This window comes from Pseudomonas sp. NPDC089758 (genome assembly GCF_044748705.1).
GTDB lineage: Bacteria > Pseudomonadota > Gammaproteobacteria > Pseudomonadales > Pseudomonadaceae > Aquipseudomonas > Aquipseudomonas putida_X.
Window position 1 is genome coordinate 1 of the sequence record NZ_JBIVGN010000012.1, and the last position, 115,343, is coordinate 115,343.

At 62.4% G+C, this 115,343-nt stretch carries 100 protein-coding genes and 1 tRNA gene (1 of these 101 running past the window's edge); 56 read left to right on the forward strand and 45 right to left on the reverse strand.

The genetic code is table 11. From position 1 onward, the window contains the following. Window positions 1-185: 185 nt before the first annotated feature. Window positions 186-1,385 (reverse strand): tyrosine--tRNA ligase, encoded by a 1,200-nt coding sequence (gene tyrS / locus ACIPZH_RS16915; protein ID WP_241807094.1) that lies wholly within the window; start codon window positions 1,383-1,385, stop codon window positions 186-188. Between the two features lie 217 nt (window positions 1,386-1,602). On the opposite strand from tyrS, the gene ACIPZH_RS16920 reads away from it, so the two are divergent. After that, window positions 1,603-3,021, forward strand: coding sequence for a peptidoglycan DD-metalloendopeptidase family protein (locus ACIPZH_RS16920; RefSeq protein WP_400636949.1), 1,419 nt, complete (start codon window positions 1,603-1,605; stop codon window positions 3,019-3,021). Window positions 3,022-3,024: 3 nt separating this feature from the next. After that, window positions 3,025-4,116, forward strand: a complete 1,092-nt coding sequence (locus ACIPZH_RS16925) for an anhydro-N-acetylmuramic acid kinase (RefSeq protein ID WP_400636951.1) — start codon at window positions 3,025-3,027, stop codon at window positions 4,114-4,116. A gap of 60 nt (window positions 4,117-4,176) precedes the next feature. Here the strand turns inward: ACIPZH_RS16925 and erpA are convergent, their stop codons facing one another. Both erpA and argC read right to left on the reverse strand, forming a co-directional pair. Further along, window positions 4,177-4,527: an iron-sulfur cluster insertion protein ErpA gene (erpA, locus tag ACIPZH_RS16930; protein WP_046787605.1), complete on the reverse strand. Its 351-nt coding sequence runs from the start codon at window positions 4,525-4,527 to the stop codon at window positions 4,177-4,179. A gap of 153 nt (window positions 4,528-4,680) precedes the next feature. Continuing rightward, window positions 4,681-5,715 (reverse strand): N-acetyl-gamma-glutamyl-phosphate reductase, encoded by a 1,035-nt coding sequence (gene argC / locus ACIPZH_RS16935; protein ID WP_196997117.1) that lies wholly within the window; start codon window positions 5,713-5,715, stop codon window positions 4,681-4,683. A 142-nt stretch (window positions 5,716-5,857) separates the two neighbouring features. On the opposite strand from argC, the gene hemJ reads away from it, so the two are divergent. The 6 genes from hemJ to ACIPZH_RS16965 all read left to right on the forward strand — a co-directional run bounded on the left by hemJ (window position 5,858) and on the right by ACIPZH_RS16965 (window position 10,289). After that, on the forward strand, window positions 5,858-6,283 hold the full coding sequence (gene hemJ, locus ACIPZH_RS16940) for a protoporphyrinogen oxidase HemJ (RefSeq protein WP_400628809.1): 426 nt from the start codon (window positions 5,858-5,860) through the stop codon (window positions 6,281-6,283). Window positions 6,284-6,313: 30 nt separating this feature from the next. Further along, the gene (locus ACIPZH_RS16945) at window positions 6,314-7,267 is read left to right on the forward strand and encodes an NAD(P)H-dependent flavin oxidoreductase (protein WP_400636953.1); all 954 of its coding nucleotides are present in this window, start codon (window positions 6,314-6,316) and stop codon (window positions 7,265-7,267) included. Between the two features lie 70 nt (window positions 7,268-7,337). Next, a complete protein-coding gene (locus ACIPZH_RS16950; RefSeq protein ID WP_241807089.1) occupies window positions 7,338-8,120 on the forward strand; it encodes an SDR family oxidoreductase in 783 nt (260 codons plus the stop codon). Window positions 8,121-8,185: 65 nt separating this feature from the next. Beyond that, window positions 8,186-8,524: a histidine triad nucleotide-binding protein gene (locus ACIPZH_RS16955; RefSeq protein WP_012316537.1), complete on the forward strand. Its 339-nt coding sequence runs from the start codon at window positions 8,186-8,188 to the stop codon at window positions 8,522-8,524. A gap of 66 nt (window positions 8,525-8,590) precedes the next feature. Further along, window positions 8,591-9,238, forward strand: a complete 648-nt coding sequence (gene coq7 / locus ACIPZH_RS16960; RefSeq protein ID WP_012316538.1) for a 2-polyprenyl-3-methyl-6-methoxy-1,4-benzoquinone monooxygenase — start codon at window positions 8,591-8,593, stop codon at window positions 9,236-9,238. A gap of 10 nt (window positions 9,239-9,248) precedes the next feature. Continuing rightward, window positions 9,249-10,289 carry a DUF2157 domain-containing protein gene (locus ACIPZH_RS16965; protein WP_400636956.1) on the forward strand — a complete coding sequence of 347 codons (1,041 nt, stop codon included), beginning with the start codon at window positions 9,249-9,251 and terminating at the stop codon, window positions 10,287-10,289. A gap of 33 nt (window positions 10,290-10,322) precedes the next feature. Here the strand turns inward: ACIPZH_RS16965 and ACIPZH_RS16970 are convergent, their stop codons facing one another. Next, window positions 10,323-10,745, reverse strand: coding sequence for an OsmC family protein (locus ACIPZH_RS16970; RefSeq protein WP_004376171.1), 423 nt, complete (start codon window positions 10,743-10,745; stop codon window positions 10,323-10,325). A 192-nt stretch (window positions 10,746-10,937) separates the two neighbouring features. On the opposite strand from ACIPZH_RS16970, the gene crp reads away from it, so the two are divergent. Next, a complete protein-coding gene (gene crp, locus ACIPZH_RS16975; protein WP_241807087.1) occupies window positions 10,938-11,582 on the forward strand; it encodes a cAMP-activated global transcriptional regulator CRP in 645 nt (214 codons plus the stop codon). Here crp and ACIPZH_RS16980 read toward each other — a convergent pair. From ACIPZH_RS16980 to ACIPZH_RS16995, 4 genes are read right to left on the reverse strand one after another with little or no spacing between them, the layout of a single operon-like run. Further along, entirely contained in the window at window positions 11,579-12,283 is a 705-nt protein-coding gene (locus ACIPZH_RS16980) for a biotin/lipoate A/B protein ligase family protein (protein WP_400636958.1), read from the reverse strand. The genes crp and ACIPZH_RS16980 overlap by 4 nt on opposite strands. Window positions 12,284-12,328: 45 nt before the next feature. Then, complete coding sequence (trpC, locus tag ACIPZH_RS16985) at window positions 12,329-13,162, reverse strand: indole-3-glycerol phosphate synthase TrpC (protein WP_267819188.1); 834 nt, start codon at window positions 13,160-13,162, stop codon at window positions 12,329-12,331. Beyond that, complete coding sequence (gene trpD / locus ACIPZH_RS16990; RefSeq protein ID WP_267819190.1) at window positions 13,159-14,208, reverse strand: anthranilate phosphoribosyltransferase; 1,050 nt, start codon at window positions 14,206-14,208, stop codon at window positions 13,159-13,161. The genes trpC and trpD overlap by 4 nt, the downstream gene beginning before the upstream one ends. A gap of 9 nt (window positions 14,209-14,217) precedes the next feature. Continuing rightward, window positions 14,218-14,811: an aminodeoxychorismate/anthranilate synthase component II gene (locus tag ACIPZH_RS16995; protein ID WP_267819192.1), complete on the reverse strand. Its 594-nt coding sequence runs from the start codon at window positions 14,809-14,811 to the stop codon at window positions 14,218-14,220. Between the two features lie 373 nt (window positions 14,812-15,184). On the opposite strand from ACIPZH_RS16995, the gene estP reads away from it, so the two are divergent. Continuing rightward, complete coding sequence (estP, locus tag ACIPZH_RS17000) at window positions 15,185-17,074, forward strand: esterase EstP (RefSeq protein ID WP_400636960.1); 1,890 nt, start codon at window positions 15,185-15,187, stop codon at window positions 17,072-17,074. 36 nt (window positions 17,075-17,110) lie between these two features. On the opposite strand, the gene trpE is transcribed toward estP, so the two are convergent. From trpE to ACIPZH_RS17045, 9 genes are all read right to left on the reverse strand, one after another. Then, window positions 17,111-18,592, reverse strand: a complete 1,482-nt coding sequence (gene trpE / locus ACIPZH_RS17005) for an anthranilate synthase component I (RefSeq protein WP_400636962.1) — start codon at window positions 18,590-18,592, stop codon at window positions 17,111-17,113. Between the two features lie 67 nt (window positions 18,593-18,659). After that, window positions 18,660-19,478, reverse strand: a complete 819-nt coding sequence (locus ACIPZH_RS17010; protein ID WP_400636964.1) for a phosphoglycolate phosphatase — start codon at window positions 19,476-19,478, stop codon at window positions 18,660-18,662. Further along, window positions 19,475-20,149 carry a ribulose-phosphate 3-epimerase gene (gene rpe, locus ACIPZH_RS17015; RefSeq protein WP_136912648.1) on the reverse strand — a complete coding sequence of 225 codons (675 nt, stop codon included), beginning with the start codon at window positions 20,147-20,149 and terminating at the stop codon, window positions 19,475-19,477. The genes ACIPZH_RS17010 and rpe overlap by 4 nt, the downstream gene beginning before the upstream one ends. Before the next feature lie 156 nt (window positions 20,150-20,305). Then, window positions 20,306-21,133 (reverse strand): ABC transporter permease, encoded by an 828-nt coding sequence (locus tag ACIPZH_RS17020; RefSeq protein ID WP_012316549.1) that lies wholly within the window; start codon window positions 21,131-21,133, stop codon window positions 20,306-20,308. Window positions 21,134-21,144: 11 nt separating this feature from the next. Further along, a complete protein-coding gene (locus tag ACIPZH_RS17025; protein WP_400636966.1) occupies window positions 21,145-22,392 on the reverse strand; it encodes an ABC transporter permease in 1,248 nt (415 codons plus the stop codon). A 67-nt stretch (window positions 22,393-22,459) separates the two neighbouring features. Continuing rightward, entirely contained in the window at window positions 22,460-23,494 is a 1,035-nt protein-coding gene (locus tag ACIPZH_RS17030; RefSeq protein ID WP_400628792.1) for an ABC transporter substrate-binding protein, read from the reverse strand. 40 nt (window positions 23,495-23,534) lie between these two features. Further along, window positions 23,535-24,659: an ABC transporter ATP-binding protein gene (locus tag ACIPZH_RS17035; RefSeq protein ID WP_241807076.1), complete on the reverse strand. Its 1,125-nt coding sequence runs from the start codon at window positions 24,657-24,659 to the stop codon at window positions 23,535-23,537. 211 nt (window positions 24,660-24,870) lie between these two features. Next, window positions 24,871-25,503 carry a response regulator gene (locus ACIPZH_RS17040; RefSeq protein ID WP_400637114.1) on the reverse strand — a complete coding sequence of 211 codons (633 nt, stop codon included), beginning with the start codon at window positions 25,501-25,503 and terminating at the stop codon, window positions 24,871-24,873. 7 nt (window positions 25,504-25,510) lie between these two features. Further along, complete coding sequence (locus ACIPZH_RS17045; protein WP_400636968.1) at window positions 25,511-27,898, reverse strand: PAS domain S-box protein; 2,388 nt, start codon at window positions 27,896-27,898, stop codon at window positions 25,511-25,513. 95 nt (window positions 27,899-27,993) lie between these two features. Here ACIPZH_RS17045 and ACIPZH_RS17050 point away from each other — a divergent pair, with 95 nt between their 5' ends. Beyond that, a complete protein-coding gene (locus ACIPZH_RS17050; protein ID WP_400636970.1) occupies window positions 27,994-28,989 on the forward strand; it encodes an alpha/beta hydrolase family protein in 996 nt (331 codons plus the stop codon). 78 nt (window positions 28,990-29,067) lie between these two features. Here ACIPZH_RS17050 and ACIPZH_RS17055 read toward each other — a convergent pair whose 3' ends face one another. Genes ACIPZH_RS17055 through ACIPZH_RS17065 form a run of 3 tightly spaced genes read right to left on the reverse strand, consistent with a single transcriptional unit; the run spans window position 29,068 to window position 31,521 of the window. Beyond that, entirely contained in the window at window positions 29,068-29,832 is a 765-nt protein-coding gene (locus ACIPZH_RS17055) for a TerB family tellurite resistance protein (protein ID WP_241807073.1), read from the reverse strand. Between the two features lies 1 nt (window position 29,833). Beyond that, window positions 29,834-30,505: an N-acetylmuramate alpha-1-phosphate uridylyltransferase MurU gene (gene murU / locus ACIPZH_RS17060; protein ID WP_400628784.1), complete on the reverse strand. Its 672-nt coding sequence runs from the start codon at window positions 30,503-30,505 to the stop codon at window positions 29,834-29,836. Then, entirely contained in the window at window positions 30,502-31,521 is a 1,020-nt protein-coding gene (locus ACIPZH_RS17065; RefSeq protein ID WP_400636973.1) for an aminoglycoside phosphotransferase family protein, read from the reverse strand. The genes murU and ACIPZH_RS17065 overlap by 4 nt, the downstream gene beginning before the upstream one ends. 130 nt (window positions 31,522-31,651) lie before the next feature. On the opposite strand from ACIPZH_RS17065, the gene ACIPZH_RS17070 reads away from it, so the two are divergent. The 11 genes from ACIPZH_RS17070 (at window position 31,652) to ACIPZH_RS17120 (ending at window position 45,677) form a co-directional block, all read left to right on the forward strand. Then, the gene (locus tag ACIPZH_RS17070; protein ID WP_400636975.1) at window positions 31,652-34,456 is read left to right on the forward strand and encodes an LPS-assembly protein LptD; all 2,805 of its coding nucleotides are present in this window, start codon (window positions 31,652-31,654) and stop codon (window positions 34,454-34,456) included. Then, complete coding sequence (gene surA, locus ACIPZH_RS17075) at window positions 34,431-35,756, forward strand: peptidylprolyl isomerase SurA (protein WP_400636977.1); 1,326 nt, start codon at window positions 34,431-34,433, stop codon at window positions 35,754-35,756. Before ACIPZH_RS17070 ends, surA begins: the two co-directional genes overlap by 26 nt. After that, window positions 35,753-36,742 carry a 4-hydroxythreonine-4-phosphate dehydrogenase PdxA gene (gene pdxA / locus ACIPZH_RS17080; RefSeq protein ID WP_267819217.1) on the forward strand — a complete coding sequence of 330 codons (990 nt, stop codon included), beginning with the start codon at window positions 35,753-35,755 and terminating at the stop codon, window positions 36,740-36,742. Before surA ends, pdxA begins: the two co-directional genes overlap by 4 nt. Further along, on the forward strand, window positions 36,739-37,539 hold the full coding sequence (rsmA, locus tag ACIPZH_RS17085; RefSeq protein ID WP_241807067.1) for a 16S rRNA (adenine(1518)-N(6)/adenine(1519)-N(6))-dimethyltransferase RsmA: 801 nt from the start codon (window positions 36,739-36,741) through the stop codon (window positions 37,537-37,539). The genes pdxA and rsmA overlap by 4 nt, the downstream gene beginning before the upstream one ends. Window positions 37,540-37,696: 157 nt before the next feature. Continuing rightward, window positions 37,697-38,077: a Co2+/Mg2+ efflux protein ApaG gene (gene apaG, locus ACIPZH_RS17090; RefSeq protein ID WP_012316563.1), complete on the forward strand. Its 381-nt coding sequence runs from the start codon at window positions 37,697-37,699 to the stop codon at window positions 38,075-38,077. Next, window positions 38,077-38,943 (forward strand): symmetrical bis(5'-nucleosyl)-tetraphosphatase, encoded by an 867-nt coding sequence (locus tag ACIPZH_RS17095; protein WP_241807066.1) that lies wholly within the window; start codon window positions 38,077-38,079, stop codon window positions 38,941-38,943. Before apaG ends, ACIPZH_RS17095 begins: the two co-directional genes overlap by 1 nt. A 15-nt stretch (window positions 38,944-38,958) precedes the next feature. Continuing rightward, window positions 38,959-39,288 (forward strand): thiosulfate sulfurtransferase GlpE, encoded by a 330-nt coding sequence (gene glpE / locus ACIPZH_RS17100; protein ID WP_241807065.1) that lies wholly within the window; start codon window positions 38,959-38,961, stop codon window positions 39,286-39,288. A 281-nt stretch (window positions 39,289-39,569) separates the two neighbouring features. After that, window positions 39,570-41,492 carry a PrkA family serine protein kinase gene (locus ACIPZH_RS17105; protein ID WP_012316566.1) on the forward strand — a complete coding sequence of 641 codons (1,923 nt, stop codon included), beginning with the start codon at window positions 39,570-39,572 and terminating at the stop codon, window positions 41,490-41,492. 177 nt (window positions 41,493-41,669) lie between these two features. Next, window positions 41,670-42,941 carry a YeaH/YhbH family protein gene (locus ACIPZH_RS17110; RefSeq protein WP_012316567.1) on the forward strand — a complete coding sequence of 424 codons (1,272 nt, stop codon included), beginning with the start codon at window positions 41,670-41,672 and terminating at the stop codon, window positions 42,939-42,941. Continuing rightward, the gene (locus ACIPZH_RS17115; protein WP_241807064.1) at window positions 42,938-44,506 is read left to right on the forward strand and encodes a SpoVR family protein; all 1,569 of its coding nucleotides are present in this window, start codon (window positions 42,938-42,940) and stop codon (window positions 44,504-44,506) included. The genes ACIPZH_RS17110 and ACIPZH_RS17115 overlap by 4 nt, the downstream gene beginning before the upstream one ends. A 58-nt stretch (window positions 44,507-44,564) precedes the next feature. Further along, entirely contained in the window at window positions 44,565-45,677 is a 1,113-nt protein-coding gene (locus tag ACIPZH_RS17120) for a multifunctional CCA addition/repair protein (protein WP_400636980.1), read from the forward strand. Between the two features lie 59 nt (window positions 45,678-45,736). Here the strand turns inward: ACIPZH_RS17120 and folK are convergent, their stop codons facing one another. Continuing rightward, entirely contained in the window at window positions 45,737-46,246 is a 510-nt protein-coding gene (gene folK, locus ACIPZH_RS17125) for a 2-amino-4-hydroxy-6-hydroxymethyldihydropteridine diphosphokinase (protein WP_241807062.1), read from the reverse strand. Next, entirely contained in the window at window positions 46,237-46,593 is a 357-nt protein-coding gene (gene folB / locus ACIPZH_RS17130) for a dihydroneopterin aldolase (protein ID WP_241807061.1), read from the reverse strand. Before folB ends, folK begins: the two co-directional genes overlap by 10 nt. Window positions 46,594-46,667: 74 nt before the next feature. Between folB and plsY the strand changes: the two genes are divergently transcribed. Continuing rightward, on the forward strand, window positions 46,668-47,237 hold the full coding sequence (plsY, locus tag ACIPZH_RS17135) for a glycerol-3-phosphate 1-O-acyltransferase PlsY (RefSeq protein ID WP_267819226.1): 570 nt from the start codon (window positions 46,668-46,670) through the stop codon (window positions 47,235-47,237). A gap of 16 nt (window positions 47,238-47,253) precedes the next feature. Here the strand turns inward: plsY and tsaD are convergent, their stop codons facing one another. Further along, window positions 47,254-48,279 (reverse strand): tRNA (adenosine(37)-N6)-threonylcarbamoyltransferase complex transferase subunit TsaD, encoded by a 1,026-nt coding sequence (tsaD, locus tag ACIPZH_RS17140; RefSeq protein WP_400636983.1) that lies wholly within the window; start codon window positions 48,277-48,279, stop codon window positions 47,254-47,256. A gap of 204 nt (window positions 48,280-48,483) precedes the next feature. Here tsaD and rpsU point away from each other — a divergent pair, with 204 nt between their 5' ends. The 7 genes from rpsU to ACIPZH_RS17175 all read left to right on the forward strand — a co-directional run bounded on the left by rpsU (window position 48,484) and on the right by ACIPZH_RS17175 (window position 58,739). Continuing rightward, entirely contained in the window at window positions 48,484-48,699 is a 216-nt protein-coding gene (gene rpsU / locus ACIPZH_RS17145; protein ID WP_003255575.1) for a 30S ribosomal protein S21, read from the forward strand. Between the two features lie 300 nt (window positions 48,700-48,999). Further along, window positions 49,000-50,982, forward strand: coding sequence for a DNA primase (gene dnaG / locus ACIPZH_RS17150; protein ID WP_349976501.1), 1,983 nt, complete (start codon window positions 49,000-49,002; stop codon window positions 50,980-50,982). 67 nt (window positions 50,983-51,049) lie between these two features. After that, complete coding sequence (rpoD, locus tag ACIPZH_RS17155) at window positions 51,050-52,900, forward strand: RNA polymerase sigma factor RpoD (protein ID WP_241807057.1); 1,851 nt, start codon at window positions 51,050-51,052, stop codon at window positions 52,898-52,900. 121 nt (window positions 52,901-53,021) lie between these two features. Further along, window positions 53,022-56,765 carry an EAL domain-containing protein gene (locus tag ACIPZH_RS17160; protein WP_400636985.1) on the forward strand — a complete coding sequence of 1,248 codons (3,744 nt, stop codon included), beginning with the start codon at window positions 53,022-53,024 and terminating at the stop codon, window positions 56,763-56,765. Between the two features lie 16 nt (window positions 56,766-56,781). Beyond that, a tRNA-Ile gene (locus ACIPZH_RS17165) sits at window positions 56,782-56,858 on the forward strand. A gap of 283 nt (window positions 56,859-57,141) precedes the next feature. Then, a complete protein-coding gene (locus ACIPZH_RS17170; protein WP_400636987.1) occupies window positions 57,142-57,402 on the forward strand; it encodes a helix-turn-helix transcriptional regulator in 261 nt (86 codons plus the stop codon). A 2-nt stretch (window positions 57,403-57,404) separates the two neighbouring features. Beyond that, a complete protein-coding gene (locus ACIPZH_RS17175) occupies window positions 57,405-58,739 on the forward strand; it encodes a type II toxin-antitoxin system HipA family toxin (protein ID WP_400636989.1) in 1,335 nt (444 codons plus the stop codon). A gap of 48 nt (window positions 58,740-58,787) precedes the next feature. Here ACIPZH_RS17175 and ACIPZH_RS17180 read toward each other — a convergent pair whose 3' ends face one another. Then, window positions 58,788-59,345, reverse strand: coding sequence for a serine acetyltransferase (locus ACIPZH_RS17180; protein ID WP_400628759.1), 558 nt, complete (start codon window positions 59,343-59,345; stop codon window positions 58,788-58,790). 124 nt (window positions 59,346-59,469) lie between these two features. Here ACIPZH_RS17180 and ACIPZH_RS17185 point away from each other — a divergent pair, with 124 nt between their 5' ends. The 11 genes from ACIPZH_RS17185 to ACIPZH_RS17235 all read left to right on the forward strand — a co-directional run bounded on the left by ACIPZH_RS17185 (window position 59,470) and on the right by ACIPZH_RS17235 (window position 71,230). Next, window positions 59,470-59,931, forward strand: a complete 462-nt coding sequence (locus ACIPZH_RS17185; RefSeq protein ID WP_012316578.1) for an Lrp/AsnC family transcriptional regulator — start codon at window positions 59,470-59,472, stop codon at window positions 59,929-59,931. 190 nt (window positions 59,932-60,121) lie between these two features. Then, window positions 60,122-61,804 carry a flavin monoamine oxidase family protein gene (locus tag ACIPZH_RS17190; RefSeq protein WP_400636991.1) on the forward strand — a complete coding sequence of 561 codons (1,683 nt, stop codon included), beginning with the start codon at window positions 60,122-60,124 and terminating at the stop codon, window positions 61,802-61,804. 14 nt (window positions 61,805-61,818) lie between these two features. Further along, entirely contained in the window at window positions 61,819-62,613 is a 795-nt protein-coding gene (locus tag ACIPZH_RS17195; RefSeq protein WP_400636993.1) for a carbon-nitrogen hydrolase family protein, read from the forward strand. Window positions 62,614-62,659: 46 nt separating this feature from the next. After that, window positions 62,660-64,945 carry a pyrroloquinoline quinone biosynthesis protein PqqF gene (gene pqqF, locus ACIPZH_RS17200; protein WP_400636995.1) on the forward strand — a complete coding sequence of 762 codons (2,286 nt, stop codon included), beginning with the start codon at window positions 62,660-62,662 and terminating at the stop codon, window positions 64,943-64,945. A gap of 169 nt (window positions 64,946-65,114) precedes the next feature. Further along, window positions 65,115-65,186: a pyrroloquinoline quinone precursor peptide PqqA gene (gene pqqA, locus ACIPZH_RS17205; protein ID WP_008365141.1), complete on the forward strand. Its 72-nt coding sequence runs from the start codon at window positions 65,115-65,117 to the stop codon at window positions 65,184-65,186. 89 nt (window positions 65,187-65,275) lie between these two features. After that, window positions 65,276-66,187, forward strand: a complete 912-nt coding sequence (pqqB, locus tag ACIPZH_RS17210; RefSeq protein ID WP_241805688.1) for a pyrroloquinoline quinone biosynthesis protein PqqB — start codon at window positions 65,276-65,278, stop codon at window positions 66,185-66,187. Window positions 66,188-66,196: 9 nt separating this feature from the next. Beyond that, entirely contained in the window at window positions 66,197-66,952 is a 756-nt protein-coding gene (gene pqqC / locus ACIPZH_RS17215; protein ID WP_012316583.1) for a pyrroloquinoline-quinone synthase PqqC, read from the forward strand. Continuing rightward, window positions 66,949-67,224: a pyrroloquinoline quinone biosynthesis peptide chaperone PqqD gene (gene pqqD, locus ACIPZH_RS17220; protein ID WP_012316584.1), complete on the forward strand. Its 276-nt coding sequence runs from the start codon at window positions 66,949-66,951 to the stop codon at window positions 67,222-67,224. The genes pqqC and pqqD overlap by 4 nt, the downstream gene beginning before the upstream one ends. After that, the gene (gene pqqE, locus ACIPZH_RS17225; protein ID WP_400636998.1) at window positions 67,196-68,344 is read left to right on the forward strand and encodes a pyrroloquinoline quinone biosynthesis protein PqqE; all 1,149 of its coding nucleotides are present in this window, start codon (window positions 67,196-67,198) and stop codon (window positions 68,342-68,344) included. The genes pqqD and pqqE overlap by 29 nt, the downstream gene beginning before the upstream one ends. Beyond that, window positions 68,310-70,148, forward strand: coding sequence for a prolyl oligopeptidase family serine peptidase (locus ACIPZH_RS17230; protein WP_400637000.1), 1,839 nt, complete (start codon window positions 68,310-68,312; stop codon window positions 70,146-70,148). Before pqqE ends, ACIPZH_RS17230 begins: the two co-directional genes overlap by 35 nt. A gap of 155 nt (window positions 70,149-70,303) precedes the next feature. Then, a complete protein-coding gene (locus ACIPZH_RS17235) occupies window positions 70,304-71,230 on the forward strand; it encodes a heparin lyase I family protein (protein ID WP_400637002.1) in 927 nt (308 codons plus the stop codon). Window positions 71,231-71,295: 65 nt separating this feature from the next. On the opposite strand, the gene ACIPZH_RS17240 is transcribed toward ACIPZH_RS17235, so the two are convergent. Then, window positions 71,296-71,454, reverse strand: coding sequence for a YqaE/Pmp3 family membrane protein (locus ACIPZH_RS17240; RefSeq protein WP_041022294.1), 159 nt, complete (start codon window positions 71,452-71,454; stop codon window positions 71,296-71,298). 152 nt (window positions 71,455-71,606) lie between these two features. Continuing rightward, on the reverse strand, window positions 71,607-72,887 hold the full coding sequence (locus ACIPZH_RS17245; protein WP_400637004.1) for an aspartate aminotransferase family protein: 1,281 nt from the start codon (window positions 72,885-72,887) through the stop codon (window positions 71,607-71,609). A 208-nt stretch (window positions 72,888-73,095) separates the two neighbouring features. Between ACIPZH_RS17245 and ACIPZH_RS17250 the strand changes: the two genes are divergently transcribed. Beyond that, on the forward strand, window positions 73,096-74,019 hold the full coding sequence (locus tag ACIPZH_RS17250) for a LysR family transcriptional regulator (RefSeq protein WP_241805683.1): 924 nt from the start codon (window positions 73,096-73,098) through the stop codon (window positions 74,017-74,019). 259 nt (window positions 74,020-74,278) lie between these two features. Here ACIPZH_RS17250 and ACIPZH_RS17255 read toward each other — a convergent pair whose 3' ends face one another. The 9 genes from ACIPZH_RS17255 to bioB all read right to left on the reverse strand — a co-directional run bounded on the left by ACIPZH_RS17255 (window position 74,279) and on the right by bioB (window position 84,661). Further along, window positions 74,279-76,057: an acyl-CoA dehydrogenase C-terminal domain-containing protein gene (locus ACIPZH_RS17255; RefSeq protein WP_349976511.1), complete on the reverse strand. Its 1,779-nt coding sequence runs from the start codon at window positions 76,055-76,057 to the stop codon at window positions 74,279-74,281. 123 nt (window positions 76,058-76,180) lie between these two features. Next, window positions 76,181-77,464 (reverse strand): GGDEF domain-containing protein, encoded by a 1,284-nt coding sequence (locus tag ACIPZH_RS17260; protein ID WP_267819259.1) that lies wholly within the window; start codon window positions 77,462-77,464, stop codon window positions 76,181-76,183. A gap of 212 nt (window positions 77,465-77,676) precedes the next feature. Next, a complete protein-coding gene (locus ACIPZH_RS17265) occupies window positions 77,677-79,482 on the reverse strand; it encodes a phenylacyl-CoA dehydrogenase (protein WP_400637006.1) in 1,806 nt (601 codons plus the stop codon). Between the two features lie 305 nt (window positions 79,483-79,787). Then, on the reverse strand, window positions 79,788-80,084 hold the full coding sequence (locus ACIPZH_RS17270) for a pyrroloquinoline quinone biosynthesis protein PqqE (RefSeq protein WP_400637008.1): 297 nt from the start codon (window positions 80,082-80,084) through the stop codon (window positions 79,788-79,790). Window positions 80,085-80,202: 118 nt separating this feature from the next. Further along, window positions 80,203-80,883, reverse strand: coding sequence for a dethiobiotin synthase (gene bioD, locus ACIPZH_RS17275; RefSeq protein WP_400637010.1), 681 nt, complete (start codon window positions 80,881-80,883; stop codon window positions 80,203-80,205). Window positions 80,884-80,893: 10 nt separating this feature from the next. Continuing rightward, window positions 80,894-81,712: a malonyl-ACP O-methyltransferase BioC gene (gene bioC / locus ACIPZH_RS17280; protein WP_400637012.1), complete on the reverse strand. Its 819-nt coding sequence runs from the start codon at window positions 81,710-81,712 to the stop codon at window positions 80,894-80,896. Next, the gene (locus ACIPZH_RS17285) at window positions 81,705-82,436 is read right to left on the reverse strand and encodes an alpha/beta fold hydrolase (RefSeq protein WP_400637014.1); all 732 of its coding nucleotides are present in this window, start codon (window positions 82,434-82,436) and stop codon (window positions 81,705-81,707) included. The genes bioC and ACIPZH_RS17285 overlap by 8 nt, the downstream gene beginning before the upstream one ends. Beyond that, entirely contained in the window at window positions 82,429-83,601 is a 1,173-nt protein-coding gene (bioF, locus tag ACIPZH_RS17290) for an 8-amino-7-oxononanoate synthase (protein ID WP_400628731.1), read from the reverse strand. Before bioF ends, ACIPZH_RS17285 begins: the two co-directional genes overlap by 8 nt. Before the next feature lies 1 nt (window position 83,602). Then, window positions 83,603-84,661 (reverse strand): biotin synthase BioB, encoded by a 1,059-nt coding sequence (gene bioB, locus ACIPZH_RS17295; protein ID WP_400637016.1) that lies wholly within the window; start codon window positions 84,659-84,661, stop codon window positions 83,603-83,605. Window positions 84,662-84,750: 89 nt separating this feature from the next. Here bioB and ACIPZH_RS17300 point away from each other — a divergent pair, with 89 nt between their 5' ends. From ACIPZH_RS17300 to rarD, 4 genes are all read left to right on the forward strand, one after another. Next, entirely contained in the window at window positions 84,751-85,488 is a 738-nt protein-coding gene (locus ACIPZH_RS17300) for a double zinc ribbon domain-containing protein (RefSeq protein WP_400637018.1), read from the forward strand. A 26-nt stretch (window positions 85,489-85,514) separates the two neighbouring features. Beyond that, window positions 85,515-86,279: a TOBE domain-containing protein gene (locus ACIPZH_RS17305; protein ID WP_400628727.1), complete on the forward strand. Its 765-nt coding sequence runs from the start codon at window positions 85,515-85,517 to the stop codon at window positions 86,277-86,279. A gap of 70 nt (window positions 86,280-86,349) precedes the next feature. Next, entirely contained in the window at window positions 86,350-87,324 is a 975-nt protein-coding gene (locus ACIPZH_RS17310; protein ID WP_400637020.1) for a serine/threonine protein kinase, read from the forward strand. A gap of 64 nt (window positions 87,325-87,388) precedes the next feature. Beyond that, window positions 87,389-88,276 carry an EamA family transporter RarD gene (gene rarD, locus ACIPZH_RS17315; RefSeq protein WP_400637022.1) on the forward strand — a complete coding sequence of 296 codons (888 nt, stop codon included), beginning with the start codon at window positions 87,389-87,391 and terminating at the stop codon, window positions 88,274-88,276. Between the two features lie 228 nt (window positions 88,277-88,504). On the opposite strand, the gene ACIPZH_RS17320 is transcribed toward rarD, so the two are convergent. Further along, window positions 88,505-89,023 carry a glycine cleavage system protein R gene (locus ACIPZH_RS17320; protein WP_400637024.1) on the reverse strand — a complete coding sequence of 173 codons (519 nt, stop codon included), beginning with the start codon at window positions 89,021-89,023 and terminating at the stop codon, window positions 88,505-88,507. A 446-nt stretch (window positions 89,024-89,469) separates the two neighbouring features. Between ACIPZH_RS17320 and ACIPZH_RS17325 the strand changes: the two genes are divergently transcribed. Continuing rightward, entirely contained in the window at window positions 89,470-91,647 is a 2,178-nt protein-coding gene (locus ACIPZH_RS17325) for a malate synthase G (protein WP_241805669.1), read from the forward strand. Between the two features lie 129 nt (window positions 91,648-91,776). Here the strand turns inward: ACIPZH_RS17325 and ACIPZH_RS17330 are convergent, their stop codons facing one another. Next, entirely contained in the window at window positions 91,777-92,220 is a 444-nt protein-coding gene (locus ACIPZH_RS17330; RefSeq protein ID WP_241805668.1) for a response regulator, read from the reverse strand. 185 nt (window positions 92,221-92,405) lie between these two features. Here ACIPZH_RS17330 and ACIPZH_RS17335 point away from each other — a divergent pair, with 185 nt between their 5' ends. The 8 genes from ACIPZH_RS17335 (at window position 92,406) to ACIPZH_RS17370 (ending at window position 103,539) form a co-directional block, all read left to right on the forward strand. After that, window positions 92,406-94,343, forward strand: a complete 1,938-nt coding sequence (locus tag ACIPZH_RS17335; protein ID WP_400637026.1) for a putative nucleotidyltransferase substrate binding domain-containing protein — start codon at window positions 92,406-92,408, stop codon at window positions 94,341-94,343. After that, a complete protein-coding gene (locus ACIPZH_RS17340; RefSeq protein WP_400637028.1) occupies window positions 94,340-95,050 on the forward strand; it encodes a PolC-type DNA polymerase III in 711 nt (236 codons plus the stop codon). The genes ACIPZH_RS17335 and ACIPZH_RS17340 overlap by 4 nt, the downstream gene beginning before the upstream one ends. Window positions 95,051-95,206: 156 nt before the next feature. Beyond that, entirely contained in the window at window positions 95,207-95,725 is a 519-nt protein-coding gene (locus ACIPZH_RS17345) for an RNA polymerase sigma factor (protein ID WP_241805665.1), read from the forward strand. After that, the gene (locus tag ACIPZH_RS17350) at window positions 95,722-96,678 is read left to right on the forward strand and encodes a FecR domain-containing protein (protein ID WP_400637030.1); all 957 of its coding nucleotides are present in this window, start codon (window positions 95,722-95,724) and stop codon (window positions 96,676-96,678) included. Before ACIPZH_RS17345 ends, ACIPZH_RS17350 begins: the two co-directional genes overlap by 4 nt. A gap of 216 nt (window positions 96,679-96,894) precedes the next feature. Further along, window positions 96,895-99,330, forward strand: coding sequence for a TonB-dependent siderophore receptor (locus ACIPZH_RS17355; RefSeq protein ID WP_400637032.1), 2,436 nt, complete (start codon window positions 96,895-96,897; stop codon window positions 99,328-99,330). Between the two features lie 55 nt (window positions 99,331-99,385). Then, complete coding sequence (locus ACIPZH_RS17360) at window positions 99,386-100,498, forward strand: PepSY-associated TM helix domain-containing protein (RefSeq protein WP_400637034.1); 1,113 nt, start codon at window positions 99,386-99,388, stop codon at window positions 100,496-100,498. Next, window positions 100,495-100,671: a hypothetical protein gene (locus ACIPZH_RS17365; RefSeq protein WP_267819288.1), complete on the forward strand. Its 177-nt coding sequence runs from the start codon at window positions 100,495-100,497 to the stop codon at window positions 100,669-100,671. Before ACIPZH_RS17360 ends, ACIPZH_RS17365 begins: the two co-directional genes overlap by 4 nt. A gap of 66 nt (window positions 100,672-100,737) precedes the next feature. After that, on the forward strand, window positions 100,738-103,539 hold the full coding sequence (locus ACIPZH_RS17370) for a dermonecrotic toxin domain-containing protein (RefSeq protein WP_400637035.1): 2,802 nt from the start codon (window positions 100,738-100,740) through the stop codon (window positions 103,537-103,539). Here ACIPZH_RS17370 and ACIPZH_RS17375 read toward each other — a convergent pair. The 8 genes from ACIPZH_RS17375 to glnE form a co-directional block, all read right to left on the reverse strand. Beyond that, window positions 103,500-104,942 (reverse strand): lipopolysaccharide kinase InaA family protein, encoded by a 1,443-nt coding sequence (locus ACIPZH_RS17375; RefSeq protein WP_400637037.1) that lies wholly within the window; start codon window positions 104,940-104,942, stop codon window positions 103,500-103,502. The two genes, ACIPZH_RS17370 and ACIPZH_RS17375, sit on opposite strands and share 40 nt — an antisense overlap. After that, window positions 104,942-105,694: a lipopolysaccharide kinase InaA family protein gene (locus ACIPZH_RS17380; RefSeq protein WP_400637039.1), complete on the reverse strand. Its 753-nt coding sequence runs from the start codon at window positions 105,692-105,694 to the stop codon at window positions 104,942-104,944. Before ACIPZH_RS17380 ends, ACIPZH_RS17375 begins: the two co-directional genes overlap by 1 nt. Beyond that, on the reverse strand, window positions 105,691-106,425 hold the full coding sequence (locus ACIPZH_RS17385; RefSeq protein WP_400637041.1) for a lipopolysaccharide kinase InaA family protein: 735 nt from the start codon (window positions 106,423-106,425) through the stop codon (window positions 105,691-105,693). The genes ACIPZH_RS17380 and ACIPZH_RS17385 overlap by 4 nt, the downstream gene beginning before the upstream one ends. After that, window positions 106,425-107,231 carry a lipopolysaccharide core heptose(I) kinase RfaP gene (gene rfaP, locus ACIPZH_RS17390; protein ID WP_400637043.1) on the reverse strand — a complete coding sequence of 269 codons (807 nt, stop codon included), beginning with the start codon at window positions 107,229-107,231 and terminating at the stop codon, window positions 106,425-106,427. Before rfaP ends, ACIPZH_RS17385 begins: the two co-directional genes overlap by 1 nt. Further along, a complete protein-coding gene (locus ACIPZH_RS17395) occupies window positions 107,228-108,352 on the reverse strand; it encodes a glycosyltransferase family 4 protein (RefSeq protein ID WP_400637044.1) in 1,125 nt (374 codons plus the stop codon). Before ACIPZH_RS17395 ends, rfaP begins: the two co-directional genes overlap by 4 nt. After that, complete coding sequence (waaC, locus tag ACIPZH_RS17400; RefSeq protein ID WP_400637046.1) at window positions 108,352-109,410, reverse strand: lipopolysaccharide heptosyltransferase I; 1,059 nt, start codon at window positions 109,408-109,410, stop codon at window positions 108,352-108,354. The genes ACIPZH_RS17395 and waaC overlap by 1 nt, the downstream gene beginning before the upstream one ends. Beyond that, the gene (waaF, locus tag ACIPZH_RS17405; RefSeq protein WP_400628705.1) at window positions 109,411-110,460 is read right to left on the reverse strand and encodes a lipopolysaccharide heptosyltransferase II; all 1,050 of its coding nucleotides are present in this window, start codon (window positions 110,458-110,460) and stop codon (window positions 109,411-109,413) included. Window positions 110,461-110,659: 199 nt separating this feature from the next. Next, complete coding sequence (gene glnE / locus ACIPZH_RS17410) at window positions 110,660-113,593, reverse strand: bifunctional [glutamate--ammonia ligase]-adenylyl-L-tyrosine phosphorylase/[glutamate--ammonia-ligase] adenylyltransferase (protein ID WP_400637048.1); 2,934 nt, start codon at window positions 113,591-113,593, stop codon at window positions 110,660-110,662. A 383-nt stretch (window positions 113,594-113,976) separates the two neighbouring features. On the opposite strand from glnE, the gene aceE reads away from it, so the two are divergent. After that, window positions 113,977-115,343 carry the 5' portion of a pyruvate dehydrogenase (acetyl-transferring), homodimeric type gene (gene aceE, locus ACIPZH_RS17415; RefSeq protein WP_400628701.1) on the forward strand. 1,279 nt of this gene lie beyond the right edge of the window, so the window shows 1,367 of its 2,646 coding nt (coding positions 1-1,367); the start codon lies at window positions 113,977-113,979; the stop codon falls past the right edge of the window.

Sequence of the window (115,343 nt, forward strand, 5' to 3'; positions counted from 1 at the left end):
GAGTTTCTCGTTCCGACTACGCTGGAAGTGGGGCGCATTATAAGGGGATTCGAGAACGCGTCAAGGCTTAATTCCAATAAACTTCACAATCGCTGAAAAACAAAGCGGGGAGGCCTGTCGGCCTCCCCGCTTCTATATATAGCTACACCACCAGGCACTCACTATATAGCTACACCACCAGGCACTCACTCCGCCTTGAGCGTAACCCGGGCAAACGCCTTCTTGCCCGCCTGGCACACATGAGTGGCGCCAATCGCAAACATGAAGTCACGTTCAACCACCGCACCATCGACCTTTACCGCACCGCCATTGAGCAGATCGCGCGCCATCGCCGAGTTTTTCACCAGGCCTGCACGGTTCAATACAGCAGCGATCGGCAGGTCTTCGGCCGCTGCCACCTCGATCTCAGGCAGATCTTCCGGCAACTCACCCTCTTTCATGCGATTACCCGCCGCGCGGTGGGCGTTGGCAGCCGCCTCTTCACCATGGAAACGCGCAACGATTTCTTCCGCCAGCTTGATTTTGATGTCGCGCGGGTTCGCACCATTGGCGACATCGGCACGCAACTGCTCGATCTCTTCCATGGAGCGGAAGCTCAGCAACTCGAAGTAACGCCACATCAGCGTGTCCGGGATCGACACCAGCTTGCTGTACATCACCCCAGGGGCTTCCTGGATACCGACATAATTGCCCAGCGACTTGGACATTTTCTTCACGCCGTCCAGCCCTTCGAGCAGCGGCATGGTCACGATGCACTGCGCTTCCTGGCCGTAAGCGCGCTGCAACTCGCGCCCCATCAGCAAGTTGAACTTCTGGTCGGTACCACCGAGTTCCACGTCAGCCTTGAGGGCTACCGAGTCATACCCCTGCACCAGCGGGTAGAGGAATTCATGAATGGCAATCGGCTGGTTGGTGGTGTAGCGCTTGTCGAAGTCGTCGCGCTCAAGCATACGCGCCACCGTGTACTGCGACGCCAGGCGAATGAAATCAGCCGGTGTCAGCTTGTCCATCCAGGTGGAGTTGAACGCGACCTCGGTCTTGGCCGGGTCGAGAATCTTGAACACCTGCTGCTTGTAGGTCTCGGCGTTATCCAGCACCTGCTCACGCGTCAGCGGCGGGCGAGTCGCACTTTTGCCGCTGGGATCACCGATCATTCCGGTGAAGTCACCGATCAGGAAGATGACCTGATGACCCAGCTCCTGGAACTGGCGCAGCTTGTTGATCAGCACGGTGTGCCCCAAGTGCAGGTCAGGCGCGGTCGGGTCGAAACCTGCCTTGATACGCAGAGGCTGGCCGCGCTTGAGCTTCTCCACCAGTTCCGACTCGACCAACACTTCTTCCGCACCGCGCTTGATAAGCGCCAGCTGCTCTTCAACCGACTTCATAGACAGACCCGCAAGGCTCAGATTCAAGGGGAGCCAACCATACAAGATCGGCCATCAAATACAAGTTTCGCAACGGAATGTGACCTGACCGCAGCCTCGCGGCGTCTACGCGCCCTTGCGTGAAAATGGATTTGGTTATATTTTATACAGTTATTTCATCTTCATCATGTCATTCATCTTTTCCATATTCACTTTTCTTCAAAAAGTCACCTTACCTATGACCGACGAAACGCCTAAAGCGCCCCCGCTTTATCCGAAAACCCACCTGCTGGCCGCCAGCGGCATCGCCGCCCTGCTCAGCCTGGCTCTGCTGGTATTTCCGTCCAGCGAAGTCGAAGCCAAAAAGACTACCCTCAGCCTCGAACTGGAAAGCCCGGCGGAGCAACTCAAGGGTGAGTCCGCCGCCGCGCCACTGGTGCAGACCCAAGCCGATCAAGGTTCACCTTTCGCGCAAATCGAAGGTGCCGATAGCAAAACCGAGCAAGCTTCCCAAGGGCTTCCGGCCCTGGAGCAAAAACCCGAAGCCACAACGCCTGGGCATCGCGAAGTCACCGTGGCGCGTGGCGATACACTGTCCACCCTGTTCGAAAAAGTCGGCCTGCCCGCCAATGCGGTACACGACCTGCTGGCCAGCAGCAAGCAGGCCAAGCAATTCAGCCAACTCAAGCACGGCCAGGTTTTGCAGTTCGAGCTCGATAAGGACGGCCAATTGGCCAGCCTGCAAAGCAAGGTCAGCACCCTCGAAACCATCCGCCTGACGAAGACCGCCAAGGGTTATACCTTCGACCGCGAAATCAGCAAACCCCTGGTACGTACCGCGTACGCCCACGGTGTGATCAAAAGTTCGTTGTCGGCCTCGGCCCAGCGTGCCGGGCTGTCGCATAGCCTGACCATGGACATGGCCAAGGTACTGGGCTATGACATCGACTTCGCGCAGGACATCCGCCAGGGTGACGAATTCGACGTGGTCTACGAGCAGAAGGTCCTGGATGGCAAGGTGGTTGGCACAGGCAACATCCTGTCTGCCCGCTTCACCAACCGTGGCAAGACCTACACGGCGGTGCGCTACACCAACAAGCAGGGCAACACCAGCTACTACACAGCCGATGGCAACAGCCTGCGCAAGGCGTTCATCCGCACCCCCGTGGACTTTGCTCGTATCAGCTCGCGATTTTCCGCAGGCCGCAAGCACCCGATCCTGAACAAGATCCGCGCACACAAGGGTGTCGACTATGCCGCCCCACGCGGCACACCGATCAAAGCAGCCGGTGACGGCCGCATCGAACTGGCCGGCCGTCGCGGTGGGTACGGCAACACAGTGATCATCGCCCACGGCAACAGGTACAAGACCCTCTACGGGCACATGCAGGGCTTTGCCAAAGGCATCAAGACCGGCAGCAGCGTGAAGCAGGGGCAGATCATCGGTTATATCGGCACCACCGGCCTGTCCACGGGCCCGCACCTGCACTATGAGTTCCAGGTCAATGGCGTCCACGTCGACCCGCTGAGCCAGAAGGTACCGATGGCCGACCCGATCGCCAAGGCCGAGCGCCAGCGGTTCTTGCAGCAGAGCAAGCCACTGATCGCGCGCATGGATCAGGAAAAGGCCACCATGCTCGCAGCGAACAAGCGCTGATCCATGGCGCTCTACCTGGGAGTAATGTCTGGCACCAGCCTCGACGGGCTGGACATTGCCCTGATCGAACAAGGCGAGCGGCTGGAGCTGCTCGCCACCCATTACCTGCCGATGCCCGCCGAGCTGCGTCAGCAACTGCTTGCCCTTTGCGCCAGCGGCCCTGACGAAATCGCACGTGCAGCATTGGCGGAAAACCACTGGGCCAGCCTTGCCGCAGAAGGCATACAGCAGTTGCTGAAAAAGCAGGGGCTGCAGCCTGCCGCCATCCGCGCCATCGGCAGCCATGGCCAGACCATCCGCCACGAGCCTGCCCGGGGTTTTACTGTACAGATCGGCAACCCGGCATTGCTTGCCGAGCTCACCGGGATCGCAGTGGTAGCCGATTTCCGCCGGCGCGATGTGGCGGCTGGCGGCCAAGGCGCGCCTCTGGTGCCTGCGTTTCATGAAACCCTGTTCGCCCATCTTGGCCAGCGGCTGGCAGTGCTCAACGTGGGCGGCTTCAGCAACCTCAGCCTGATCGAGCACGACAAGCCGGTCCACGGCTTCGACTGTGGCCCCGGCAATGTCCTGCTGGATGCCTGGATCGAGCGTAAGCGCGGTCAGGCCTATGACGCCGACGGCGCCTGGGCGGCCAGTGGCGTGGCCCAGACCGATTTGCTGAACGCGTTGCTGAGTGATCCTTTCTTCGTCGGCAGCGGCCCGAAGAGTACAGGCCGCGAAGTGTTCAACCTGGCCTGGCTGGATGGCCATCTCGCTCGTATGCCGCATTATCGCGACGAGGATGTCCAGGCCACACTGCTTGAACTGACGGCGCGAACCATCACTGAGTCCTTGCGTAATGCACAGCAAGGCACAGAAGCACTGCTTGTCTGTGGAGGCGGTGCACACAACGGTGCATTGATGGCTCGCCTTGACGCGCTGCTACCCGATACCCGGGTCACCAGCACCCAGGCATATGGCGTAGACCCAGACTGGGTCGAGGGTATGGCATTTGCCTGGCTGGCTCATTGCTGCCTGGAAGGGATCGCTGCCAACCGCCCCAGCGTTACGGCAGCGAAGGGGCTCCGGGTGCTGGGCGCGATCTACCCAGCCTGACCTTGCAACCGCCAACGAAAACGCCGCGCGAATGCGCGGCGTTTTTTGTACTACCGGGCTTCAGATCGAGAAGGAAGATCCACAGCCACAGGTGGTAGCGGCATTCGGGTTCTTGATCACGAAGCGCGAACCCTCAAGACCTTCCTGGTAATCCACCTCCGCGCCCGCCAGATACTGGAAGCTCATGGGATCTACCACCAGGGATACACCTTCGCGCTCGACGATGGTGTCATCTTCGGCCACATCTTCATCGAAGGTGAAGCCGTACTGGAAACCCGAGCAGCCACCACCGGTCACGAAAACCCGCAGTTTCAGACGATCATTACCTTCCTCGCAAACCAGAGTCTTCACCTTTTGCGCGGCGCCGTGAGTGAATTCCAAAGCCGTGGGGGTGAAGGTTTCGACGCTCATGTTGATTCTCCCGGCGCAGTAGCCGCCATAAAACTCGATGACGCGCATTATCCGCTTCTCCGAGAAAATCGGTCAACAATTCGTAAGCCGCAAGTGACAAGCTACAAGCTGAACGCAGTACGCTCACTTGCAGCTTGTGCCTTGCCGGCGGTGTCAGGGCAGCAGGCCGGCATGGGACAGGCCCATGCGCTCGTCCAGGCCAAACAGAATGTTCAGGTTCTGCACCGCCTGGCCTGACGCGCCCTTGACCAGGTTGTCGATGACCGACAGCACGACCACAAGGTCACCACCTTGCGGGCGATGAACGGCAATACGGCATACGTTGGCACCGCGAACGCTACGGGTTTCCGGGTGACTGCCCGCTGGCATCACGTCGACGAACGGCTCGTCAGCGTAGCGCTTCTCGAACAGTGCCTGCAGGTCGACCGACTTATCGGCAACCGTCGCGTACAGGGTCGAGTGAATGCCGCGGATCATCGGGGTCAGATGCGGCACGAAGGTAAGACCGATATCCGTGCCCGCAGCCAGGCGCAGGCCTTGGCTGATTTCCGGCAGGTGACGGTGGCCCTTGACCGCGTAGGCCTTCATGCTCTCGCCAGCCTCACAGAACAGCGACCCCACGGCGGCACCACGGCCGGCGCCACTGACACCCGACTTGCAATCGGCGATCAGGCGCGACGGGTCGGCCAGGCCCGCTTCGAGCAGTGGCAGGAAGCCCAACTGGGTAGCGGTCGGGTAGCAGCCCGGCACGGCGATCAGGCGCGCCTGGCGAATTTTCTCACGGTTGACTTCAGGCAGGCCGTAGACCGCATCCTTGAGCAACTCCGGCGCGCCGTGCGGCTGACCGTACCATTTCGCCCACTCGGCAGCGTCCTGCAGGCGGAAGTCGGCGGACAGGTCAATGACCTTGGTTCCGGCAGCCAGCAACTCGCCGGCCAGGGCGTGCGCGACACCGTGCGGGGTGGCGAAGAAGACCACGTCGCAGGCTGACAGGGCCTTGCTGTCCGGCACACTGAAAGCCAGGCCGTCATAGTGGCCGCGCAGGTTCGGATACATGTCGGCGACCGCTACGCCCGCCTCGGAACGCGAAGTGATGACCGCCACTTCGGCCTGTGGATGCTGTGCCAGCAGACGCAACAGTTCGACGCCGGTGTAACCCGTGCCGCCGACGATACCGACCTTGATCATAACGCTTGCCCCTTATCAACGAGCCGTCTGGAAAGCGCACGATGATAGGGGCGCAAGGCGCCTGTAACAACTCTTCGGGTGACCCTTCGGGCGCTTGGCCTCTACTATCTGACGACCGTGAATACCTGAAGGAACTCTCTCCATGCTTTACCTATGGATAAAAGCGCTGCACATCGTCAGCGTGGTCTGCTGGTTCGCCGGCCTGTTCTATCTGCCCCGGCTGTTCGTCTACCACGCCCAAAGCCAGGACAGCATCAGCCAGGACCGCTTCGTTACCATGGAGCGCAAGCTGTACCGCGGCATAATGAACCCGGCGATGATTGCCACCTACGTGTTCGGCGCCTGGATGCTCTATCTCACCCCGGGCTGGCTGAGCCAAGGCTGGCTGCATGCCAAATTGACACTGGTAATTCTGCTCACCGGCTACCATCACATGTGCGGCGCCCAGCGCAAACGCTTTGCCAACGGCGCCAACACCCGCAGCCACGTTTACTACCGCTGGTTCAACGAAGTACCCGTGCTGTTCCTGCTGGGCATCGTGATTCTTGTGGTGGTCAAACCGTTCTGACGTTGAACGCACTGTTCAGGAGCCTCGCCCATGTCCCTGCCTGCTTCGCTCGAACAACGCCTGCGCTTGCCCGTGGTGGCGGCGCCGATGTTCCTGATCTCCAATCCCCAGCTGGTCCTGGCCTGCTGCGGCAATGGCGTGGTCGGCAGCTTTCCGGCCTTGAACCAGCGCGACAGTGCCGGCTTCAAAGGCTGGCTCGAGGAGATCGAAGCGGGCCTTGGGCAGCTGCAAACGCCAGCCCCTTATGCGGTGAATCTGATCGTCCACCCATCCAACCCGCGTCTGCAGGCTGACCTTGCCCTGTGTGTCGAGCATCAGGTGCCTATAGTCATCACCAGTCTTGGCGCGGTGAAGGAAGTCGTGGATGCCGTGCACGGCTATGGCGGCCTGGTGTTCCATGATGTGACCACCCGGCGTCACGCTGAAAAAGCTGCACAGGCCGGCGTCGATGGCCTGATCGCGGTGGCGGCAGGTGCAGGCGGGCATGCGGGCACCTGGAGCCCGTTCGCCCTTGTGGCCGAAATCCGCCAGTTTTTCGACAAGACACTGCTATTGGCCGGCTGCATCAACCACGGCCATGAAATACTCGCCGCCCAGTTGCTTGGCGCGGACCTGGCCTACATGGGTACTCGCTTCATCGCCACCCGGGAGAGCCAAGCCCAAGAGGCCTATAAACAGATGCTGCTCGGCGCGCATGCAGCGGACATCGTCCATACCCCAGCGGTGTCCGGCATACCAGCCAGCTTTTTGCGTCAGAGCCTTGAACAGGCCGGGTACGACATGGCCGCACTGAAGGCCGGCCAGGAGCAGGGCAAACTCAAGCCAATCGATAATGAAGCCAAGGCCTGGAAGACAGTATGGTCTGCCGGGCAAGGCGTCGGAGATATCCATGACCTGCCCGGCGCCGCCGCACTGATCGAACGCCTGCACGGTGAATACAAAGCAGCCCTGGAGCGCAGCCAGGCGCTACGCGCCAAGGCCTAGCAGCAAAAGGCAACACCTGGCCCGGCCACGCTGTACACTAGGCGCCCTCTCTAGCCCTCAGGAGCCTTGCATGACCCGTTACGCCATGATCACTGGTGCTTCCAGCGGCCTGGGCTTGGCCCTGGCGGAAGCGCTGGCGCGGCGCGGGCGCAATCTGATCCTGGTGGCACGCAATCGCGAAACCCTTGAACCGGTTGCCATAGAGCTGACCCAGCGCTTCGGCGTCGAAGTGCTGCTACGCGCCTGCGACCTCAGCCAGCCACTGCGCCTGTCCGGTTTCGTACTCGAACTGGAAGAGGGCGAGCGGCGCATCGACCTGTTGGTCAACTGCGCCGGCCAGCGTACCTATGGCCCGTTTCTCGCCCACGAATGGGCAGACGAGCAGGACCTGCTGGAAGTGAATATTCTCGCCATGAGCCGCCTGTGCCACGCCATTGGCAACCTCATGGCAGTACAGGGTGGTGGGCAGATCCTCAACGTCGCCGGCCTGGCCGCCATAGCGCCAGGCCCCTGGATGGCCACCTATGCCGCCAGCAAGGCCTATGTGATGCATTTCACCGAAGCCCTGCGCGAAGAGCTCAAGCCCACAGGCATCAAGGTTTCAGTGCTTTGCCCCGGGCCTGTGCGCTCTTCGCGCCGGCCTATTCCCAGGCTAGAAGGCAGCAGCCGCTGCCTCAGCCCCGAAGAAGTAGCGCTGTACACCGTGCGCGCACTGGCGAAGAACCGGGCGCTGATCATGCCGGTTCGCCGCAACCGCTGGCTGGCATTCGCCCCACGTCTGTTGCCCCGCTGGTTGTCGCGCAAGCTTGCAGGCTTCATCCACCGCCGTTACTGCCCGGTCGGAATGGAATAGCCCACTGGGCGAGCGGCGCCTGGCTAAGTACACTCGGCCAGGACCCTCACCATGGAGCAAGTGCTGTGGACGATTTATTCATCAAGATCATCAACCGGGAAATCCCGGCGAAGATCATCTACGAGGACGACCAGGTTCTGGCGTTCCACGACATCGCGCCCCAGGCGCCGGTGCATTTTCTGGTCATCCCGAAAAAACACATCCGTACGCTCAATGACCTGACCGAAGAGGACAAGGGCCTGGCCGGCCACATCCTGTTCACCGCCCAGCGCCTGGCCAAGGAACTGGGTTGCGAGGATGGCTTCCGCGTGGTCATGAACTGCAACGAGCAAGGTGGCCAGACCGTCTACCACATCCACATGCATGTGCTCGGCCAGCGCCAGATGCACTGGCCACCGGGCTGACCCAAGGCAAGCCCACCCCGGGCGATTGAGGTAAACTGTCGGGCATCACTTCAGCGGAGGTGCCCGATGGCTACCGAACGTCACTACTCGCCGCTCGACCGCTTGTTGCTGCAGGCCGATACCGCCATGCGCACCTTGCTGCCCTTCAGCGGCCAACCCTCCCGGCCGTCCCCGGCCATTGTCCAGCCGGACGTCGAACTCGACGAAAGCCAGACCCGCCACATTGCCGGGCTCATGCGCATCAACCATACCGGAGAGGTCTGCGCCCAGGCGCTGTACCAAGGCCAGGCCCTGACCGCCAAACTGCCTCAGGTGCGCAAGGCGATGGAACATGCGGCCGAGGAAGAAATCGACCACCTGGCCTGGTGCGAACAGCGCATCCGTCAGCTGGGCAGCCACCCCAGCGTGCTCAATCCGTTGTTCTACGGCATGTCGTTCGGCATCGGCGCGCTCGCCGGCATGGTCAGCGACAAGGTCAGCCTGGGCTTCGTCGCCGCCACCGAGCATCAGGTGTGCAAACACCTCGATGAACACCTGGAGCAGATCCCCCATGAGGACGAAAAGTCCCGTGCCATTCTCGAGCAGATGCGCGTCGACGAAGAGCAGCACGCCGATTCGGCCCTTGAAGCAGGTGGCTATCGCTTCCCCGCGCCGGTACGCTTCGGCATGAGCATGCTGGCCAAGGTCATGACCAAGAGCACTTACCGCATCTAAGGGCACGCCAATGACGGACCGTATCGACGCCAAGGACCTGGCGCGCGCCGTACAAGCAGGCATTCTCCAGCCGGGCCAGGACAAGGCTCTGCTGGACTTCCTGCACCAGCAGCCGGTAGTTCGTGGCAGCTTCCAGCTGGCGCACGTCGCCTTCTACTTCGGCGCCCTACTGATCATGGGGGCGATGGGCTGGCTGCTGACCGAGGCCTGGATGCGAATCGGTGATTGGGCGCTGCTGGCCATCGCCATCCTTTACATCGGCCTTCTCACCCTGTTCGCCCTCACTCTGCAAAAACGCCAGCAACCTATCGCCTCTGGCGTCTTGGCGGCGGTCGCGGTAAGCATCGTGCCCTTGGCAGTCTTTGCCATCGAACGCCTGGCCGGCTGGTGGCCATTGGATGATCGGCAAACGGACTATCACCAGTACTACACCTATGTGCAGGGCGGCTGGCTGATGATGGAGGCGGCCACGGTAGTCGCCGGTTTGTTGATGCTGCGCCTGATCCCCTACCCGTTTATCGTCATGCCGATTGCCATTGCCTTGTGGTTCATGTCGATGGACCTTAGCGAGTGGGTGTTCGGCTCACCGTTCAGCTGGGAACAGCGGCGCACGGTTTCGCTGTGGTTCGGGCTTGGGCTGCTGCTGGTGTTTCTGGTGGTCGACGGGCGCACGCGTGAGGATTACGCCCACTGGGGTTACCTGGCCGGGCTGGCAGCGTTCTGGGGTGGGCTAACGCTGGTCGAAAGCGACAGCGAGCTGGGTAAGGCATTGTACTGCTTGATCAACCTGGGGCTGATGGCCATGGCGGTGCTGCTGCGCCGGCCAGTGTTCATGGTCTTCGGGGCCCTGGGGGTGGCTGCTTACCTGGGTTATCTGTCGTACGAGGTGTTTGCCGATTCGCTGCTGTTCCCTGTGGTGCTGACCTTGATCGGGCTCGGGGTCATCGCCCTGGGGCTGGGTTATCAAAAGCGCCGGGAGCACCTCAGCCAGTCATTGAGGCGTTGCGTGCCCCGTTGGCTGGTGGTGGCTCTCCCAGCGTTGCGCAATTGATGGCCGTCGGGGCCGCCTTGCGACCCTGAAGTCTTACCCCAGCTCAACGATCTCGTAACCGTGGGTGATTTCCACACCCGCCCGCTCCAGCATGATCGACGCCGAGCAATATTTCTCCGCCGACAGCTCCACCGCACGCTTGACCTGAGCCTCTTTCAGCCCACGCCCTTTGACCACGAAGTTCATGTGTATCTTGGTAAACACCTTCGGATCTTCGCTGGCGCGCTCGGCTTCAAGGAAGGCTTCGCAGCTTTCCACCGCTTGGCGCGATTTCTTCAGGATGCTCACTACATCGAAGCTGCTGCAGCCACCCAGGCCGAGCAGGAGCATTTCCATCGGGCGCACGCCCAGGTTGCGGCCCCCAGCCTCGGGCGGGCCGTCCATCACCACCACATGGCCGCTCCCCGATTCGCCAAGGAACATCGCTTCACCGGCCCATTGGATGCGTGCCTTCATCTGTCCGTACTCCTGGATCTAGCAAAAAGGGTGTCAGCTTAAGCCTTGTGTGGCTGTCGGAAAAGCTCCACAGGTTCGGCATTTGTGCCGAAACATCTTGCAGTGTCTGATAAGCTGGCGCCAATTGACTGACGCGTCATGTCAGCCAACTCCCCACCAGAGCCCATGGGTCGTATCGAACAGGATTTCGTGATGGTTGCCTCAGCCCTACCCGCCAAGATCAAGAACATCGACAAGCTGCTGATGCACTGCCAGCGCCGCCGCTACACCGCCAAGAGCAATATCATCTGTGCTGGTGACCGAGCCGAAACGCTGTCGTTCATCATCAAAGGCTCGGTCACCATCCTCATTGAGGATGACGAAGGCCACGAGATGATCATCGCCTACCTCAACAGTGGCGATTTCTTCGGCGAACTGGGTTTGTTCGAACCCGCCGGCAGCGATCAGCAGCGCAGCGCCTGGGTGCGCGCCAAGACAGAGTGCGAAGTAGCCGAGATCAGTTACGACAAGTTTCGCGACCTGGCCCGCCAAGACCCGGAGATTCTCTACTCCCTCGGCAGCCAGATGGCCCAGCGCCTGCGTAACACCACACGCAAGGTCGGCGACCTGGCCTTCTTCGATGTTACCGGCCGGGTCGCCCGCTGCCTGCTGGACCTGTGCAAACAGCCAGATGCCATGACCCACCCGGACGGCATGCAAATCAAGATCACCCGCCAGGAAATTGGCCGTATCGTCGGCTGCTCGCGGGAGATGGTCGGCCGCGTGCTCAAGGACCTCGAGGAACGCAGCCTGGTCCAGGTCAAGGGCAAGACCATGGTGGTTTACGGTACGCGTTAATCCTTGGGTAACGCTGCAAGTACTTCCCTGTACGCCTGCGAAAGGCGCTCGTACCACGGCACAGCGGGCGCCACTTCGTGCAGGGCTATATGGCTGTCGGCCCGGCAGCGCTGCTCGAGCTCGCAACATTCATTGAACAGATTGACCGCCGCGACCATGGACTCGCGCTCGTTATCCAGCAACAACGCACCATGCACCAGCACCACAGGCCGTTTTCCACCCAGCCCCTGGCGCCAACGTTGGGCAGTACCCACCAGCTTGCGGCCATTGAGGTTGACGTTGTAGCGGCCATCGCAGAAGGCCCCGTCGATCTCGCCTACCGAAGCCACACCACCCCACTCGCGCAACACGTCGCACAACGGCAGGCAGAGCCGTTCATAGGCGTTCTCGATACGGCCATGGTCGCCTTCGCTGCGGGGAGCTACGTACACCAGCGCCACATTCACCGTCGAATGCGACTGAGGCACCGGTTCACCACCGGTTTCACGCAGCAGCACTGGCCAGCCCGCGATCGCCAATTCCGAGCAGGCTGCCTCGAAGTTGTCCAGGCGGCTCATGCGCCGAGGCATGACCAGCGCATGATCCGTCGGGCGCCAGAACAGCACACCACTCTCGGCTTCGCCACGACAGACTGCAGCCAAAAGATCTTGCTCGGCGCGCAAGCCCTGCTCGACGGTAAGGGCCAGGGGTTGATCGGTCATTGATCCACCTTAGATAAAGCCGGCGATTGCCGGCTTCAACGTTGCTTAGTCCAGATGCTGAACAGTCTTCTTCACTTGTTCAGGGAAGAACAACCGCTGCAATTCCAGCCCCGGCTGCTCGGCCCGCATGAACGCCTCGCCCACCAGGAACGAATAAACGTCATTGATCTCCATGAGCTCGACATCCGCACGGTTGAGGATGCCACTCTCGGTGATGGCCAGGCGATCGCGGGGGATGCGTGGCAGCAGGTCGAGAGTGGTTTCCAGGCTGACGTCAAAGGTATGCAGGTTGCGGTTGTTGACACCCACCAGCGGGGTATCAAGGGTGTTCAACGCGCGCTCCAACTCATCACCGTCATGTACTTCGACCAGCACATCGAGGCCGACGTCCTTGGCGGTAGTAGCCAGCTCGGCCATCCTGACGTCATCGAGCGCCGACACGATCAACAGCACGCAGTCTGCACCCAAGGCGCGTGCTTCGATGATCTGATAAGGGTCGACCATGAAATCCTTGCGGATCACCGGCAGCGAAACGGCGGCGCGAGCCTGCTGCAGGTACTCATCGGCCCCTTGGAAGTAGTCCACGTCGGTCAGCACCGACAGGCAAGTCGCCCCGCCCTTTTCGTAGCTGACGGCAATTTCCGACGGGACGAAGTTCTCGCGGATCACACCCTTGCTCGGCGAGGCCTTCTTGATTTCGGCAATCACCGCTGGCTGCTTGCGCTTGGCCTGCTCGATCAGGGCATTGGCAAACCCGCGCGGGGCATCCGCCTCCTTGGCCAGGCGCTCCATTTCGGCGAGGCTGACGCGCGCGCTGCGCTCTGCCACTTCCTGGAACTTGCGGGCAATGATCCTTTCCAGCACCGTCGGGACACTCATGCTTCGTTCTCCACCTTGAATACCGCTGTAAAGGCACCCAGCTCCTGCAGCTTTTCCCACGCTAGCCCTGTGTGCAGCACATCGTGCGCCAGATCCACACCCGCCTTCAGGCTCATGGCGTGGTCAGCGGCGTACAACGCAGCGCCCGCGTTGAGCACTATCATCTCGGCAGCCTTCTGGCCGTTCTCGGTCTTGCGCCGGCCCAGTGCATCACGGATCAACTCCAGCGATGCCTGTGGATTTTCGACTGCCAGGCCATGCAGGCTCTGGCTCTTCATGCCAAGGTCTTCAGGCTCGACCCAGTACTCGCTGATCTGGTCGTTCTTCAGTTCGGCGACAAAGGTAGGCGCGGCCAGGCTGAACTCGTCCAGGCCATCCTTGGAATGCACGACCAGCACATGCTTGCTGCCCAGGCGTTGCAGCACTTCAGCCAGCGGGCGGCACAAGGCCTGGCTGAACACGCCGACCACCTGGTGTTTCACCCCAGCCGGATTCGTAAGCGGGCCGAGCATGTTGAACAGGGTACGCAGGCCCAGGTCGCGGCGCGGGCCTGCGGCATGTTTCATGGCTGTGTGATGGCTCTGCGCGAACATGAAGCCAATGCCGAGGCTGTCAATGCAACGCCCCACTTGGGTAGGCGTGAGGTTCAGGTAGATGCCCGCAGCTTCCAGCAGGTCCGCACTGCCGCTCTTGCCGGAAACCGCGCGGTTGCCATGTTTGGCCACGGTGCAACCCGCCGCCGCCAGGACGAACGCGGAAGCGGTGGAAACGTTGAAGATGTTGGCGCCATCACCGCCCGTGCCGACGATATCGACCACGCCATCTAGGCTTTTGAGCTCGACCTTGTCAGCCAGCTCACGCATGACCGAAACCGCGCCAACGATCTCGTCGATGCTTTCGCTCTTCATGCGCATGCCCATCAGGAAGGCACCGATCTGCGCCTCGCTGCACTGGCCGGTCATGATCTGGCGCATCACATCGCGCATTTCTTCGGTAGAGAGGTCCAGGTGGCCGACAATACGGCTCAACGCGCTCTTGATATCCATGCTCGGTCCTTAGCGGCGGCCGCCGGTCTGCTTGAGGAAGTTGGCGAACAGCTCGTGGCCCTGCTCGGTCAGGATGGACTCGGGGTGGAACTGCACCCCTTCTATATTCAGTGTCTTGTGGCGCAGGCCCATGATCTCGTCGACCGAACCGTCGTCATGTGCGGTCCAGGCTGTCACCTCCAGGCACTCTGGCAGGGTCTCGCGCTTGACCACCAGGGAATGGTAGCGGGTCACGGTGAGCGGGTTGTTGAGGCCGGCGAACACGCCCAGGTCGCGGTGATACACCGGGCTGGTCTTGCCGTGCATCACCTGGCGGGCACGCACGACATCGCCGCCAAACGCCTGGCCGATCGATTGGTGGCCCAGGCAAACCCCAAGGATCGGCAGCTTGCCGGCGAAATGCAGGATGGCCTCGATGGACACACCGGCTTCGCTCGGCGTGCAAGGGCCGGGGGAGACCACGATCCGTTCAGGGTTGAGGGCTTCGATCTCGGCAACGGTGATTTCGTCGTTGCGGAAGACGTTGACCTCGGCACCCAACTCGCCAAGGTACTGCACGACGTTGTAAGTGAATGAGTCGTAATTGTCGATCATCAGTAACATCAGGCTAAACCTCTAGAATCTACTGACTTTAAAAGTCGAACCTTCCTACACCATAAACAGACACGGCGTTGCCACTAAGGGCGCTCGGACACGGACAGGAAGGCAAACGGGGGCGGGCCGGGCAGGCCGGCAAGAGATAAAGTCAGGCGCGCCAACGCCAACGGGCGTGGGCCTTGATAACGCGCATCAAGAGTTTGCTGACGATCAACACGGGATAGGTCTCGCTCATACTTGCAGGCACAGTAGCCTACCGGGGCGGCGGGCGCAATATGCCCGTAAATACGGGAAACGAATGGACTTGGAAGGCATGCCCCGCGATTTGCTATGGTCGATCGGGCTGTACTCATAAAAACAATGAAAAGGATGTTCACACATGCGAAAAACACCCTTGCTACGTTTTACCCTGGCTACCTTGGCGCTCGCCTGCAGCCAAGCTTTCGCTGCGCCCTCGCCTTACTCGACAATGATCGTCTTCGGGGACAGCCTCAGCGACGCCGGGCAATTCCCTGACCTGACCGGCGGCACTGCCGGCATGCGCTTTACCAACCGTGATGCGAATGGCAACTTTGCACCTGTCTCGCCCATGATCCTCGGCGCCCGCCTGGGTGTGAATGCCGATGAGTTGAACCCGTCCACATCACTCGGGATACGCCCCGACGGCAACAACTGGGCCGTTGGTGGCTACACCACGCAGCAGATCCTGGATTCGGTCACCGACACTTCCCAGACAATCATTCCGCCTGGTCAAGACTTTGCCGGCCTGGTCCTACGCGAGAAGGCCGGTTACCTGGCCAATGGCTTGCGCGCCGACCCCAACGCCCTCTACTACCTGACCGGGGGCGGTAACGACTTCCTGCAGGGCCTGGTGAGCAGCCCTGCCGATGCGGCCGCTGCGGGGTCGCGCCTGGCCGCCAGCGCCCAGGCCCTGCAACAAGGCGGCGCCCGCTACATCATGGTCTGGCTGCTACCCGACCTCGGGCAAACGCCGAACTTCAGCGGCACGCCGCAGCAAGGCGCGCTGTCGCAACTTTCCAGCGTGTTCAACCAGTCACTGGTCAGCCAACTGGGCCAGATAGATGCCGAAATCATTCCACTGAACATTCCCGTACTGCTGAACGAAGCACTGGCCAGCCCGACGCAGTTCGGGCTGGCCAGCGGGCAGAACCTGGTCGGTACCTGCTACAGCGGCAACAGTTGTGTGGAAAACCCGCTGTACGGCATCAACGGCACCACCCCTGACCCCACCAAGCTCCTGTTCAACGACTCGGTGCACCCAACCATCGCAGGCCAGCAACTGATTGCCGACTACGGCTACTCGATCCTCTCCGCACCCTGGGAGCTGACACTGCTACCGGAAATGGCCCACGCCAGCCTGCGCGCGCATCAGGACGAACTGCGTAATCAATGGCAGACACCCTGGCAAGCGGCAGGCCAATGGCAGGCCTTTGTTGCCACGGGTGCGCAAGACCTGGACTACGACAGCGAGCGCAGTTCTGCCAACGGTGACGGGCGCGGCTACAACCTCACGTTGGGCGGCAGCTATCGGCTCAACGACGCTTGGCGCTTAGGGCTTGCCGGCGGTATCTACCGCCAGAAACTGGAGGCAGGCGAACAAGACTCGGACTACAAGCTCGACAGCTACCTGGCCAGTGCCTTCGCCCAGTTTCGTCAGGACCGCTGGTGGGCGGACGCAGCGCTGAGCGCCGGGCACCTGGATTACCGGGACCTCAAGCGTACCTTCGCCTTGGGCGTGAATGACCGAAGCGAAAAAGGTGATACCGACGGCGAAGCCTGGGCTGTGACCGGCCGGCTGGGATACAACCTGGCAGCCGATAGCAGCCAATGGCAGTTGGCCCCTTTCATCAGCGCCGACTATGCACGGGTGAAGGTGGACGGTTATGACGAGAAGAGCGGACGCTCGACGGCCCTGGGCTTCGATGACCAGGAACGCACGTCGCGTCGTTTGGGCGTTGGGTTGCTCGGCAGCGTGCAGGTACTGGCCAACACCAGGCTTTTTGCCGAGGTGGCGCAGGAGCATGAGTTCGAAGATGACCAGCAGGACGTGACCATGCACCTGACCACACTGCCAGCCAATGACTTCACGCTGACCGGGTACACACCGCAGAGCGACCTGACCCGCGCCAGCCTCGGGCTGACCCATGAGCTGGTGGCGGGGGTACACCTGCGCGGGAACTACAACTGGCGCAAGAGCGATGAGTTGACCCAGCAAGGAATAAGCCTGGGCGTCAGCGTCGACTTTTAACCCATTGGGGCCGCCATGCGGCCCCACGCCTGAGCGTTACTCGGCAGGAGACTGCTCAGCCAATGCTACTGCACGGAACATCGCCCGGCGCTTGTTGATGGTTTCTTCCCATTCCAGCGCCGGCACCGAGTCGGCGACGATGCCGCCACCTGCCTGCACATGCAGCTCGCCGTCCTTGATCACCGCCGTGCGAATGGCAATTGCGGTATCCATGTTGCCGTTCCAGGCGAAGTAGCCCACCGCACCACCGTAGACGCCCCGTTTGACCGGCTCCAGTTCGTCGATGATCTCCATCGCGCGAATCTTCGGTGCACCCGACAGTGTACCCGCCGGCAGAATCGCCCGCAGGGCATCCATGGCGGTCAAGCCCTCGGCCAGTTGGCCGGTGACGTTGGACACGATATGCATCACGTTGGAGTAGCGCTCGATCACCATCTTTTCGGTCAGGCGCACGCTACCGGTGGAAGACACACGGCCCACATCGTTGCGGCCAAGGTCGATGAGCATAAGGTGCTCGGCGATTTCCTTGTCGTCCGACAGCAGGTCATCTTCCAGCGCTCGGTCGGCCTCCTCGTTCGCCCCCCGTGGGCGGGTACCGGCAATCGGTCGCACGGTAACCAGGCTGTCTTCAACCCGCACCAGCACTTCCGGCGAACTGCCGACCACGTGGAAGTCCCCGAAGTTGAAGAAGTACATGTAAGGCGTCGGGTTGAAGCAGCGCAGCGCACGGTACAAATCGATGGGCGCTGCCTTGAAGTCGATCGACATGCGCTGGGACGGCACCACTTGCATGCAGTCACCGGCCAGGATGTACTCCTTCACGGTGTCCACAGCACGCTCGTAATCCTCCTGGGTAAAAGAGGAGCGGAACGCCGGCTCTGCCGCCATGGGGCCGCTCAGGTCCAGGCCGCGTCGCGGCGTGATGGGTTCACGCAGCTTGGCCAGCAGGCCTTGCAGGCGCGCCTGGCCTTGCTCGAAAGCCTGCTCTTCGGACGGGTCGACCAGTACGATCGCATGCATCTTGCCGGCCAGGTTGTCGAACACCACCACGGCATCCGAAACCATCAGCAGGATGTCCGGGACGCCCAGCGGGTCAGGATTGGGACAAGCGCCCAGGCGCTTTTCCACATAGCGTACGCAGTCATAGCCGAAGTAGCCGACCAGGCCACCGTTGAAACGCGGCAGGCCGGCAATGTCAGCGACCTTGTAGCGGTCCTTGAACGTTTTGACGAATGCCAGCGGGTCTTCGACATCATGGCTTTCGACCTGCACGCCATCGTGCAGGATGCTCACGTGATAGCCATGCACACGCATCACCGTGCGCGACGGCAGGCCGATCATCGAATAACGCCCCCACTTCTCTCCACCCTGCACCGACTCGAGCAGGTACGAGTTGGCCTGGTCTGCCAGCTTCAGGTAGATGGAAAGCGGGGTATCGAAGTCGGCCAGGGTTTCACAGGCCAAGGGGATGCGGTTGTAGCCAGCAGCGGCCAGGCGCAGGAATTCTTCGCGGGTCATGAGTAGCCTCGGAGCAACAATGAGAGACGGGCAAACGGACGGGCCGGCTAAGGCCGGCGGGCAGAAGTCAGGCGCGCCAACGCCAACGGGCCAGGGCCTTGATGACTTTCATCCAGAATTTGCCGGTAACCACCACGGAAGGCTCTCTGTCTTGTGAGGCTTGAAGGTCCGCCAACGTTATCCCAGTGTCGGTGACTACGCAACCAGGCAGCAGCAGGCGCAGATCGCCCAAGACCAGGCTGGGCGCTTCTTCATCGATCGGCCGGCCGTGGTTGTAGCCATAGCTGAGCCCAACGCACTGCACACCGGCAGCCTTGGCCGCCAGCACATCACTGCGCGAGTCCCCCACAAACAGCGCCTGGCCAGGCTCGACGCCGGCCATTTTCATGACGAACAGCAACGCAGCAGGGTCGGGCTTCTTCTGTGGCAGGGTATCGCCGCCGATGATCCAGCGGAAATAACGGCCGATCTTCATCTGGTCGAGCAAGGGTGCGACGAAGCGTTCCGGCTTGTTGGTGATCAGCGCCATCTCCACGCCCTGCTTGCGCAGCCAGCGCAGGGTTTCGCGCACACCAGGGTAGACGACCGTCAGATCATGGCTTTCAGCATACGCCTCCATGAACAGTGCAAGGCCGCGCTCGGCCAGCTCATCGTCTACCGTGGCGTGGTCCAGGCCGCCGGCAAGGGCGCGGCGCACCAGTACGGGCGCGCCGTTGCCTACCCACTGCCGCACGGCGTCGAGGCCGACGGCCGGTCGGCCAAGTTCGAGCAGCATGCGGTCAACGGCTGCGGCCAGGTCGGGGACTGAATCGATCAGGGTACCGTCCAGATCGAACATCACCAGCCTGGGCAGCGTCCCGGGGAACAGCTGCTCGAAGCCGCTCATGGCCGGGCCTGAGCCAGTTCGGCGCGCATCTTGGCGATCACTTCCTGATAATCCGGCGCGTTGAAGATCGCCGAGCCGGCAACGAAGGTATCAGCGCCTGCGGCAGCGATCTCGCGGATGTTGTTGACGTTGACCCCACCGTCGATTTCCAGGCGGATATCACGGCCACTGGCGTCGATCAGCGCCCGTGCTTCACGCAGCTTGTCCAAGGTGCCGGGGATGAACTTCTGCCCGCCAAAGCCTGGGTTGACGCTCATCAGCAGCACCATGTCGACCTTGTCCATCACGTATTTCAGCGCGTCCAGGCTGGTTGCCGGGTTGAACACCAGGCCGGCCTTGCAGCCACCGTCACGGATCAGCTGCAGCGAGCGGTCGATGTGCTGCGAAGCTTCCGGGTGGAAGGTGATGTAGGTGGCTCCGGCTTCGATGAAGTCACCGATGATGCGGTCTACCGGGCTGACCATCAGATGCACATCGATCGGCGCGGTCACACCGTATTTGCGCAAGGCAGTGCAGACCATCGGGCCGATGGTCAGGTTGGGTACGTAGTGGTTATCCATCACGTCGAAGTGGACGATGTCGGCACCAGCGGCCAGCACCTTGTCGACGTCCTCGCCCAGGCGGGCGAAATCGGCGGAGAGAATGGAGGGGGCAATAGCGTAGGGCTGCATGGCGCACCTGTTGGCAGAATCTAGGTGGCGCGCATTGTAACTCAGGGAACCGGATAGGGGCTGATTGGCATCAATGCGTGGCGACGCCTGTCGCCGTCTCGCCGCTACCGGCCCTTAGCGGGCTTGCCTGTGAAGGGCCGGTACCGGCGACATGGCTCAGGCAGGCTGCTGAGTCCTCAGCTTTTCACTGCGCCCGCGCAGCCACTCCAGGGTCAGCAACAACACCACCGAAAAACCGATCAGCAAGGTGGCCGCCGCTGCAATCGTCGGGCTCAGGTTCTCGCGGATGCCGCTGAACATCTGCCGCGGCAGGGTGGCCTGCTCTGGCCCGGCGAGGAAAAGCGTCACCACCACCTCATCGAAAGAGGTAGCGAAGGCGAACAGCGCTCCCGAGATGACCCCGGGGGCGATCAGCGGCAAGGTGACCCTGCGAAACGCAACCACCGGTGAGGCCCCCAGGCTGGCAGCCGCACGCACCAGGTTGTAATTGAAGCCTTGCAAGGTCGCCGACACGGTGATGATGACGAACGGCACACCCAGCACCGCGTGCACCAGGATCAGCGAAATGAAGCTGTTACCCATCCCCAGCGGGGCAAAGAACAGGTAGCTGGCTACACCAATGATCACCACCGGCACCACCATCGGCGAAATCACCAGCGCCATGACCAGCGACTTGCCCGGAAAATCGGCGCGGGTAAGCCCGATCGCGGCCAGCGTGCCGAACACCATGGCCAGCAGCGTGGCCGCCGGGGCGACGATGACGCTGTTGCGCAGGGCGCGCATCCACTCGGCCGAAGCGAAGAAGTCGTGGTACCACTGCAGAGAGAAGCCTTGCAGTGGATACACCAGGAAGCTGCCACTGTTGAACGACAGCGGCACGATCACCAATACCGGCAACACCAGAAACAGCAATATCAGGCCGCAAAGGATACGCAGGCTGTAGAACCACACCCGCTCCACGGGCGACATGTATGGGCTAAGCATCACTAGGCTCCTCAGCTCAGGCGCAGGCGGCTGGCACCGACCAGCCAGCTATAGATCAGGTACAGCAGCACGGTCGCCAGCAGCAACAGCCCACCCAGCGCGGTGGCCATGCCCCAGTTGATGCTGGTGTTGGTATAGAAAGCCACGAAGTAGCTGACCATCTGGTCGTTCGGGCTGCCGAGCAGCGCCGGGGTGATGTAGTAGCCGATGGCCAGGATGAACACCAACAGGCAACCGGCGCCCACGCCCGCGTAGGTCTGCGGGAAGTACACCCGCCAGAAGCTGGCGAACGGGTGGCAACCCAGGGAGATCGCTGCACGCATGTAGCTTGGCGATATGCCCTTCATCACGCTGTACAGCGGCAGGATCATGAACGGCAGAAGGATGTGAACCATCGAGATGTACACGCCGGTACGGTTGAACACCAGCTCCAGCGGCTGATCGATGATGCCGATTGCCATCAGGGCACTGTTGATCAGGCCGCCTGATTGCAGCAGCACGATCCACGCCGCCACCCGAACCAGTATCGAAGTCCAGAATGGCAGCAATACCAGGATCATCAGCAGGTTGCCCTGGCGGGTTGGCAGGTTGGCCAGCAGGTAGGCCAGCGGATACGCCAGCACCAGACAGATGGCCGTGATCACCACACCCATCCACAGGGTGCGAGCAAAGATATCCAGGTATATAGCCTGGTCGGGGGTGGCCTTGGCCAATTCGCCAAGATCATCGATACGGTGGTCGACCGATGCCAGCAGGTAATAGGACGTCACGCTACTGGTGTTGCGGCGGATCGCCTGCCAGTACGCCGGGTCGCCCCAACGTTCATCGAGGGCCTGCAAGGCCTCTTTATAAGAAGCAGGTTCAGCCTTGAACGGCAGCGCCCGAGCGGTCTTGGAGAGCAGGCTGCGGTAGCCGGCCAGCTCCATGTTCAGGCGTTTGGACAGGTCGCCCAAGGTCTGGTTCTTGCGCGATTCGGCCAGGTCCTGGCTAAGGGCCTTGTAAACCGGCTCGCCGGGCAGGCTCTTGCCGTCCCACTGCGACACAGCCTGAACCGTGCGCGGCAGGCCGTTGACCACTTCCGGGTTGTCGACGCTCTTGAACAGCAGCGCCGCGATGGGCACCAGGAACACCAGCAGAAGAAACAGCGCCAGCGGCGCAATGAGCGCCTGCGCCTTCCAGCGGTTGACCCGCTCGGCGTGCTTGAGGCGCTGCTTGAGACTTGGACCTGCGCCTTCGTTGAGGGGCACTGCAATGGCCATGGCGAACTCCGCAAAAACAGGGGAACAGGGAGCGCCAGCCAGGCGGCCGGCGCTCCTTCGAGGCGCCTTACTTCTTCGCCGCCCAGGCGTTGAAGCGTTGCTCCAGTTGCTCGCTGTTGTCGGCCCAGAAGGCCACATCGATCTGCACCTGGTTGGCGATGTTTTCAGGCGTGGTCGGCATGTCCTTCTTCACCGCGTCCGTCAGCAGCGGTACAGCCTTGGCGTTGGCCGGGCCGTAGGCGATGTTCTCGGAGTAGGTCTTCTGCTGCTCGGGCTGAACGGTATAAGCGATGAACTTCTTCGCTTCTTCAACATTCTTGGCCCCCTTCGGGATGGCCCAAGCGTCGAAATCGTAGATACCACCGTTCCATACCACCTTGAGGTTGCTCTCTTTCTGCACCGCGGCAATACGCCCGTTGTAGGCCGAGCTCATGACCACATCACCCGATGCCAGGTACTGCGGCGGCTGGGCGCCCGCTTCCCACCACTGGATGCTTGGCTTGAGTTCGTCGAGTTTCTTGAAGGCGCGGTCCACGCCTTCCTTGCTGGCCAGCACCTGGTACACATCCTTGGGCGCAACGCCGTCGGCCATCAGGGCGAACTCGAGGGTGTACTTCGCGCCCTTGCGCAGGCCGCGCTTGCCCGGGAATTTCTTCGTGTCCCAGAAATCGGCCCAGCTGGTCGGGGCTGTCTTGAGCTTGTCAGCGTTGTAGGCCAACACCGTCGACCAAACGAAGAAGCCCACGCCGCACGGTTGGATGGCGCCTTTCACATAATCGCTTTCGTTACCGAACAAAGCCGGGTCGAGTTCCTCGAACATGCCTTCGTCGCAACCACGGGCCAATTCTGGCGACTCCACCTCCACCAGGTTCCAGGACACGCTGTTGGTATCGACCATGGCTTTGATCTTGGCCATTTCGCCGTTGTACTCGCCAGCGACGATCTTGCCCTTGCCGGCCTTCTCCCATGGCTCGTAGAACGCCTTGACCTGGGCCGCCTTGTTGGCGCCACCGAAGGACACCACGGTCAGGTCTGTCGCCATGGCCTGGCCGGCGGCGAACAGGCCAAGGGCCAGGGCGGTCAGTTTCAGCTGCTTGCGCATTATTATTCTCTCCACAGTACAGGGTTGGTGAAGCAATCCATCAGTGGGCTTCGGCAATCGGATCGAGCGCGCGCGCGTGCTCCACCTCCCAGCCCAGCGGTACCACATCGCCCACGGCAAGCGCCGGGTCGAGCTCGGCAATCGGCTGTTTCACGAAAAAGTCAGCCTTGCCACAGACTTCCAGACGCACCCGTACATGGTCGCCCAGGTAAATGAACTCGGCCACGCGGCCGGAGAATCGATTGACGCAGCTTTCGCTGTGGCCATTGAGACGCACGCGCTCCGGGCGTACCGACAGGGTCACCGGCTCGCCAGCCTGGCCGACGTTCACCGCCAGTGCCTCGACCCGCTCGCCGCGGGCCAGCTGCACCTGGCAACGGTGACCGTCACTGGCCAGCAGCGTGCCGTTGATGCGGTTGTTCTCACCGATGAAGTTGGCGACGAAGGTGTTGCGCGGCTCTTCATAAAGGGTGCGCGGGTCGGCGATCTGCTGGATCTCGCCTTCATGGAACACGGCCACGCGGTCGGACATGGTCAACGCCTCGCCCTGGTCGTGGGTTACGTAGACCACCGTCACACCCAGGCGCTGGTGAATGTGCTTGATCTCCATCTGCATGTGTTCACGCAGCTGCTTGTCCAGCGCGCCGAGCGGCTCGTCCATCAGTACCAGCTGCGGCTCGAACACCAACGCCCTGGCCAAGGCCACGCGCTGCTGCTGGCCACCGGAAAGCTGGCCAGGGTAGCGCTTGGCGAAGGCATCGAGCTGCACCATGTTGAGTACCCGCTTGACCCGTTCACTGATGTCGGTCTTGCTCAGGTTGCGCACGCTCAGCGGAAAAGCGAGGTTTTCCGCCACGGTCATGTGTGGGAATAGCGCGTAGTTCTGGAACACCATGCCGATGTCACGTTTGTGCGGCGGCACGTTGTTGATGGAGCGCCCGGCCAACTGGATTTCACCGGCGGTCGGGGTCTCGAAACCGGCCAGCATCATCAGGCTGGTGGTTTTGCCCGAGCCGGACGGGCCGAGCAAGGTGAGGAATTCACCTTTGCGAATGTCCAGGTTGAGGTCTTTGACGATCAGCGATTCGCCGTCGTAGCTCTTCTGCACACCACGGAAACTGACCAGCGTCTCACCGGTGGTCGCGTTCGAATTCGCCTCGCTCATGCCTGCACCTTCTTGTTGGAATGACTGCGTAGGCAAAGACTAAAGAAGACGCAAGCGCCCGCAAATCGGGGGCACTGAGAGAATGCCATCATCCGGTTGGAAGCGTTTGTGTAGGGATTGCCCTACACAGATGGCGGTATTGGAATGCAGGCTTCAGCCATCCAAGGGGAAAGCGGTACCCGGCGGGTAACCTCTGTCGCAAACAGAACAGTCAGACCAGCTTGTGCTCCATGGCGTACTTCACCAACTCAGCCAGCGAATTGACCTTGAGTTTCTGCATCAGCCTCGCCTTGTGGGTGCTGATGGTCTTGCTGGAGAGCGCCAACTGCTGAGCGATATCGTTGACGTTGGCGCCTTGGGCCAGGCGTTCGAACACCGAGAACTCGCGCTCTGACAGCAGCGTATGCAGCGGCCGGGTCTCGGTCAGGCCAACCTCGAAGACCATGCGGTCGGCCAACGCCGGGTCGATGTAGCGCCCGCCGCCTGCCACCCGCCGGATTGCGGTCAGCAGCAAGGCAGGGTCACTGTCCTTGGTGGCATAACCGGCAGCGCCGGCCTTGAGCGCGCGCGCGGCCATCTGCGCTTCGTCGTGCATCGACAGCATCAGGATCGCCGGCGGGTTGTGCAGCGCGCGGATCCGCGCAATCGCCTCCAAACCACTGACCCCGGGCATCGAGATATCCAGCAACACCACTTCGCAGGGTGTGCGGCGCAAGGTTTCCAGCAACTGTTCACCATTGCCGGCCTCCCCCACTACCTGCATATCCTTGGCCAGGCCGATCAACTGCTTGATGCCTTCGCGGACAATGGTGTGGTCTTCGGCCACCAGCACTCGAATCACGATCGTTCTCCTAATCCAACGCTATGGTCACGCTCAGGCTGGTACCTTCACCTGGCTCGCTGTTCAACGCCATGCTGCCACCGAGCATGAGTACCCGCTCACGCACACCGACCAGGCCGAACGAGGTTGGCCGGGCCTGGTCCAGGCAGAATCCGCTGCCGTCATCACTGACTGTCATACGCAGTTTTTCGCCCTCGCGCACCAGCTCTATCTCCACACTGTGGGCCTGGGCGTGGCGCATGACGTTGGTCAACGCTTCCTGCAGGATACGGAACAAGCCGATGGCTTTTGCATCGCTCAATGCTGGCAGATTATCCGGCACCTGTACCAGGCAGGGGATCTGCGTGCGCGCTTCGAAGCGCCGTGCCTGCCATTCGATGGCCGAGGCGATACCGGCGTCCAGGATCGGCGGGCGCAACGCCGTTGCCACATCGCGCACCAACTGGAACAACTGGGCGATCAGGCGCTTCATGCTGGCCAGACGCTCGTTCAGCGCAGGGTCGAGCTCGGCAAAGGCCAATTCGCACATCGAAACTTCAAGCTTGAGCACCGTCAGCATTTGCCCCAGCTCATCGTGCACTTCGCGGGCGATGCGGGCCTTTTCTTCCTCGCGCACGCTTTCCAGGTGGGCCGACAGTTCGCGCAGTTGCTCCTGGGATTTCGCTAGCGCCAGCTCTGCGCGCTTGCTCTGGGTAATGTCCCAGACGATACCGTCCCAGACGACCCGGCCGTCGGCCAGGCGGCGGGTACTGGCCTTGATGTCGGCCCAGCGCTGCTCACCTTCGCGGGTGAGGATGCGCCCTTGCCAGGACCAGTCCTGATCGTTGGCAATGGCTAGGTCCTGCACCTGATGGTAGTCCGCACGGTCATCCGGATGGACCAGATTGCGCAAGCCCATCTGCGGGTGCTGGATCTGCGCGGGCGTATAGCCCACCAACGCCTCACTGCCCTCGCTGATATAAGGAAACTCCAGGCCCCCTTCCGCCGGCGCGGGCTCCAAGCGGAACACCAGCCCCGGCACATTGCCAGCAATACCCTTGAGCCGTGCTTCGCTTTCACGCAGCGCCGCCAGGGCACGGTGGCGTTCGGTGACATCGGCAAGGTAAACCACCAGGTACTCGGCATCGCGAAAACGCAGGAAGCTCAAGGACAACTCCACCGGCAACAGGCTGCCATCGGCGCACAGGCATTGGGTCTCGAACTGCCGAGCGCCAGCCTCCCCGGCGCGCGCCGCCCGCCACAACTGCAGCCAGCGGTCCATGCTGAGGTTCGGCTCGAAGTCGCTCAGCGGACGCTCCAGCAATGCCGCCTCGGCATAACCCAGCATGCGCCCCGCCGCTTGGTTGGCGTAACGCACATGACTGTCCCAGTTGACCCAGAGGATGCCCACCGTGCTCTGGTCGATGGCGAACTGGCTCACGCGCAGCGCCTCCTCCCGTATCTGCCGCTCCGCCAGGTGCTCCCGTGCCGCCAGCAGGCTACGCTCGAGCTGGCGCTGCTGGCGGCGCTGCCACACCAGCGTGGCCCCGGCACACAGCAGCAACATGCCGAACAGCAGCGCAAGGTTCTGCCAGAAACCGGTGGATTCGCTCAGGCGCGGGTATTGCGGCTGCAACCAACGCTGATGTAGCTGCTCCAGCTCTTTGCCCGGCATGGCCTGCAGGCCCCGTTCAAGCACGTCAGCCAGCAACGGCCAGTCACGGCGCGAACCCACCCGTAATAATTGCGGCAGGCCGATGTCGCCGAGCACCGCCAGCTCACCGAACTCACTTTCCCGGGACAGCCGGCTCAGCTGAGCTTCATCCAGCACCGCGTAACTGGCCTGGCCCCCTACCACCAGCTGCAAGGCCTGGCGCTCGTTGGGCACACCTTGCAGGTTGAGGTTGGCGTAATTGCCTCGCAGGTAATCGGCCAACGAGCTTGGCATGCGTACCGCCACGCGCTCGTTGGCTTCAAGCTTTTCCAGCTCGACGGCCAACGCACCGGTGCGCAGCCCGACCACCAGCTGCGGCACACGCATGTAGGGGTCGCTGAACAACCACAGGCGCAAGCTGGCCGGTGTTTGCGTAAGCCCCGGCGCAAAGTCGATTTCACCTGCCTGCAGGGCGTGTTCAAGGCTGGCCTGATCAGTGAAGTTGCGCCAGGTGAGGTCCAGCTTAAGGGCCTGCCCCAGCCAGTTCACCAGGTCGACATTGGCCCCGTAGAGTCGCTGCAGACGGCGGTCGAACTGGGCATAGGGGGCCTGCAGCACCAGGCCGACCCGCAGGCTGCGATGGGCGTCCAGCCATTGCTGCTGGGCAGGTTCGAGCAGCACCGCAGGCGCCGCCTCAGGCCTTGCCAAGGCAATCAAGGGTAGCCACAAGCAGCCGATAACCAACAGGCGACGCAATCGCTTCATCTACACGCTCGTCTTGGCAAGGGCGGCCATACAGCATGGCCGTCGCGGGCAAATACTATTAGGCTGCCGGTATCATTCTGGCCTTGGGTTGATTCATGTTCACACTTTATCGCACGACGCTGGCAATGTGCTGCCTCGCCTCGCTCCTACCACTTGGCGCCCTGGCCGCCGACGCCGAACAACCAGCTACCACAGAGGCTGCCGCCGTACCTGCGCCGCGCCCACCGCTGCTGGAGCGTAGCCAGGAAGATGCGCAGGCCCTTGAACGCCTGTTGCCCAAAGCCGAGCAGCAAACCCTGGAAGCCGGCTCCGACCACTTTCTGGCCTTGTGGAAACCAGCCAACGACAGCGATCCGCAAGGCACGGTGATCATTGTCCCTGGTGCCGGGGAAACCGCCGACTGGCCCAATGCGGTCGGCCCGTTGCGGCGCAAGTTCCCTGACGCCGGCTGGAACAGCCTGAGCGTGAGCCTGCCCGACCTGCTCGCCGATAGCCCACAAGCACGGGTGGAGGCCACGCCAGCTGCCGCACCGCAGCCAGACCAGGGCGAGAGCGCACCGGCCAAGCAAACCCCCGCCGATGCCAACGCCAATGTAGCCCAGGCTACCGCGGCGGATGCCGACACGGCAGAAAGCACCGATGCCGAACAGGCCAGCGAACAGAACGATCAGGCTGACGCCGAACGCATCTTCGCGCGGCTGGATGCCGCAGTGGCGTATGCTCAACAACATAACTCCCGCAGCATCGTGCTGATCGGCCATGGCAGCGGCGCCTACTGGGCAGCACGCTACCTGAGCGACAAACAACCACCGCAGGTTCAGAAGCTGGTGATGATCGCCGCACAGACCCCGGCACGGGTAGAGCACGACCTGGAAAGCCTGGCACCGACGCTCAAAGTGCCGACTGCCGATATCTACTATGCAACCCGCACAGGCGACCGCAATGCCGCCATGCAACGCCTGCAGGCCAGCAAGCGTCAGAAGGACAGCCAGTACAAACAGCTGTCACTGATCGCGATGCCAGGGAACAAGGGCGCGGAACAGGAGCAGTTGTTCCGCCGGGCCAGGGGCTGGATGAGCCCGCAGGAATGAAGTGACGGGCCGGCTTTGGCCGTTGCACCGGCAGGCTGCCTGGCACCAGGATAGAGCGGCCTGCCGGTGACAGAAGCCTTAGAGCCCGCGCCGTTTGCGGATCAGCGCATAAGCCTGGTGCAGCTCACGCGTGCGTTCGGTCGCCTCCCTGACCTGCGCTTCACTGGCCCCGCTCCCGGCCAGCTTGTCCGGATGGTGCCGGCTGACCAGCCGGCGATAGGCGTGCTTGACCCGGTCACCTTCCGTGTCGGCATCTACCCCCAGCAAGCGCAGCGCAGCCGCATAGGTCATGGTGCCACTGGCCGTGCTCACTTTGCGTGGCTCATATTCCAGCGACATGGCCTGCACCTGCCGCCGGCTAAGCCCCAGTTTCTGCCCCCAGTCCAGCAGCAGTTCCCGCTCATGGGCCCCGGCCTTGCCGTCAGCCCAGGCCATACGCCAGCACGCCCGCAACGTGCCCTCGGCCGCGTGTGGCTGCAGGCGAATGCGACGTAGAGGGTGGGCCAAGCGGTCCTTGCCCGCCTTACCGCGGTTGAAGGCGGCAATGGCCCGCATCCTCGCGGCCTCGGCCAGGTTCAGCCGGACCATCTCCTGGCGCGCCTGCTGAATATGCTGTTCGGCCACTCGCCCATCGCTTTTGGCCAGCCGCCCCAACAGGACGAACAACAACTCCTCATCGCGCAGGGCCGGGCGGCCTCCCAAGCGTTCGCGCATGTCATCCCAGCCTTGCACGCGCAAGCGCCGATCCATGGCCTGGCCAAGCAATGCCCCCAGCAGCGCACCTGGGATGCTGGCGACAGCGAAACCCGCGCCTAGCCCGATCACCGTGCCTGGCCACCACATCTCAGGCACGCTCGCGTATAAGGCGCTCGGCCTCGGCCAGGCGCTCCTGGGTGCCGACATCGACCCAGTCGCCACGGTAGTGCTCACCGGTCACTTTGCCTGCCGCCATGGCCTGGCGCAGCAGCGGGGCCAGTTTGAAGGCTCCCGCCTGGCAACCTGCGAACAAGGCTGGATGCAGTACTGAGAGGCCGCTGAAGGTCAGGGTGCCAGGGGCATCGTCACCGTCCACCACCTGCCCACCTTGCAGGCGGAAGTCACCCCGCCCGTGATGGCCAGGGTTATCGACCAGCACCAGGTGCGCCAGGCCCTGCAGCGGTGCCCGCAAGTGCGCGAACGGGTAATCGGTCCAGACATCACCGTTGACCAACAGGAACGGCTCGTTGCCCAGCAAAGGCAACGCCTGGAATATCCCGCCCCCCGTCTCCAGCGGCTCGCCCTCAGGGGAATAGCGAATGCTCAGGCCGAAGCGGCTGCCATCGCCAAGGTGATCCTCTATCTGCTGGCCAAGCCAGGCATGGTTGATCACCACTTCGGTGAACCCGGCTGTCGCCAGCGCACGCAGGTGGTATTCGATCAACGGCTGGCCGGCCACGGGCAGCAACGGCTTTGGCGTGTGCAGAGTCAGCGGGCGCATGCGCTCGCCCTTGCCAGCGGCGAGGATCATCGCTTTCATGCGCGCACTCCGGCCTTGAGTTCGGCGATCAGCTGGCCGAGTTCGGCCAGTTCAGGGCGACGGCCGATCACTTCGTCTATATAGGCGAAGAACCGCGGCACATCAGCCAGGTAGCGCGGCTTGCCGTCACGGTGGCAGATACGCGCGAAGATGCCGATCACCTTCAGATGGCGCTGTACACCCATCAGGTCGCTGGCGCGCTGGAAATCTTCGAACGACGGCTGAACCGGGATTGCGGCGGCCTGCGCTTTGTCCCAGTAGTTGCGCAACCAGCCTTCGACTCGCGCTTGGGGCCAACTGAGGAAGGCGTCCTTGAACAGGCAGGTTATGTCATAGGTCACCGGGCCGTACACCGCGTCCTGGAAGTCGAGCACGCCGGGGTTAGGCTCGCTCTGCATCAGGTTGCGTGGCATGTAATCGCGGTGCACCAACACCTTCGGCTGAGCAAGGGCGCTGTCGATCAGCAACTGGCTGATGCGCTGCCAACTGGCCTGCTGCGCCTCGTTGAAGGTCAGGCCGAGCTCACGCCCGACATACCACTCGGGGAACAACTCGACCTCGCGGCGCAGCAAGGCGTCGTCATAGCTGGGCAACGGCGCGTCCATCGGCAGGCGCTGGAACGCCAGCAGGGCGTCGATGGCGTCGGCAAACAACGCATCGGCGTTATCCGGTTCAATGATGTCGAGGTATGTCTGATGGCCCAGATCCCCCAACAACAGAAAACCACGATCCAGATCTTCGGCATGAATCACCGGTACGTGCACGCCCGCGCTGGCCAGCAGGTGGTCGATGGCAACGAACGGCCTACAGTTTTCCTGGGGTGGCGGCGCATCCATGACCACAAAACTGTGGCCGGCGCCCTGCCAGCGGAAGTAACGGCGGAAGCTCGCATCGCTGCTGGCGGGGGTCAGGCTGCCCTCGGGCACCTCGCCCCAGGCGTTGTTGCGGAAAAGAACATTGAGCTGCTCGGCGAGCCAGACAGTCAGTTGTTGCAGGCGTACATCGTGTTCAGGCATTACAAGGGTCTCCGACGGCCCTAGCCGTCAAGCGGGTCATGCTTTATTATCCAGCATCTTTTTCAGACCATCGAGAGGCGTGCGGCCCCACACGCGGGCAGATGGCACGCAGGAAGCCCGGACTAATAAGATGGCATTGAAATCCCCCGCGTTTCGTAGAAAGTTTCCGTTGCTGGTCACCGGCGGTCTGCTGGCCCTGCAACCTTTTGCCACCTCGTACGTGGTCGCAGCCGAGCAGTTCGACTGCCAAGTGTCCGCCTCCGGTGGTTGGGACTGCAAGCCCAAGAGCCCAGTCAACAACTTGCCACCGCGCCCGGTGCATGACGGCGCTGCGCTCACTTCCGGCACCGAGGCCCCATCGGCCGAGGCCGATAGTGCTGACAAGCCGGTGCTGGTCACCGAGAGCAAAGGCCGTGGCCTGAAGTCGCGCAGCGAGGATTACAGCCATCTCGATTGGGTCCCGCGCGAAAAGCTCACCGCTGCCCAACTGGCCGAAACCGGTCCGTACTGCGGTGGCGCGTACATCGAGCCGACTCGCCCTGGCATGGCCGACACCACGCCCAAGGACGAATCGCCGACCTACATCAACGCCAAGGTCTCCAAGTACCAGCAGGAGCAGCAGATCGCTACCCTTGCCGGTGACGTGGTCATGCGCCAAGGCAGCATGCAGGCCGAAGCCGATGAGGCCAACCTCTACCAGGCCGAGAACCGTGGCGAGCTCAAGGGCAACGTCAGGATTCGCGACAACGGCTCGCTGGTCGTGGGCGACGAGGCACAGATCCAGCTCGACACGGGCGAAGCCCAGGTCGACAACGCCGAATACGTGATGCACAAGTCGCACATCCGCGGCAACGCCCTGTACGCCAAGCGTAGCGAGAACGCGATCATCCGCCTCAAGGATGGTACCTACACCACGTGTGAACCAGGCAGCAACGCCTGGCAGCTCAAGGGCAATAACATCACCCTGAACCCGGCCACCGGCTTCGGTACCGCGACCAACGTCACCCTGCGGGTCAAAGATTTCCCGGTGTTCTACACACCGTACATCTACTTCCCGATCGACGACCGTCGCCAATCCGGCTTCCTGCCACCGTCGTTCAGCAGCACCAGCGACACCGGCTTCATGCTGGTCACGCCGTACTACTTCAACCTGGCGCCCAACTACGACGCCACGTTGTACCCGCGCTACATGACCAAGCGTGGCTTGCTGATGGAAGGCGAATTCCGCTACCTGACCAAGTCCAGCGAAGGCCAGGTCGGCGGCGCGTACCTGAACGACAAGAACGACGACCGCAAAGACCAGACTGATTACGAAGATCAGCGCTGGATGATCAACTGGCAGCATAGAGGTGGCCTGGACGAGCGCCTGATGACTGAAGTCGATTACACCGACATCAGCGATCCGTTCTACTTCCAGGACCTGGAAACCGATCAGATTGGCGTCCAAAGCAATGATGTGGTCAATCAGCAAGGTGCACTGACCTGGCGTGGCGACAGCTATACCGCTCGACTGAATGCGCAAGCGTACGAGATGGCGACCCTGTCGCAGATCACCCCGTACAACAAGCTGCCACAGATCACAATTGACGGGATGCTGCCGTATCACCCGGGTGGCTTTGACTTCGGCTACCAGACCGAGGCCGTGCGCTTCGATCGTGATCTGAAGGATGACTTTGTCACTGACGAAGATGGCAACCCGGACTTCACCGCCGGCGCAGCAGGTCGACGTCTCGATCAAAACGTCAGCGGCATCGCGCGCGCCAACGGCAACCGCCTGAATTTTGCCCCGGCAATCAGCCTGCCCATGCAAGCCAGCTACGGTTACGTTACGCCAAAGCTGAAGTATGTTTACACCAACTATGACCTTGACCTTGATGGTCAAGGCAAGCAAGAAGCGCTGGCGCAAGCGTCGCAACCAGGATACGGCAGTTACAGCAGCTCCATCAGCCGTGACGTTCCTATCTTCAGTGTTGACAGCGGCTTGTACTTCGACCGCAACACCTCGATGTTCGGCACCAACTATCGCCAGACACTCGAACCGCGCATGTTCTACCTCTACGTTCCTTACAAGGACCAGACGGACATTCCGCTGTTCGATACCAGCGAAACGCTGTTCAACTTCGATTCGCTGTTCCGTGACAACCGCTTCAGCGGCACCGACCGTATCGGTGACGAGAACAAGCTGTCGCTGGGCGTGACCACCCGCTGGATCCAGGACGACGGCTTCGAACGTCAGAACTTCAGCATCGGTCAAGCATTGTACTTCAAGGATCGCAAGGCCCAACTGCCAGGCATCAACTACCGCGATCGCAGTGACGCGCAGTCTGACGTCTCGCCATACGCATTGGTGTACAACTACTACTTCAACCGCGACTGGCGCTTCAATTCGGACTTCAACTGGGACCCGGACAGCCGCACCACCCGTTCTGGCAGCGCGATGTTCCACTACCAGCCTGAAGACAACCCGAACAAGGTGGTCAACCTCGGCTATCGCTACCGCAACGACACCATCGCCTACGATTCCACGACGGGTACCTGGAAAGTGGGTGGCGGTGACTATGGCAACCCAGGCGACCCGAACTACATCAAGGACTATTACAAGATCCAGCAGCACGACTTCTCGGTGATCTGGCCGATCGTGCCGCAATGGAACGTGATCGCCCGCTGGCAGCACGATTACAACCGCAACCGCACCCTGGAAGCCATGGGCGGTTTCGAATATGACAACTGCTGCTGGAAACTGCGCCTGATCAACCGTTACTGGATCGACTACGACGATTTCAGCCAGGCCGCCCCGCAGAACGAAAAAGGCGACCATGGCATCTTCCTGCAAATCGTGCTGAAAGGCCTCGGTGGCGTGGTTGGCAACAAGGTCGAATCTTTCCTCGACCAAGGCATTGAAGGTTACCGTGAACGTGAAGACCAAGCTTATTGATCGTCTGCGCCCAGTGTTGCTGGGCGCTGTATTGCTGAGTGGCGCGGTGCATGCCGCGGTGCAACCCCTGGATCGCGTGGTGGCCATCGTCGACAACGACGTGGTCATGCAAAGCCAGCTGGACCAGCGCGTCCAGGAGGTTCAGCAAACCATCGCCAAGCGCGGCGGCGGCGTGCCGCCGACCAGCGCCCTGCAACAGCAGGTACTGGAGCGCCTGATCGTCGAGAACCTGCAGTTGCAGATCGGTGAACGCTCGGGCATCCGCATCACCGACGAGGAACTGAACCAGGCCATCGGCACCATTGCCCAGCGCAATGGCATGTCGCTGGACCAGTTCCGCGCCGCGCTGGCCCGCGACGGCCTGTCGTTCGACGACGCCCGTGAGCAGGTCAAACGCGAGATGATCATCAGCCGCGTGCGCCAGCGCCGTGTGGCCGAGCGCATCCAGGTATCCGAACAGGAAGTGAAGAACTTCCTCGCCTCGGACCTGGGCAAGATGCAGATGTCGGAAGAGTACCGCCTGGCCAACATCCTCATCCCAACCCCGGAAGGCGCCAACTCGGACGACATCCAGAAGGCTGCGCGCAAGGTCGGCGACGTGTACCAGCAACTGCGCCAGGGTGCGGACTTCGGCCAGATGGCGATTGCCAACTCGGGCAGCGAGAACGCCCTTGAAGGTGGCGAGATGGGCTGGCGTAAAGCCGGCCAGCTGCCACCTGAATTTGCCAAGCTGCTCAGCGGCATGGTCACTGGCGACATCACCCAGCCACTGCGCATCCCTAGCGGCTTTCTCATCATCAAGCTCGAAGAGAAGCGCGGCGGCAGCGAAAACGTACTGCGTGACGAAGTGCATGTACGCCACATCCTGATCAAACCGAGCGAAATCCGCAGCGAAGCCGCCACCGAGCAGCTGGCTGAGCGCCTGTACGAGCGCATCAAGAACGGCGAAGACTTCGCAGAGCTGGCGAAAAGCTTCTCGGAAGACCCGGGTTCAGCGCTCAACGGCGGCGACCTCAACTGGGTCGACCCGAACAGCCTGGTACCGGAGTTCCGCGAGCAGATGGCCAACGCCCAGCAGGGTGTCGTGACCAAACCGTTCAAGACTCAGTACGGCTGGCATGTCCTGGAAGTGCTGGGCCGTCGTGCCACCGACAGCACCGAACAGGCACGCGAGCAGCAGGCAATGAACGTACTGCGTAACCGCAAGTACGATGAAGAGCTGCAGACCTGGCTGCGCCAGATCCGCGACGAAGCCTACGTTGAAATCAAGCTGCCTGGCGCTGACCAGGCCGCACAGTGAAGCCCCTGCGCTTCGCCGTCACTCCCGGCGAACCGGCCGGCATAGGCCCAGACCTGTGCCTGCTGCTCGCCGCCGAGCCCCAGCCTCACCCCCTGATCGCCATCACCAGCCGTGACCTGCTCGCCGAGCGGGCCACGCGGCTGGGGCTGGCCGTCAACCTGCTGGCGGTAGGGCCGGGCCAATGGCCTGACCAGCCGGCCCCGGCGGGCAGCCTCTACGTCTGGGACACCCCCCTGGCCGCCCCCGTGGTACCGGGCATGCTGGACAAGGCCAATGCGGCGTTTGTCCTGCAGACCCTGACACGAGCCGGGCAAGGCTGCCTTGAAGGGCATTTTGCCGGAATGATCACGGCCCCTGTACACAAGGGCGTGATCAACGAAAGCGGCATCGCCTTTTCCGGCCATACCGAATTCCTGGCAGAACTGACCCACACCGCCCAGGTCGTGATGATGCTGGCGACCCGTGGCCTGCGCGTGGCGCTGGTCACCACGCACCTGCCACTGCGCGACATCGCGGACGCCATCACCCCTGAGCGCCTGGAGCGGGTTACCCGCATTCTGCACGCCGACATGCGCGACAAGTTCGGCATTGCCAACCCACGCATCCTGGTCTGCGGGCTCAACCCGCATGCCGGCGAAGGCGGCCACCTGGGCCGCGAAGAAATCGACATCATCGAACCGGCACTGGCCCGCCTGCGCGCCGAAGGCATGGACCTGCGCGGCCCGCTGCCGGCCGATACCCTGTTTACCCCCAAATATCTGGAGCACTGCGACGCGGTGCTGGCGATGTACCACGACCAAGGCCTGCCTGTACTCAAGTACAAAGGTTTCGGCGCTGCAGTCAACGTGACCCTGGGCCTGCCGATCATCCGCACGTCGGTCGATCACGGCACCGCCCTGGACCTTGCCGGTACCGGCAACGTCGACACCGGCAGCCTGCGCGTCGCCCTGGAAACCGCCTACCAGATGGCCGAGAACCGACCATGAACGAGCATTACCAACACCGGGCGCGCAAGCGCTTCGGTCAGAACTTCCTGCATGACGCCGGCATCATCGACCGCATCCTGCGCGCCATCAATGCCAAAGCCGGCGAACACCTGCTGGAGATCGGCCCGGGCCAGGGCGCCCTGACCGAGGGCCTGCTGGGCAGCGGCGCACAGCTGGACGTCGTGGAGCTGGACAAAGACCTGGTGCCGATCCTGCAGCACAAGTTTGCCGGGCGCGACAACTTCCGCCTGCACCAGGGCGATGCCCTGAAGTTCGATTTCAACCAGCTGGGCGTACCGCAGCGCAGCCTCAAAGTCGTAGGTAACCTGCCCTACAACATCTCCACCCCGTTGATTTTCCACCTGCTCAGCCATGCCGGGCTGATTCGCGACATGCACTTCATGCTGCAGAAGGAAGTGGTAGAGCGCATGGCCGCAGGCCCGGGCGGCGGGGACTGGGGTCGGCTATCGATCATGGTGCAGTACCACTGCCGGGTCGAGCACCTGTTCAACGTAGGCCCAGGTGCGTTCAACCCGCCGCCCAAAGTGGACTCGGCCATCGTCCGCCTGGTACCGCACGAGGTGCTTCCGCACCCGGCCAAGGACCACCTGCTGCTGGAACGCGTCGTGCGCGAAGCGTTCAACCAGCGCCGCAAGACGCTGCGCAATACCCTCAAAGGCCTGCTCGACAGCCAGGCTATCGAGGCCGCTGGCGTGGATGGCAGCCTGCGCCCTGAGCAGTTGGACCTGGCTGCATTCGTGCGCCTGGCAGACCAGTTGGCAGACCAGCAAGCCTGACAACGCGGCACGGCGTCTTCGCGGTCAACTTGCGAAGACGCTGCCCCACCGCAAGATTTTGAAGCCCTCTCCCTCCCCGACACCACTGGCCCTCCCCCCTGCCAATGGCCTAGACTGCATGTATCGCCGTATTCGCTTGTTTGCTCAAGGCCCATGCATGTCCGATCCCCGTTACCAGATCGACGTCAGCGTCGTGACCCGCTACCTGAAAGACCAATCCGACCCCGAAAGCGATCGCTTTGCGTTCGCATACACCATTACCGTGCAGAACAATGGCTCGATCAAAGCCAAGCTCATGTCTCGACACTGGCTCATCACCAACGGTGATGGCGAAGTGGAGGAAGTCCGCGGCGCAGGTGTGATCGGCCAACAACCGACCATCGAACCCGGCCAGAGCCACACCTACAGCAGCGGCGCAGTGATCAGCACCCGCGTGGGCACCATGCAGGGCAGCTATCAGATGTTCGCCGAGGACGGTAAACGCTTCGAAGCCGATATCGCCCCCTTCCGCCTCGCGGTACCTGGGGCCCTGCACTGATGGCTACCTATGCCGTCGGTGACCTGCAAGGCTGCCTTCAACCCCTCAAGTGCCTGCTGGAGCGCGTCAAGTTCGACCCGGCCGTCGATCGCCTGTGGCTGGTCGGTGACCTGGTCAACCGCGGGCCTGAATCGCTACAGACCCTGCGCTACCTCTACTCGATCCGCCAATCGCTGACCTGCGTGCTGGGCAACCATGACCTGCACCTGCTGGCGGCATGGCAAAATGTCGAACGCCTGAAGAAAAGCGATACCCTGCGCGAAATCATCGAAGCACCCGACGCCGACCAACTGCTCGACTGGCTGCGCCAACAGAAGCTGCTCCACTACGACGAGCCGCGCGGCATTGCCTTGGTGCATGCCGGCATCCCGCCCCAGTGGACACTGGGCAAAGCCCTGGAACTGGCGGGCGAAGTCGAAGAGGTGCTGCGCGACGACGAGCGCATGAAGCTGTACCTCGATGGCATGTACGGCAACGAACCGAACAAGTGGAGCAAGAACCTCAGCGGCGTAGAGCGCCTTCGGGTGATCACCAACTACCTGACGCGCATGCGCTTCTGCACGGGCACAGGCAAACTCGACCTCAAGAGCAAGGAAGGGCTAGGCGCAGCACCGAAGGGTTACAAGCCCTGGTTCGCGCACAAGGACCGCCGCTCACGGCATGTGAAGATCATCTTTGGCCACTGGGCCGCGCTCGAAGGGCGTGTCGACGAGCCCGGCATCATTGCCCTCGATACCGGCTGCGTATGGGGTGGCACCATGACCCTCTACAATGTCGACAGCGGTGAATACCTGCGCTGCGACTGCGCCGACGACGGCAACCTGCGCCAGCCGGCACAACCGACTAAACTTAACGACCAGCCCTGAAGGAAAGCCTTACCCATGAGCGAATTCAAACGCATCCCTCCCGAGCAGGCCCTGGCCTTGCGCGCACAAGGTGCGGTCGTCGTCGACATTCGCGACCCGCAGGCCTATGCCGCCGGCCACATCGCCGGGGCCCGGCACCTGGACAACCATTCGGTTGCTGACTTCATCCGCAATGCCGACCTGGATGCCCCGACCCTGGTGGTCTGCTACCACGGCAACTCCAGCCAGAGCGCGGCCGCGTACCTGGTCGGGCAAGGTTTTTCCGACGTCTACAGCATCGATGGCGGCTTCGAGCTGTGGCGCGCCACCTACCCCGACCACACCGCACAAGGCACCCCTGAATAATTTTTTAATTTCACTCCAGCCCGCGCCCCACGCGGGCTTGCGCCTCACCTGACGAACGGTCGCCGACAACTTCTGCGCCGCTTGCCCTTGACCTTGCGGATAACCAACTATTCTTAAGCGCAGGCCATCCAAAAAAGGGGAGAGCCGGTACACCGGCGTGCGGGTCATCGGTAGCGTTACAGGGTGTTCTGGGGGGTATACAGCAATCGGCAAGCCCGGTTGCATGCCAGCATCGGCTGACTGATCCGGCGTCGTCTCCACGTATCGAGCGAGGTGACGTCATGAGTATTTTTAGCCACTTCCAACAACGTTTCGAGTCTACGCGCCAGGAAGAACTCTCGCTGCAGGAGTACCTCGAGCTGTGCAAAGAGGATCGCAGTGCCTACGCATCGGCGGCTGAACGGCTGTTGCTGGCCATCGGCGAGCCGGAACTGATCGACACCTCAAGCAACTCCAGACTGTCGCGAATCTTCTCCAACAAGGTGATCCGCCGGTATCCGGCCTTTGCCGACTTCCACGGCATGGAAGAGTGCATCGACCAGATCGTTTCCTACTTCCGCCACGCCGCTCAAGGCCTGGAAGAGAAGAAACAGATCCTCTATCTGCTGGGCCCGGTAGGTGGCGGTAAATCGTCGCTGGCCGAAAAACTCAAGCAGCTGATGGAAAAGGTCCCTTTCTACGCGATCAAGGACTCGCCCGTTTTCGAGTCGCCGCTGGGCTTGTTCAACGCCACTGAAGATGGCGCCATTCTCGAAGAGGAATACGGCATCTCGCGGCGCTACCTGAACACCATCATGTCGCCATGGGCCACCAAGCGCCTGCAGGAGTTCGGTGGCGATATCAGCAAGTTCCGGGTGGTCAAGCTCTACCCCTCGATACTCAACCAGATCGCGATCGCCAAGACCGAACCCGGCGACGAAAACAACCAGGACATCTCGGCGCTGGTCGGCAAGGTGGATATCCGCAAGCTCGAGGAATTCCCGCAGAACGATGCCGACGCCTACAGCTACTCGGGTGCGTTGTGCCGGGCCAACCAGGGCCTGATGGAATTCGTCGAGATGTTCAAGGCGCCCATCAAAGTCCTGCACCCGCTGCTGACCGCCACCCAGGAAGGCAACTACAACAGTACCGAAGGCCTGGGCGCGATCCCTTATTCAGGGATCCTGCTGGCCCACTCCAACGAATCGGAGTGGCACACCTTCCGCAACAACAAGAACAATGAAGCGTTCATCGACCGGATCTACATCGTCAAGGTGCCGTACTGCCTGCGCGTGAGCGACGAAATCAAGATCTACGACAAGCTGCTGGTCAACAGTTCGCTGGCCAAGGCCCATTGCGCACCCGATACGCTCAAGATGCTCGCTCAGTTCACCGTACTCTCACGCCTCAAAGAGCCGGAGAACTCCAACATCTACTCCAAGATGCGGGTCTACGATGGCGAAAACCTCAAGGATACCGACCCCAAGGCCAAGTCGATCCAGGAGTACCGCGATTCTGCGGGTGTCGATGAAGGCATGAACGGCCTGTCCACCCGTTTCGCCTTCAAGATCCTCTCCAAGGTGTTCAACTTCGACCCGCACGAAGTGGCGGCCAACCCGGTGCACCTGCTCTATGTGCTGGAACAGCAGATCGAACAGGAGCAGTTCCCAGCTGAAGTGCGCGAACGCTACCTGCGCTACCTGAAGGAATACCTGGCGCCCCGCTACATCGAGTTCATCGGCAAAGAAATCCAGACCGCCTACCTGGAGTCCTACAGCGAATACGGTCAGAACATCTTCGATCGCTACGTGCTGTACGCCGATTTCTGGATCCAGGATCAGGAATACCGCGACCCGGAAACGGGCGAGATCCTCAACCGCATTGCCCTGAACGAAGAGCTGGAAAAGATCGAAAAACCGGCCGGCATCAGCAATCCGAAGGATTTCCGCAACGAAATCGTCAACTTCGTACTGCGTGCCCGTGCCAATAACAACGGCAAGAATCCTAGCTGGCTCAGCTACGAGAAGCTGCGGGTGGTGATCGAGAAGAAAATGTTCTCCAACACCGAAGACCTGCTGCCGGTCATCAGTTTCAACGCCAAGGCCAGCAAAGAAGATCAACAGAAACACAACGACTTCGTCACGCGGATGGTGGAGCGTGGCTACACCGACAAACAGGTGCGCCTGCTGTCGGAATGGTACCTGCGGGTCAGGAAATCGCAATAAAGCGGCAAGCTGCCCCTGCAGCAAGCTCCAAGCCGCCAGCGGCACGCTGCGAGCTGTCCGGCGCTCGGTTGAACCCCGACGCCACAGCTTGCAGCCACGCTGGCTGCTCTTTCTTGAAGCTTGTGGCTTGAAGCTTGTGGCTTGCAGTTGCAGCTGCATCCAGTCACCGGAGGGACCATGAGCTACGTTATCGACCGACGCCTGAACGGCAAGAACAAAAGCACGGTCAATCGCCAGCGTTTCTTGCGGCGTTACCGTGAACATATCAAGAAAGCCGTCGAAGAGGCCGTAAGCCGTCGCTCCATCATGGACATGGAACACGGCGAGCAGATCAGCATCCCGGGACGCGACATCGACGAACCGGTGCTGCACCATGGCCGCGGCGGCAAGCAGACCATCGTGCATCCGGGCAACAAGGAATTCACCGCTGGCGAACATATCGCCCGGCCTCAGGGCGGGGGCGGTGGTGGTGGCCGCGGCAAGGCAGGCAACTCCGGCGAGGGCATGGATGACTTCGTATTCCAGATCACCCAGGAAGAGTTCCTCGAATTCATGTTCGAAGACCTCGAACTGCCCAACCTGGTCAAACGTCACCTGACAGGTGCCGACACCTTCAAGACAGTGCGCGCCGGTATCGCCAACGAAGGCAACCCGTCGCGCATCAACATCGTGCGCACCCTGCGCTCGGCCCATGCACGGCGTATCGCCTTGACCGGCAGCAGCCGTGCACTGCTTCGCGAGGCGCAGAAGGAACTGGCCCGTTTGAAGGTCGAGGAGCCGGACAACTTCACCGATATCCAGGAGGTCGAGCAAGAGATCGAGCGGCTCAAAGCCCGCATCAACCGCCTGCCGTTCCTCGACACCTTCGACCTCAAGTACAACCTGCTGGTTAAGCAGCCCAACCCCAGCTCCAAGGCCGTGATGTTCTGCCTGATGGACGTGTCCGGCTCGATGACCCAGGCCACCAAAGACATCGCCAAGCGGTTCTTCATCCTGTTGTACCTGTTCCTCAAGCGCAACTATGACCGCATCGAGGTGGTGTTCATCCGCCACCACACCAGTGCCCGCGAAGTGGACGAAGAAGAGTTCTTCTATTCCCGCGAGACCGGTGGCACCATCGTTTCCAGTGCACTGAAGATGATGCAGGAGATCATGGCCGAACGTTACCCGGCCAGCGACTGGAACATCTATGCCGCCCAGGCGTCCGACGGCGATAACTGGAACGACGACTCGCCCATCTGCCGTGAGATCCTTTCCAAACAGATCATGCCGCATGTGCAGTACTACACTTACGTGGAGATCACCCCCCGCGAGCATCAGGCGCTGTGGTACGAATACGAGCGTATCGGCGAAGCGTTCCCCGACACGTTCGCCCAGCAGCAGTTGGTTTCGGCCGGTGACATTTACCCGGTCTTCCGTGAACTCTTCCAGCGCAGGTTAGCCACATGACCGCCAGAGCACAGAGACGCCAACCCATTTCCACCGGGTCCGAGTGGACGTTCGAGCTGATCCAGACCTACGATCGGGAAATCAGCCGCCTGGCCGAACGTTATGCCCTGGACACCTACCCCAATCAGATCGAAGTGATCACGGCCGAGCAGATGATGGACGCGTATGCATCCGTCGGCATGCCGCTGGGCTATCACCACTGGTCCTACGGTAAACAGTTTCTCAGCACCGAGAAGTCCTACAGCCGTGGCCAGATGGGCCTGGCATACGAAATCGTGATCAACTCCGACCCGTGCATCGCCTACCTGATGGAAGAAAACACCATGTGCATGCAGGCACTGGTGATCGCCCACGCCTGCTATGGCCATAACAGCTTCTTCAAAGGCAACTACCTGTTCCGCACATGGACCGATGCCAGTTCGATCATCGACTACCTGGTGTTCGCCAAGCAGTACATCGCCCAATGCGAAGAGCGCCACGGCATCGATGCTGTCGAGGACCTGATCGACTCCTGCCACGCCTTGATGAACTACGGCGTGGACCGCTACAAACGCCCCTACCCGATCTCCGCCGAAGAGGAGCGGCGCCGCCAGAAGGAGCGCGAGGAGCACCTGCAACGCCAGATCAACGACCTGTGGCGCACCATTCCCAAAGGCGCGGAAAAAGGCGGCGAGCGTGATGATGCACGCTTCCCCGCCGAACCCCAGGAAAACATCCTTTATTTCATCGAAAAACACGCACCCTTGCTTGAGCCCTGGCAGCGCGAAGTGGTGCGCATCGTGCGCAAGATCGCGCAGTACTTCTACCCGCAACGCCAGACACAGGTCATGAACGAAGGCTGGGCAACCTTCTGGCACTACACCCTGATGAACGACCTGTACGACGAAGGCCTGGTCACCGACGGTTTCATCATGGAATTTCTTCAGTCGCACACCAGCGTGGTGTTCCAGCCCGGCTTCGACAGCCCCTACTACAGCGGCATAAACCCTTATGCCCTGGGCTTCGCCATGTACACCGACATCCGCCGCATGTGCGAAAACCCTACCGAGGAAGATCGCCGCTGGTTCCCCGACATTGCCGGCAGTGACTGGTTGTCGACCATCAAGTTCGCCATGAGCAGCTTCAAGGACGAGAGTTTCATCCTGCAATACCTGTCTCCCAAGGTGATCCGCGACCTCAAGCTGTTCAGCATCCTGGATGACGACCAGCGCGACGACCTGCTGGTGCCGGCGATCCATGACGAAGCCGGCTACCGGGCCATACGCGAGCAACTCGCAGCCCAGTACAACCTGGGCAACCGCGAACCCAACGTACAGATCTGGAGCATCGACCGTCGTGGCGACCGGTCCCTGACCTTGCGCCACCAGCAGCACAACCGCAAACCGCTGGGTGATTCCACCGATGAGGTGCTCAAGCACCTGCACCGCCTCTGGGGCTTCGATATCCACCTGGAAACCGTGCAAGGCGATCAGGTGGTCAAGACCCACCACATGCCACCGCGTGGCGAGCACGGCGAAGCCGGCGACTACGGCCGGATGGACCTGGCCGTCATCCACCACCTCTAGCCTGCACCCCACCCTTGCTGCCGACAGGTTATCCTGTGGGCAGTAATGGAGGCTGCACATGCAAATCTACAAAGTCGGCGGCGCCGTGCGCGACCGCCTGCTCGGGCTCCCCGTCAGTGACATCGATTGGCTGGTCGTGGGTACCAGCGTCGAAGAAATGCACGCCAAGGGCTTTCGCCCAGTAGGCGCTGACTTCCCGGTTTTCCTGCACCCCAAGACGGGCGAGGAATATGCCTTGGCGCGCACCGAGCGCAAGAGCGGGCGCGGCTATGGCGGTTTTACCTTCCATGCCAGCCCCGAGGTGACCCTTGAGGAAGACCTGATCCGGCGTGACCTCACCATCAACGCCATGGCCGAGGATGATCAGGGACAGGTGCTGGACCCCTTTAACGGCCAAGCCGATCTTGAGCAGCGCATTTTACGCCACGTGTCTCCGGCATTCGCCGAAGACCCCTTGCGCGTGCTGCGTGTTGCCCGCTTCGCCGCACGCTATGCGCCGTTGGGGTTCAGGGTCGCCGATGAAACACTGCAGCTGATGAAGCAGATCGCGACTTCTGGCGAACTGCAGGCGCTCACGGCTGAACGCAGCTGGAAAGAGATCGAGCGCGCGCTGATGGAAGACGAGCCACAGGTGTTCATCAACGTGCTGCGCGACTGCACAGCCCTTGAACAACTGATGCCTGAGCTTGAGGGAGATGCGGCTTCGCTGGCTGCCTTGACGCAAGCAGCCAAACACCATCAGCCACTGCATATTCGCTGGGCCTGCCTGCTGCATGACCTGAGCCCAGCTGCAATCAAGGCACTGAACCAACGCTTCAAGGCGCCGCGTGAATGCCAGGAGATGGCCATGCTGGTGAGCGAATGCGCCGGTCTCGGCCACAAGGCCTTGGAGCTCGACCCTGAAGCGATGTTGGCGCTACTTCAGAGGTTCGACGTGTATCGGCGGCCACAGCGCTTCGAGGATTTCATTGCCGTGTGCCAGATGGTTGCACAGGCAAACGCAGAGGCTTATCCACAGGCGGATTACCTGCGCGCCGCGGCAACGGCAGCCAGAGCGGTAGAAGCGAAGCCGCTCGTAGAAGCAGGGCTGACCGGGCAGGCATTGGGAGAGGCGCTGAGGCACAAGCGCCTGGAGGCACTGAAAGCCTACAAAACCACAGCTGTAAACTGATCGCTCACTGGCTCGTACTTACCCGCGTAGGGTCAGTACGAGCCGCGAAGCACCCGGGCTCAGGCGCTGGTAAGCTGCAAACCGCGCCATTCAAAGGCAACCGGCGCCAGCACCTGGTCGATATTCGCTTCCTGCCACAAGCGGGCCATGCTTTTACCCTCCCCCGGGTGTACCAGCTCGGGCGCCAGCAGCGCCAATGGCCATAGCACGAAAGCGTTCTTCAGAATCTCGGCCCTGGGCAATACCAGCCCATCGAACGTGCCATGCAGATCGTCATACATCAGCACGTCGATATCCAGCGGCAGGCCCTTGCGGTCGGGCGCGTAGCGGCCATTGTCAGCCTCGATGAACTTGAGCCGGCGGTCCAGCTCCATCAACCCAAGGTCTGTCTTGCCCGTCACCACGAAGTTGATGAATGGACCGCTCTTGATCCCCACAGGCTGGCTTTCGAACGCCGGAGAACAACGCAGGTCGCAGAGGATCGCCGCCAATGCATCGAGCCCGGCGCACAGGTGCGCATGGCGGTCGATGTTGCTGCCCAGGCCCAGGTAAACCGTGCTCAGAGACATCCGCGCTCGATCTCCACACCAACACCGCCACGGGCCGCAGGCACCGCGCCCGGCTTGGTCAGCTTGAGCCGCACCCAAGGGATGTGGAACTCTGCCATCAGGACCGCGACCAGCCGCTCGGCGAACGTCTCGACCAGCTCGAAACGCGCCTGCTCGGCAAACGCCTGGATACGCGCCGAAACACTGGCATAGTCCAGCGCCAGGTTCAGATCATCGCCAGCCGCTGCCGGGCGATTGTCCCAGGCGAAACTCAGGTCCAGGCGCAGGCACTGGCGAATATCCCGTTCCCAGTCATAGGCACCGATGACGGTATCGACTTCCAGGCCTTCGATGAATACTCTGTCCAAGCACTTCTCTCCACAGCACGACAAGGGCGACTGGCGCCGTTAGAATCAGGGCGTCCTCGCCCGGAATAGTTAGCATGTTTTGGTTACTGGCGCTGCTCGCCTACCTGCTCGGCTCGCTGTCCTTCGCCATCGTCCTAAGCCGCCTTTCGGGCAGCCCGGACCCGCGCTCCTGCGGCTCTGGCAATGCCGGCGCCACCAACATGCTACGCCTGGCGGGCCGCAAAATGGCGATCCTGACCCTGCTTGGCGACCTGTGCAAGGGCTTGCTGCCCGTAATGCTGGCACGCCTGGCCGGGCTCGACCTGCAAGAGCAGGCCTGGGTAGGCGTCTGCGCGGTGCTCGGCCACCTGTTCCCAGTGTACTTCCGCTTCCAGGGTGGCAAGGGTGTGGCCACGGCGGCCGGCATGCTCATGGGCCTGTATTTCCCCGCCGCACTACTGGCCATCGCCGCCTGGCTGCTGACGTTCTACCTCACCCGCACCAGCTCGCTGGCCGCGCTGATCGCCACACCACTGACCCTGCCACTGCTGGCCTGGCGCGAGCCAGCGGCCCTGCTGCCGATCAGCGTACTGACCGTGATGATCGTCTGGCGCCACCGCAATAACCTGCGCGACCTGTTAGCCGGGCGCGAACGCCACTTCTGACGCACGCGCAAGCGGTTTACAACGGCGGCAACTGCTCCATCGGCCAGCGCGCCTGCACGCTGATCGCCAGGTCCTGCTGCTGCCCGGCCAGCAACCGCTGGCAACCGGCATAGGCGATCATTGCGCCGTTGTCGGTACAGAACTGGGGACGGGCGTAGTACACGTTGCCTTTGATACTGCCGAGCATGTCCTCCAGGGACGCACGCAATGCCTTGTTGGCGCTCACGCCACCGGCGATCACCAGGCGCTTGAGGCCGGTCTGCTTGAGTGCGCGCTTGCACTTGATGGTCAGAGTCTCCACCACAGCCTGCTGGAACGCCAGGGACACGTCGCAACGGGTTTGCTCGTTGTCGTCGCCAGCATCGCGGCACTGCTGCCAGGTGTTCAGGGCGAACGTCTTGAGGCCACTGAAACTGAAGGCCAGGCCCGGACGGTCGGTCATCGGCCGCGGGAACACAAAACGCCCCGCCACGCCGCGCTCGGCCAGGCGAGCGATTTCCGGGCCGCCTGGGTAATTGAGGCCGATCAGCTTGGCAGTCTTGTCGAACGCTTCGCCAGCAGCGTCATCCAGGCTCTCGCCCAGCAACTCGTATTGGCCGACGCCATCGACCCGAACCAGCTGGGTATGCCCCCCGGACACCAACAAAGCGACGAACGGAAACTGCGGAGGGTTCTCCTCAAGCATGGGCGCCAACAGATGGCCTTCCATATGGTGCACGCCGATCGCCGGGATATCCCATGCGAACGCCAGCGCCTGGGCACAGGAGGCCCCCACCAGCAGCGCTCCGACCAGGCCAGGGCCTGCGGTGTAGGCGATGGCGTCGATCTCGGTAGCCACGCAGCCCGCCTCGTCCAGCACCTGGCGGATCAGGGGCAGCATGCGCTTGACGTGGTCCCGCGAGGCAAGCTCGGGTACCACCCCACCAAACACGCGGTGCAGGTCGATCTGGCTGAACAGCGCATCGGCCAACAAACCGCGCTCGCTGTCGTATAATGCGACGCCGGTTTCGTCGCAGGATGTTTCCAATCCCAGTACTAGCATGGGCTCGTCCCTTGTGGGGGCTGATTTCGAAGCCGCGCATGATAGTCCCCGTGCCGGGTGCCGACCAGCGGTTTTCGATCAGAGGCTTTGCATTCCGGCTTGCTAAGGGTTAACATCCGCAACCCTTGAAAACCGACGTTCTCCAGCACACCTTTGTTTTGCCAGGAGCACGTCTACCCCGGTAATGAATTAAGGTAGCCCTGGATGCCAGCCGTCAAAGTTAAAGAGAACGAACCCTTCGACGTAGCTCTGCGTCGTTTCAAGCGCTCCTGCGAAAAAGCCGGTGTACTGGCTGAAGTTCGTAGCCGCGAGTTTTACGAGAAGCCGACCGCCGAGCGTAAGCGTAAAGCAGCTGCTGCTGTTAAGCGTCACGCCAAGAAAGTTCAGCGCGAACAGCGCCGCGCCGTTCGTCTGTACTAATACAGTACAGCCGTTCTACGCAAAGCTTCTGCCCTGCCCGGCTCACCGCCGGGCCGATGGCAGCGGTTTGTTTCAACCTTGAGCAGCTAGCTCAAGGCGTCCATCGCAACTTGCAATGGGCAAAGTGCATCACAACGTCAGAGCTGGTTCCGACCAGTCGTGCACGTCCTCACTGACGAGCCCCTGGTTAACCTGGAGGCTACCGACGAGCACACATTCCCTCGCACATCCCCTAGCAGCTCTTGCCCCTAACGGCGCGCTAGCGATTAGACTTGCCAGTTGCCAGATGACGAGACTGCCATGGCCGGGCTGATTCCCCAAAGCTTCATAGACGACCTGATCAACCGCCTCGACATCGTCGACGTGGTAAGTTCGCGTGTCCAGCTGAAAAAGACCGGCAAGAACTACTCCGCCTGCTGCCCGTTCCACAAAGAGAAAACCCCCTCCTTCACGGTGAGCCCGGACAAGCAGTTCTACTACTGCTTCGGTTGCGGCGCAGGTGGCAACGCCCTGGGTTTCGTCATGGACCACGACAACCTGGACTTCCCCCAGGCGGTCGAGGAGCTGGCCCGTGCCGCAGGCATGGAGGTACCCCGCGAGGAAGGCCGGCGCGGCCAGAAGCCGCGACAGCCAACAGACTCCCCGCTCTACCCGCTGCTGGATGCCGCCTCGGAATTCTACCGCCAGGCCCTGCGCAGCCACCCCACCCGCAAGGCAGCAGTGGATTACCTCAAGGGTCGCGGCCTGTCGGGCGAAATCGCCCGCGACTTCGGTCTGGGGTTCGCGCCACCTGGCTGGGACAACCTGCTCAAGCACCTGGGCGCGGACACCCTGCAACAGAAGGTGATGATCGACGCCGGCCTGCTGATCGAAAACGCCGAAAGCGGCAAACGCTACGACCGCTTCCGCGACCGGGTGATGTTCCCGATACGCGACAGCCGCGGGCGCATCATCGCCTTTGGCGGCCGGGTTCTGGGCGACGACAAGCCCAAGTATCTCAACTCCCCGGAGACCCCGGTATTCCATAAGGGCCAGGAACTTTACGGGCTGTATGAGGCGCGCAAGCACAACCGCAACCTGGACGAGATCATCGTCGTCGAGGGCTACATGGATGTCATCGCCCTTGCCCAGCAAGGCCTGCGCAACGCCGTAGCCACACTCGGCACCGCCACCAGTGAAGAACACCTCAAGCGCCTGTTTCGCGTGGTGCCCAGCGTGCTGTTCTGCTTCGACGGCGACCAGGCCGGGCGCAAGGCCGCCTGGCGTGCCCTGGAGTCGACCCTCTCGGCACTGCAGGACGGGCGCCGCGCGCGCTTCCTGTTCCTGCCCGAAGGCGAAGACCCGGACAGCCTGGTGCGCGCAGAAGGCACCGATGCCTTCATGGCACGCATCAACCAGCACGCCCAACCGCTGGCCGACTATTTCTTCGAGCAACTGAGCGTCGAGGCCGATCCGCGCTCGCTTGAGGGCAAGGCGCACATGGCCACCCTCGCTGCACCGTTGATCGAAAAAATCCCCGGCGCCAACCTGCGTCAGTTGATGCGTAACCGCCTGAAGGAAATCACCGGCCTCGACCCTCAACAGGTCGAGCAGTTGGCCCAGCAGGCGCCTGCCAGCAACAGCGTGCCGGACTACGACCCGGGCTACGACTACGATGCCATGGCCAGCTACACCCCCGACTATGGCGACATGCCGCAGCACGACTACGCCCCGGCGCAGCAGGAGCAGCAGTGGAAGCCAAACAAGGGGGGCGGCAAGAAGCCGTGGAGTGACAAACCCTGGGACAAGAACCGCAAAGGAGGCAAGCCGTGGCAGCAGCGTGATGACGCCCCGCCACGCACGCCAGCACCGGTGGAGCCCCCGACCCTTGCGGCCTTGCGCACACTGCTGCACCACCCGCTGCTGGCCGGCAAAGTCGAGGACGCCAGCCACTTTGCCGACGAAGAGCACCTCTACAGCCAGCTGCTGGTGGCACTGATCGAGGCCGCGCAAAAAAATCCTGGGCTAAGCTCAATGCAGCTGATCGCACGCTGGCACGGCACCGAACAGGGCCGCTTGCTGCGAGCCTTGGCGGAAAAGGAATGGCTGATCGTAGCCGACAACCTTGAACAACAGTTTTTCGACACTATAACTAGCTTGTCCGCCCGCCAACGCGAGCGCAGCCTGGAACATCTGCTCAGGAAAGCACGTCAAAGCGAGTTGAGCAGCGAGGAAAAATCTCAGCTTCTCGCCCTGCTGAGCCGGAATGTTCCCGCACAAACGCCGACCTCATCTGGCGCGTGAGGCCCATGCTCGGGTATAATCCTCGGCTTGTTTTTTGCCCGCCAAGACCTTCAGTGGATAGGGTGTTATGTCCGGAAAAGCGCAACAGCAGTCTCGTATCAAAGAGTTGATCACCCGCGGTCGTGAGCAGGGCTACCTGACTTACGCGGAGGTCAACGACCACCTGCCTGAGGATATTTCAGATCCTGAACAGGTGGAAGACATCATCCGCATGATCAACGACATGGGGATCAACGTATTCGAGAGTGCTCCGGATGCGGATGCCCTTCTGTTGGCGGAAGCCGACACCGACGAAGCCGCGGCCGAAGAAGCCGCTGCCGCGTTGGCGGCCGTTGAAACCGATATCGGCCGCACGACCGACCCTGTGCGCATGTATATGCGCGAAATGGGTACCGTCGAGCTCCTGACCCGCGAAGGCGAAATCGAAATCGCCAAGCGTATCGAGGAAGGCATCCGTGAAGTGATGGGCGCTATCGCCCACTTCCCGGGCACTGTTGACTACATCCTCAGTGAATACGATCGCGTGACCACCGAAGGTGGGCGTCTGTCCGACGTTCTCAGCGGTTACATCGACCCTGACGACAATATCGCCGCGCCGACCGAAGAAGTGCCGATCCCTGGCGCCAAGGCCGCAGCCGCGAAGGAAGAGGCCGACGACGAGGAAGAAAGCGACGACAGCAGTGACGATGAGGAAGAGACCGAAAGCGGTCCGGACCCAGTCGTTGCAGCCCAGCGTTTCGGCGCGGTATCGGATCAGCTCGCCATCACCCTCAAGGTGCTGAAAAAGCATGGCCGCAGCCACGCCGAGAGCATTGGCGCAATGCAGGCCCTGGCCGATCTGTTCATGCCGATCAAGCTGGTGCCCAAGCAGTTCGACGTACTGGTCGAGCGCGTTCGTGATGCCCTGGCCCGTCTGCGTCAGCAAGAGCGTGCCATCATGCAACTGTGCGTACGTGATGCGCGCATGCCGCGTGCCGACTTCCTGCGCCTGTTCCCGAGCAACGAGACCGACCAGACCTGGAGCGGTGACCTGGCCAAGCGCAACACCAAATGGGCTGCTGCCCTGGGTGAAAAGGACGCCGCCATCGTTGCCTGCCAGCAAAAGTTGATCGACCTTGAAACCGAGACCGGCCTGACCGTTGCCGAGATCAAGGACATCAACCGCCGCATGTCCATCGGTGAGGCCAAGGCCCGCCGCGCCAAGAAAGAAATGGTCGAGGCGAACCTGCGTCTGGTGATCTCCATCGCCAAGAAGTACACCAACCGCGGCCTGCAGTTCCTCGACCTGATTCAGGAAGGCAACATCGGCCTGATGAAAGCGGTGGACAAGTTCGAATACCGTCGCGGTTACAAGTTCTCGACCTACGCCACCTGGTGGATTCGTCAGGCGATTACCCGCTCGATCGCTGACCAGGCACGCACCATCCGTATCCCGGTGCACATGATCGAGACGATCAACAAGCTCAACCGTATTTCCCGGCAGATGCTGCAGGAAATGGGTCGCGAACCGACCCCGGAAGAGCTCGGTGAGCGCATGGAGATGCCTGAGGACAAGATCCGCAAGGTCCTGAAGATCGCCAAAGAGCCGATCTCCATGGAAACCCCGATCGGTGACGATGAAGATTCGCACCTGGGCGACTTCATCGAGGACTCGACCATGCAGTCCCCGATCGACGTGGCCACGGTCGAAAGCCTCAAGGAAGCGACCCGTGACGTGCTTTCGGGCCTGACCGCACGCGAAGCCAAGGTGCTGCGCATGCGTTTCGGTATCGACATGAACACCGACCACACCCTCGAAGAAGTGGGTAAGCAGTTCGACGTGACCCGTGAACGGATCCGTCAGATCGAAGCGAAAGCGTTGCGCAAATTGCGCCACCCTACGCGCAGCGAGCACCTGCGATCCTTCCTCGACGAGTGATGACGAACCCCGGCCCAGGCCGGGGTTTTTCTTATGTGACAAAAGGTCGTGGCAAGTAGCTACCCTTCGGGGTGAATGCCCGTCTACACTCGAATTCAGACCACCTGAATACGAGGCTGCCATGCCGCCAATGCCGGCCATTCTGTTGCTGCTCCTGATCCTGTGGAACACAACGGCCGGCGCCCTGACCCTGACAGACGAGGAAAAAACCTGGCTCACTGCCCACCCGCAGTTGAAGCTAGGCGTCGACGCCTCCTGGCCACCGTTCGAATTTCGTGACCAGGAAGGCCGGTACCAGGGATTGGCCGCCGATTACATCGCCATGCTTCAGGAACGTCTGGGCGTGGCATTCAAACCGGTCGAACCCAGCACCTGGACCGAGGTGCTTCAACAAGCGCGCGAAAGCCGCATCGACCTTTTACCCGGCGTCATGTCAACTCCCGAACGGCAGGGCTATCTGGCCTTCACCCGCCCTTATCTGGATTTCCCCATCGTCATCCTGGCCCATGAAGGCGGCCAGCAACCCCGCACACTGAAAGACCTTTACGGCCTGAAAATCGCCGTGGTGGAAAATTACGCTCCACATGAGCTGCTGCGTACCCACCATCCCGATCTCAACCTGGTCGCCATGCCCAATGTAAGCTCGACCTTGCAGGCCCTGGCCACCGATGAGGTGGATGCCGTGGTCGGCGACCTCGCCTCGAGCATCTGGAGCCTGCGCCAGCTTAAGCTGGACGGCCTTTATGTCAGCGGCGAAACGCCCTACCGCTATCAGTTGGCCATGGCCGCACCGCGTGACAAGAAGGTCTTGATCGGCATCCTCGACAAGGTCATGGCCGACATGTCGAGTGAAGAGATCAGGCAGATTCAGCAACGCTGGGTCGGCAATGTGGTCGATCAACGCACGTTCTGGCACGACATGCTCATGTACGGCCTGCCCGCCGTACTTTTGCTGATCGCCATTCTGGCCGTGGTGATCCGCATCAACCGCCGCCTCAGCTCGGAAATATCCAGGCGCATCGCCCTGGAACAGGAACTGCGCAGCAGCGAGTACCATTACCGTGGGCTGATCGAAAGCCTCTCAGCTATCGCCTGGGAAGCTGACGCCAATGACTTCACCTATAGCTACGTCTCACCCCATGCCGAAGACCTGCTTGGCTACCCCTTGCACGAATGGCTCAAACCGGGCTTCTGGCGCAGCATCCTGCACCCGGAGGATGCACTCTGGGCCCAGGCCTACTGCGAAAGTGAAACCGCAGCCGGGCGCGACCACAGCCTCGATTACAGGGTGATGCGTGCCGATGGTCATTCCCTCTGGGTGCGCAATATCGTCAGCATGATCGAGCATGGCCACCGGCCTGTGATGCGCGGGCTGATGATCGACATCAGCGAAACCAAGCGCACCGAAGACGCCCTGCGCCTCTCGGAGCAGAAGTTCGCTTCGGTATTCCAGCAATGCCCCGACATCCTGTTGATTGCACGCCACAGTGATGGGTGCCTGCTGGAGGTCAACGAAGCTTTCGAAGAGCAGATCGGCCTGACCCCAGGCCAAGTGGTTGGCCGCACCGCCACAGAGCTGAACTTGTGGGGTACGCAAGGTGCCGGGCCACTGCTGCTCGAACGCCTGCACCAAGGTGGCATCCGCAACCTGGAAATGAGCTTCCGGCGCAGCAATGGCCAATTGTTCACAGGCCTGACCTCTGCCGAAACCTTCGAGCTCGATGGCACCCTGGCCTTCGTCGTCGCGGTACGCGACATCAGCCAGCTGAAGGAAACCCAGCAGCAACTGCAAACCTCTGAAGAGAAATTTGCCAAGGCCTTCCACGCCTCCCCGGATGGCCTGCTGCTGTCGCGCCAGAGCGATGGCCTGCTGATGGAGGTAAATGAGGGTTTCTGCCGGCTGACCGGCTACGACCTTGACCCTGCCCTTGACCAGACGTCCTTTGACCTGGGCATCTGGGTCGACCTCAACGAACGCAAACGCCTGATCACTCAACTCACCCGTGATGGTTTCGTGCGCGATTTCAGCTGCCATATCCGCCGCAGCGACGGGCAGATCCGCCTGTGCGAACTGTCCGCACGGCCACTGCCGATTGCCGGCGTCGATTGCATGCTGACCATTGCCCGCGATATCACCGAGCGCCATTTGATGCAGGAAAAACTGCAACTTGCCGCCACCGTCTTCGAAAATACCGCCGAAGGCGTTCTGATCACCGATATCGACCAGCGCATCAGCGCGGTAAACCGTGCGTTCAGCGAAATCACCGGCTACAACGAGACTGAAGCCCTGGGCCAGACCCCGCGCCTGCTCGCCTCCGGCCAGCACGACAGCGCCTTTTACGCGGCCATGTGGCATCAGCTCACAGCAGAAGGCCATTGGCAGGGCGAGATCTACAACAAACGCAAAAATGGCGAGCTTTACCCGGGCTGGCTGACCATCAGCGCCGTGCGCAACAGCGACAGCGATATCACACACTTCGTCGCCGTGTTCGCCGATATCTCCAGCCTCAAGCATGCTCAGGCCAAACTCGATTACCAGGCCCACCACGACCCACTTACCGGCCTGCCCAACCGCGCGCTGTTCGAGAACCGCCTGCAGGCCGTGCTTACCTGCTCGCAAGCATCCAACCGCCAGGGCGCGGTGCTGTTCCTTGATCTTGATCGCTTCAAGCACATCAACGACAGCCTTGGCCATCCGGTCGGCGACCTGCTGCTCAAGGGCATCGCCCAGCGTCTCAAAGAGCAAGTGCGCGACGTCGATACCGTGGCGCGCCTGGGTGGCGACGAATTCATCATCCTGCTGCCGGGCCTGCACAAACCCAGTGATGCCAGCGCCATCGCCAACAAACTGCTGTCCTGCTTCAGCGCGCCCTTCCAGGCCGGCGAACACGAGTTTTTCACCAGTGCCAGTATCGGCATCAGCCTTTACCCTCAGGACGGCACCGACGTCGCCACGCTGATCCGCAACGCCGACGCCGCCATGTACCGCTCCAAAGCCAAAGGCCGCAACCGTGTCGAAGCCTACACCCGCGACCTCACAGCCCAGGCCAGCGAACGTATTGCCCTGGAGCACGAGCTGCGCCGGGCCATAGAGCGTAACGAAATGAGCCTGTGCTACCAGCCCAAGTTCAGCCTCAAGACCCAGACCTTGGTGGGCGCAGAAGCGTTGATCCGCTGGAGCCACCCCACCTTCGGCGAAGTGCCGCCAGAGCACTTCATCCACCTCGCCGAAGAGAACGGCACCATCCTGCAGCTCGGCGACTGGGTGCTGGAGCAGGCCTGCCGGCAGATGCACCAGTGGAAGAAGCACTACCAAGCCTTTGGCCCGCTGTCGATCAACCTCGCAGGTGCACAGCTGCGCCACCATGGCCTGGCCAAGCGCATCGAGCAGTTGCTCAAGACCTACCAACTGAAGGCGGGCGACCTGCAGCTGGAAATTACCGAGAACTTCATCATGAGCCAGGCCGAAGAAGCCCTGGCCGTGCTCCACCAGCTAAAGCAGCTGGGTGTGCAACTGGCAATCGATGATTTCGGCACCGGTTATTCATCCCTGAGCTACCTCAAGCGCCTGCCACTCGACATCCTCAAGATCGACAAGTCGTTCATCCGCGGTTTGCCGGACGACCCGCACGATGCAGCCATCGCGCGCGCCATCATCGCACTGGGGCGCAGCATGCAGTTGACCATCATCGCCGAAGGGGTGGAGAACCAGGCGCAGCAACGATTCCTGGCCGCAGAGGGCTGTGAACAGATCCAAGGCTATATCGTCAGCCTGCCGCTGCCACCCGATGATTTCGCAGCGACGTTTCTTCGCATAGCACTAACCGATCTTTCGGATGGCACGCTTTCGAAACCCTCGTTATAATCCGGGCACTTACTGAGGGCCTATAGCTCAGTTGGTTAGAGCAGAGGACTCATAATCCTTTGGTCCACGGTTCGAGTCCGTGTGGGCCCACCATCTCCAAAGCCGCGCACTTGCGCGGCTTTTTCATATCCGCTTTGCGCAGAAAGAAATAGCACGCCAGGGCTGTGAGGTAGGGCGCGCAAAAGCTAACAGCACCTGCAATACAGATACTGAGCAATACCTGTGGCCTTGTACCCCCTGGGCTACAAAATCACGCTGACCCACGCACTATGTAGCCTATGAGCTACATAATTAGTCTTGGCGACACTTGCTCGAATGTAGCTTACGGGCTACATTTTTCAGCATTACGCCTATTTTTGGTGCCCAAGGGCTACAAATGACTTCTCTCTACGATGTCTCCGAAATGCTGAAACAGGCGCGTGGTGAGGCGAAGCTGAGCCAGGAAGCGCTGGCCGGACGTGCCGGCGTCTCGCGCACGACCGTGGCACGTATGGAAACACTGGCCAAAGGCGATATGAGTGTTTCAGTGCTGGTTCGCCTGCTGGAAGCAGCCGGCTACGACCTGAAGCTAGTCAAAGCCGGACACCAGCGCACTGTTGAAGACATCCTTAGCGAGCAGCGGTCAGGGAACACGTGAGCATGATTCTCGATGTGCACGTCAGCTCAAGACTAGTGGCCAAGCTCTATCGGGAGCGCGATGAATACGTGCTGAAATACCTGCCAGGCAGCACAGCGGAAGACTTCGTCAGCCTGACTATGCCGGTTCGCGAAGAAGCATGGCGCTGGCCCCGTGACCTGTTCCCGTTTTTCCGCCAGAACCTGCCCGAAGGGTATTTACTGGGCGTTATCCGCGAAGAGTTCGGCCCGCTGCTTGATGGCACCGACCTTTCGCTGCTGGGCGTCGTGGGTGGCACCGGCATCGGCAGAGTCTCAGTCACGCCTGAAGGGGTCCAGCCTGGCGTCGATATCGCCCCACTCGAGATAGAACACCTCCTCAAGGCAGAAAACACCAACGAACGCTTTGCCGCACTGGTGCGGCAATACGCGCGGGTAGCCGTGTCGGGGGTCGTGCCTAAGTTCATCGCCAGCGACGCCGTCGCACCTCGGGAGCCGCTGGGGAAACCGACACTGCGTACCAATTCGCACATCATCAAGGGATCCGACGACACGACCCCTTTTCTGGGCTTCAACGAGTTCTACACCATGCGTGTACTGGCCCGGCTGAATGTCGTGCCTGTCGCCACCTGTCGCATGTCTGAAGACGGCAAAGTCCTGGTAGTGGATCGCTTCGACGTCGACGCGCACGGCATCCCCCGCTACGGAGTCGAAGATGCCTGTGGGCTGCTTGGTTTACCGCCACATGAAAAGTACGCGCCCACCACCGAGCGGGTGTGGAAGGCCACCCGGGCCTATATTCCCGCTGGTAGTCTGCAAGCGCAACGCGAGCACCTGGGCTGGCAGCTGCTGACCAACTACGTGGTACGCAATGCTGACTGCCACGCGAAGAACATTGCGCTGTTTTACACCTCGCGTGCTGATGTGGCCTTTACTCCGATCTATGACCTTGTGACCACGCAGGCCTACCCGCGCTTCGCCAGCAATCCACCAGGCCTGTCCGTAGCCGGCAGACAAACCTGGGCACCAGGCCGTTCGCTGGAAACCTTTTTCAAAGCCGTCCTAGGTATTCCACCGCGCCAGTATGCCGCCATGGTCGAGCAACTCTGCGAGTCAGCCGTTGCGGTCGGCACAGAAGTGATCGAAGCTGCGAAAAACGAGCCTGCCTGGCGCGATATGGCCAAACACATGGTGCATGCCTGGAACGAGGGTATGGAGACACTACGCAGCCCCAAAGCCGCCCCGCACTTTCGCGGCTTGGATACCGCCATTGAAGACGCCGGCTTCTCAGGGCCGCGCACCCCAGAATGCAGCCGAGAGGTGATTGGCCGCTCTGAATTGCTGGCAAAGAAGCGCTGAATTTATAGCGCGGGGCCAACGGCTGCGGCTTTGTTCATTTCCACGCGCTCAAGCATCCCGCCGTCGCGGCATGTGCCGCTGGCGCGGGTTGTAGAAGGTGCTATCGGAAGGAATGTCTTGAGTCACCAGAGACATGGCCCCGATGATTACGTTGTCGCCGATGCTGATCTGGTCAGCAATGATGCAGCTATTGGCACCAAGGCTGACGTTTTCGCCTATGCACAGCGAGTAATGGTCCAGGCCGAGGGTCTTGATGCCGACCGAGCAATTCTGCCGTATCAAAAAATTACGCCCGATGCTTACTTGGCCAGTGATCACCACACCTGGCAGATGGGCGATACGAAGGCCTGGGCCTATTTGCGCACCGATGTCGATATCCACGGCGTACTTGAGGTTGAGCCGCTGCTGCATGCCGCGGGCATATCGCCTGCTCAGGCCGCCGCGACCATCGAGGTACTGCGCCAGGCGATAGGCGAAAAGAAAGCGCAGCTTGTTGTCCTTGCGCGCTCGACGCAGCACGTTGCACAACAGACTGATACGGCGTCCGGGCTTTTTCTTGTTGGAGACCTCATGTCGCCAGCATTCCAGCAAGGTTTCGAAATTCACGACGTGGGCCCACTTGAATCAGCCATCCATGATGCCGCAATCAAGCCAGCCACGCATCAGCACTTTGTCTTGCCCTGGTCACTGCAGCCTGGCTAGGCTTGCAAGCCCACTGTAGAGACTCGCCATGTCGAATCCCCGCCAAATCGCCCTCGATGACATCGATCACCAACTGATCGCCCTGCTGCAGATCAATGCCCGCGAAAGCGTCGCCACCCTTGCCCGCCACCTGGGTATCGCTCGCACCACCGTCAACTCGCGCCTGGCGCGCCTGGAGAAGGGCAAAGTCATCACCGGATATGGCGTACGCCTGGGCCAGCGCCTGGCCGATGGTGGCTTGCAAGCCTATGTCGGGATCAAGGTGCAACCGCGTTCCGGCAAGGAGGTCGTGCGCCGCCTGGCTGCCATGGGGCAAGTGCAGCAATTGTGCGCGGTCAGCGGCGAGTTCGATTACGTAGCCTGGCTGCGCAGCGACTCGCCAGAACAACTGGACCAGTTGCTGGACCAGATTGGCAGCGTAGAAGGCGTGGAGAAGACCACCACCTCGATCATCCTCAGCAGCAAAGTGGACCGCGGCCAGCCCGTCTAGTTGGTAGCAGTGCAGGCGCTAAGCATCAATCGTCAAAAGTATTGATACACATGTCGTTATGACAAATAAAACGCCAATACGACGACGCTTTGCATCTTAATTACGAACACCCGTCGCCCTAAAATGACCACCAGGCATCTCCTATACTCAGGCTCCGCCCCTGCGCAGCCGCTCTGGCAAGGTCACTGCAATGAACAAGAAAAACCGCCACCCGGCCGACGGCAAGAAACCCATCACCATCTTCGGCCCGGACTTCCCGTTCGGCTTCGACGAGTGGCTGGAACACCCGGCTGGGCTGGGCAGCATTCCGGCTGATCGCCACGGGGAGGAAGTCGCTATCGTCGGTGCCGGTATCGCAGGCCTGGTGGCGGCCTACGAGCTGATGAAGCTGGGGCTCAAGCCTGTGGTGTATGAGGCCTCGAAGATGGGTGGCCGACTGCGCTCGCAGGCCTTCAACGGCACCGACGGAATCATCGCCGAGCTCGGGGGCATGCGCTTTCCGGTGTCCTCCACCGCCTTCTACCACTATGTCGACATGCTGGGCCTGGAAACCAAGCCCTTCCCCAACCCACTGACACCGGCATCCGGCAGCACGGTGATCGACCTGGAAGGCCAGACCTACTACGCCGAAACAGTCAGCGATCTGCCCAAACTGTTCCATGAAGTGGCCGATGCCTGGGCCGACGCGCTGGAAAGCGGCGCGCAGTTCGCCGATATCCAGCAGGCGATCCGCGATCGCGATGTTCCGCGCCTCAAAGCGTTGTGGAACAAGCTGGTACCGCTGTGGGACGACCGCACCTTCTACGACTTCGTCGCAACCTCGCGCTCGTTCGCCCAACTGAGCTTCCAGCACCGCGAGGTGTTTGGCCAGGTCGGCTTCGGCACAGGTGGATGGGACTCGGACTTCCCCAACTCGATGCTGGAAATCTTCCGGGTAGTGATGACCAACTGCGACGACCACCAGCACCTGATCGTCGGTGGTGTGGAGCAGGTACCACAGGGCATCTGGCGCCATGTACCGCAGCGCTGCGCCCACTGGCCCGAGGGCACCAGCCTGAGCGCGCTGCATGGCGGCGCACCGCGCACTGGGGTAAAACGCATTGCCCGCGCAGCCGACGGGCGCCTCGCCGTCACCGACAACTGGGGCGACACTCGCCATTACGGCGCCGTGCTCGCCACCTGCCAGAGCTGGTTGCTGACCACCCAGATCGATTGTGAAGAATCGCTGTTCTCGCAAAAGATGTGGATGGCCCTGGACCGCACCCGTTACATGCAATCGTCGAAGACCTTCGTCATGGTCGATCGGCCGTTCTGGAAGGACAAGGACCCGCAAACCGGCCGCGACCTGATGAGCATGACCCTCACTGATCGGCTCACCCGCGGCACCTACCTGTTCGATAACGGCGACGACAAGCCGGGCGTGATCTGCCTGTCCTACGCCTGGATGAGCGACGCCCTGAAGATGCTCCCGCACCCCGTGGAAAAACGCGTGCAGCTGGCCTTGGATGCACTGAAGAAGATCTACCCCAAGACCGATATCGCCGGGCATATCATCGGCGACCCGATCACCATTTCCTGGGAGGCCGACCCGCACTTCCTCGGTGCATTCAAGGGCGCACTGCCCGGCCACTACCGCTACAACCAACGGATGTACGCGCACTTCATGCAGCAGGACATGCCCATCGAGCAACGCGGGATGTTCATCGCCGGCGACGACGTATCGTGGACCCCGGCCTGGGTCGAAGGGGCGGTGCAGACGTCGCTCAATGCGGTGTGGGGTATCATGAACCACTTCGGTGGCCAGACCCATCCGGACAATCCAGGCCCGGGCGATGTGTTCGACGAAATCGGGCCAATCGCCCTGGCAGACTGAGACAAGGAGGCAGCATGCGCATCGCTCTGTTCCAGGGTGCACCCAACCCGCTGGATGTGCCCGGCAACCTGCAACGGCTGCGCCACCAGGCGCACTTGGCGGCCGAGCGTGGCGCACAGTTGCTGGTGTGTCCGGAGATGTTCCTGAGCGGCTACAACATCGGGTTGGCACAGGTAGAGCGCCTGGCGCAGGCCAATGATGGCCCAGCGGCCATGGAGGTGGTGGAGATCGCCCAGGCGCATCGCATCGCCATCGTCTATGGCTACCCGGAGCGCACTGACGATGGCGCGATCTACAACAGCGTGCAACTGATCGACGCTCATGGCCGTAGCCTGTGCAACTACCGCAAGACGCACCTGTTCGGTGAGCTGGACCGCGGCATGTTCAGTGCGGGCGCCGACCACTTTCCGGTGGTCGAGCTGGAAGGCTGGAAGGTCGGGCTGCTGATCTGCTACGACATCGAGTTCCCGGAAAATGCCCGGCGCCTGGCGCTGGACGGCGCTGAGCTGATCCTGGTGCCGACCGCGAACATGGCACCGTATGATTTTGTCTGTCAGGTAACCGTGCGCTCCCGGGCACAGGAAAACCAGTGCTACCTGGTGTATGCCAACTATTGCGGGGCCGAGGGCGAAATCCAGTACTGCGGCCAGAGCAGCATCATCGCGCCGGATGGCAGCGTGCTGGCCATGGCCGGTCGGGAGGAGTGCCAGTTGCTGGCGGACTTGGCGCAAGAGCAGGTGGTGCAGGGACGTAAAGCATTTCCTTACCTCGCCGATCTGCGCCAGGAGTTGCATCTGCGGCGAGGCTGAGAGGGCCAACAAATTTGTTAGCATGTGTGCCTGACCCGGAGCCCCCATGCCTGATGCCACTCGCCACCTCACCTTAGCCAACGGCCTGCAGCTCACCCTGCGCCATGCCCCGCGGCTCAAGCGCTCGGCTGCGGCGCTGAAGGTCCACGCGGGCAGCCACGATGCCCCGGCAAAATGGCCAGGGCTGGCGCACTTTCTCGAACATCTGTTCTTCCTTGGCACCCCCCGCTTTGCGCTGGATGACGGCCTGATGCGCTACGTCCAGACCCTCGGCGGGCAGGTCAATGCCAGCACCCGCGAACGCACCACGGATTTCTTCTTTGAAGTGCCGCCCGCAGCCTTGGCCGGCGGGCTGCACCGCCTTTGCCAGATGCTCGCCGAACCAGACCTGGGTCGCGAGCGCCAGCGCCGCGAGCGTGAAGTGATCCATGCCGAATTCATCGCGTGGTCGCGCAACCCGCAGGCACAGCAGCGCTTGGCCCTGCTGCAGTCAGTGTCGGCTGGCCATCCGCTAGGCGGTTTTCATGCAGGCAACCGGTATACCTTGGCGTTGCAGGACCCCGCCTTTCAGCGAGCGCTCACAGATTTCCATCAACGCTATTACCAAGGCGGCCAGATCACCTTGAGCCTGTGTGGGCCGCAACCGCTGGATGAGCTCGAACAGCTTGGAAGGCACTACGCCGGTGCGTTTGCGTGTGGCGAACGCAGGCCACAAACACCGCCACCGGCCCTGTCGAGCACCAGCACTGGCCTGGTCTTCACCCATGAAAACCTGCCCCCTGGTGCCGAACGGGCATTGGAGCTGCTGATTGCCGGCTTGAGCGACAGCAGGCCGGGCACCTGGCTGGATGCACTACGCCAGCGCGGCTGGCTGCAAGCGTTCAAGGCTGAAATGCTCTATGCCTTCGCCGGGCAGATGCTCTGGCACATCGAGCTCGAACTCAGCAAAGACGCCTGTGCAGAAGAAGCTCACGCCCTGCTGCACGGATGGTTCGGCTTCATCCGACAGTGCGATCCGGCGCACCTGAACGCCGAATTCGGCCTTTTGCAACAGAGCCGCGAACGCAACGCCAGCCCCCTCGATCTGGCCCGCCGCGACAGCGCAGGCCAGCCATTGGCGGCACTTGATGCACAGGCACTCTGCGCATTTCAGGCACTGCTCGAAGGCCTGCCATCGCGCAAGCATGGCCCATGGCAGTTGCCAGCCGCCGATCCCTTGCTGCTTCCCGGCTTGCCCCCCACGCAATTGCCGCAATTGCCTGCAGCGCTGACGGTCAATCAGCAACTGCCAGCGGCGCGCCAGTACGGGGCAGTTCATCTGCGCTGGCAAGTGCCTTCGGCCCTGCGCCAGCGCCTCTATGCTGTGCTGGAACGCGCCCTGCAGCCGCTACAGGCACGCTGCGAGCGTGCCGCTGTGCAACTGCAGTTCAGTGCTGCAGGCGAGTATTGGCAGCTGCGTTGCGCTGGCCTGCTCACAGCGGTCATAAAAGCCGTCGAACTCGCCATCGCGTGTTTGCGTTCGCCCGCTGCTGACTGGGATCCGCCTACACAACAGCCCCCCTTGCTGATCCCGATCAGGGCCCTGCTCAACCAACTGCCAGAGGCACTCACAGGCGCAGTACCAACGCCCGAGCCAACCAGGGCGGTCAATCAACAGGCACTCGATGATGCATGGCAGCACAGCCGATGGCATGGCCTGGCGGTGGGGTTCGATACAACTGCCCTGCAAGCCCTGAGCGCAGCCTTGCAAGGCTGCCCCGGACAGTTCGGCATGCCCGTACCGCCGCCCGCCTGGCACGGCCGGCGCTGGCACCACGCCAAGGTGCCGGGCAGCGAGCCCGCACTGCTGTTGTTCTGCCCCGTGCCTGCGCACCAGCAGGCCTGCGGCCGGCTTCTCGCCCAGTTGCTGCAAGGGCCTGTGTACCAAAGGTTACGTGTGGAATTGCAGCTGGGTTACGCCGTATTCAGTACCTTTCGTCAGGTGGAGGGCATCGGCGGGCTTCTGTTCGGCGTGCAATCACCCCATGCCACCCACGCTGAGATCCTCGGTCACCTGCTCACCCTTCTGCGCCAGGGGGTACGCCTGGACGCAGCTGCACGCCAGAGGTTGGCGGAACAGTTCGACGAGCCAGCCATGGCCAACGCGGACCTCGCCGATTGGGCATGGCAGACACACTTGGCTACACTACCCGGTGATCTCCCCGCATTAAGCGCGGCTATCCTGAAAACGCAACAAGCACATCTGGACGATTTGCTGGGTGGCCTGCTCGCAGCCGATTCACCCTCGCTCTGCCTGGCCAATGGGCCTGCGCCAGAGGGGGCCTGGCACTGACCCGGAATCCATTGTTACGTATACCGCAAGGGCGCGTTTCGAAGAATTAACCTTTCGGTACATGATTTTCTTGTAAGATAACGCTATCTCAGCCGCCGGAACCTTCGGCGCGAGGCGACGCCAAACAAATAGCTGAACCCTCTACCCTGACCCGGAAGGAGCAAAAACCATGTGGACCAAACCTGCATACACTGACCTGCGTATCGGCTTCGAAGTGACCATGTACTTCGCCAGCCGCTAAGCATTGCCTGCGTCTCAACGCCTCGGCCAGCCGGGGCGTTGTCGTTTTTCAGGCTACGGTTCTTCGCACAGTTCGGATAGAGAGCAACCATGTACATCCAGATTCTCGGTTCCGCCGCCGGCGGCGGTTTTCCGCAGTGGAACTGCAACTGCGTCAACTGCAAGGGCTATCGCGATGGCAGCCTGCGCGCCACGGCACGTACCCAGTCGTCGATAGCCCTGTCCGACGACGGTGTTCACTGGATCCTGTGCAACGCCTCACCCGACATCCGTGCCCAGCTGCAGGCGTTCGCGCCAATGCAGCCGGCCCGTGCCCTGCGCGACACCGGCATCAACGCCATCGTCCTGCTCGACAGCCAGATCGACCACACCACCGGCCTGCTCAGTCTGCGCGAAGGCTGCCCGCATCAGGTCTGGTGCACCGACATGGTCCATCAGGACCTCACCACCGGCTTCCCGCTGTTCAACATGCTCAGCCACTGGAACGGTGGCCTGCAGTGGAACCGTATCGAGCTCGAGGGCAGCTTCGTCATTCCGGCCTGCCCTCGTCTCAAGTTCACCCCCTTCCCGCTGCGCAGCGCCGCACCGCCTTACTCCCCGCACCGCTTCGACCCACACCCGGGCGACAACCTGGGGCTGCTGGTAGAAGACACCCGCACCGGCGGCAAGCTGTTCTACGCGCCCGGCCTGGGCCAGGTCGACGACAAACTGCTGGCAATGATGCGTGACGCTGACTGCCTGCTGGTCGACGGCACGCTGTGGGAGGATGATGAAATGCAGCGCCGCGGGGTCGGTACCCGTACTGGCCGCGAAATGGGCCACCTGGCGCAGAATGGTCCCGGCGGCATGCTTGAGGTGCTGGACGGCTTCCCAAGCCAGCGCAAGGTACTTATCCACATCAACAACACCAACCCGATTCTGGACGAAGACTCCCCCGAACGCGCCGAGGTCCAGCGCCGAGGGGTAGAAGTCGCCTTCGACGGCATGAGCATCGAGTTGTAAGGAGGCCCGATGAGCGAAGCACTGCCACTGTCGCCTGCCGAATTCGAGCAGGCTCTGCGCGCCAAGGGCGCCTACTACCATATTCATCACCCCTACCACGTGGCGATGTACGAAGGGCGCGCTACCCGCGAACAGATTCAGGGCTGGGTGGCCAACCGCTTCTACTACCAGGTGAACATCCCGATGAAGGATGCCGCGATCCTGGCCAACTGCCCGGACCGGGAAGTGCGCCGTGAGTGGATCCAGCGCTTGCTCGACCACGACGGCGCCCCGGGCGAAGACGGTGGTATCGAAGCCTGGCTGCGCCTGGGTCAGGCCGTGGGGCTCGACCCGGACCAGCTGCGCTCCCAAGAGCTGGTGCTGCCAGGTGTGCGCTTCGCCGTCGACGCGTACGTGAACTTCGCCCGCCGTGCCAGCTGGCAGGAAGCGGCCAGCAGCTCGCTGACCGAACTGTTCGCCCCGCAGATCCATCAGTCGCGCCTGGACAGCTGGCCGCAACACTACCCGTGGATCGATCCTGCCGGCTACGAGTACTTCCGCACCCGCCTGGGCCAGGCCCGGCGCGATGTCGAACACGGCCTGACGATCACCTTGCAGCACTACACCACCCGGGCGGCCCAGGAGCGTATGCTGGAAATCCTGCAGTTCAAGCTGGATATCCTCTGGAGCATGCTCGATGCCATGAGCATGGCCTATGAGCTGCACCGCCCGCCGTATCACACCGTCACCCAGCAACGGGTATGGCACAAGGGGATTGCCCTATGAGTTTCGACCGCAAACAAGTGCCGAACTGGCGCCCCGGTTATCGTTTCCAGTACGAACCGGCGCAGAAAGGCCATGTGCTGCTCTACCCTGAGGGCATGATCAAGCTCAATGACAGCGCCTCCCTCATTGGCGGCCTGATCGACGGCAAACGTGACGTGAACGCGATCATCACCGAGCTCGAACAGCAATTTCCTGGTGTGCCCGAAGTCGCTGATGACATCGAGCAATTCATGGAGGTGGCCCGTGGCGAACACTGGATCACCCTCGCCTGAGGTACCGGTCGGCCTGCCGCTGTGGCTGCTGGCCGAACTGACCTATCGCTGCCCGCTGCAGTGCCCGTACTGCTCGAACCCGCTCGACTTCGCCGAACAGGGTAAGGAGCTGACGACCGCACAGTGGTTCAAGGTAATGGCCGAAGCCCGTGAAATGGGCGCTGCGCAGATCGGTTTTTCCGGTGGCGAACCGCTGGTGCGCCAGGACCTCGCCGAACTGATCGGCGAAGCGCGCCAGTTGGGTTACTACACCAACCTGATCACCTCCGGCATCGGCCTGACCGAGGCACGTATCGCCAACTTCAAGGAAGCCGGTCTGGACCACATCCAGATCAGTTTCCAGGCCAGCGACGAACAGGTGAACAACCTGCTGGCGGGGTCGAAAAAGGCCTTTGCACAAAAACTGGAGATGGCCCGTGCGGTGAAAGCCCATGGCTATCCGATGGTGCTCAACTTCGTCACCCACCGGCACAACATCGACAAGATCGACCGCATCATCGAGTTGTGCGTGGCGCTGGAGGCCGATTTCGTCGAGCTTGCCACCTGCCAGTTCTATGGCTGGGCGCACCTCAACCGCTTGGGCCTGTTGCCGACCCGTGAGCAACTTGAACGCGCTGAACGGATCACCAACGAGTACCGTGCGAAGCTCAAGGCCGAAGGCAACCCGTGCAAGCTGATCTTCGTCACGCCGGACTACTACGAGGAACGCCCCAAGGCCTGCATGAATGGCTGGGGCAGCCTGTTTCTGACCATCACGCCGGACGGCACTGCCCTGCCCTGTCATGGCGCCCGTCAGCTACCGGTGCAGTTCCCAAATGTTCGCGATCACGACCTCAAGCACATCTGGTACGACTCGTTCGGCTTCAACCGTTTCCGTGGTTATGACTGGATGCCCGAACCCTGCCGTTCGTGCGACGAGAAAGAAAAGGACTTCGGCGGCTGCCGCTGCCAGGCCTTCATGCTCACCGGCGACGCCAGCAACGCCGACCCGGTGTGCGCCAAGTCGGCCGACCACGGCATCATCCTCAAAGCCCGCGAGGAGGCAGAAACAGCCGACCTTGCCATTGAACAGATGACCTTCCGCAATGATCGAAACTCCCGTGTCATCGCCCGCGGCTGAATTCAGTGCGGCCCAGGCGGTTGCCGCCGGCACCGACTTCACGGAACTCAAAGTCACTGCCGACGGGTTGTTCTGGATCGAATTCCGCCCGGCCGATGGTGCTTGCCGCATCTGGCACTGGCTTTACCACCAGGCACGCTGCCTGACCGCGGATGGCTTCAGCGTGCGCAGCCGGGTATACGAGTATGGCGGTGGCAGCTTCTGCCTGGGTGGCGACGGGCTGGTGTTCGTCAACGAAAAGGATCAACAGGTCTACACCCAGCCACTGGACGACCTGCCACCGCGCGCGCTGACTCAGGATGCCAGCTGCCGCTACGGCGATGTGCAGTGGCACGCTGGCCAAGTGCTGGCCGTCGAGGAGCGGCATGCCGAGCAGGTAGAGCATCGCCTGGTCGCGCTGGATGAATGCAGCCGCGAGGTGCTGGCCGAAGGCGCCGATTTCTATGCCTCACCCACAGTGAGTGCCGATGGCCAACGCCTGGCATGGGTCGAATGGGACCGCCCGGCACAGCCTTGGACCGTCACCCGGCTGATGTGTCGCACCCGGGATGCCAGCGGCCACTGGGGCCCGGTGCAGCGTGTAGCCGCTGCTGACGAATCGCTGCAACAGCCGCGCTTCGATGCCGAAGGCCGCCTGTACTGCCTGTCCGACCGCAACGGCTTCTGGCAGCCCTGGGGTGAGGTCGAGGGCCACTGGCAGGCGTTGCCTGCCGCGCTTGCGGACCACGCCGCCGCGCCTTGGCAGCTTGGCACCTGTACCTGGCTGGCGCTGGGGCCGCAAAGCTACCTGGCCAGCTGGTTCAAAGACGGCTTCGGGCAATTGGGGATGCGGGCTGAAGATGGCCACATGGCGCGTTATGCCAGTGCCTACACGCGCTTTCGCAGCCTGGCCATGGACAGCGAGCACCTGTATGCCATCGCCGCCTCGCCCATCAGCTCGCCGGCTGTGATTGCCATTGACCGCCGCCACCACGAGGTGCGCGTACTGGCCGGTGGTGCCGAAATCCTGCCGGCAGAACAGGTCAGCCTGCCGCAGTCCTTCCACTATGGCAGTGACGAGGAACAGGCCCATGGCTTCTTCTACCCGCCATCGCAGTCGCAGGGCGCCGCACCGCTGGTGGTGTTCATACATGGCGGGCCGACCTCAGCCTGCTATCCCGTGCTGGACCCACGCATCCAGTACTGGACCCAACGCGGCTTTGCCGTGGCCGACCTGAACTACCGGGGCAGCACCGGCTATGGCCGGGAATACCGCCAGGCACTGCACCTGCGTTGGGGTGAGAGCGATGTGGCCGATGCTTGCGCGGCGGTCGAATACCTGGCCGCTCAGGGTTTGGTCGACAAGCACAAGGCGTTCATCCGCGGCGGCAGCGCGGGGGGCTACACCACGCTGTGCGCCTTGGCGTTCCATGACGTGTTCCGCGCCGGCGCCAGCCTCTATGGGGTCAGCGACCCGCTAGCCCTGGGCCGTGCCACGCACAAGTTCGAAGGGGATTACCTGGACTGGCTGATCGGCGACCCGCAGCAGGATGCCGAGAGCTATCGCCAACGCACCCCACTGCTGCATGCCGAGCAGATCAACGTGCCGGTGATTTTCTTTCAGGGTGAACTGGATGCTGTGGTGGTGCCGGAGCAGACCCGAGAAATGCTCGCAGCGCTCAAGGCCAAGGGTATTCAGGCAGAGGGGCATTTCTATGCCCTCGAACGGCACGGCTTCCGGCAGGCGGATAACCTGGCGCATGCGCTGGAACAGGAGTGGCTGTTCTTTAGCAACGTGATCAACCATCAACAGGATAAAAGTTGAGAGCACATTGCACTCGGCAACACCTCAATTACCTGGCAATTTTGTCAGTAGACGTGTTTTGGTTCTGGTCCTAACTTCGCAGTAATCGCGCCGTCCTTGACCTGTATGAATGCGCTTTCAGGGCGGCGGTTACTGTAAATGGACACCGGGCCGCCATGATGGAAAACGACGAACACGAAGCACCTATCAAAGATCAAAAATATGGCCGACCGCACTTTGCCATGCGGGCATGGGCGCTATTACGGCAATGGTTATCGCCGGACAAAAACCAGGGTGCACTCCTTGAAAAGAACCAGCCGGAGGTTAAAGAGGAGAGCTGCCCACGCAGTGCCCCTGATAACTTTCTGATGTGGGTCGGGTCAACCACACCCCTCGATCGCACCCAGGAAGATGAGCAGAAAGCGCCCAATGACCTCTTCAGAATGGTAGAGACAGGTGGTTCCGAGACGGGTGCCAGCCTCAAGGTAGTACACGATACGGAGCGAGGTAAAGTCTGGCTGTTTGACAAACCGGCCCACTCGACAAACTATCGGTGCGAGTCCAACTCCATCAAAGTCAATGTGGCACCCTACGAAGTTTATGAAGGCTGGAAGGATAACCAGATTTACGACTTCTGTTGGAGCAGCAAGTTTCCGGAAGTCGACAACGCCCCCTATGGCGACTATGTGATCTTTCAGTGGAAGTCCGAGGGCAGCAACGTATACCCTTTTTTCATGAAGGTGCAGGCCGGCCGTTTTGAAATGACGCACTACAACACCCGGCTTGATGGTGAAAAACACAAGGTGGTGTGGTGGACGCACATTGAAGCGGACACGTGGTACGACATCCGCATTCGGGTTCTGCTCTCCAGTGACCAAGATATCGGTACGGTTCAGCTATTTCTGGATAATGCCCCCCAGAAATTCACGGCCGACCGAGAAGGGAAACCCAGGCAACCCGGTGAAGAGGATCCTTACACCCTCGTATGCCAGACATTCTCCCCTGCCCGGCATTACTTGAAATGGGGCGCGTACAACACCGGGTTCCCACTGAACGCGCTGAAACACTACGTCGACAAACTCATGGTAAAACGCATTGCATAGCGAGCTTAGAAACTGATGACTGTTGCGGGGGTTGGGAGACAGGCATGTCTTCAACCCCCGGCGCCTCAGCGCTTGGCGATGATGTACACCGCGTGCACGATCCCTGGAATGTATCCCAGCAGGGTCAGCAGAATATTCAACCAGAACGCCCCGCCAAAACCCACCTGCAGAAACACGCCCAGAGGTGGCAAAAGAATAGCAATGATGATGCGAATAAGGTCCATGCGAGTTTCTCCTGAAGGGTTACATCAAAGACTAGCCGCCCGCCACAGAGGTTCCACCGGCAAAAAAAAACGCCCCGGGCCGAATGAAACAGGCCAGGGGCGATGCGCAGGAACGCCAGACGGTTCGTAAAATTCTCGGTCTTGCTATACAGCTACGCCGGTACCTCGCGACGGGCCTGCTGCTGCGCGTGCAGGCGGGCGAACGCCCGGGCCAGGCGCAACAGCATTTCATCGATGTTGCCTTTGCTCACGGTAAGCGCTGGCGAAAAACGCACCACATCCGCTTGCGGCGCATTCAGCAGCAGGCCTTCGTGCAGGGCCGCTGCCACCAGTTCGCGGGCCAGGTGTTCTTTCAGTTGCAGGGCCCACAGCAGGCCTTGCCCGCGTACTTCACCCAAGCCATAGCGCCCGGCCAGGCGGCTCAGGCCTTCGCGCAGGTGGCGGCCGTTATCCTGCACCTGGGCGAGAAAGCCAGGCTCCAGCACAGCGTCCAAAACAGCCAGGCCGGCGGCGCACATCAGGGCATTGCCGTGGTGGCTGCCTTCCAGTTCGCCAGGCGCAGCGCAGCATGCTGTGCCCCGGGCAAGCAAGGCAGCCAATGGCACACCGCCGCCCAGCCCCTTGCCTAGGGTGATGATGTCCGCGCGCACCCCATAAAGCTCCTCGGCCAGCAGCGCACCACAACGACCCATACCGGTCTGCACCTCATCGAGGATCAGCAGGATGCCCAGCTCACGGCACAGTGTTTCCACGCCCTTGAGGTACTCCTGCGTGGCAGGGATGACACCCGCCTCGCCCTGGACAGGCTCGAGCATGATTGCCACGGTGCGCGAATCCACTGCGGCGTGCAGGGCAGCAAGGTCATTGAATGGCACTTTGCTGAAGCCCGGCAGGCCGGGCTCGCAGCGGTTGCACGGCAGCGGATCGGACGCCGACAGGGCCCCCAGGCTACGGCCATGGCAGCCCTGACTGGCAGTGATGATGTGATAAGCGCCGTTGCGGTGCAGTTGGCCCCACTTGCGCGCCAACTTGATCGCCCCCTCGCAGGCCTCGGCGCCGCTGTTGAGCAGATAGCCCTGATCGCTACCGGTGCTCTGGCACAAGCGGTTGACCAGCGCCAGCAAACCACGGCTATGGAAACCCGCCCCCGGGTTGATCAACGCCTGGGCCTGGTTGCCCAGCGCCTTGGCCACCACGCCAGGGCTGTGGCCCAGGCTGTTCACCCCGCCGCCCTGGGTAAAATCCAAGTAGGCATGCCCTTCGTGGTCCCACAACCAGGAGCCTTGGCCGCGCACGAACACTTGAGGCGCCCGCTCGGTGCCGGGCATCAGGCGCTCACGCGACAACGCCGATGCGTCTGGCACGATGACCGGCGCGCGCTTTGGCTCGACAGCCGTGGCGGGGACCGATCGGCGCAGGTTGAACAGGTTCATGGGGGGCTCCAGCCAGTCACCGCAGGGGGCAGCGTCCGGTCTCGGCGCCGGCGCTTGATAATTTTGCCTTTCCTATCAAAAGTGTTTTTCGAACGGGGTAACAATGCGCGAATTGATCGCTGTAAGCCGCTGAAATACAGCGATAGACTAGGCTCAGGCGGCGCTAGCGGCCATTTCGTTTTTTCAGCTTTTTCGATAAGTAATACTTATGGATTTTCGCCAACTGCGTTATTTCGTCGCGGTGTATGAAGAAGGCCATGTCGGCCGCGCCGCTGAACGGCTGTCACTGTCTCAGCCGGCCCTCTCCCAGCAGATCCGCCAGCTTGAGCACAGCCTTGACCTGAGCCTTTTCGAGCGCAGCAACAAGCGCCTGCTGCCGACCCTGGCGGCTCACACCCTTTACAACCACGCCCTACCCCTGCTCGACGGGCTGCAGCGCGCCCACGAAGCGATGCGTAACTTCAAGGGCCAATCCTTGCGCACGCTGGCCATCGGCGTGCTACAGACAGTGCGCCCGAGCCTGGTTCCGCAGTTGCTAGAGCGCTTGCGCAAGGCCCAGCCGCATCTTGTGGTACAGATCTACGAGCTGTCCGGGCTGGAAATCGAACGACGCCTGCTCAACGGCAACCTTGATATCGGTATCAGCTACCTGCCGCCACGCCAGCCAGGGCTGCACGGCTTGCTGCTGTACGAAGATGAACTGCAATTGGTCATCCCTGATACCCACCCGTTGAAGGACTTCAAGAAGGTCTCTATCCGGCAAGCGGCTGAACTGCCGATGCTGATGCTTGGCGAGGAGTTCCAGGTCCGCCAGATCTGGAAGCAACAACTGGCCAGCCTAGGGCGCAGGCCGCAGGTTCAGGCAGAGATGAACAACATGGGCGGCATTCTCGACAGCCTGGCCCATACCGCACTGGCCACTATCCTGCCTGGCCGCGCCAAGGATGCTGCCGAAGATGACCAAGGGCTGCTGTGGAAACCCTTGAGCGAACCGCGGGTGCCGTTGAAGGTTGGCCTGGTATTTCGTGATGCGCAGCGCCAGCAAGCATCGGTTGAGTTGCTGCGTACGCTGCTGGAGGAGGAGGCCGACGCACGGCAATTGGGGGCTTCAGCGCTGGATGTACTTGGCTGAAATACACGCGCGCAAAGAAAACCCCGCCGAAGCGGGGTTTTCCCAGACTTTTTCCCTGTGACATCCTTATCGCCCTACCGTCCTGGCAGGAAATCCTTCGTTTGTCCCTGTTCTGTCCTTTGCGCTTCCTGCGCAACGTCCATGGGAAAAGATTAGCCGTGGATCCAATCTGACACCAGTGGCGAAAAGTCACCGCGTTATGTAGGAAAATGCTTACAAGCAACGTCCATCAATAAACGCGGTGCCTACATGCCACTGCTCAGAACTGTTCGGCATCCAGCAAGTACAACGACTCGCTCCCCGCCTTGACCGAAGCCACCAACGAATCCACCCGCGGCAGAAGCCTGGCGAAGTAGAACCGCGCTGTGCCCAGCTTGGCCGAGTAGAACGCCTCATCGCCCTCGCCCGCCTTGGCCGCACGCGCCATCAACGCCCACATGTAGGCATAGGCGACATAGCCAAAGGCATGCAGGTACTCGACCGATGCGGCACCGATTTCATTCGGGTTGCCTTTGGCCCGCTCCAGTACCCACTCGGTCAGCCCGTCGAGTTGGTCGAGGTAGGCACCCAGCGGCTTGGCGAACTCATCCTGGTCAGCCCCCGCACTGGCGATGAACTGGCGAATTTCCTCAGAGAACAGCTTGTAGTAAGCACCACCACTGGCCACCACCTTGCGGCCCATCAGGTCCAGGGCCTGAATGCCGTTGGTGCCTTCGTAGATCTGGGTAATGCGTACATCGCGAACCAGCTGCTCCTGGCCCCACTCACGAATGTAGCCATGCCCACCGAACACCTGCTGGCCATGCACCGCGCACTCCAGGCCCAGATCGGTGAGGAACGCCTTGGCGACCGGGGTCAACAGTGCCACCAGCTCTTCACTGCGTTTGCGCGTACCCGGCTCTTCGCTGTACTTGGCGCTGTCCAACTGCATTGCCACGTACGTCGAGAAGGCGCGGCCACCTTCGATCAGCGCTTTCATGGTCAGCAGCATGCGGCGCACGTCCGGGTGGACGATAATCGGGTCGGCCGCCTTGTCCTTGGCCTGCGGACCGGTAGGGGCGCGGCTCTGCAAACGGTCGCGGGCATACTCGACGGCATTCTGGTAGGAACGTTCCGCCGTGGCCAAGCCCTGAATGCCCACGCCCAGGCGCTCGTAGTTCATCATGGTGAACATCGCCGCCAGGCCCTTGTTCGGCTCACCGACGATGTAACCTACGGCTTCATCGAAGTTCATCACGCACGTGGCCGAGGCCTGGATACCCATCTTGTGCTCGATCGAGCCACAGGTAGCCGGGTTGCGCGCCCCGAGGCTGCCGTCATCGTTGACCAGGAACTTGGGCACCAGGAACAGCGAGATACCTTTAGGCCCCGCCGGTGCGTCCGGCAGCTTGGCCAGCACGAGGTGGATGATGTTTTCGGTCAGGTCGTGTTCGCCGCCGGTGATGAAGATCTTCGTGCCGCTGACCTTGTAGCTGCCATCGGCCTGGGGCTCGGCCTTGGTACGGATGATGCCGAGGTCGGTACCGGCATGGGGCTCGGTGAGGCACATGGAGCCTGCCCACACGCCGGAATACATGTTCGGCAGGTACTTTTCCTTGAGCGCTTCGCTGGCGTGGGCGTTGATCGACAGGCAGGCCCCAGCGGTCAGCATGGGGTACAGGCCAAACGCCAGGCTCGAAGCGTTGACCATTTCCTCAACCTGGGCGGAAATCGCCTTGGGCATGCCCATGCCACCGTACTGGGGATCGCCGCCCACACCTACCCAGCCGCCCTCGGCGTAAGTGTTGTAGGCCTCGATGAAGCCAGCTGGGGTACTTACCGCACCGTTTTCCCAGTGACAGCCTTCTTCGTCAGCCGCGCGGCTGAGCGGCGCGATGGACTTGCTGGTGACCTTGCCTGCTTCTTCCAGAACGGCGAGTGCGGTTTGCGCATCGACCGTTTCGGCCAGCTCAGGCAGTTGCGCCCACAGCTCTGCCACGTTGAAGACTTCATTCAGAACGAAGCGCATGTCGCGCAGCGGCGCTTTATATTCAGCCATGACAACCTCTCGCGGGTAGGGTCGGGGCGGTCTCGAAGGACCGCAGCACGGGATTGAATCCAGTGTAACCGAACAACTTTTGCGAGACATAGGGTCATCACGCGACCATATAGTCAATTACAGTCACGCAGTACGAACGGCCCCGCGTCGTGATTGTTGGCCATAAACCATGACACAGTTGCGGCCGGCACCTTTGGCGCTGTAAAGCGCCTGGTCGGCGGACTTCAGTACCTCTTCGGGGTTGCGATGCTCCATCAGGCGTTCAGCGACGCCGATACTGATGGTCACCGATACCGTGCCTGCACCACTGCCGCTGCGGCGTTGTCGCCCGGCGGAATCGTCCTGCGGCCGGTTGTTCTGGTCACGAAGCTGCATCGTGTAGTTGGCGATCATTTCCCGCACAGCTTCCACATGCGGCACGCACTCCTCGGCGGTCTTGCCGGCGAACACCAGGGCAAACTCCTCGCCGCCGTAGCGGTAGGCGCGCCCGCCACCGGTGACCTTCGACAGCCGGCTCGCGACCAGGCGCAATACCTGGTCACCGACATCGTGGCCGTGGGTGTCGTTGAATTTCTTGAAGTGATCGACGTCGGTCATGGCAATCACGTAATTGCGCCCCAGGCGCTGCATGCGTTCGTTCAATGCACGCCGCCCGGGCAGGCCGGTCAGCTCGTCACGGAAGGCCATCTGGTAGGCCTCGTGAGAAACCGCCGCAGCGATCATCAACATCACCTGGCTGCACATGATGTTCAGGGTGAACGGCAGGATGAACGTCTTGGGCAGCATCCAGAAGATACCGATCAGCCCGATGATCTGAGCTGCATGCAGGGGCCTTGGCTCACGCAGGTACTGCACCACCAGCAGGATGAAAACACCCATGAACAACGGGTAGACCATCTGAATCAGGCTCATCCACTGCCCATGCAGTGACGGCCAGCGTATTTCCGCCAACCAAGCCAGCAAAGCCTGGGGAAAGCTTTGCTCCAGCGCCACGGCCACGCTACCCACAGCGAACAGCACCGCGAACCGGGCAAGCAGGTCCTGGGCCAAGTGGGTACGCTCCTGCCAGGCGCCAAACAGCCCGAACAATGCAGGCAGAAGCAGGCAGACCAGATGGAAGATCACCGCTGCGTCCTCGCGCACACGGCCGTTGTCACGGTAGTAGTCGGTCTGGGTATCGAGCAGGAAATAGGCGATGTAGACCGTGACCATCAAGAACAGCTCGCGCTGGCGACGGTAAACCGCACAGTAAGCGCCGCCCAGCAGCAGCACCAAGGTAGGCAGGACGTTGAACAGTGATGTGAAGAAGACGCTGAGGTCTCTTACGTAAGCCGCCGCAAGCCCTGCCAGCAAGAGGATAAGTGAAGGCAGGAAGTGGCTTGCGCGTACAGCGTTTAAACGAAACAAGGGTAATCTCCGACCCGGCAGATCAATAATGGCATTGTGCCCTTACTTCATCGGCAGCGCACATGAATAGATGAATGCACGGGGGTTAACGGCAGCAGGGGCGGAGGGCTTGAGCTTTTCTTGTAACCGGATCTTGGGGCGCGCAGCGGCCCCCGGAAATAAAAAAACCCGCCTGCCGGTCAGGCAAGCGGGTTTTTGTGAAGCCTTGCGGCTTAGTAGGACAGGCCGAAGTGCTCTTCGTCCATCGCCATCAGGTTGTTGGCACCGGACAGCATGGTCGCCACATGGGTGCGAGTACGCGGCAGGATACGCTGGAAGTAGAAGCGCGCCGTCTGCAGCTTGGCGGTGTAGAAGGCCTTTTCCGAAGTGCCGGCAGCCAGCTTCTCGGCAGCCAGGCGTGCCATGTCGGCCCAGAAGTACGCCAGGCACGCATAACCGGAGTACATCAGGTAATCAACCGAGGCAGCGCCTACTTCTTCGCGGTCCTTCATGGCAGCCATGCCCACTTTCATGGTCAGCTCACCCCATTCCTTGTTGATCGCAGCCAGCGGCTCGACGAACTCCTTGACCGCCTCATTGCCTTCCTGCGCCTGGCAGAACTTGTGCACGATCTTGGTGAAGCCTTTGAGTGCTTCGCCCTGGGTCATCAGCACTTTGCGGCCCAGCAGGTCGAGGGCCTGGATGCCGGTGGTGCCTTCGTACAGCATGGAAATACGGCTGTCGCGCACATTCTGCTCCATGCCCCACTCGGCGATGAAGCCGTGGCCGCCGTAGATCTGCACGCCGTGGTTGGCCGCCTCGAAGCCGACTTCGGTCATGAACGCCTTGGCGATCGGGGTCAGGAACGCCAGCAGGGCGTCGGCCTTCTTGCGCTCTTCCTCGTCCTGGCTGTATTTGACGATGTCCACCTGCTTGGCGGTGAAGTAGACCATGGCGCGGTTGCCTTCGGCGAAGGCCTTCATGGTCAGCAGCATGCGGCGAACGTCCGGGTGCACGATGATCGGGTCAGCAGCCTTGTCAGGCGCTTTGGGGCCGGTCAGCGAACGCATCTGCAGACGGTCACGGGCGTACTTCAGGCCACCCTGGAAGGCCACCTCGGCATGGGCCAGGCCTTGCAGCGCGGTGCCCAGGCGGGCAGTGTTCATGAACGTGAACATGCAGTTCAGGCCCTTGTTGGCTGGGCCGATCAAGTAGCCGGTGGCGCTGTCGAAGTTCATCACGCAGGTAGCGTTGCCGTGGATGCCCATCTTGTGCTCGATCGAGCCGCAGCTCACGCCGTTGCGCTCCCCTACCCCGCCCTGCGCGTCGGGCAGGAACTTCGGCACGATGAACAGCGAGATACCTTTGGTGCCGGCCGGGGCATCCGGCAGGCGGGCCAGCACGATGTGGACGATGTTGTCGGCCATGTCGTGTTCGCCGGCAGAAATGAAGATCTTGGTGCCGGAAATGCGGTACGAGCCATCAGCTTGCGGCTCGGCCTTGGTGCGCAGCATGCCCAGGTCGGTGCCGCAGTGCGGTTCGGTCAAGCACATGGTGCCCGTCCATTCGCCCGATACCAGTTTGGTCAGGTAGGTTTCCTGCTGCTCTTCAGTACCGTGGGCAGAAATGGTGTTCATCGCACCATGGGACAGGCCTGGGTACATGCCCCACGACCAGTTCGACTCGCCCACCATCTCGCTCAACGCCAGGCCCAGCGACTCAGGCAGGCCCTGACCGCCATGGGCGACGTCATGGGCCAGGCTCGGCCAGCCGCCTTCGACGAACTGCTCGTAGGCTTGCTTGAAACCAGTCGGGGTCTTCACGCCGGACTCGCTCCAGGTGCAGCCTTCCAGGTCACCGACGCGGTTCAGCGGGGCCAGTACCTGCTCACAGAATTTCGCGCCTTCTTCGAGGATCGCGTCGACCATGTCGGGCGTTGCGTCCTGGCAACCCGGCAGGCTCTGATAGTGCGCCTCATAGCCAAGCAGCTCGTCGCGCACGAAGCGAATATCACGCAAGGGGGCTTTGTAATCAGGCATTGCGATGAACCTCTGTGATGAGTCCGGTGGGGAGACCGCTGATACCGACCAGCTCTTGCCGGCTTTCGGTCAAACAGTTGTTTGAAACTTACGTTTAGGACTGACCGATGTCAAGGAGGGACTATGGTGCCATTTACGCCGCGAAAGATGGCGTTTATGCCACCGCCTTGAAAGACACCCATGACAAAGGCAGCGGGCCTGGCCGCGAAGGCGTCGGCTCAGGCAAAAAATGCAGCCTGATCAAACGCATCCGCGGGCAGGCCCGCTTGCACAAAGCCCCGTGCAGGTTTCTGAATGTTTCGCCCTCAGGCGTAGGTATCGATGAACCGACCGAGCATTTCGTCGGAAGCCTTGGCGACTTTCGCGCCCAGTTCCACCTCGGTCTTGCCCAGGGCCAGCTGCACTGTGCTGGTGGCAAGGTCCATCTGCTGGCTGCGGTCGACCGCACGCAGGCGCTCGGCCTGAAAATCGCTGGACTGGCTGGTGGCGGCGCGTTCGACAGAGTTGCTGGCGATCTGGCTGGCCGCCTGATCGACGCGGTTCTGCCCGCTCTGGATGGCGCTGAGGCCCGCGTAATACGCGGAGCTACCGGTGATTTCCATGTCAAAACTCCAATGACGCTGGATGTGAACAGGCCTGATTAAAACAGGCCTTGGCCATAAAGGCCCGTTTAAATCGCTAATGGCCCCGTGCTATCTGATAGACGTGAGGCATGGTGCTTCAGTCCAGCAAGTCCAGTTGCAGATGCTCCGCGACCGCATCGGCAGCCGCTTGCTTGAGCTTGGGCACCCGCCCCAGGCAAGGCGCTGGCAAGCGCTCGGCCAGGCTGGCGAGGTTTTCCTCCAGGCGCGATGTGCGTGGTTCGATGATATTGGCGACCCAGCCGGCCAGTTGCAGCCCGTCCCTGGCGATCGCCTCGGCGCTGAGCAAGGCGTGGTTGATGCAGCCAAGACGCACCCCGACCACCAGAATCACCGGCAACTTGAGGGCAATCGCCAGGTCGGACAGGTTGGCATGACCAGACAACGGCACGCGCCAGCCACCCGCACCTTCGACCAGGGTGAAATCCGCGCCCTGATCCAGCACGTGGCGCATGGCCTTGAGCAGGGCCGACACCTCCAGCGTCACACCCGCTTCACGCGCCGCCACGTGCGGCGCGATGGCAGGTTCAAAAGCAAAAGGGTTGATGGCCTCATAAGGCAGTTTCAGCGTGCTCTCGTCGATCAATGCCTGAGCGTCAGCGTTGCGCAGCCCCTTCGCGGTAGCTGTGCAGCCGGACGCTACCGGCTTTGCACCCAGCGTGCTCAAGCCCTGCAGCCGAGCGGCATGCAACAGCCCGGCGGCGATGGTGGTCTTGCCGACGTCGGTATCGGTACCCGCAATGAAATAGGCCTGGCTCATTTCGCTCCTCTCACGCCGTTGGCTTGCGCAACACACCATAGACCACTTGATAGGTGGCGGGCAGCCCTTGCGGCTGGCGGAATGCTTCGTAGGCCTGCAGCAGCCCCTGCATGCGGGCACGGCCAGTCAAGCCCGACGGCCGCCCGGGATTGATGTTGTGGGCGCCAAGTGCCTTGAGCTCATGGGTCAGCCCGCGCACATGCGGGTAGTGCAGCACATGCGCCTGCTGATGCAGGCCAAGCGGCTCAAAGCCACTTGCCGCACACAGTCGCTGATAGTCCTCGAACCGGCGGAAGCGGTTGACATGCACCATGCCATCCACAGCCTGCCAACTGGCGCGCAATTCATCGAGGGTGCCGACACACAGGCTGCTGAAGGCCAGCACACCGCCCGGGCGCAATACCCGCCGGGCTTCTTCCAGCACACTGGAGAACTGCGCGCACCACTGCACTGCCAGGCTGGAGAAAACCAGATCGACGCTGTGATCACGCAGCGGCAAGCGCTCGGCGTCGCCTGCCACATGGTAGCGAGCCCCGCCCTGCTCGCCTCGGGCATGGCGCAGCATGCCTTCGGCGATATCCACGGCCACGCCCGTCGCCAGCGTGAACCGCTCGGCCAGCACCCGGCTGAAATGCCCCGTGCCGCTGCCCAGGTCGAGCCAGCGCGATGGCGTCAGTGTGCTCGGCAGTTGCTCCAGCAGGGCCACGCCCACCGCGCGCTGCAAGGCCGCCACGCTGTCGTAGCTGGCTGCCGCACGGGAGAACGAGGCCGCTACCTGGCGCTTGTCCGGCAGCGCGCCGGGCAGGGTTGGACGGGAAAGGTCAGTCATCGCCACTCTCATGCAGGAAACTCTTGATACCCGCCGCCAATTCCTGCGGATACTCCAACAGGAAAGCGTGGGAACTCTCTTCAACCAGGCCGACTTCAACGTCGGGCAACAACTCGCTCAGCGCTTTGGCCGCCTCGGGGGGGACCAACGCGTCACTGCCGGCGAACAGGTGCAGTTGCGGGCCGGCGTATGCCTGCAGCGCTTCGCGGGTATCCAGCTTTGCCAGCACTTCAAGCCCGGTGCTCAGGTACAGCGGGTCCGTCTCTGGCACGCCCACGCCCAGCTGACGCAGTAATGTGCGCGGCTGCATGGCACCTTCACTGCACAGGCTCTTGAAACGTTTGAGGGTTACGCCGGTGTGGCTGCGGCAACCGTCGCGGAAGGTCTCGAAGGTGTCATGGGCCATACCATGCGGCCAATCCGCCTGTTCCACGAAGCAGGGGTTACTGGCCAGGGTCAGCAGCCCCCAACAGTGATCGCCACGCTTGCGCGCCAGCTCACTGGCAAGCATGCCGCCCAGCGACCAGCCGCCCAGCCAGGCATCACTGGGGAGTTTGCGGTCAAGGTAATCGACCCACGCCTGTACATCGGGGTCGGCCAGCTCCGGCAGGGGCGCCAGCTCAACCCGCAGGCGCGCGTCCTGCGCACGCAGGCTGGCGGCCAGCGGCTCAAGAGCCGCAGTCCCCAGGCCCCAGCCGGGTAGAAGGATCAGTCGGTTACGCATCGGCGGCCTCCAGCTGTGGATAACAATCGGCCAATGCATTCAACAATAGCTGTACCTGCGCCTCACTGTGCGCAGCGCTCAAGGTTACCCGCAGCCGTGCACTGCCAGCAGGAACAGTAGGCGGGCGGATGGCGGTGACCAGCAGGCCACGCTCGCGCAGCATCTGTGACAGGCGCAGTGCCTGTGCGCTGTCGCCGATCAGCAGCGGCTGGATCGGGGTCGGGCTATCCATCAGCTGCAGCCCGATCTGCGCCGCGCCCTCGCGGAACTGACGGATCAACCCGGCCAGGTGCTCGCGGCGCCAAGTCTCGCGGCGCACCAGCTCCAGGCTCTTGAGCGTGGCGCACGCGAGTGCCGGCGGCTGGCTGGTGGTGTAGATGTAAGGCCGTGCGAACTGCACCAGTGCCTCGATCAAATCATCGCTGCCCGCAACGAAGGCGCCCGCGGTACCGCACGCCTTGCCCAGCGTACCGATCAGCACCGGCACGTCGTCGATGCCCAGGCCGAAGTGTTCGACGATACCGCCGCCCTGGGCACCCAAGGTACCCAGGCCATGAGCGTCGTCGACCATCAACCAGGCCCCGCGCGCACGCGCCACCTCGGCCAGCGCAGGCAGGTCGGCCAGATCACCATCCATGCTGAACACACCGTCGGTGACCACCAGGGTATTGCCGCAGGCCTTGCCCAGGCGGTTGGCCAGGCTGACGGCATCGTTGTGCAGGTAACGGTTGAAGCGGGCACCACTGAGCAAGCCGCCATCGAGCAGCGAGGCATGATTGAGGCGGTCCTGCAGCACTGTATCGCCCTGCCCCACCAGCGCGGTGATGGCCCCGAGGTTGGCCATGTAGCCTGTGGAAAACAGCAAGGCTCGCGGGCGACCGGTCAATTCGGCCAGCGCCTCTTCGACCTGATGGTGAGGCGTGCTGTGGCCGACAACCAGGTGCGAGGCCCCGCCACCGACGCCCCAACGCTCGGCGCCGGCCTGCCAAGCGGCAATCACCTCAGGGTGGTTGGCCAGGCCCAGGTAGTCATTGCTGCAGAAAGCCAGCAACGGCTGGCCGTCGACCACGACGTTCGGCCCTTGCGGGCTTTGTAACAGCGGCCGCTGCCGATACAGGTCTGCAGCGCGCCGTTCGGCAAGACGCGCGGCAAGATCGAAGGCCATCTCAGGCAGACGCGGCGTTATAGAACAGCTCGCTGCTGCGTTGCTCGACCAGCGCCTGCTCGATGGCGGCCTGGTGCACTTCGTCGGCATGCTCTTCACGCGCTTCAGGCTTGATACCCAGGCGGGCGAACAGCTGCATGTCCTTGTCGGCCTGCGGGTTGGCGGTGGTCAGCAGCTTCTCGCCGTAGAAGATCGAATTGGCGCCGGCCATGAAGGCCAGGGCCTGCATCTGCTCGTTCATCTGTTCGCGGCCGGCGGACAGGCGCACATGCGACTTGGGCATCAGCAACCGCGCCACCGCCAGCATACGAATGAAGTCGAACGGATCGACATCTTCTTCCTCGGCCAACGGGGTACCGGCCACTTTGACCAGCATGTTGATCGGCACCGACTCGGGATGCTCGGGCAGGTTGGCCAACTGGATCAGCAGGCCTGCACGATCGTCGAGCGACTCGCCCATGCCGAGGATGCCACCGGAGCAGATCTTCATCCCGGCATCGCGTACGTAGGCCAAGGTCTGCAGACGCTCGCTGTAAGTGCGGGTGGTGATGATGCTGCCGTAGAACTCCGGCGAGGTATCGAGGTTGTGGTTGTAGTAATCCAGGCCTGCCTGGGCCAGCGCCTGGGTCTGGTCCTGATCGAGCTTGCCGAGGGTCATGCAGGTTTCCAGCCCCATGGCCTTGACCCCTTTGACCATTTCCAGCACGTAGGGCATGTCCTTGGCCGAGGGGTGCTTCCAGGCGGCGCCCATGCAGAAGCGGGTGGAGCCAATGGCCTTGGCCCGTGCCGCTTCTTCGAGCACCTTCTGCACCTCCATCAGCTTCTGTTTTTCCAGCCCGGTGTTGTAGTGGCCCGACTGTGGACAGTATTTGCAATCTTCCGGGCAGGCGCCGGTCTTGATCGACAGCAGCGTGGAAACCTGCACGCGGTTGGGGTCGAAATGCGCCCGATGCACGCTTTGCGCCTGGAACAGCAGGTCGTTGAACGGTTGCTGGAACAGGGCCTTCACCTCGGCCAGGGACCAGTCGTGACGTGTTGTTGCAGTTGTGCTGGCGCTCATCGGCGTTTCCTTGTTTAGGCTGTAGCTGGCGCCGGGACAGGAATGCCCGCCAGCGCATCACGGATAGCTCGCATAGTCATGGAAGGCCTATGAACTGTCAACCTTGGTTAAAAGCACTGGTTTACAAGTGTACGAATATTGATCACCACTGTTTGCTGTGCGGCGCTTTTGCCCAGCAGCGCCACCCCATCTGCGTGGCGTGCGAGGAAGAACTGCCGTGGCTGAATGAGTACTGCATGCAGTGTGCGCTACCGCTGCCAATGGCCGGCCTGACCTGCGCGCAGTGCAGCCGCCGTCCACCCGCCTTCGAACAAGTGGTAGCGCCGTGGTATTACGGCTTTCCCGTGGACACACTGATCAGCCGTTTCAAACACAATCGCCAATGGCCATTGGGGCGCTTGATGGCCGAAATGCTCAGCCTGGATTTGCGCCACCGCTTTACCGATGGCCTGGCCAAGCCATCGCTGCTGTTGCCTGTGCCACTGGCAAAGCGTCGACAGCGCGAGCGTGGCTTCAACCAGGCAGGCATGCTGGCAAGGTGGTTGTCCAAGGCCCTGGCAATCGACTGCAACGAGCGATGGCTGCAGCGCACCCGCGAAACACCGGCGCAGCAAAGGCTGAATGCCAAGGCCAGGCGGCGCAATCTGCAACAGGCCTTTGCGGTGGTTGATCAAGGCGCATTGCACGGCCTGCATGTGGCCGTGGTCGATGACGTGCTGACCACCGGTGCCACGGCGCAGAGCATCGCCGCCCTGTTGCGCGGCGCCGGCGCACGTCGGGTCGATGTGTATTGCCTGGCACGCACGGCAAAACCGGGGCAAGCTTGAGCGGTCAGTCCCAGATAGGCGCCATCATGACCCTGCCCGCTCTCCTCACCCAGCATATCGCTCGCCGCCCACAGCGCATCGCGTTGCTTCAGCATATCGCTGAGCAAGGTTCGATCACCCGCGCCGCCAAGGCCGCAGGCATCAGCTACAAAGCCGCATGGGACGCCATAGACGAACTCAACAACCTGGCCAGCCAGCCGTTGGTCGAGCGCAGCACCGGCGGGCGCGGCGGCGGTGGCGCACGCCTGTCCGGCGAAGGCGAGCGGGTACTGCGCCTGTATCAGCGCTTGCAGGCCTTGCAGGCGCAGATTCTCGAAGCGGCCGAAGAGTCCAGCGACCTTGACCTGCTTGGGCGCCTGATGTTGCGCACCAGTGCCCGCAACCAGCTGCAAGGCCAGGTCAGCGGCTTGCGCCGCGAAGGGCGGCACGACCGCGTGAGCCTGGCGCTGGGTGGCGGGCTGGAAATCGAGGCACTGATCACCCATGACAGCACGTCACGCCTGGAGCTGGCGCTCGGCACCATGGTGGTGGCGTTGCTCAAGGCCGGGTGGGTGCAGCTGTTGAGCGCCGCAGACGAAGCCGAAGCAGGCAGCAATGTGCTCAAGGCAACGGTGGAACAGGTGATCGCGGATGGGCATGACACCCGTGAAGTGAGGCTGGCGCTGGGTAATGGGCAGACACTCTGTGCGTTCGCCGAGGCCCACTGGCTGGCACGAGCGGCACTGGCACCCGGTAGCCAGGTCCGGGCGCAGTTCCATCCCTCCCACGTATTGCTGGGGGTCCCGGTGTAGGTTGCTCGCGCCACCCGCCAGAGGGCCGTCACTGATACCATGAGCCCCTGCAGCCCACCCCGGAGCCACCATGTCTCACCCCTTCGCGACCCTCACCCCCGACCTGGTACTGGACGCCGTGGAGAGCCTCGGCTTTCTCAGCGACGCCCGGGTACTGGCCCTGAACAGCTACGAGAACCGCGTCTACCAAGTGGGTATCGAAGGCGAGCAACCACTGATCGCCAAGTTCTATCGACCCGGCCGGTGGAGCAATGAAGCGATTCTTGAAGAACACCGCTTCACCGCCGAACTCGCCGAGTGCGAAGTGCCGGTGGTCGCCCCGCTGCAACACAATGAACAGACCCTGTTCGAGCACCAGGGCTTTCGCTTCACGCTGTTCCCCCGCCGCGGCGGCCACGCACCGGAGCCAGGCAACCTCGACCAGCTCTACCGTCTGGGCCAGTTGCTCGGCCGCCTGCATGCGGTGGCGGCCACACGCCCGTTCGAGCATCGCGAGGCCTTGACTGTGGACAACTTCGGCCACGCGTCCCTGCGAACCCTGCTGGAGGGCGACTTCGTACCCCGGGAATTGCTGCCCGCCTTCGAGTCTGTAGCGCGCGAACTGCTCAAGCGGGTCGAAGACCTCTACACACGCACGGAGCACAAGGTGATGCGCCTGCACGGCGACTTGCACCCCGGCAACCTGATGCACCGCGACGACGTCTACCACGTCGTCGACCTCGATGACTGCAGGATGGGCCCGGCGGTGCAAGACCTGTGGATGATGCTGGCCGGCAGCCGTGAAGAACGCCTGGGCCAACTGGCAGAGCTGATCGACGGCTACAACGAGTTTCACGATTTCGACCCGCGCGAGCTCCCCCTGATCGAACCGCTGCGTGCCTTGCGCCAGCTGCACCATAGCGCCTGGCTGGCACGGCGCTGGGACGACCCGGCGTTCCCGCGCAGCTTCCCCTGGTTTGGCCAGCCGCGTTACTGGGGCGATCAGATCCTGGCGCTGCGCGAGCAAACGGCGGCACTCGATGAGCAACCACTGAAATTGTTCTAAATGCCTGCAAAGGTCTGTCTACAATAGGCGTCGCTGTATTTAGCTACCTAAGCAAGGATTCTGCATGCACGCCGCAAACCCGCGACGCGGGTACATTCTTGGCCTCTCGGCCTACATCATCTGGGGCTTGTTCCCCCTCTATTTCAAAGCCATACAAAGCGTCCCGGCGGTTGAGATCATCGTCCATCGGGTGCTCTGGTCCGCCCTGTTCGGCTCGCTGCTGCTGTTGGTGTGGAAGCACCCAGAGTGGTGGCGCGAATTGCGCGACAACCCACGCCGCCTGGCCATCCTTGCCCTCAGTGGGGCCCTGATTGCCGGCAACTGGCTGACCTACGTGTGGTCGGTCAACAACGGGCGCATGCTCGAGGCCAGCCTGGGCTACTACATCAACCCGCTGGTGAACGTGCTGCTGGGCATGCTTTTGCTGGGTGAGCGCCTGCGCCGCCTGCAATGGCTGGCAGTGGCCATGGCCGCAGTAGGTGTGGCGCAACAGGTGTGGCAAGTCGGTAGCCTGCCGTGGGTGTCCCTGGTACTGGCATTGACCTTCGGCTTCTATGGCCTGATCCGCAAACAGGCACCGGTGGCGGCGCTGCCCGGCCTGGTGGTGGAAACCTGGATGCTGGTGCCCCTGGCGCTAGGCTGGTTGCTGCTGCACCCTGCGGCGATGAGTGCACAAGGCAGTTTCTATACCAGCAGCGAGGCGCTATGGCTGATCGCCGCCGGGCCGGTAACCCTGATACCGCTGGTGTGCTTCAACGCCGCTGCGCGGCACTTGCCCTACACCACCCTGGGCTTCCTCCAGTATCTGGCGCCAACCCTGGTGCTGCTGCAAGCGGTACTGCTATTTGACGAGCACCTGTCTCCCAGCAGCCTGATGGCTTTCCTGTGTATCTGGGCTGGCCTGGCGCTGTACAGCGTCGATGCCTGGCTGAATCTGCGCAAGCGCGCCTGATCAAAAAATGATCAAAACTCTGCAGGCCACGCCATCCGTGGCCTGGCAGAACATCTCCAGAGGTTATCCACACCCTCGTCCCCGTGGTTTGTGCACAAGCTATTGATTAGTGGCTGTTTTTTGAACAAACAGCGGGAGGGCCTGCCGTCGCTGGGTTAGCGCGGAGCGCCCCCAGGTTATCCACAGGGCCTTCCCCGATTAATCGGGATAACCCGCTAGCGCTTGGGCTTACTCTTGCGGCCGCAATTTCAACTCCACCATCAAGTCATCCGCCAGGCTCTCCAGCTTGTGCTGCAGGTCGTCCAGCGACAAGGTCAATGGCAGCGCCAGCAAGGCATCGGCATGGAACAACGGTTCGCTGCTCATCGGCGCCGGGCGTACTTCGGTGGTGAAACGCTCAAGGTTCACCCCTTGCTCAGCCAGCAAGCGGGTGATATCCCGTACGATGCCAGGGCGGTCATTACCCACCAACTCCATCGCGATCGGCTTCCAGGTACAGGAAGGCTCGATGCCGCTTTCTGCGATCAGCACACGGATATCGTATTGCCCCAGGGCCTGAAGCGATTTCACCAGCTCATCGTAGCTCTCTGCCGGCACGGCGACTCGCAGGATGCCCGCGAATTGCCCGGCCATAAGCGACATACGGCTCTCCAGCCAGTTACCGTTGTGGTCGGCTATGCACTGGGCAATCCGTTCGACCTGGCCGGCCTTGTCAGGAGCAATCACGGTCAGTACAAGATGATCCACAGGCCTTCCTCTGCGTCGTGCCGCCTGCAGCGGCGGGAATTGGTTCAGTATAGGCAAGGCGCGGCAACCTGCCGCAGGACGGTCTGGCGAACTAATCGTGTACTGTTTCAAGATTTATCTGGAACAATCCACCGGTTTTTTGCGAACATAGCCACTCCCAGCGTGACCCTCTGCGACCTGCCGGTCGCGGAGCGACGCTTTTAGTCCGATGTTCACCGGCCCGCTGCTTCATGTAGTATGCGTCGGCGCGGACTACAAAACGTCGTTACGATGTCTGCCAAGGCGCCTGTGAAAATACGCCAACCGCTCGCCAGCCCGCCTGGCGAGCCGCACCCAGCCGCTCTCATGAGTGGTGAGAGCATGTACTGGTGCCGTGTTTAGAGAAGCGCTACAGGCTTAATACAGAAGAGCGAAAGCGAAATAGCTGAGCAAAGGTGAGGCAAGCAATGACTGGATACGTTCAAGTCGGTGGCCTTCAGGTCGCCAAGGCCCTGTACGACTTCGTCAACAACGAAGCGATCCCTGGAACCGGCGTCAAGGCCGATGCGTTCTGGGCCGGGGCAGAAAAGATCATCAACGACCTCGCCCCAAAGAACAAAGCCCTGCTCGCCAAGCGCGACGAGCTGCAAGCCAAGATCGACGCCTGGCACCAGGCACGCAAAGGCCAGGCACACGACGCCGTCGCCTATAAAAGCTTCCTTCAGGAAATCGGCTATCTGCTGCCACAAGCCGACGATTTCCAAGCCACCACCCAGAACGTGGACGAAGAAATTGCCCACATGGCAGGCCCACAGCTGGTCGTGCCGGTGATGAACGCCCGCTTTGCCCTGAACGCCGCCAACGCCCGCTGGGGCTCGCTGTACGACGCACTGTACGGCACCGATGTCATCAGCGATGAAGGTGGCGCAGAAAAAGGCCAGGGCTATAACAAGGTCCGCGGCAACAAGGTCATCGCCTTCGCCCGCGCCTTCCTCGACGAAGCCGCGCCGCTGGCTGCTGGCTCGCACGTCGACTCCACCGCTTACCGCATCGAAGGCGGCAAGCTGGTCGTTGCCCTCAAGGGCGGCAGCAACAGCGGCCTGCGGGACGACGCCCAGCTGATCGGTTTCCATGGCGATGCCGCCGCGCCAACCGCCGTGCTGCTCAAGCACAATGGCCTGCACCTGGAAATCCAGGTCGATGCCAGCACCCCGGTCGGCAGCACCGATGCCGCCGGTGTGAAAGACATCCTGATGGAATCGGCGCTGACCACCATCATGGACTGTGAAGACTCGGTCGCTGCCGTCGATGCCGACGACAAGGTCATCGTCTACCGCAACTGGCTGGGCCTGATGAAAGGCGACCTGGCCGAGAGCGTCAGCAAAGGCGGTAAGACCTTCACCCGCACCATGAACCCCGACCGCGAGTACACAGCGCCCAATGGCGGCACCGTAACCCTCCACGGTCGTTCGCTGCTGTTCGTGCGTAACGTGGGTCATTTGATGACCAACCCGGCAATTCTCGATGCCCAAGGCAACGAGATTCCCGAAGGCATCCAGGATGGTCTTTTCACCAACCTGATCGCCCTGCACAACCTCAACGGCAACACCAGCCGCAAGAACACCCGTACCGGTAGCGTCTACATCGTCAAACCGAAAATGCACGGCCCTGAAGAAGTGGCGTTCGCCGCCGAGATCTTCAGCCGCGTCGAAGACCTGCTGGGCATGCCGCGCAACACCGTCAAGGTCGGCATCATGGACGAAGAGCGCCGTACCACGGTCAACCTCAAGGCCTGCATCAAGTCGGCAGCCGAGCGTGTGGTGTTCATCAACACCGGCTTCCTCGACCGTACCGGTGACGAAATCCACACCTCCATGGAGGCCGGCGCCGTGGTGCGCAAAGGCGCCATGAAGAATGAAAAGTGGATCGGCGCCTACGAGAACAACAACGTAGACGTTGGCCTTGCCACCGGCCTGCAAGGCCGTGCGCAGATCGGCAAAGGCATGTGGGCCATGCCGGACCTGATGGCCGCCATGCTCGAGCAGAAGATCGCTCACCCGCTGGCCGGCGCCAACACCGCCTGGGTTCCGTCACCGACCGCCGCCACCCTGCACGCGCTGCACTACCACAAAGTCGATGTACAGGCGCGTCAGCGCGAGCTGGCTAGCCGCACCCCGGCTTCGGTCGACGACATCCTGACCATCCCGCTGGCAGCTGACACCAACTGGTCGGCCGAAGAGATCCGCAACGAGCTGGACAACAACGCCCAGGGCATCCTTGGCTACGTAGTTCGCTGGATCGACCAGGGCGTGGGTTGTTCCAAAGTGCCCGACATCAACGATGTGGGCCTGATGGAAGACCGCGCTACCCTGCGTATCTCGGCCCAGTTGCTGGCCAACTGGCTGCGCCATGGCGTGGTTACCCAGGAGCAGGTGCTGGAAAGCCTCAAGCGCATGGCAGCCGTTGTCGACAAGCAGAACGCCGGTGATGCCCTGTACCGCCCGATGGCGCCGAACTTCGACGACAACATTGCATTCCAGGCTGCAGTGGAACTGGTGGTCGAGGGTGCCAAGCAGCCGAACGGTTATACCGAGCCGGTCCTGCACCGTCGCCGCCGCGAGTTCAAGGCGCGTAACGGGCTGTAATCTGCAACGGGCCGCTCGGCGGCCCGATCGCAGGCGAGCCGGCGCTCACAGGCACATCACTGGCCTCAAAGGGTGTGATGAACTTGTGCGCGCCGGCTCGCCGGCGAACGGCCAGAACAGCCACCTGAGCTACCCTAGCTGCAACTCTTTCTTCACCAACCCCAGCAATTTCCCCAGATCCACCGGTTTGAGCAGAAAGTCCACCACCCCCAGGTGCATCACATCCACCGCCTCCTTCACATCGGTGTCGCCTGACACCACGATGATCGACAACGCCGCGCGTTCCGACTCACGAATCTGCCGAATCAGCTCCAGGCCATCCTTGGGCTCCATGCGCAGGTCGGTGATCATCAGGGCGATACGCGGTTCGTAATGCAGTTTGAACATCGCCTCCTGGGCACCATCGGCCTTCATGCAGTCGATCCCTCTGCTCTTGAGGTAAAGGCACAAAGCCTCGCTGTTCACCGGGTTGTCATCAACCACCAATACCACCGGCCTGGATGCGACGGGCGCACTCAGACCGGCCAATGCCTCGCGCTCGGCGTCACTCAGGATGTCGTCATGCTCAACCATGGTCGTCTCATCAAATAGTCTTGCTCATCGGTAAGACCGCAGCTTGCGATATTGATCACATTACGCTCATAGACTTACGTCCAATGGGCACCGCACGGCCGTCAGCCGACCATGGGGGCCGAGAACAACAAGGCCGCACCTATATATAGATATATATAGTTCGGCGTAGCGATACGGTCAGTGTCATGAGCAAAAACGACGCCTACAGCCAGGCGGGCAGAACGGCAGTTCTGCAAAACATTCAGGGCACCCTGCAGTTTTTGCAGCGTTTCCCGCCGTTCAACCAAATGGAACACAGCCACCTGGCGTTCCTGGTGGAACAGTGCCAGTTGCGGTTCTACGCCAGCGGGGAAAGCATCATCAAACCCACCGACGGCCCGGTGGAGCACTTCTACATCGTCAAGCAGGGCCGCGTGGTCGGTGAGCGCCAGCACCTGGTCAAGCCCGGCGTGGAAACCACCTTCGAGATCACCAGCGGGGAGTGCTTCCCGCTGGCCGCCCTGCTTGGCGAACGCGCTACTCGCACCGAGCACCTGGCAGGCGAGGACACGTTCTGCCTGCAATTGAACAAAGCCGCCTTCATCCGTGTGTTCTCCCTGTCGGATGTGTTTCGGGATTTTGCGCTGCGCGGCGTCAGTAGCTTGCTCGACCAGGTCAATCAACAGGTACGTCAGCAAGCGGTGGAAACGCTCGGCACCCAATACTCGCTGAACACCCCGCTGGGTGAACTAGCCATGCGTCACCCGGTGGTCTGCACCCCGGACACGCCGCTGCGCGACGCCGTGCGGTCGATGCACGAGCAGCAGGTCGGCAGCATCGTGGTGGTGGATGGGCAGCGTTACCCGGTGGGCATTTTCACCCTGCGTGACCTGCGCCAGGTGGTGGCCACTGTCGATGCCGACCTCGGCAGCGCCATCGAGCGGCACATGACCGTCGAACCGTTCTACCTCAGCCCGCGGGCCAGTGCCTTCGACGCGGCCATGGCCATGACCGAGCGACACATCGCCCATGTTTGCCTGGTGGACAACCAGCGCCTGTGCGGCGTGGTCTCGGAGCGCGACCTGTTCTCCCTGCAACGGGTCGACCTCGTGCACCTGGCCCGCACCATCCGCCATGCACCGCGCCTGGACTCGCTGGTTGCGCTGCGTGGGGAGATCGGCCAGCTGGTCGAGCGCATGCTTGCCCACGGCGCCTCCTCGACCCAGATCACCCAGATCATCACCCTGCTCAACGACCACACGGTCTGCCGGGTCATCGAACTGGCGCTGGCCGAACGTGGCGACCCTGGGGTGCCATTCAGCTGGCTGTGCTTTGGCAGCGAAGGGCGCCGTGAGCAGACCCTGCATACCGACCAGGACAACGGCATCCTCTTCGAGGCGGCCGATAGCCGCGAGGCCGAAGCCATTCGCGCCCGCCTGCTGCCGCTGGCCCACTACATCAACCAATGCCTGGCCCAATGTGGCTTCACCCTGTGCAAGGGGAACGTCATGGCGGGCAACCCCGAGCTGTGCCTGTCGCGCGCTGAATGGGCACGGCGTTTCGCTGGCTTCATCCGTGAAGCCAGCCCAGAGAACCTGCTCGGCTCGAGCATCTATTTCGACCTGCGTGTGGTCTGGGGCGACGAACAGGGTTGCGAACAGCTGCGCCAAAGCGTGCTTGAACAAGTTGCCGAAAACCGCATCTTCCAGCGCATGATGGCCGACAACGCCCTGCGTCAGCGGCCTCCGGTAGGCCGCCTGCGCGAATTCGTCCTGACCCGCCAAGGCAACGACAAGGCCGCTACCCTGGACCTCAAGGTCCAGGGCCTGACCCCGTTCGTCGATGGTGCGCGGCTGCTGGCCCTGGCCAACGGCATCGGCGCCTGCAACACCCTGGAGCGCCTGCGCCAGTTGGTCGACAAAGGCGTTATCCAGGCGCTCGACGGCGCGGCCTACGAAGAGGCCTACCATTTCATCCAGCAAACGCGCATGCAGCAGCACCAGCGCCAGACCCGCGACAATCAGCCTTACTCCAACCGCCTCGATCCGGACAGCCTCAACCATCTGGACCGGCGCATCCTGCGTGAGTCCCTGCGCCAGGCGCAGCGCCTGCAAAGCAGCCTGGCCCTGCGGTACCAGCTATGAGCCTGTTTGCCTGGCTACGGCCTGCCGCCCCGGCCCTGGACGATGCGCTGCATCAACGCCTGGCGCGCCTGCCAAAACCCGCACCGCTGGGCGTGTGCTCGCTGCGTGAGCAGCGCTGGGTGGTGCTGGACCTTGAGACCAGTGGCCTGAACCCCAACCGCGATCAGGTCTTGTCGATCGGTGCCGTAGCCATCGAAGACGGCGCCATCGACTTTTCCCAGCAGTTCGAGCGCACCCTGCACCGCCCGGCCCAGAAAACCAACGCCAGTGTACTCATCCATGGCTTGGGCCCGAGCGCCTTGGCTGCTGGCAGCGACCCAGCCGAGGCGTTGCTCGAACTGCTCGAGTTCATGGGTGACAGCCCGGTGCTGGCGTTTCATGCACCTTTCGACCAACGCATGCTGGCTCGGGCGTTGAAAGAAACCCTTGGCTATCGCCTGCAGCAGCCGTTCCTGGATGTCGCTGAACTGGCGCCCATGCTCAACCCGGACACGGTACTGCGCGAAGCAGGGCTGGATGACTGGGTGGCACGCTTCGGGCTGCAGGTGGATGAGCGCCACCACGCCAGCGCCGATGCCCAAGTCACTGCTGAACTGGCGTTGATCCTGTTCAGCCAGGCGCGTCGCCAGCAGTTGGACAGCCCACTGCAGCTGGAGCAGCGCTTGCGCGGGTGGCGCCGGCGCAATGTGCAGGGGCACGGGCTTTAGAAACCTGTGCGTTGAAGGCGCTGCCCTGTGAGATCGGGCGCAGCCCCCCCTGATAGTGGCAACCCGATAAGCGTCCATTGCGCCCTGCCCCCCGCCTCTGCAACAATCGCGAATAATTATCGTTAGTTAACGCATTCGTTCCGGGGGGGACACTGCTTGTCTTCTGCTCAGAGCCCACACGCCGAACTGGTCGGTACGCTGTACCGCGACCACCGCAGCTGGCTGCTCGCCTGGCTGCAACGCAGCATGGCCTGCCGCCAGCGTGCCGAAGACCTGAGCCAGGACACCTTCGTGCGCCTGCTCGGGCGCGAACACCTGGACACCCCCCGTGAGCCGCGCGCATTCCTGGCCGCAGTAGCCAAAGGGCTGATGTTCGACCATTTTCGCCGCGCTGCCTTGGAGCAGGCCTACCTGGCCGAGCTCGCCCGCCTGCCAGAAGCCGAACAGCCCTCCCCTGAACTGCAACACCTGATCCTCGAAGACCTCAAGGCCATCGACCGCCTGCTCGGCAAGCTGTCGAGCAAGGCACGCACAGCGTTCCTGCACAATCGCCTGGATGGCATGGGCCACGCCGAAATCGCCGAGCGCCTGGGCGTATCGGTATCGCGGGTACGCCAGTACATCGCCCAAGGCATGCGCCAGTGCTATGTGGCGCTGTATGGGGAGCCGACGTGAACAACTCACCGGTTTCTGCCGGGGTCCTTGAAGCGGCCATCGCCTGGAAACTGAGCCTGGACGGCGGCACCGGTACGCTCGACGAGCGCAGCGAGTTCATGCGCTGGCATGCCGCCAGCGAAGAACACGCTCGCGCCTGGCGCCAGCTGGGCACCCTCGATCAGCGGGTCAGCGCCGCAGCCGGCCCCGCGCGCCAGGCCCTGCAGCAATCGCGCGCAGGGTTGCGCCGGCGGGTGGCGAAGGTGGGCGGCGGGCTGGCTGGCATGTTCCTGCTCGGCTCACTGTTGACCTGGGTCGGCGCGCCATCGCTTTCGGCAAGCTACTGGCTGGCCGATCAGCGCACCGCCACCGGCGAACTGCGGACCCTGCGTCTGGAGGACGGCACGCTGCTGAGCCTGAACACTCACACGGCAGTCGACATCGACTACGAAGGGGACCAGCGTGTACTGGTGCTGCACCAGGGGGAAATCTCGGTGGAGACCGGCCACCAGGACCCTCGCCCGTTGCTGGTGCGCACCGACGATGGCCGCCTGCGCCCCCTGGGCACTCGCTTCCTGGTGCGGCGCGAAAACCACGGCACCCGCCTGGAAGTGCTGCAGTCCTCGGTTGCAGCCCAGCCGCTCAACAGTGGTGACGAGCAGGTACTGCGTGAGGGTCAGCAGGTGCTCATGAACGCCAATGGCCTGGGCCGCATCGCCCCCGTGCAAACCGGTGCGGATGCCTGGACCCGCGGCATGCTGGTGGTGGACAACGTGCGTCTTGCCGACCTGGTGGCGCAGCTGGGCCAATACCGTAGCGGCCACCTGGGCGTAGCCGATGAAGTGGCCGACCTGCGCGTGACGGGGAGCTTCCCGCTGACCGATACCGACCTGGCCCTGGCTTCACTGGCCCCCGCGCTGCCGGTGAAGATCGAGCGGCATACCCAGTGGTGGATCAACGTGGTGCCCAAGTAGGGCCTCAACGCCCTCGTCGCCGGCAAGCCCGGTGCTGCGTTCCTTCACTGTTGATCAGCGCAATGCCGCCCCGTGAGGGCCGGCTTGCCGTTGATGAGGCTGAACTGGCTGCGTACAAATACAAACCATTTCGATTTTTTTTCAGAGGCCCCTGTCACTTCTGAAATCTCGCTCGGCAAGGAAGCAATTAGCACTTATCCGTCGAGGAACCGCTGCATGTCCCGTGCCGTTGATCGTATCCTGCGCCCCAGCCTGATGGCCTTGTCCATCGCCCTGGCTGCACCGTTGGCCAGCCCTGCCCTGTTCGCCGCCGAGCAGTCCGCACAGCGCGCCTACGACCTGCCCAGCGCCCCGCTGGCCACCACCCTGAACCAGATCGCCAGCCAGTCGGGCATCGCCCTGGCCATCGACCCGGCACTGGTCAGCGGCCGCAACTCGGCGCCGGTCAACGGCCAATACGACGGCCTCGGCGCCCTGCAGGCAGCCCTGCTCGGCACCGGCCTGCAGTTGCAGCAGAGCACCGTCGGCAGCTACAGCCTGGTGGCAGTCCCTGATGGCACCCTGGCGTTGCCCGAGACTGCGATCAATGCCAATGCCTCGTACGAAAGCGCGTGGGGGCCGGTTGACGGCTACACGGCAACACGCACCGCCGCTGGCACCAAGACAGACACCGCCATTGCCGAACTACCACGTTCGGTGACGGTGATCACCCGCCAGCAGATGGAAGACCGCCCGGTCCTCAATCTCAACGACGCCTTGCGCTACACCGCTGGCGTACAGAGCAGCGGCTACGGCTCCGACTCGCGCAGCGACTGGCTGTTGGTACGCGGCTTCGTGCCCACCCAGTTTCTTGACGGTCTGCCATTGCCGAAGGGTAACTACGCGTCACCGAAAATAGAGCCCTGGAACCTGGAGCGCATTGCGGTACTGCGTGGCCCGGCCTCTTCCGTCTACGGCCAGACCCCTCCCGGCGGCTTGCTGGACATGACCAGCCGCCGCCCGGATGTTGTAAGCAGCCACGAAGTTGAAGCCCAGGTTGGCAGCAACAACCACAAACAGATCAACTTCGACAGCACTGGCAAGATCGATGACAGCGGACGGTTTCTCTACCGTGTGAGCGGTACCGTGCGCGACAGCGGCACACCGATCGATCATATTCCGGACAAGCGCTACAACATCGCACCCAGCCTGACCTGGAACATCAATGACGACACCAAACTGACGTTCATTACCCAGTACACCCGCGACGATACCGGTATCACCGGCCAGTTCCTCCCCTTGCAGGGCACCAAACTGGACAGTCCTGCAGGCAAGATCTCCCACCACAAGAACCTGGGCGACCCGGACTGGGAATCCTACGACCGCACTTACTATCACTTGGGTTACGCGTTCGAGACCCGCCTGAACGACACATGGCAGTTCCGCCAGAACCTGCGTTACGCGCGCAACGAGCTGGACTTCAAGGGCATCACCGCCGGCGGTTCGATCTGGCCGGCAGGCCCGGACGAAGCAGTCAGCGCCGATGGCACGGTGCAACGCACTGCCGGCATCGTCGAGGAAGACATCTCCCAGTTCGCGGTGGATAACAACTTCCAGGCGGACTTCCAGACCGGCATGGTGGCCCATACCCTGCTGCTGGGGCTCGATCACCAACGCTCGGACAGCAATGCCCGCTGGCGCTGGGGTTCGGCCGGCGTGCCGCCAAGCAATATCCACAACCCGATCTACGGCCAGGATTTCTCGAACGTCCAGTACTTCGACATGTATGACTACGATCAGAAAACCCAGCAGACCGGTCTGTATGTTCAGGATCAGATGGCCCTGGACAACTGGCGCCTGACCTTGGGCGGCCGTGAAGACTGGGTACACACCGGCACCACCTTCCACAACCAGGGCGACGCCACCAATACCCAGCGTGACAAGAAATTCAGCGGTAACGCAGCACTGAGCTATGTGTTCGACAACGGCATTACCCCGTACTTCTCGTATGCCGAGTCGTTCCAGGCCGCAACCGGTGCCGCAGTGAACAGCACCGACGCTTTCAAACCTACCGAAGGCAAACAGTACGAACTGGGCATCAAGTACCAGCCCCCTGGCAGCAAGACACTGCTTAGCGCAGCGGTATTCGACCTGACCCAAGAGAACATGTCGGTAACCGAGGGCAGTGTGACTCGCCAAGTCGGTGAAGTCCGCGTCAAAGGCCTGGAGCTTGAAGCCACATCGGATGTCACCAAGAACCTGAAATTGATCGGCTCCTACACCTATAACGACAGCGAGATCACCAAAGGCAACGACGGTGAGAAGGGCAAGCGCATGGCCCAGGTCCCTCGTAACCAGGCCACTGCCTGGGCCGACTACACCTGGCACGAAGGCGCGCTCGATGGCTTTGGCGTGGGTGTCGGTGTGCGCTATGTGGGTGACACCTATGGCAACACCACCAATACCGATTGGGGCCATGTGGGCTCATACACCGTCTACGATGCCTCGGTGCACTACGACTTGGGCCGTCTGAACCCAACCCTCAAGGGCGTGACCGTTGCCGTGGATGCGAAGAACCTGTTCAACAAGGATTACCTGTCGACTTGTGACGGTTACTACTGCTACTACGGCGACGAACGCAACGTAGTGGCCAGCGTCAATTATAAGTTCTGAGCGAATCGGGGCCGCAGTGCGGCCCCTGGTTCCATCAGGCACAATCGGTACCGTGATGAAAAGCCAAACCATCCGCCGCTGGTCCGTGGTTCACACCTGGAGCAGCCTGGTCTGCACCCTGTTCATGCTGCTACTGGCCATCACCGGCCTGCCGCTGATCTTCCACCACGAAATCGAACACCTGCTCGGCGACGCCCCCGCGCTGCGCGAAATGCCTGCAGGCACCCCCCACCTGGACCTGCAACAGCTGGTGCTCAAGGCCGAGCAGCATCGTCCCGGCGAGGTGATGCAGTACGTTGGCTATGACGAGGACGAGAGCAACGGCGTGGTGGCCATCACCGCTGCCACGGCGGGTAGCGACCCCAACTCGTCACACACCTTCATGCTCGATGCCCGCACCGGCGAGGCCGTCGCCATGCCGGCCGCCAACGGCGGTTTCATGATGATCATGCTGCGCCTGCACGTCGACCTGTTCGCCGGGCTGCCCGGCAAGCTGCTGCTGGCGTTCATGGGTGTACTGTTCGTTGTGGCGATCGTCTCCGGCACCGTGCTCTACGCACCGTTCATGCGCCGCCTGCAGTTCGCCACGGTACGCCACGACAAGTCCCGGCGCCTGCGCTGGCTGGACCTGCACAACCTGATCGGGGTGGTGACCCTGGCGTGGGCGCTGACCGTCGGTGTAACCGGGGTCATCAGCGCCCTGTCCGACCTGGTCATCGCCGCCTGGCGCAACGACAGCCTGGCCACCATGGTCGCGCCCTACCGTGACGCCCCGCCACTCACCGAGCGCGCCCCGGCCAGCCGACTGCTGGACATCGCCAAGCAGGCCGCGCCCGGTATGCGCCCAGACTTCATCGCCTTCCCCGGCACGCGGTTCTCCAGCGAGCACCACTACGCCGTGTTCATGAAAGGCGCCACCCACCTTACCTCGCACCTGCTCACGCCCGTGCTGATCGATGCGCGCACCCTGCAGGTGACCGCCGTGGGCGAACGCCCCTGGTACATGGACGCCATGGGGCTGTCGCAGCCACTGCACTTCGGCGACTACGGTGGGCGGCCGATGCAGATCCTCTGGGCTGTGCTCGATGGGTTGACCATCATCGTGCTCGGCAGCGGCCTTTACCTGTGGTGGGGCAAACAGCGCAAACCCCGGGAAACCCGGGCATGAGCCACACGTCGCAACCGACCCTGCGCATTTTCACCTGGCCAGCCGCCATCGGCCTGCTCGGTGCAGCCGGCCTGTTCGCCGCCTTGCTGGGTGACGGTGCGTGGGATGCCCTGGCCTGGCTGGGCCTGGCCGTGCCCGTCATCCTCAGCCTGCGCGGGTTGTGCCGGCGATAACCGGCTACCGCTTCGGCCCTTGCCCCGGGCCGTAACGTTGCGCCTCCCTGACCGAAGGAGCGCAACATGCTACCGCTGGAACGTATCGAATTCCTCGACCATCAGATCACCGCCCTCCTGGCGCAAATGCCGAGCCCCGACCGGCCACGGCTCACCCGTCAGCAGCTACAGGGCGAGCTGGCGGAATACTGGGCAGCCAGCGATACCCAGGGCCGCTCGCGCAGGGTGCGCCTGTGCGATCTGCGCCGGGCCATGATGCATGCCGAGCTGACCCTGCGCCTGGGCGACCAAACCTTGCCCACCCCTCAGGCCGATGCCCTGAGCCTGTGCCTGGACCTGCCCTACGCCTGGCAACGCCGCCCCCAAGCGATGGCCACACGTGCCCAGGTCTACCGCCTGGTCCTCAGCCGTAGCCAGCCTCACAGCCGCGCCGTGCTACCAGGGATGTTCGTGGTCATCACCGGTACTGACGAGGCCGCCGAGCTCTCCCCGGAGCAACCCCGCGGGCCGGCGTTGCTGTGCGGCCCGACCCAAGGCATCGAGGCCTATCCCTCGCTGGCCGACCTGCACCTTGAGCTGTGTGAACGCCTCGACGACCCGCTACAGGGCCCGCCACTGCTGCGCCTGCTGGTCGATGCCGAGCGTATGGAGCACGCCGCCAAGGCCGACCGCCTGCGCTATGAATGGTATGCCGATGACCCGGTGCAAGCCCAAATCGACATCCTGATCGAAGCGCAGCGCCTGCGTGTCAACCACGCCTGGGCCACCGCCCAGGGCGCACTGGCACCCACGGCCGAGGCGCTGCGCGAGGCCCTGTCACTGACCGCCGATGTCGGCAAGCAGGCGTTGCTCGACACGCGCTACGGCCTGCTGCTGGAAAAAAACCTGCCCAACTGGTTGACCACGGCAGGGCCCCAGGCGCTTTCGCACATCATGCAGGCCATGCAACAACTGGTCGCCGCCGGCAATCGCATCGCCGCACCAGGCATCCTCACCTTGGCGCAGTTTCGCGAGCAGGACAGCTTGCTGGGCTGGGCCCGCGCCCGTGTAGAGGAACGCCTGCGCCACGATCATGGCCTGCGCTACGCAGCTGCCGACATCATGGTCCATGTGGTGCACAGCCGTCAGGCCGGCCCGCAGCTGAACCCCTTCAACCCTTCGATCTACGTCACCTGGCGGGGCTTCGAGCAGGTCGGTGGGGTGATGGTCGAGCTGACCAGGGAGAGTTACCCGCTGGACGAGTTGGCTTTGTGCAACCTGAACTGGTTCGACTACGACTATTGGCTCACCGCCCGGGTGACCCATCGCCAAGACAAGCCGTTACCCGAGGCACTGAACCCGGCCTACATCAAGGCGATGATCAGAAACCTGAATGTTGGCGGCAGCTATGATGCTTACCTGAAAACCCAATTGATCGATTCCCCGGTCGGGGGCTGGAGGCTCAATGCCCATGCCCTGATCAACCGGGCCCGCATGCGTGCCGAAGTGGCCAAGGCGCGTTATGCCGGGCACCTTGGCAACGCCCAGGGTGAACAAGGCTATCGCTGGGTACGCCAGGTACTGGACTACCCACACAACGCGCTGCGCCCGCCCGTGGACAACCACCGCATCACCGTGCGCCAGTTGACGATGCATGGTCATACCCTGCAAGGGGTTCTGCTGATCAACGCCGAAGGCTCTGGCACAGGCGCCTTCGTCCTGTACACACCGGACGCACCCGACCGCCGCGCCTGGCGCCGGCTGAGCAATGCTCGCGAACTGATGCGGCTGCTGCGCCAGCAACCGGCCCTGCGCGCCTACGTCGCGAGCCGCCTGCCCCTGCTGTCACCTGTACGCATCGAAAAACTGCTGAACAAGGGCCGGCTCGGGCCGGCACTGCGCATCCTGGCAATCGAGGATGACCTGTTCTTCGCCTACTACATGGCCGAGGTGCGCGGCTGGTTGGCGGTGGTCGATGCCCGGAGCCGCACCACCGGGGAGGCAGACCTTCAGCAGGGCACCGCGCTGGTGTGGCGCCTGCTCGACCTGATCAGCCTGGTACTGCCTGCGCGTGTACAGATTCCCCTGGCCATGGGACGCATGGTGATCGAAACCTGGGCTGGCCTGGAAGCCTTCAGCGAGGACGATATCAACGGTGTGCTGACCCATACCTACAACGCCCTGAGCTATGCCAACGATGCAGGTACCGGCGCGGTCAGCGCCGGCCTGATGCGCCGTATGATGCGTGGCCTGCCGACGCAACCACCGCTGCCACTGCCCTCGCGCTACAGCATCACGCCTGCGCTCGAGCACCTGCGCTTCACCATTGACGGTGTGCACGGTGAAGGCGTCTTTGAAAAATCATCAGCCTTCGAAGGGCTGACCCAATACTTCATCCAGGACGCCCACGGCCGCTATTACCAGGTCTCGTTCGACGGGCGTCGTTGGCGTGTCATCGACCCTACGCAGCCGGACGCTTACCTGCTGCAGCCAGTCAAGCGCCTGGCCAATGGCAACTGGGTGATCGACTCCCCGGTGCTGTGGTACGACGGCTTGCCCGATCTACCGCAGCTGCTGGCCAGCTGCCGCCTGCAGCCGCCGTTGGAGGGTGAAGCGGTGGGGACGCAGGTGGGGCTGTACCAGGCAGACGACCAGCTCTACCTGCAAACCCCTGCCGGGCAACTGCCCTTGCGTGCGCACCTGCTCGCCGGGCGCTACCACCTGGTGATCCCGCACGCCCGGCAAGCCGGCGTGGTGCCATGGGCGATCCTGCGCTGGCAAGACCAGCAGTGGCGCATCCGAGTACGCCAGGCCGGGCGCAGCAGCGATTGGCTGGCGCTGCCGGAGGCCTACTCGCCGAGCCTTGGCAACAGCCGGTCCAGGCGCTGATGCAGGGCACTGCCGCTCGGCCAGTTACGCAACAGCCGTGCCCGGTCACGGGCGTAGGCCGGTGCGAAGCTGAGCGCGGTGGCGTGCTGGCACATGGCGTCGAGGTCGATCAATGACCATTGGCCGTTGTGCCAGAACAGGTTGTGGCCTTTGAAGTCGCCATGGCTGATACGCTCGCGGATCAGTTGCTGCATCACCTCCACCAAGGCATCGACCTGCTCTTCAGGCGCCTCGCCGTTTTCCACATAGGGCGCGAAGCACGCAGTCAGGTCCGGGCCATCGACATGTTCGGTGACCAGGTACGCCCGGCTGCGCAGGCCCATGACGCGCTGCTCCAGCACCGCCAACGGGCGCGGCGTGGCGATGCCCAGGAACTCCAGGCGGTGGCCTTCGATCCAGGAGTGCCAGGCCCGGCTCGGGCGCCAGAAGCGCTTGAACCAGTGCGCGGTGTTCTTGATGTTGTAGCGCTTGAGCACCAGTGAGCGCCCACCCACTTCGACACGCGCCACGCTGGCCGCGCCGCCTGTCTTGTACAGGTGGCCCTGGTCGATCAAGGCATCGGCCTGTTCCAGCACCGGCAACATGGCCTGGACTTCGCTGCGACGGATCGAGCGTAAGCCCGAAAGGCTGCGCTCGACGCTGAACAGCGTGCATTCGCGGCCGGCCTTCTCCAGGTAGTCCTTCAGCCGCCAGTTGCGCACCTTGTCCACCTGCTTCTGCAACGCCTCCATGGGCAAGGCGTGCTCGGCATTGGCCAGCAAGTAGTGCACCAGCAGCTCTTCGATGAAGGGCTCCAGGCGCTTGGGCAACTGCGCGAAGAACACCCCGAGGTTTTCCAGCACACGCGGGCGCGACAGCTGTTGGCCGGGTGTTTCGGCCTTGATGCCAGCGCCATCGATGAGGTACAGCTTGCCGCCGTGACGCAGCAGGTTGTCCAGGTGCAGATCTTCCTGCCAGAGGCCCTTGGCATGCATCTGGGCAACGGCGGTCAATGCTTCGCCAAGCACCAGGTGCTGTTCGTCGGCAAGCACCGGCAAGCCTGCCACTTTGTCCCAGGCATCGGCCAGGCTTTGGGCGCCGTCGAGGAACTCGAACAGCAGCCAGCCACCCTCACCGTCCTTGAGCCCATCGGCAAGCAGCCTGGGCGTGGTCAGGCCCTGCGCGGCCAGCAGCTTCACACCCTCCAGCTCCCGCTGGAAATGGCGCGCGGCGTTGCCACCCACCAGCAACTTGGCCAACACCGGCGTACCGCGCCATACCCCGGCACCGACATAGCGCTGGCCCGGCAACACCCGCAGCAGGCTGAGCAGCTGAAGTTCGGCGTTGCCTGCGGCGTCGGCCAGGCTGATCGAGAGCGGCAGTGAAGGGCTGCGCCCGGCATCTTTCAATTCAGACAAACGCATCAGCGGGCCTCTTTTTCACGACGGCGTTGTGTCAGCCGCTGCAACCAGGTGCCGACCAGCGCGCTGTCGGCCGGCAGGCCAAGGTAGGCAGCCAGCAGCGTGCGCACCTGCGCTTCGCTCCAGGCCGGGGCGCGGCGCAGCAGCGGCTCCAGGTCCTTCAGGCGGTCGCGCATGCCGAACAGCAGTGGCCGGGTCTTTTCCAGGTCGATCAGTTGCGCGTCCCAGCCTTCGCGGCGCTGGCGCAGGAAGATGTGCTTGGGGTAGAAGCAGCCGTGCACCTGGCCGGCGCTGTGCAGCGTGCGCGCCAGCTGGCCACAGGCCTGGAGGATACCGTTGCGCTCAGCGTCACCGAGCTGCGGCCATTGGCCCAGCAGGCTTTCCAGGTCGCTCCAGTCATCCAGGGCACGGGTGAGCAGAATCGCCCGGTGCTGGCCCGCGTGCTTGCGCTCACCGTAGAACACTGCCTGCAAGGCCGGGATATGCAGCTTCTGGTAACGGCTGATGTTGCGGAACTCACGGGCGAACGTCGGCTCGCCGAACGGGCGGTGCAAAGTGCGGGTCAGGTAGTCGCTCTGGCGCTTGAGGTAATACCCTTTACCCTCGAGCTCCAGGCGATAGACACTGCTCCAGCCGCCTCGGCCGGTGTTGGGTTCGTCCACGGCATCGAGCTGCAGCGCCCACAGCGCTTCGAAGTCATTCAGGCCATGGCGTTTGAGCAGCGCGAGGTCCGCGCTGGCCAGGTAGTCGGTCATTCCCTTCCCTCGAAGAAGCTCAGTACCTGACGGACCCGGCGCTTGTCGCGTGCATTCAGGCGCTGACGCCCGCGGTACTGCAAATAGAAGCGCAGGCGCTGGGTCGCCGTCAGGTGGTATTTGGCGACCTTGTCCAGGCATGCCAGGTCCTTGATCAGCCGGTGGCGCCACATGAACCCGCGCCAGAAGTCGCCGGTCGGGCAATCGATGAAGAACAGCGTGCCCTGGTCATCGACCAGCAGGTTGCGCCACTTGAGGTCGTTGTGGGCGAAACGATGTTCATGCATGACCCGGGTATGGCGCGCCAGCTGTTGGCTGATGTGGTCGACCCAGGCGCGATCGGCCAGGCGCGGATCATTGCGCTCAGCCAGCGCCGACAGGTCTTCGGTGCGGGGCAGCTCGCGAGTGATCATCGCGCCACGGCCAAACGCCAGGCCATTGCGCTCCAGGCCCCAGGCCACAACTTCGGCGGTGGGGATGTCCCATTTGGCGAACTGCTTGAGGTTCTGCCATTCGGCCTTGATACGCGGCCGGCCGAGGTAACGGCGCATGTGTTTGCCGGCGCCGGTGTAGCGCTTGACGTAATAGTTGACCCCGTCACGCTCGACGCGGACCACCTCGCTGAGCGGGTCACGGGTCAGGCGTTCACCCTGCAGGGCAAACACCGCATCAAGAGTGCCGAAGTCCGCCGCCAGGTGTTCATAGCCCGGCGCCAGTGTCCAACCCGCCATCAGAGTGCATCCCCATAGCGTTGTTTGCGATCGTAGAGTTTCTGCGCCTTGCGATCCAGCCAGGCCAGCAGCGCGGCTTCCTCGCTGAGGACCTGACGCAGCGGGCGCTGGAAGTAACCACGCAGGAAACGCAGCTTGTCGCGCCGGGTCAGGCCAATGTCCAGCGCCGAAAAGTACAGCGCGGCCAGGTCCTTGTCCCGCCAGCGGCGGCTGATTTTCGCCCGGGTCTGGGCGCGGTGCAGGTCGATGACCGACAGCTTGAAGTCTTGCGCCGTCACCGGGCAATCGGTGTGCAGCAGGAAGTGGCAGATGTAGCAGTCGCGGTGGTTGACCCCGGCGCGGTGCATGCCGCCGGTCATCTTCGCCACTTCGGCGATCAGCGCGTGCTTGAGCGCCGGCTCAGGCGGCTGCCTGACCCAGTCGATGCTGAAGTCTTCCAGGCTGATGGTCGGCGCCAGCTCTTGAGTGACGATGAACGAATGCTGCGTGGCCGGGTTGCTGCCACGCTCGCCGTAGGCCACTGCAGTCATGGTCGGCACGCCGACTTCATGCAGGCGCTCGATGGCCCGCCATTCCTGGCCGGCACCCAGCACCGGAAGCTTGGCGGTGAGCAGGTTCTTGAAGATTTCGCCCCAGCCAATGCCCCGGTGGATCTTGACGAAGAAACCTTCGCCATCGACCTCGGTGCGCAGCGTGCGGCGACCTTCCAGCTCGCGGTACACCTCGCCTTGCAGGGCTTCCACGGCATCGAAGGCATCACGCCCCGCCCACAGGCGCTTGAAAGGTTCGGCCAGTATCAGCTTCATGCGCTCTCCTGCCCCAGAATCACGTCGGCGGCGTGCTGCGGCATGCTGTACAGGTCGGCGGTATCGGCAAAGGCCAGCCCATTGCGCGACCACTGCGCACGCGCCGCTGGCGCTTCGAGCATGCGCTGCAGGTAGCCATTGAGCTGTTCCTGCTCGAACGGCTCGTCCAGCACCAGGCCGCTGTCGGCCTCGGCAATGTAATGGGCATAACCGCAGACCTTGGAAACCAGCACCGGCAAGCCCGCCACCAGCGCTTCGAGCAGCACCGTGCCGGTGTTCTCGTTGTAGGCCGGGTGAATCAACAGGTCCGCACCCAACAGGAAGCGTGGAATGTCACTGCGCCCCTTGAGAAACTGCACCTGCTCGCCCAGGCCCAATGCTGCGCTCTGCAGCTGGAACACCTTGGGGTCGTCCTGGCCTATGACCATCAGCCGGGTGCGCTTGCGCAAAGACGCCGGCAGAGCGGCCAGGGCTTTGAGGCTACGGTCGACGCCCTTGGTTTTGAAGCCGGAGCCGATCTGTACCAGCAGCAGGTCGTCATCGCCCAGGTTGAACTCCTTGCGAAACGCCGCGCGGATCTCGGCGGCATTGGCCGGCGCACGGCGGTCCTGGGAAATGCCGGGCGGCAGCAGGTGGAAGCGCTCGACAGGGGTGCCGTAGTGCTTGATGAACAGCGGTTGCTGCACCTCTGAAATCATCAGCACTTCAGTGCGCGCCTCCTTGGCGAACACGGCCCGCTCGTACTCGGCAAAGTGCCGGTAGCGGCCCCAGCGGCGGTACAGGCCGCCACGCAAGGTCTGGGCCTTGTCCTCGAAACAGCCGTCGGCCGCGTAATACACGTCCAGGCCCGGCATCTTGTTGAAGCCGATCAACCGGTCTACCGGGCGCTTGGCCAGATCGGCCTGCATCCAGGCACTGAGTTTTTCATTGCGACGGTGATTGAACAGCGCCTTGACCGGCGCCACCAGCACCTCGAAACCGGGCGGCACGTCGCCTTCCCAGATCAGCGTGTAGACACGGATCTGGTGGCCCCGCTTCTGGCATTCCAGGGCAATGCGCATGAAGTCGCGCTGCAGCCCGCCGAAGGGGAAATATTTGTAAAGCACGAAAGCCAGTTGCATCAACGGACATCCTCAGCCAGCAGCAACGCGCTCAAGCGGCTCGCCACATGCTCGGGATTCAGGCGAGTGAAGCACAGTGGCCACTCGCGTTTGAGATCGAACCGGCGCAGGTCGTCGGCGCTCGGTTTGTAGGTGCACTTTTTCTGCAGGCACGGTGCGCAGGGGAAATCGCTGGCCTGATGGACCTGTACGCGGCCATAGGCGCCGGTCAGGCCCGGGTTGGTCGGGCCGAACAGCGAAATGGTAGGCACATCCAGCGCCGCCGCCAGGTGGCCCAGCCCAGTGTCCACCGCAACACAGGCCTTTGCCGCCGCCAGCACGCGGGCAACACCGGCAAGGTTCAATCTGGGGAGCACCTGGCAGTTGTTCAAGCCCTGGGCAATACGCTCGGCGCGGTCTTTCTCGGCCTGGTTGCCCCACGGCAGGCATACCTGCAGCCTGCTGCGGCCCAAGCGTTCAGCCAGCTCGCGCCAGTAGGCCTCGGGCCAGTGCTTGGTCGCCCAGGTGGTGCCGTGCAGAAACACCACGTACGGCGCTGCCGGCGGCAGTTGCAGGCGGTCCAGGTCCAGGCCGTAGTTGCCAATACCTTCGGGCAGGTCATAGGCCAGCGCCATGGCGAACAGCTGGCGCACGCGCTCTACCGCATGCTGGCCGACGGCGACCGAAAGGCGCCGGTCATAGAAGCGGCTGGCCCAGCCCTCGCGCGCCGAGTAACGGTCCAGGCCAGCCACCGGCGCCTTGACGTAGCGGGTCAGCCAAGCCGACTTGACCAGCCCCTGGGCATCGATCACCAGGTCGTACTTGCGCTCGCGCACGCGCTGCTTGAACGCCTTCCACTCGCCGCTCTTGATGGTCTGCCAGACATTCTTGCGCCAGCGCCGAATGGCCACCGGTATCACCTGGTCGACCGCCGGGTGCCAGCTGGGGATCTCGGCGAAGCCTTCTTCTACCACCCAGTCGAAACGGATGCCCGGGATCGCATGGGCGGCATCGGTGAGCGCCGGCAGGGTGTGAATCACATCACCCAGCGACGAGGTCTTGATGATCAGTACCCGCACTTACTCGACCTCGGCCACGGTATCGATCAGGTTCGGCCCACCCAGGCTGTGCAGGGCGGCAATGACTTTGCCCGGCTCCAGCAGACGCAGGCAGTTGTAGTGGCCGAAGCGGCAGGTGCGGTCGAAGCATGGGCTGCACTCGATGCCCGTGCGCACGACCTCCACCTGCTCGGCCAACGGCGGGGTGAAGCCCGGCGAGGTCGAGCCATAGACGGCAACCAAAGGGCGGTTCAACGCCGCAGCAACGTGCATCAACCCGGAGTCGTTGGACACCACCGCGTTGGCGCAGGACATGAGGTCGATCGCCTCGGCCAACGAGGTTTCGCCTGCCAGGTTGCAGGACTCTTCACGCAAACCCGGGATCAGCCGGTCGCGGATCTGTTCGCCGACCGGGTGATCGTTCTTCGAGCCGAACAGCCAGACCTGCCAGCCTTGGCGAATCATGGCGTCGGCAACGTTGGCGTAGTGCTCTGCCGGCCAGCGCTTGGCTTCCCCGAACTCGGCGCCTGGGCACAACGCAAGCACCGGGCGGTCCAGCTCCAGGCCGAACTTGGCCAGCGCGGCGTCACGGCTCGGCGCTTCGATCTGCAGGCTCGGCCGTGGATAAGGCTGCGGCAACTCGGCACCCGGCGCGTAGGCCAGTGCCATGAAGCGCTCGATCATCAACGGGTAACGGGCCTTGTCCAGTTTACGCACGTCGTTGAGCAGGCCGAAGCGCATTTCGCCGCGCCAGCCGGTGCGCTTGGGGATGCCGGCAAAGAACGGCACCAGCGCCGACTTCAGCGAGTTGGGCAGCAGGATCGCCTGGTCGTACTGCCCGGCCAGGGACTTGCCGATGCGCCGGCGCGTAGCCAGTTCCAGCGCGCCATGGCCGAGCGGGAAGCTCAAGGCCTGACGCACTTGGGGCATGCGCTCAAGGATCGGCCGGCTCCACTCGGGCGCCAGCACGTCGATCACGCAGTCGGGGTGCTGCTGTTTCAGGCACTGGAACAGGGTTTGCGCCATCACCATGTCGCCAACCCAGCTGGGGCCAATGATCAGTATTCTCATGCTTAGTCCAGAAACGCTCGGGGAGGCTACAGGCTGCGGTACAGCCTGGCCTCCCCTCTTTATATTCAGGCTATGTGGCGGACAGTGTACCACCCGGGCCGCTTCGCGCCCCAATCGCCACCAAGCCGGCCCCTCAGGGGGCATACAGGCCTCAGGTACTGCAGCGCCCTCTGGAGGCCGGCTTGCCGGCGATTGGCCCTCAAGTCAAACCGAGCTGCGCCCAAATCCTTCGAACGTCGCGGCGTTCATCGATAAACTGTGCCGCATCGATCACCCCGGCCTGCTTCTGCAGGGCCTGGCGGTGCGAGGCTGAGCGAAACGCCTTGTACACTTCACGCAACAAAACCGCATCGCTGGCCGGCATCAAGCCTGCCTGCTCCAGCTCTTCCAGAATGCGAATGTTATCGGTCCAGCGCAGTATGGCCGGATGGTCGTGGGACCAGGCCAAAGCCGCGTATTGCACCATAAATTCGATATCGACGATACCGCCGGCATCCTGCTTGATATCGAACGCCATCCCCGTATCGAAGGCATTGCCCGCGGTGCCTGCGGCGGTAGCCTTGGTGCCGAGGTTGTCGCGCATCTTGGCGCGCATCTCGCTGACTTCGCTGCGCAGCTTGTCCAGGTCACGGGCCTGGCCCAGAACCTTGGCACGCACCCCCTCGAACGCTGCCGCCACCTGCTTGCAGCCCACCAGCACGCGGGCGCGCACCAGGGCCTGATGTTCCCAGGTCCAGGCTTCGTTCTGCTGGTAGCGCTCGAACGCGCCCAGCGAGCTGACCAAAAGCCCCGCGGCGCCCGAGGGCCGCAGGCGCATGTCGACGTCATACAGCTGGCCGGAATTGGTTTGCGTGGTCAGCAAATGGATGATGCGCTGGCCCAGCCGCGTGAAGAACTGCGCGCTGTCGATCGGCTTGGCGCCATCGGTTTCCGCCTGCGGGTCACCGTCGTGGATGAACACCAGGTCCAGGTCCGAGCCATGGCCCAGCTCCAGGCCGCCTACCTTGCCGTAGCCAAGGATGATGAAGCCCGGGTCGCACAGGCTGCCATCGGTGCGCTTGGGCTGGCCGTGACGCGCCACGGTCTGGCGCCAGGCCAGGGCCAGCACCTGGTCAAGAATGGCCTCGGCCAGCCAGGTCAGGTAGTCGCTGACTTTCATCAATGGCAGGTTGCCACTGATTTCGGAAGCGGCCACGCGCAGGCTGTGGGCCAGCTTGAAGTGGCGCAAGGCCTCCATCTGTTGCTCAAGATCGTCCTCGGGGATGCGCGTCAGCCGCTCCCGCAGCTCGGCGGCCAGCTCCGGCGCCAGCGGCGGGCTGAACAGGCGGCCTTCATTGAGCAACTCGTCGAGCAGCAATGGGTAACGGGCAATCTGTTCGGCGATCCACGGGCTGGCAGCACACAGGGTCAGCAGGCGGCGCAAGGCCCCCGGGTTTTCAGTCAGCAGCACCAGGTAGGCCGAACGCCGCGCCACAGCTTCGACCAGCGGCAACACCCGTTCCAGCACCAGGTCAGGGTTGTCATGCTCGACCGCCTGGGCCAGCAGGCGCGGGATGAAGGCATCCAGGCGTTCACGGCCGATGCGCTGCATCGACCGCAACTGTGGGCTGGCACGCAGCCCCGCCAGCCTGCGCAACGCTTCGGCGGGCTGCTGGAACCCGGCTTCTTCCAGCTGACGGCCGGCGGCCTCCTCATCCTGAGCCTGCTCCCACAAGGGCGACCACTCGCCGCCAACCACCAGGTCACCCTCGCCGTCTTCTTCGTCCGGGTCGGCGATGACCTGGCGGAAGTGCCAGTCGACACGGCCGCGCCAGTGCATCAGCTGGTCGTGGAAACTCTGCCAGCCGCTAAAGCCAAGCACATAGGCCACGCGCTCACGGTCAGTCTCATCATCGGGCAGCATCTGCGTCTGGCGATCGGCAATGGCCTGGATGGCGTGCTCGGTATAGCGCAGGAACTCATAGCCTTCGCGCAGCTCCGCCACCACAGCCGGCGGCAGATAGCCTTGGCCTTCCAGGGTCGCCAGCACTTTCAGCAATGGCCGCTGCTGCAGGCTCAGGTCACGCCCGCCATGGATCAGCTGGAAGGCCTGGGCGATGAACTCCACTTCACGGATGCCACCGGCACCGAGCTTGATGTTCTCGGCCATGCCCTTGCGCCGTACCTCCTGCTGGATCAGCTGTTTCATGGTGCGCAGCGCTTCGATCGCCGAAAAGTCCAGGTAACGCCGGTACACGAACGGGCGCAGCATCTCCTGCAATTGCGCGCCTGCCGCCTGGTCGCCAGCCACCACCCGCGCCTTGATCATCGCGTAGCGTTCCCAGTCGCGGCCCTGATCCTGGTAGTACTGCTCCAGGGCATTGAAACTGAGCACCAGCGCACCGGCCGAGCCGTAGGGGCGCAGGCGCATGTCGACGCGGAACACGAAGCCATCGACGGTGACCGGGTCGAGCGCCTTGATCAGGCGCTGGCCCAGACGGGTGAAAAACTCCTGATTGTCCAGCGAGCGCTTGACCCCTTCGGTCTCACCGCCCTCGGGGAAGGCGAAGATCAGGTCGATATCCGACGACAGGTTGAGCTCGACCGCCCCCAGCTTACCCATGCCCAGCACCACCATATGCTGCGGTTCGCCGCTGCGGTTGCCGATCGGCGTACCGAACTGCTGGCAGTGGCGCGGATGCAGCCATTGATACGCTTCGTCGATGGCCGCGTCAGCCAGGTCGGACAGGTCACGGCAGGTCTCGCCCAGTTCGGCCTGGCGGCTGATATCGCGCCAGATGATGCGCAGCTGCTGGCGGTTGCGCTCGCGGCGCAGGTTGCGTGCCAGCTCGTCTTCACTCGACGCCGCCTGGGCGGCTGCCGCAATGTGCCCACGCAGCTCGCCCGGCGCATAACGGCGGTCCATCTCGCCGCTGGCCAGCAGGGCAAACAGCATCGCCGGCTCACGCTGGGCCAGGCCGAGCACGAAGTCACTGGCGGCGGCCACCTGGTCGAACTGTTGCCGGTGAGCCGGGCTCCAGGCGTTCGGGTCGAGCGCCGGGTGGCTGCTCAGGGCATCGAGCAGAAACTGCCGATTACGGGCGACCAGCGGTTGCAGGGAGGCAGGCAGTTCGAGCGGCAAAGGCAGGCGCATGGTCTATCCTTGATCGGCGAGAAAGAGAGAGGAAAAAGCGGCCACGAGGAAACCGGACCACGGTTGGACTGTCGTACAAAAGTTGGAAATAGCTGAAAAAAACGAATCATTGGCAAGAAACATCAAGAATCACCCGCTCGTAGCACAACGCCAACCAACATGAACGTTTTTCCTCACAAGCCACGGTGCGACCAAACGTCGCATTTGTGTAGTTTTACTACTACCCCACCCGTGCAAAAGCATGAAATGCGAAAGCAAATGTAGTAAAACTACACGCCGCCGGGTCACACTCCGGTAATCCAAGAATTCACGACGTCTGCCCATAAGGCCAGTCGCAAACTCAGGCCCCCGATTCTGGTGGCCTTTCCGCCCTGGAGCAAGCCATGCAAGACCTCGATCCAATCGAAACCCAGGAATGGCTGGATGCCCTGGAGTCGGTCCTCGACAAAGAAGGCGAAGACCGCGCTCATTACCTGATGACCCGCATGGGCGAGCTGGCCACCCGCAGTGGCTCTCAGCTGCCGTACGCGATCACCACGCCATACCGCAACACCATCCCTGTCACCCACGAAGCACGCATGCCTGGCGACCTGTTCATGGAACGCCGCATTCGCTCGATGGTGCGTTGGAACGCGCTGGCCATGGTGATGCGCACCAACCTGAAGGATTCGGACCTGGGCGGCCACATCTCCAGCTTCGCCTCCAGTGCCACCCTGTATGACATCGGCTTCAACTACTTCTTCCAGGCCCCGACCGAAGAACACGGCGGCGACCTGATCTTCTTCCAGGGCCACGCTTCGCCAGGCGTTTACGCCCGTGCCTTCATGGAAGGCCGCATCAACGAAGAGCAGATGAACAACTTCCGTCAGGAAGTGGACGGCAAAGGCCTGTCTTCGTACCCGCACCCATGGCTGATGCCTGATTTCTGGCAGTTCCCGACCGTTTCGATGGGCTTGGGCCCGATTCAGGCGATCTACCAGGCGCGCTTCATGAAGTACCTGGAAGCCCGTGGTTTCATCCCGGCCGGCAAGCAGAAGGTCTGGTGCTTCATGGGCGACGGCGAGTGCGACGAGCCGGAATCCCTCGGTGCCATCGCCCTGGCCGGCCGCGAGAAGCTGGACAACCTGATCTTCGTCATCAACTGCAACCTGCAGCGCCTCGACGGCCCGGTTCGCGGCAACGGCAAGATCATCCAGGAACTCGAAGGCGTGTTCCGTGGCGGCGGCTGGAACGTCAACAAAGTCGTCTGGGGCCGCTTCTGGGACCCACTGCTGGCCAAGGACACCAACGGTGCCCTGCAGCGCCGCATGGACGAAGTCATCGACGGCGAGTACCAGAACTACAAAGCCAAAGACGGCGCGTACGTTCGTGAGAACTTCTTCAACACCCCAGAGCTCAAGGCCATGGTCGAAGACCTGTCCGACGAAGAGATCTGGAAGCTCAACCGTGGCGGTCACGACCCGTACAAGGTCTATGCGGCCTACCACCAGGCGGTCAACCACAAAGAGCAGCCGACCGTCATCCTGGCCAAGACCATCAAGGGTTACGGCACCGGTGCTGGCGAAGCCAAGAACACCGCGCACAACACCAAGAAGGTCGACGTCGACAGCCTGCGCCACTTCCGTGACCGCTTCGACATCCCGGTCAAGGATGCCGACCTTGAGAACCTGCCGTTCTACAAGCCCGAAGAAGGTTCGGCCGAAGCCAAGTACCTGGCCGAGCGCCGCGCAGCCCTGGGTGGCTTCGTACC

Bases quoted from the DNA above. Each gene is read 5' to 3' on its own strand.
- tyrS (WP_241807094.1), bottom strand. From the start codon at position 1,385: ATGAAGTCGGTTGAAGAGCAGCTGGCGCTTATCAAGCGCGGTGCGGAA.
- ACIPZH_RS16920 (WP_400636949.1), top strand. From the start codon at position 1,603: ATGACCGACGAAACGCCTAAAGCGCCCCCGCTTTATCCGAAAACCCAC.
- ACIPZH_RS16925 (WP_400636951.1), top strand. From the start codon at position 3,025: ATGGCGCTCTACCTGGGAGTAATGTCTGGCACCAGCCTCGACGGGCTG.
- erpA (WP_046787605.1), bottom strand. From the start codon at position 4,527: ATGAGCGTCGAAACCTTCACCCCCACGGCTTTGGAATTCACTCACGGC.
- argC (WP_196997117.1), bottom strand. From the start codon at position 5,715: ATGATCAAGGTCGGTATCGTCGGCGGCACGGGTTACACCGGCGTCGAA.
- hemJ (WP_400628809.1), top strand. From the start codon at position 5,858: ATGCTTTACCTATGGATAAAAGCGCTGCACATCGTCAGCGTGGTCTGC.
- ACIPZH_RS16945 (WP_400636953.1), top strand. From the start codon at position 6,314: ATGTCCCTGCCTGCTTCGCTCGAACAACGCCTGCGCTTGCCCGTGGTG.
- ACIPZH_RS16950 (WP_241807089.1), top strand. From the start codon at position 7,338: ATGACCCGTTACGCCATGATCACTGGTGCTTCCAGCGGCCTGGGCTTG.
- coq7 (WP_012316538.1), top strand. From the start codon at position 8,591: ATGGCTACCGAACGTCACTACTCGCCGCTCGACCGCTTGTTGCTGCAG.
- ACIPZH_RS16965 (WP_400636956.1), top strand. From the start codon at position 9,249: ATGACGGACCGTATCGACGCCAAGGACCTGGCGCGCGCCGTACAAGCA.
- ACIPZH_RS16970 (WP_004376171.1), bottom strand. From the start codon at position 10,745: ATGAAGGCACGCATCCAATGGGCCGGTGAAGCGATGTTCCTTGGCGAA.
- crp (WP_241807087.1), top strand. From the start codon at position 10,938: ATGGTTGCCTCAGCCCTACCCGCCAAGATCAAGAACATCGACAAGCTG.
- ACIPZH_RS16980 (WP_400636958.1), bottom strand. From the start codon at position 12,283: ATGACCGATCAACCCCTGGCCCTTACCGTCGAGCAGGGCTTGCGCGCC.
- trpC (WP_267819188.1), bottom strand. From the start codon at position 13,162: ATGAGTGTCCCGACGGTGCTGGAAAGGATCATTGCCCGCAAGTTCCAG.
- trpD (WP_267819190.1), bottom strand. From the start codon at position 14,208: ATGGATATCAAGAGCGCGTTGAGCCGTATTGTCGGCCACCTGGACCTC.
- ACIPZH_RS16995 (WP_267819192.1), bottom strand. From the start codon at position 14,811: ATGTTACTGATGATCGACAATTACGACTCATTCACTTACAACGTCGTG.
- estP (WP_400636960.1), top strand. From the start codon at position 15,185: ATGCGAAAAACACCCTTGCTACGTTTTACCCTGGCTACCTTGGCGCTC.
- trpE (WP_400636962.1), bottom strand. From the start codon at position 18,592: ATGACCCGCGAAGAATTCCTGCGCCTGGCCGCTGCTGGCTACAACCGC.
- ACIPZH_RS17010 (WP_400636964.1), bottom strand. From the start codon at position 19,478: ATGAGCGGCTTCGAGCAGCTGTTCCCCGGGACGCTGCCCAGGCTGGTG.
- rpe (WP_136912648.1), bottom strand. From the start codon at position 20,149: ATGCAGCCCTACGCTATTGCCCCCTCCATTCTCTCCGCCGATTTCGCC.
- ACIPZH_RS17020 (WP_012316549.1), bottom strand. From the start codon at position 21,133: ATGCTTAGCCCATACATGTCGCCCGTGGAGCGGGTGTGGTTCTACAGC.
- ACIPZH_RS17025 (WP_400636966.1), bottom strand. From the start codon at position 22,392: ATGGCCATTGCAGTGCCCCTCAACGAAGGCGCAGGTCCAAGTCTCAAG.
- ACIPZH_RS17030 (WP_400628792.1), bottom strand. From the start codon at position 23,494: ATGCGCAAGCAGCTGAAACTGACCGCCCTGGCCCTTGGCCTGTTCGCC.
- ACIPZH_RS17035 (WP_241807076.1), bottom strand. From the start codon at position 24,659: ATGAGCGAGGCGAATTCGAACGCGACCACCGGTGAGACGCTGGTCAGT.
- ACIPZH_RS17045 (WP_400636968.1), bottom strand. From the start codon at position 27,898: ATGAAGCGATTGCGTCGCCTGTTGGTTATCGGCTGCTTGTGGCTACCC.
- ACIPZH_RS17050 (WP_400636970.1), top strand. From the start codon at position 27,994: ATGTTCACACTTTATCGCACGACGCTGGCAATGTGCTGCCTCGCCTCG.
- ACIPZH_RS17055 (WP_241807073.1), bottom strand. From the start codon at position 29,832: ATGTGGTGGCCAGGCACGGTGATCGGGCTAGGCGCGGGTTTCGCTGTC.
- murU (WP_400628784.1), bottom strand. From the start codon at position 30,505: ATGAAAGCGATGATCCTCGCCGCTGGCAAGGGCGAGCGCATGCGCCCG.
- ACIPZH_RS17065 (WP_400636973.1), bottom strand. From the start codon at position 31,521: ATGCCTGAACACGATGTACGCCTGCAACAACTGACTGTCTGGCTCGCC.
- ACIPZH_RS17070 (WP_400636975.1), top strand. From the start codon at position 31,652: ATGGCATTGAAATCCCCCGCGTTTCGTAGAAAGTTTCCGTTGCTGGTC.
- rsmA (WP_241807067.1), top strand. From the start codon at position 36,739: ATGAACGAGCATTACCAACACCGGGCGCGCAAGCGCTTCGGTCAGAAC.
- apaG (WP_012316563.1), top strand. From the start codon at position 37,697: ATGTCCGATCCCCGTTACCAGATCGACGTCAGCGTCGTGACCCGCTAC.
- ACIPZH_RS17095 (WP_241807066.1), top strand. From the start codon at position 38,077: ATGGCTACCTATGCCGTCGGTGACCTGCAAGGCTGCCTTCAACCCCTC.
- glpE (WP_241807065.1), top strand. From the start codon at position 38,959: ATGAGCGAATTCAAACGCATCCCTCCCGAGCAGGCCCTGGCCTTGCGC.
- ACIPZH_RS17105 (WP_012316566.1), top strand. From the start codon at position 39,570: ATGAGTATTTTTAGCCACTTCCAACAACGTTTCGAGTCTACGCGCCAG.
- ACIPZH_RS17110 (WP_012316567.1), top strand. From the start codon at position 41,670: ATGAGCTACGTTATCGACCGACGCCTGAACGGCAAGAACAAAAGCACG.
- ACIPZH_RS17115 (WP_241807064.1), top strand. From the start codon at position 42,938: ATGACCGCCAGAGCACAGAGACGCCAACCCATTTCCACCGGGTCCGAG.
- ACIPZH_RS17120 (WP_400636980.1), top strand. From the start codon at position 44,565: ATGCAAATCTACAAAGTCGGCGGCGCCGTGCGCGACCGCCTGCTCGGG.
- folK (WP_241807062.1), bottom strand. From the start codon at position 46,246: ATGTCTCTGAGCACGGTTTACCTGGGCCTGGGCAGCAACATCGACCGC.
- plsY (WP_267819226.1), top strand. From the start codon at position 46,668: ATGTTTTGGTTACTGGCGCTGCTCGCCTACCTGCTCGGCTCGCTGTCC.
- tsaD (WP_400636983.1), bottom strand. From the start codon at position 48,279: ATGCTAGTACTGGGATTGGAAACATCCTGCGACGAAACCGGCGTCGCA.
- rpsU (WP_003255575.1), top strand. From the start codon at position 48,484: ATGCCAGCCGTCAAAGTTAAAGAGAACGAACCCTTCGACGTAGCTCTG.
- dnaG (WP_349976501.1), top strand. From the start codon at position 49,000: ATGGCCGGGCTGATTCCCCAAAGCTTCATAGACGACCTGATCAACCGC.
- rpoD (WP_241807057.1), top strand. From the start codon at position 51,050: ATGTCCGGAAAAGCGCAACAGCAGTCTCGTATCAAAGAGTTGATCACC.
- ACIPZH_RS17160 (WP_400636985.1), top strand. From the start codon at position 53,022: ATGCCGCCAATGCCGGCCATTCTGTTGCTGCTCCTGATCCTGTGGAAC.
- ACIPZH_RS17170 (WP_400636987.1), top strand. From the start codon at position 57,142: ATGACTTCTCTCTACGATGTCTCCGAAATGCTGAAACAGGCGCGTGGT.
- ACIPZH_RS17175 (WP_400636989.1), top strand. From the start codon at position 57,405: ATGATTCTCGATGTGCACGTCAGCTCAAGACTAGTGGCCAAGCTCTAT.
- ACIPZH_RS17185 (WP_012316578.1), top strand. From the start codon at position 59,470: ATGTCGAATCCCCGCCAAATCGCCCTCGATGACATCGATCACCAACTG.
- ACIPZH_RS17190 (WP_400636991.1), top strand. From the start codon at position 60,122: ATGAACAAGAAAAACCGCCACCCGGCCGACGGCAAGAAACCCATCACC.
- ACIPZH_RS17195 (WP_400636993.1), top strand. From the start codon at position 61,819: ATGCGCATCGCTCTGTTCCAGGGTGCACCCAACCCGCTGGATGTGCCC.
- pqqF (WP_400636995.1), top strand. From the start codon at position 62,660: ATGCCTGATGCCACTCGCCACCTCACCTTAGCCAACGGCCTGCAGCTC.
- pqqB (WP_241805688.1), top strand. From the start codon at position 65,276: ATGTACATCCAGATTCTCGGTTCCGCCGCCGGCGGCGGTTTTCCGCAG.
- pqqC (WP_012316583.1), top strand. From the start codon at position 66,197: ATGAGCGAAGCACTGCCACTGTCGCCTGCCGAATTCGAGCAGGCTCTG.
- pqqD (WP_012316584.1), top strand. From the start codon at position 66,949: ATGAGTTTCGACCGCAAACAAGTGCCGAACTGGCGCCCCGGTTATCGT.
- ACIPZH_RS17230 (WP_400637000.1), top strand. From the start codon at position 68,310: ATGATCGAAACTCCCGTGTCATCGCCCGCGGCTGAATTCAGTGCGGCC.
- ACIPZH_RS17235 (WP_400637002.1), top strand. From the start codon at position 70,304: ATGATGGAAAACGACGAACACGAAGCACCTATCAAAGATCAAAAATAT.
- ACIPZH_RS17240 (WP_041022294.1), bottom strand. From the start codon at position 71,454: ATGGACCTTATTCGCATCATCATTGCTATTCTTTTGCCACCTCTGGGC.
- ACIPZH_RS17245 (WP_400637004.1), bottom strand. From the start codon at position 72,887: ATGAACCTGTTCAACCTGCGCCGATCGGTCCCCGCCACGGCTGTCGAG.
- ACIPZH_RS17250 (WP_241805683.1), top strand. From the start codon at position 73,096: ATGGATTTTCGCCAACTGCGTTATTTCGTCGCGGTGTATGAAGAAGGC.
- ACIPZH_RS17255 (WP_349976511.1), bottom strand. From the start codon at position 76,057: ATGGCTGAATATAAAGCGCCGCTGCGCGACATGCGCTTCGTTCTGAAT.
- ACIPZH_RS17265 (WP_400637006.1), bottom strand. From the start codon at position 79,482: ATGCCTGATTACAAAGCCCCCTTGCGTGATATTCGCTTCGTGCGCGAC.
- ACIPZH_RS17270 (WP_400637008.1), bottom strand. From the start codon at position 80,084: ATGGAAATCACCGGTAGCTCCGCGTATTACGCGGGCCTCAGCGCCATC.
- bioD (WP_400637010.1), bottom strand. From the start codon at position 80,883: ATGAGCCAGGCCTATTTCATTGCGGGTACCGATACCGACGTCGGCAAG.
- bioC (WP_400637012.1), bottom strand. From the start codon at position 81,712: ATGACTGACCTTTCCCGTCCAACCCTGCCCGGCGCGCTGCCGGACAAG.
- ACIPZH_RS17285 (WP_400637014.1), bottom strand. From the start codon at position 82,436: ATGCGTAACCGACTGATCCTTCTACCCGGCTGGGGCCTGGGGACTGCG.
- bioF (WP_400628731.1), bottom strand. From the start codon at position 83,601: ATGGCCTTCGATCTTGCCGCGCGTCTTGCCGAACGGCGCGCTGCAGAC.
- bioB (WP_400637016.1), bottom strand. From the start codon at position 84,661: ATGAGCGCCAGCACAACTGCAACAACACGTCACGACTGGTCCCTGGCC.
- ACIPZH_RS17300 (WP_400637018.1), top strand. From the start codon at position 84,751: ATGAACTGTCAACCTTGGTTAAAAGCACTGGTTTACAAGTGTACGAAT.
- ACIPZH_RS17305 (WP_400628727.1), top strand. From the start codon at position 85,515: ATGACCCTGCCCGCTCTCCTCACCCAGCATATCGCTCGCCGCCCACAG.
- ACIPZH_RS17310 (WP_400637020.1), top strand. From the start codon at position 86,350: ATGTCTCACCCCTTCGCGACCCTCACCCCCGACCTGGTACTGGACGCC.
- rarD (WP_400637022.1), top strand. From the start codon at position 87,389: ATGCACGCCGCAAACCCGCGACGCGGGTACATTCTTGGCCTCTCGGCC.
- ACIPZH_RS17325 (WP_241805669.1), top strand. From the start codon at position 89,470: ATGACTGGATACGTTCAAGTCGGTGGCCTTCAGGTCGCCAAGGCCCTG.
- ACIPZH_RS17330 (WP_241805668.1), bottom strand. From the start codon at position 92,220: ATGGTTGAGCATGACGACATCCTGAGTGACGCCGAGCGCGAGGCATTG.
- ACIPZH_RS17335 (WP_400637026.1), top strand. From the start codon at position 92,406: ATGAGCAAAAACGACGCCTACAGCCAGGCGGGCAGAACGGCAGTTCTG.
- ACIPZH_RS17340 (WP_400637028.1), top strand. From the start codon at position 94,340: ATGAGCCTGTTTGCCTGGCTACGGCCTGCCGCCCCGGCCCTGGACGAT.
- ACIPZH_RS17355 (WP_400637032.1), top strand. From the start codon at position 96,895: ATGTCCCGTGCCGTTGATCGTATCCTGCGCCCCAGCCTGATGGCCTTG.
- ACIPZH_RS17360 (WP_400637034.1), top strand. From the start codon at position 99,386: ATGAAAAGCCAAACCATCCGCCGCTGGTCCGTGGTTCACACCTGGAGC.
- ACIPZH_RS17365 (WP_267819288.1), top strand. From the start codon at position 100,495: ATGAGCCACACGTCGCAACCGACCCTGCGCATTTTCACCTGGCCAGCC.
- ACIPZH_RS17370 (WP_400637035.1), top strand. From the start codon at position 100,738: ATGCTACCGCTGGAACGTATCGAATTCCTCGACCATCAGATCACCGCC.
- ACIPZH_RS17375 (WP_400637037.1), bottom strand. From the start codon at position 104,942: ATGCGTTTGTCTGAATTGAAAGATGCCGGGCGCAGCCCTTCACTGCCG.
- ACIPZH_RS17380 (WP_400637039.1), bottom strand. From the start codon at position 105,694: ATGACCGACTACCTGGCCAGCGCGGACCTCGCGCTGCTCAAACGCCAT.
- ACIPZH_RS17385 (WP_400637041.1), bottom strand. From the start codon at position 106,425: ATGGCGGGTTGGACACTGGCGCCGGGCTATGAACACCTGGCGGCGGAC.
- rfaP (WP_400637043.1), bottom strand. From the start codon at position 107,231: ATGAAGCTGATACTGGCCGAACCTTTCAAGCGCCTGTGGGCGGGGCGT.
- ACIPZH_RS17395 (WP_400637044.1), bottom strand. From the start codon at position 108,352: ATGCAACTGGCTTTCGTGCTTTACAAATATTTCCCCTTCGGCGGGCTG.
- waaF (WP_400628705.1), bottom strand. From the start codon at position 110,460: ATGAGAATACTGATCATTGGCCCCAGCTGGGTTGGCGACATGGTGATG.
- glnE (WP_400637048.1), bottom strand. From the start codon at position 113,593: ATGCGCCTGCCTTTGCCGCTCGAACTGCCTGCCTCCCTGCAACCGCTG.